Here is a 91,731-nt window from a genome sequence, read left to right on the forward strand (position 1 = left end):
TTTTTTAAACCCCACCCACACCCCCCCGGGCTTGGGGGGGGGGGGGGTGTGGGGGTTCCCCCCCCCCCCCCCCCCCCGACCCCGAGCGATACGTTTCCGCAGGTCCAGGGGGCCAGCCCCGCCCGGGATCCGACTGCCCTCCCAGTTCCGTGGCCCCGAACGGCTCAACGATCCGGATCTCCGGGACCGGGCCGGCCCCGGCTTGCCGCCCCGGCCGGTCTGCTGGTGGTCGACGAGGCGCACTCCGTCTCCGAGCGGGCTCCTCGCGGTCGACGAGGCGGCGCCGCGTCCCCGGCCGGGCTCCTCATGGCCGACGAAGCGCACCGCATGTCCGACCGGGGCCATGACTTCCACTCCGACCAACGGCGCCTGCGGACCCTGCCGGCCGATCCGCCCGCCGGCGTATCCGTGCCGACGACCGCCGCCGCCGTGAACGCACCGGTGATCGCGGATACGGCGGCGCAGCCGGGCGCCGGCGCGGGTACCGGTGCGCTCGTCCCGCGTGGCCCGCCGGACCGGGAGAGCCTCGGCCCCGACGTCCTTCAACTGCCCGATGCCGCAACCCGGCTGGACACCGGCCGTGGCGGTGCGGCTGCTGTGCCGAAAGGGGTTCAGGGGGTGTTTTCGCTGGTCCTCGCCGTTCAGGCGTGGCAGGAGGCGTCGGCCGGGCTCGGCGTGGGCAGGGATAGCAGAGTCATTCCAGCTGATTCCTGTCGGCTGCGCCGACTGCTCGTTGCCGCCTGCGGATACGCCAGGAAGAATTGGACTCGCTCCCGCACGGTCCTTTCGCGGCCCGGAAGGGCTGTGCCGCGGTGCGCCCTCACTCGACCCTGCCCGCATCGTGGGCGCGTATGCGAAGGGAGGACCGTGACCTCCGGATTCGCCCCGTCCGCAGCCACTTCGATGTCGACGTCTTCGGCATCCGCCGACTCCACCAACCGCCTTGCCAGGATGCTCGAACCGGCCGAGTGGGCAGAAGCGGGCATACCGTTGCTGCGCAACCCGCGCGAGGTTGTCGGCGGCCTGCACGCCCGGCACCGGCCGGCACCGGCAACCGCTGTCGTCGCCGTACTCGACCATGAGGAACGCCTCGCGGCCAGCGCTTCGTTCGCCCGTCGCCCCACGGCCGCGGACGGCTGGGAATTCCGCAACGCGCTGCTGGCGCATCTGCGCCGGGTCATTCCGCACGACCTCCGCCGCCGCACGCCTGTCCGTACCGCGGTACTGCTCTACTGCCGTGAGGGCGACGAGCGTTGGACGGAGGAGGACGGGGCGTGGATGTGGGGTCTGCGGGACGCGTGCACATTGCACGGCCTGCGGTGCGGTGCGTACATCACGCTGACCCGCGGCGGCTGGCAGGTGCTGGGTGAGGGCCGGGGCGGACGTCGGCCCCATTCCGCATCGCAGCCGTCCGCTCTCGCCGAAGCGTCGCTGGAGCCCGATCCGGTCCCCTTGCGTACCGGCGTCGGTGCGGCTCGTGCGCTGCGGCGCACCGCGGCGCGCTGACCCGTGGTCGCGGACCCGGCCGCCCCGTGGGGCAGCCGGGTCACCACGATCCTGTACGGCCTGCGGATCAGACGCCGGCGCCGAGCACTGCGTTGATCCGCTGCGGGTCCCCGCACACGATCAGCAGGGCACCGGCTCGGTCACGCGCACCGGACAGCGCGTCGGCAATGGCGTCACCGCCGTCGCCGTTGACCGCGACGATCACCACGGGACGGGGCTTGAGCCGGTCCATGGCACCGGCACCGGCGAAGAAGACGTCGTCGCCCGCTTCGTACTGCGCCCAGTAGGCGGCCTCGCCGAAGGTGAGTTCGTGCGTGGCCCACGGGTGCTGTTCACCGGTGGTGAGCACCAGGATGTCGCCCGGTGCGCGTCCGGAGTCGAGCAGCAGATCCACTGCTTCGTCGGCGGCCTCGAGTGCGCCGGCGGCCGAGGCGGGGATCAGCTGGATCTGCGGTGCGGAACGATTCTCCGGCCGGGCCGCCTGCGGCTGGCCGGAGGTGGTGTGCGGGCGCTGCGCCGGGGGCGCGGGCCTCGCGGGGCCGGGTCCCGGGCGACCCGGGCGCGGCGTGGCCGCTGAACGCGGACCGGGTACGGGACGGGGGGTCGACGCGGCGCGGCCTGTGGCCGGAGTGGCGCGGGGACCCTGGGCGCTCTCGTGAATCTGAGGCTCCTCGGGGATCAGAGGCATGAGTGGTTGTCTATCAAACGCCGATGCGCAGGGCATCAGCGGGTGGGTACATGTGCGCGATCAGAAGTCGAAGCCGAGTTGGCCCCCGCTTTCCAGTGCAGCCGCCTCGGCGGAGATGCGGATCTTCTTGAGGTGCTGCCACCTGGGCAACGCGTCGAGGTAGGACCAGGAGAGGCGGTGATGGGGCGTGGGCCCCCACTCCTCCAGCGCGGCCCTGTGTACGGGCGACGGGTAGCCGGCGTTGGCGTCGAAGGCGAAGGCGGCGTACTCACCGGTGTCCGCGCCCAGTTCGGCCATCATCGTGTCCCGTCGGACCTTCGCGATCACCGAGGCGGCCGCGACCGCGATACAGGACTGGTCGCCCTTGATCACAGTGCGGACCTGCCAGGGCTCTCCCAGGTAGTCGTGTTTGCCGTCGAGTATCACCGCGTCGGGTCGCACCGGCAGGGCTTCGAGGGCGCGCACGGCGGCAAGGCGCAGTGCGGCCGTCATGCCCAGGTCGTCGATCTCCTGCGCGGAAGCATCTCCGAGACCGAACGCGGTGACCCAGTGCTCCAGCAACGGAGCCAGCTCCGCGCGGCGCTTGGGGCTGATCAGCTTGGAGTCGGTGAGTCCGGCGGGAGGTCTGCGAAGGCCGGTGACGGCCGCGCACACGGTGACCGGTCCCGCCCACGCTCCGCGTCCGACTTCGTCGACACCGGCGACGGTCTTGGCACCAGTGGTCGCGCGCAGTGAGCGCTCGACGGTGTGCGTGGGTGGTTCGTACGGCATGGCGCCTGCCAGCCTACGCCGATGGGTACGCCGACAACACCTCGGGGCGCCCGACGGCCGGCCCGGCCGCACGCCGCACCGCAGAACGGATTGCGGCACGGCCGTGGCTCGCGCCGCTCAGTTTGCTGCGGTACACGCGCACGGCGGGCCGTATGCACGAAGGCGGTGTTCACGAACGGACGCGCCGACGCCGGGAATCCACCACCGAGGATCAGCGGCAGGAGGCGCTCAGCAATGCCGACATCGCATTCGTGAAGCACGCAGCACGGTGCGGAACAGCGGCGATGAGGTCCGTGCCTCGGGTGGGTCCGGCCGGGATCAGTACGGGTCGTAGGGGTCGTACTGCTCGCCTCGGTCACCGTCGCGGTCGCCGCCTCCGCCGCTCGTACGCGCGGCGTCGCAGCTCTGTGCCGGGTCGTTCGCGCTCCGCCTGCTCAGGATGTCCCGGGCCCGCGCCTGGCCCCAGCTGGTGGCGTACCAGGGGGCGTCCGAGGTACGCAGCGACCGTTCGATGTCCTTGAGGGCGCAGGAGCGCAGCGGCTCGGGCAGCGTGTCCAGGGCCGGCACGGCGTCGGCCGAGAGGCCCCGGAGGTAGCCGATGTCGATCGAGCGGTCGGCGCGGTACCGCTGAACGTTCTGCTCCGCGATCAGCCCGTCGGGCGAGATCAGTCCGAACGCGAGCACGGCGACGGCCGCGCTCGCGGCGACGGCGCGTGGCAGCAGGCGGGCGCCGAACGCCCCGGCCGCCGTGATCAGGACGAGCACCACGCCGAGCCAGAGTTCCACCGCGGCCACGGATATGCGCAGTCGTGTCAGACCGTACGCGTCGACGTACAGGTCCATGCGCCTCAGCGCGGACGCCACGACTATGAGGGTGAGCAGGCACAGTGTGCCGAGCACAGCCCGCACGAGAGTGCGGTCGCGCGGACCTCCGCGAGGAGCCCGGCGCAGGGCGATCGCGATCACCAGCAGCGTGAGGAGCGTGGCCCAGAGAAGCTGCCAGAAGCCCTGCCGGGCGTACTGGGCGTAGCTGAGATCGGTCTCGGCCATCACCTTGTCGTATCCGCCGAGCAGCACCGTGAGCTGGACGGCGATGAAGACGGCGAACAGCAGGTTCAGCATGATGAGCGGGAGGGCCCATTCCAGCCGTCCTCGCGCCTTTCCCGGACGGACGGTGATGCCGTCCCACCGCACCGGTGCGGCCGCGCTGTACGCGGCGGCGAGCGCACCGACCAGGCCGATCACGAAGAGGAGCAGGCGCCAGGGGCTGTCGCCCACGGACACGTCGGGGGTCAGGGCGCAGAGCACATCGGCGAAGGCGGCGTCGGCGCTTGCGAACAGTGCGCCGAACACGATGAGCAGGACGACCGCCACCGCGGTGGTACGGAACACGACGCCCAACCGGTCCCGAGAACCTTCCATCCGTTCGCGCACGCCTCGCCCGCCCCACGCCAGACCGTCGGCGACGGAACTGAAGAGGCCCCATGAGCCGAGGAACACTCCGAGCCAGCTGCGACTGCCGTGCAGGGCGAGTGAGCCCAGTGCGACAGCCGACACGACGGCCAGGAAGGTGGGCCATCCGGCGTCCCGAAGCGCGGGAACGGCGAGGAGCGCCAGGCCGCCGACCGCCCAGACGGCTGTCCACGGACGGAGGCGGCGGCCGGCCGCCTGTGCGGCGAAGTGGGCCCCGAGGGCTGCGGGAACCGCGACGATCAGCAGGTTCAGGCCGAGGCCGTCGCCCAGCAGCAGGGAGCTCAGTATCGCGGTGGCCAGGACGGAACAGAGCGTCGCGCTCCGGATGGCGGCGGGCTTGGCAGGGCGCAGTCGCGAGACCGCCGACGCCCGGGGGCCGGCTTGCTGCCAGGGGTTGGGCGGACGGGGTGGTCCGCCCTGTCGCGCGGAGGCCGGGACCTTCGGCGGCCCGGCGGTTGCGCCGGTCTCCGGCGCCTTCGACAACACCGCCTGCCCGGATGTCCCGGCCCGTCCCGACGGCTCGGCCTCCTCGGATCCTTCGGCCCGCTCGGGGACATCCTCCGGCCGAGGTGCTGCTGACGTGTGATCGGACATGGGACCCCTCCCCCACCGGGGTCCTCATGCACCGCCGCCAGCAGCACGGGGGCACCCCGGCGTCTCAATTCGGTGCGCGCCCGTCAGGATGATCACCGAGGGCGGCGTGGCCGAAAGAGTAGCTCCCCCTTGCGCCGGCCCGCCGCGCGAGGAAGGGCTGTGGCAGTACCGTGACAGTCGCGCGGTCCGAGCGACGCGTCGCATTGTCGGCGGCCGTCGTCGCCCTCGCCCTACCGCGGGAGCCAGTCCGGCAGTTCTTCCGTCTGCGCCGACCAGTCCGCGGGCGGTGCGCCCGACCTGTCCCCCGCTACGATCCCGCCGACGATCGCACAGGTCGTGTCGACATCGCCGCCTGCTTGGGCCGTGGTCCAGAAGGCCTGCTCGAAATCGCCGAGGCTTCGCGCCGCCGACCAGAGGGCGAACGGAACGGTGTCATGTGCGCTGGTGCGCCGGCCGTTGCCGAGGACCGCGGCAACCGTCCCGGCATCGCCGTAGTCGAGCATGTCGCGAGCCCGTCGCAGCCCGGCGCCGACCGCGCTGCGCGGTACGAGCGCGATCACACCGTCGAGAAGCTCTGCCGGGGTGGGTGGCCCCGCGGGCGACGCCGCCAGTGAGGCGGCGGCCGCGACCGCCATCGCGCCCACGACCGCCTCGCGATGCTGATGCGTGGGATACGAGGAGATCTCGGCCTGGTGCGTGGCCTGCTCCGGGTCGTCCGCGTACCAGGCGCCGAGCGGCGCGATACGCATCGCCGAGCCGTTGCCCCAGGAGCCCTGCCCGTTGAACAGCGCGGACGCCAGCTCCCGCCAGTCGCCGCCTTCCCGCACGAGTCTGAGCAGCCGGTTCACGGCAGGGCCGTATCCGCGGTCGAAGTCATGGTGGTCGGCGAAGGAACGAGCGAGCGCGTCCTGGTCGATTCGCTCGTGTCGTGCCAGCACGGCCAGCACCGACGAGGCCATCTCGGTGTCGTCCGTCCACTGCCAGGGGCCGGACGGAAGTCCGCGGCGCTTCAGCAACGGATAGTTGGCAGGCACAAAGAACTGGGAGCCCAGTGCGTCCCCCACAGCCAGTCCGCGGAGGCTGGCCAGGGCACGTGCGAAACGTTGGTCGGAAGCAGAGTCAGCGGTTGTCATCGCCCTTCCACTCTATCCGGTGATGCCGTACGGCTCGGGGGTGCGCCAGCGCTCGAAGGGCCGGTCCAGGGTGTAGCGCCCGTCCTCTCCGAGTATCAGCGTCCGGGTCTCCCCGTTGCCCGGATTGGACAGCGATTCGAACTCGGCCACCGACCAGTGAAACCAGCGCATGCAGAACAAACGCATGGTCAGTCCGTGCGTGACCAGCAGAACATTCGGTGGATGGTCGGGGGCTTCGAAGCTCCGGTACAGACTCTCCAGGAAGGCTCCGACCCTGTCGTACACATCGGCCCCGGACTCTCCCTGTGCGAAGCGGTAGAAGAAGTGTCCGTAGGCGTCCCGGTACGCCTTCTGCAGCCTCACGTCGTCCCGGTCCTGCCAGTTCCCCCAGTCCTGCTCCCGCAGCCGCGGCTCCTCCCTCACCCGCACGCACTCAAGGTCCAGCCCGAAGGAGCGGAACGTCTCGTGCGTGCGGCGGTAGGGCGAGACGTAGACGCTGACCCGCTCGCCGTCGAACAGCTCGCGCAGCCGCACACCCGCCTCCCTGGCCTGCCGCAGCCCTGTCGCGGTGAGTCTCAGTGCGTGGTCGGGCTCACGCTCGTACACCGTGTCATCGGTGTTGCCCTCGGACTCCCCGTGCCGGACGAGGACGATGCGTTGCGGTCGTGCCATGTACCGACCCTAAGGGCTGTCCCGTGGACGGGCTGCGGCTCATTCGAGCAGTCGCCCGGACTCCATCCGACGGATGTCGCCCGTGAAGCGGCGGCGCAGCGACCGGTCGTGGGAGACCACGACCAGCGCGCCCTGCCACTGGATCAGCGCTTCTTCCAGCTCCTGCACGAGTCCGAGGGCCAGGTGGTTCGCGGGTTCGTCGAGCAGCAGCAGATCCGCGGGCCTGGCCAGCAGACGGGCGAGGGCGAGCCGTCTGCGCTGCCCCGCGGACAGGGATCCGACCGGAACCTGGAGGTCCCGGGACCGGAACAGTCCGTACGAGAGCAGCAGTTCCGCCTGCTCGTCGTCGGTGAGCGGCAGCCCTCGGCCGAATGTCGCGAGCACACGCTCCGCGGGTCGGTGCGTCGGTATCTCCTGGGCGAGGTAGCCGATTCCGCCCCGCCGGACCACCCGGCCGGCGTCCGGTTCGACCACCCCCGCCATGACACGGAGCAGAGTGGACTTCCCCGCTCCGTTGCCGCCGTGGATCAGCAGTCTGTCGCCCGCCGCCACGGAGAGCCGGTCGACCGCGAGCCGATCACCGACCCGTAGGCCCGTCAGGGACACCAGCTCTCCTCCGGCCGCACCGGCAGTGGGCCGAGCGGTGAAGCGCAGCGGGTCCGGAGGCCTGGGGACGGGCTCCTGCCTCAGCCGCTCCAGGCGCTTGCGGGCCATGCGGATCCGTCCGGAGACCGAGGCCTGGACCCGGCCCGCGGCCCGGTCGTACGCCATCTTGTTGTTGTCCTTGATGGCGCGGCCGGCCGCGACGCCGTGAGCGGTGGTCGCTGCGTACTCCTCCAGTTCCGCCGTCTCCGCGCACCATTGCGCATAGGACTGCTCCCAGCGTTGCCGTGCGGCGGTCTGCTCGGTCCGGAATCCCTCGTACCCACCGCCGTAGCGCACGACCGTCCGGCGGTCCGAGTCGACCTCCAGCACCGCTGTGGTCACGCGCTCCAGGAAGATCCGGTCGTGAGAGACGGCGATCACCGTGCCCGGATGGGACAGCAGGGTGCCCTCAAGCCAGTCGAGGGCGGCTCCGTCCAGGTGATTGGTGGGCTCGTCGAGCAGCATCACCTCGGGGGACGCCGCGATCAGACAGGCGATGCCGAGCCGCGCCTGCTCGCCGCCGGAGAGGCTGCCGAGCTGCCTGGCCGGTCCGATGCGCGCCAGGCCGAGGCCGTGCATCGCCTTGTCGACGCGCGCGTCCGCCTCGTACCCCCCGCGCAGTTCGAACGCCGTGAGCAGGTCTCCGTAGGCGGCGAGCGACGCGGCGTCGGCCGTGCCGAGCTCCGCTTCGGCCGCACGCAATCTCCGCTCCATGGTGCGCAGTTCCGCGAGGGCGTCGTCGATGGCGTCCCGGACCGTGCTGTCCGGCGGCAGTCCGGGGGTCTGGGCCAGCAGCCCCGTGCCGCCGTCGGCCGCCGTGAACGTCTCACCGGAATCCGGTTGTTCGAGGCCGGCGAGCAGGCGGAGCAGAGTCGTCTTCCCCGCACCGTTCTCCCCCACGATGCCGATCCGCTCACCTGGGCGCACGGTCAGTGAGACGTCGTCGAGCAGCAGCCTTTCGCCGCGGGTCACGGTCACGTCGTGCAGTGCGATCTGCGTGGGCACGGGCACCTCCGGACTCGGTCGGCGAACAGGCGGCGGAAACAACAGCGACCGCCGGGAAACCCCGGGGCGAGACAGTCTCGATCCGCCCGGCGGCCACATAAACGCAATCGATGTCGCATTAAGGCGAGTGTGGCACACTGGAACCCACTAACGCAACAGGAGTAGCAATTGACCGGACGAAAAGCCGCCCCGGAGACCACCGTCCCGGCAGCTCCGCTCCCCCCTGGTACCCGCCGCCCCGGAGGCCGTACCGCCCGTACCCGCGCGGCGGTCCGGGATGCCGTCCTCACCGGCCTCGTCGAGCACGGCTACCCGGGCCTCTCCGTCGAATATGTCGCGGAACACTCCGGCATCCACAAAACGACGCTCTACCGCCGCTGGGGAAACCTCGAAGGGCTGGTCGTCGACGCCCTGGACCTGGCCGGCGAGGACAGCTGGACACCGCCCGACACCGGAACCCTGGCAGGAGATCTGCGCGCCCTGGCGCACACGACGGCCGACGCCTTCACCGACCCCGCCACGGCGGCCGCGCCGACCGCGTTCATCGCCGCGGCCTTCCAGGCCCCGCGCGCCGCCGAGGCGCTGAGCGCCTTCTACACGGAGCGGTTCGCCCGTTGCGAGGCGATCGTCGCGCGCGCCGTCGCGCGCGACGAGATCGACCGGCACACGGACGCGGGGGCACTGGTCAGGGCAGTGACCTCACCCTTGTTCTTCAGGCTGTTCATCACCCGCGAGCCCATCGACGGCACGGTGGCCGACCAGGCCGCGGACGCGGCGCTGGCAGCGGCCCGAGCGGGCGTCTTCCACACCCCGCCCACCCCGGCCGGACCCGCCTGATCAGCGACTCGGCCGAACCGCCCCACCCGCCCCGGAGGCCACCCGGCCACCCGACCGGTCACACGGTCCACGACGGCTCGAGCTGCACGACGTCTCCCGTCACCGCCGCCACATCGTCCTCCGTCTGCGCCCGTTGCGTCAGCCGTTCGATGCTGCCCGCCCGGTACTTGCCGCGTTCGGCGCTCGACTGCCACATGGACAGCACGAGGAACTCGTGCCCCGGCGCTTCCCCGAACACCCCCCGCAGCATGCCCGGCGATCCGGCCATCGCCGGGTTCCACACCCTCTCCTGCATCAACGCGAAATGCTCGACCCGGTCCTCGTGCACCTTGCTGTGCGCCACCCTGACGACATCCGCGTCGGTGAAACGCGGCTCGAAGCCGGTCTTCACATCGAACCGGTACTCGAACAGCTTGACCTGCATATTGCTGTACGTACCGGACTGCGCCGTGGCCAGCCGCTCGTGGGCACGCGCCATGAACGAGTCGTAGAAGACGCGGTTCTCCCAGAAGGCGAAGACATGCGCCACTTCCGGACGCCCTCGGCTCCACCCGCCGCCCTGTCCCCTGAACCCCGGCTCACCCAGCAGCCCCGCCCACTCTCGCTGTCCCCGCTCAAAACCTCGACGGTCCACTACGGTGCAACGAATCCACTTGACCAGCACCGCGCCATCGTACGGTGCCGAACGTGGCACGGGTCACCCTCTGATGGAGTACACCCGGTCCGATGGTGGTGAACCGCAGAATGACCACCATGCCCTCGCTGCACACCAACCCTCTGTTCTCCCGGCTCGAATCCGCGGAACGCGTCCTCATCGCCGGAGCCGGCGGCGGCTTCGACATCTATGCGGGACTCCCCATCGCGCTCTCCCTGCTCCACCGGGGCAAGCACGTCCAACTCGCCAATCTGTCGTTCAGCGCCCTCGAAGGCCTGCCCCTCGACGCCTGGCTCGCGCCGGACGTCGCCGCCATCACCCCCGAAACGGCTCTCCACCACGCCTACTTCCCGGAACGCACCCTCGCCCAGTGGCTCGCCCTGCACGGATACCCGAGCACCGTGCACGCCTTCTCCCGCGTGGGCGTGCAACCGCTGCGGGCCGCCTACCGGGCGTTGATCGAGACGTACGACATCGACACGGTCGTCCTGGTCGACGGCGGTACGGACATCCTGATGCGTGGCGACGAGTCCGGGCTCGGCACACCGGAGGAGGACCTGACCAGCGTCGCGGCGCTCGCCGCCATCGACGTACCGGAACGCCTGGTCGTGTCCATCGGCTTCGGCATCGACGCGTATCACGGGGTGAGTCACGGCCTCGTGCTGGAGAACATCGCCGCTCTCGAACGAGACGGTTCCTGCCTCGGCGCGTTCTCCGTGTCCCGTACGACACGCGAAGGCGCCCTCTTCGTCGACGCGGTGGCACACGCGCAGCACCACACCCCCGACCGTCCCAGCATCGTCAACGGGTCGATTGCCGCAGCCGTTCAAGGAGCCTTCGGGGACGTGCAGTTCACCTCGCGCACCCGTGGCGGCGAACTGTTCATCAATCCTCTGATGACGCTCTGTTTCGCCTTCGAACTGGACGGAGTGGCCCGCAACTGCCTCTATCTCGACCGCATCGAACACACCCACCTCATGCGTCAGGTCAGCAGCGCCATCGAGGCATTCCGGGAAGAGGTCCGACAGCGACCGCCACGCCGCATTCCGCACTGAACCGGCAGACCGGCAGTGGCCCGATTCCGTCGCCGACGGCCGAGCCGGTTGGATCCGCGGCCGGTTGCAGACATGATCGGGTGGTATGAACGGCCGACGGTCAGCGGCGAACCAAGGAGGGAAGTCCGATGAGCACGCCCAACAAGGACATCGAGAAGGTCGAAGTCAGGCTCAAATGGGACCCCAGTCCTGCCGGCGCCCCGGCCCACGACCTCGACATCATCGCGGGGACCTACTTCGCGGACGCGCCGTACGGCAGTCCTGCGTATCTCGTGCACTTCGACAGCCGCTCCCCGGACGGCACCATCACGCTCAACCGCGACAGCAGGACCGGCCAGGGCTTCGGGTTCGACGAAGTGATGACACTGGAACTGGACCGGTTGTCGACCACGTACACCCGGGTCGTCGTCGGCGTCGCCATTCAGCAGCGCGACGGCCGCAAGACGTTCGCCGACGTACCGAACACCGGCGTACAGGTCCGGGAGGGCTACACGAATCTGGCGGAGGACGACTTCTCCTCGGTCGGCGCCGCCACCGCCGCGACCGTCGGCGAGTTCGTCCGCGGTGCCTCCGGTGTCTGGGAGTTCCACGGTGCGGTCCGGGGCTTCGACGGCGACCCCGATTCGTTCGCCGGAATGATGGGAAGCCGCCCGCCGGGAGCGTGACGCGCCTCGGGACACGCTCCGCACGGCGGTCGGCCGAGCGCTCCCGGCAGCCGCGCCCGCGGCTCGCACGAAGGGGACCGACCCTCGGCCGGTCCCCTTCGTGCGATCAGCTGATCAACGGGCTACGTCGGCACGCGCGCCGCGTCGGACGGTGTGTCCCCCGCGACGGCGCGCGGTGGCGGTACTGGTGGAGATCGCTTGTTCCTGGCGTGGCGTATTCCTCGCCTCGACCGCGCTTCATGCGCGCCGTCGGGGGCCTGGCCAGGGATAGCCGAGCTGATCAGCAAACTACTTCGAGCCGCCGCAATTCTCGGCGACCTCGCGGGGGTCTTCGGCCGCGAGACGCGCCTCAAGGCGCTCTGCTTGCTCACCCGGGTCGTCTCCGGAGATCGGAAGGGTCATTCTGAACTGAAGCCAGGGACGGTTTTCCCTGATCGCGGAACGGTCGGGATGGAACAGGAAGACGTTGATCCGGTCAGGTTCCCAGTGCCAAGCGGAGACGGCTCCCAGTTCGCATTCCCAGGTCGCCAGCGAGTCGGCACGCTCCCGGAGCCTTTCCTCCAGAAGCCTGGCGACTGTTCGGGCCGGCCACTCCCAGCTGTAGTCCGTCGAGGCCCGGTGGACCTCCACGTCGTACTGATCGAGGTCGAATCGAAACTCTGGGAGATCGACGTCGTCCTTGTCCGGGTTGCGCCAGCCGCTCCAGATCACGTGTTGCCCCTCGCGCCTGATGGTCACGTAGACAGCGCCGCAGCATCCTTCCGTGCACTCGGCCGTGGCAAGCCGAACCTCGCGGGGGGTATCTGTCGCGTGAAGCGGCGCATCCGGCCCCAGGAGATACCGAGGGTCATCCGCCGGGCCCTCATCGAACACTTCGGCCAGGACGTCTCGTCCGTTGATGACCGGTCGGCATTCCACGGAGCCGTGTCGGCCTCCCAGCGGTGGCACGACGATGCGGAGGGACAGCAGATGCGGTTCTGTGGTCATTGGCTGATGGTCTCGAAATCAGTGGCGGTTGTCCCGCGTGTTTCTGCTTGGAAGGAGACGGGCGCCTCCGTCCTGGGGTTCCTTGCCCGAATGCCTCCGCATCCCGTGGGCTCGGGCGGCGAGGAAGTCGGCCCAGGAGGTCTCGGCCAACCCTGACCAGAGGACGGCGGTGTTGGGGTGGAGGCCGAGGATGCCGGCAAGGAACGGTGCGGGCAGGTTACCGGCGAGCCCGACCAGGGTCGCGTTCCGGGCAGGCCGGGTGTCGATGCCGTGGAGCAGGAGTTTCGAGCTGAGGCCGGTCTGAGAGGTGCAGACCGGGCCGATCGGCCGGCGGGTGTGGACGCGGCGGTTCCGTCCGCAGCGGCAGCACTCCCGGGTCAGCCCTGGGCGGCAGGTCCGGCAGGTCATCGCGCCGTCCGCCCCGCGGTGGCAGGGCCAGACTTTTCCGCAGGTGGAGCAGGTTTAGGTGGGCCCGTCGGAGCAGTTACGCCACCCAGGTCACAGGCACGACGAAGGGGACCGGCCTCCCGCCGGTCCCCTTCGTGAGCTGCTGGTCAGCCACCTGCGTGAACCGCGTCGGATGTTGCATCCGACGCGGTTCCGCCCGGTATCAGCTGCAACCGCTGGTCGAGCCGCAGCCCTCGCAGATGTAGCAGGACCCGGCGCGCTGCATCTTCGTCCCGCAGGAGAAGCAGAGCGGCGCGTCCGCGCTGATGCCCAGCTGCATCTCGACGAGCTCCGCCGAGGTGTGCGCCGTCCTCGGCTCCGGCTTCTCGGCCTCCCGCACCGGGGCCACCGCCTTCAGCGGCTCCGTCCGCACCGGGGCGGACTGGGCCAGACCCTCGACGTCCAGCTCGTCGTCCTCCAGGGAGGGCTCGTACGAACCGGTGTCGAGGTGACGCTGACGCTCCTCGGCCGAGTGGATGCCGAGTGCCGAGCGGGTCTCGAAGGGCAGGAAGTCCAGCGCGAGGCGGCGGAAGATGTAGTCGACGATCGACTGCGCCATCCGCACGTCCGGGTCGTCCGTCATGCCGGCCGGCTCGAAGCGCATGTTGGTGAACTTCGAGACGTACGTCTCCAGTGGGACTCCGTACTGCAGACCGACCGAGACGGCGATGGAGAAGGCGTCCATCATGCCCGCGAGGGTGGAGCCCTGCTTGGACATCTTCAGGAAGACCTCGCCGAGACCGTCGTCCGGGTAGGAATTGGCGGTCATGTAGCCCTCGGCACCGCCCACCGTGAACGAGGTGGTGATGCCGGGACGGCCCTTGGGGAGGCGCTTGCGCACCGGACGGTACTCGACGACCTTCTCGACCGCGGTACGGATGGTCTCCTCGGCCTTGGCGGTGACCACCGCCTTCTCCTTCTCCTTGGTCTTCGCGGAGAGGGGCTGGCCGACCTTGCAGTTGTCGCGGTAGATCGCGAGCGCCTTGACGCCCATCTTCCACGCCTCGAAGTAGACCTCTTCGACGTCCTCGACGGTGGCCGTCTCCGGCAGGTTCACCGTCTTGGAGAGCGCGCCGGAGATCCACGGCTGGATGGCGGCCATCATGCGCACATGGCCCATCGCGGAGATGGAGCGCTCTCCCATCGCGCAGTCGAAGACCTCGTAGTGCTCGGTCTTCAGACCGGGGGCGTCGATCACATTGCCGTGCTCGGCGATGTGGGCGACGATCGCCTCGATCTGCTCCTCCTGGTAGCCCAGGCGGCGCAGGGCCTGCGGGACGGTGCCGTTGACGATCTGCATCGAGCCGCCGCCGACCAGCTTCTTGAACTTGACCAGGGCGAGGTCGGGCTCAAGGCCGGTGGTGTCGCAGGACATCGCGAGACCGATGGTGCCGGTGGGCGCGATGACCGAGGCCTGCGCGTTGCGGAAACCGTTCTTCGCGCCGAGGCGGAGCACGTCCTGCCAGGCCTCCGTCGCGGCGGCCCAGATCGGGTTGTCCAGGTCGTCCATGTGGACAGCGGCGGCGTTGGCGTCGGCGTGCTGCTTCATGACGCGCTGGTGCGGCTCGGCGTTGCGGGCGTAGCCGTCGTACGGGCCGACGACCGCGGCGAGCTCGGCGGAGCGCCGGTACGAGGTACCGGTCATCAGCGAGGTGATGGCACCGGCGAGGGCGCGGCCGCCGTCGCTGTCGTACGCGTGGCCGGTCGCCATCAGCAGGGCGCCGAGGTTGGCGTAACCGATGCCCAGCTGGCGGAAGGCGCGGGTGTTCTCGCCGATCTTCTGGGTCGGGAAGTCGGCGAAGCAGATGGAGATGTCCATCGCGGTGATGACCAGCTCGACGACCTTGGCGAAGCGCTCGGACGCGAAGGACTGGTTGCCCTTGCCGTCGTCCTTGAGGAACTTCATCAGGTTCAGCGAGGCCAGGTTGCACGACGTGTTGTCCAGGTGCATGTACTCGCTGCAGGGGTTCGAGCCGTTGATCCGGCCGGACTCCGGGCAGGTGTGCCACTGGTTGATCGTGTCGTCGTACTGGATGCCCGGATCGGCGCAGGCCCAGGCCGCCTCGGCCATCTTGCGGAAGAGGGACTTCGCCTCGACCTCTTCGATGACGTCACCGGTCATGCGGGCCCGCAGCCCGAACTTGCCGCCGGACTCGACGGCCTTCATGAACTCGTCGTTCACGCGGACCGAGTTGTTGGCGTTCTGGTACTGGACGGACGTGATGTCGTCGCCGCCCAGGTCCATGTCGAAGCCCGCGTCGCGCAGGGCGCGGATCTTCTCCTCCTCCTTCACCTTGGTCTCGATGAAGTTCTCGATGTCGGGGTGGTCGACGTCGAGGATGACCATCTTGGCCGCACGCCGGGTGGCGCCACCGGACTTGATGGTGCCGGCGGAGGCGTCGGCGCCACGCATGAAGGAGACCGGTCCGGAGGCGTTGCCACCGGAGGACAGCAGCTCCTTGGAGGAGCGGATGCGGGAGAGGTTCAGGCCGGCGCCGGAGCCGCCCTTGAAGATCATGCCCTCTTCCTTGTACCAGTCGAGGATCGACTCCATGGAGTCGTCGACGGCCAGGATGAAGCAGGCGGAGACCTGCTGCGGCTGAGGCGTGCCGACGTTGAACCAGACCGGCGAGTTGAAGCTGAAGATCTGGTGCAGGAGGGCATACGCCAGCTCGTGCTCGAAGATCTCGGCGTCCGCGGGAGAGGCGAAGTAGCCGTTGTCCTCGCCGGCCTTGCGGTACGTCTTCACGATCCGGTCGATGAGCTGTCGCAGACCGGTCTCGCGCTGCGGGGTGCCGACGGCCCCGCGGAAGTACTTGCTGGTGACGATGTTGACCGCGTTCACCGACCAGAACTCGGGGAACTCGACGCCACGCTGTTCGAAGTTGATCGAACCGTCGCGCCAGTTGGTCATGACGACGTCACGGCGCTCCCACGTCACCTCGTCGTACGGATGCACGCCAGGGGTGGTGTGGATGCGCTCGATACGCAGACCCTTGCTCGACTTCGGTCCCTTGGCTCGGGAACCTCGTGCCGGGCCGCTCGCCGTCTCTGTCATGCCGCCTCCCATATGTGGGCAAAAACGCCCTGAAGTGCCCAGAACTTCCCGGGGCACAGTCTGTCTCTGATACTTCGGATGCCGCGCACAGCACCCGGAGCAGGTCTATACAGCCGCCAGCCGCCGATCCACGGACCTGTACCGATCGGCCGGTGTCGCTCAGTCGGCGGCGACGGCGGGAACGGGGACCTCAAGGGTCTCGCCGGTCCCGCGCTCCTCCACGGGAGGCCGCTTCTCACGGAGCTCCGCGATGGCGGCCTCGAAGTCCTCAAGTGTGTCGAACGCCCGGTACACGGACGCGAATCGCAGGTACGCGACGAGGTCGAGTTCCTGCAGGGGGCCGAGGATGGCCAGGCCCACGTCATGGGTGGTCAGCTCGGCGCTGCCGGTGGCACGCACCGCCTCCTCGACCCGCTGGCCGAGTTTGGCGAGGGCGTCCTCGGTGACCGGTCGCCCCTGGCATGCCTTGCGCACGCCGGAGATGACCTTGGTACGGCTGAAGGGTTCGGTCACACCGCTGCGCTTGACCACCATCAGCGAGCAGGTCTCCACCGTCGTGAAACGGCGGGAGCAGTCGGGGCACTGGCGGCGACGGCGGATCGACGTGCCGTCATCGGTGGTGCGACTGTCGACGACCCGGCTGTCGGGGTGCCTGCAGAAGGGGCAGTGCATGGCTCCCAACCCTCCTTCACAGCACGACTGAATAGCCTCTCCAGGGCCCGGCAGGGCCCCTCGAAGCAGTCTCAAGCATAGGCGATGGCCGCACCCCCGACGGACCAGGGACCACAACTTCTGGGCGGCTGGAGCAATCCAACCACTAGATCTTGGGTTTGGTCGCGCATTCGGCCCTAGCGCGTGTCGCGCGCCGAGGGCGGCCTGCGGGCGGCGTGCGGCCGAGCACGAGGTTACGGGAACCGCACCGCTGCCGGGACTGCGGGGCCCGCCTGCCGGACCCCGACAACCCCGCCCCCGGGTTCCGGGCGCGGGCCGCGAAGCGACCCCACCTGGCGGCGCCGCGCCCGCGGACGCTAGCGTAATGAACCGAATTGCCGGTGGGCCCGGCCTGCCGCCTCTGAGCGGAACCCGGCCGTCTCGGCGTCGCGCATACACCCAGCAGTGAACACACGACAGACTTTTATTTGTTTTTCACTCGAACGTGTGTTTGGCGCAACCTTTCGAAAGCTACTACCGTTGTCCAGCTAGGGAGACCATTCGAGAGGGGCCGACGTGACCACCACCGCAGACAGTGCCACCATCACTGCCCAGGACCGCTCCCAGAGCCGACTCGAGCCGGTGCATGCCATGAATGACTCAGTCACGAACACGGAGGGACCCGAGCCCATGCGCCCAGCGCGCTCGCTGCCCGGCCGACCTCCAGGAATCCGGGCGGACAGCTCGGGGCTCACCGACCGGCAGCGGCGAGTGATCGAGGTGATCCGGGATTCCGTGCAACGGCGCGGCTACCCGCCCTCGATGCGGGAGATCGGTCAGGCGGTGGGTCTGTCCAGCACGTCCTCCGTCGCCCACCAGCTGATGGCCCTGGAACGCAAGGGCTTCCTCCGCCGCGACCCCCACCGCCCACGGGCGTACGAGGTCCGTGGCTCGGACCAGCCCAGCTCGCAGCCCACGGACACGACCGGGAAGCCCGCGGCGTCGTATGTGCCGCTCGTCGGCCGGATCGCAGCCGGCGGGCCGATCCTCGCCGAGGAATCGGTCGAGGACGTCTTCCCGCTCCCCCGCCAGTTGGTCGGTGACGGAGAGCTGTTCGTCCTCAAGGTCGTCGGTGATTCGATGATCGAGGCGGCGATCTGCGACGGCGACTGGGTCACCGTACGCCGCCAGCCCGTCGCGGAGAACGGCGACATCGTGGCAGCCATGCTGGACGGCGAGGCCACGGTCAAGCGCTTCAAGCGGGAGGACGGTCATGTGTGGCTGCTTCCCCACAATTCCGCGTACCAGCCGATCCCGGGCGACGAGGCAACGATTCTCGGCAAGGTGGTGGCGGTATTGCGGCGGGTCTGAAGACTCGCCGGCTTCAACCGGACCCCGGGATCCACTGCGCCGATCCCGGGGTCCTTCCGTGTCACGTCCGCCGCAGGCCCCCACAGACAGCGTGCCCGGTCGGACGGGCTACTGGCCGTTGGCCTTGGCCGCCGCATCGATGGCCGCGAGCGAGCGGCGCGCCTGGTTGCGATCGGTCGTGTACCAGAAATCTGGCAGCGAGGCGCGCAGATAGCTGCCGTACCGTGCGTTGGCCAGCCGCGGGTCGAGCACCGCGACGACGCCCTTGTCGCCGGTGGCCCGTACCAGTCGGCCGGCGCCCTGAGCCATCAGCAGCGCGGCATGCGTCGCCGCAACGGCCATGAACCCGTTGCCGCCGGCCTCCTCGACCGCCTTCTGGCGTGCACTCATCAGCGGGTCGTCGGGACGCGGGAACGGGATCCGGTCCATGACCACCAGCTGACAGCTGGCCCCGGGCACATCGACGCCCTGCCAGAGCGACAGAGTGCCGAAGAGACAGGTCTCGGGATCGGCCGCGAAGTTCTTGATCAGCTCTCCGAGCGTCTCCTCGCCCTGCAACAGGATCGGCTTGTCGAGCCGGCCGCGCAGTTCCTCGGCGGCGGCCTGGGCCGCCCGCATGGACGAGAAAAGCCCGAGGGTGCGCCCGCCCGCCGCTTCCACCAGTTCGGCGAGCTCATCCAGCATGTCGGTGCGGGAACCCTCGCGACCGGGCGTGGCCAGATGCCTGGCGACGTACAGGATGCCCTGCTTCGGGTAGTCGAACGGCGACCCTACGTCGAGCCCCTTCCACTGCGGGATGTCGTCGCCCACCGTGCCTTCGGGAGCGAGTCCGAGCGACGCCCCCACCCCGTTGAAGTCCCCGCCGAGCTTGAGCGTGGCCGAGGTGAGGACGACGGACCTTTCGGCGAAGAGCTTCTCGCGCAGCAGCCCGGAGACGGAGAGCGGCGCGACCCGCACGGAGGCGCCGAACCGGTCGTGCCGCTCGTACCAGACGACGTCGTACTCGGAACCCTGGGTGATGCGCTCGGCCACGCCGTGAATCGTCTCCACCGATGCCAGGGCCTGCTTGCGGACGGCGTCCTCGTCCTGGACGGACTTGTCGCGGGTGGCGCCCAGGGCCGAGATCACCGTACGCGCGGCGTCCCGGAGTGCCAGCAGCGCGTAGCCGAGGTCCTCGGGGACTTCCTCCAGGCGTCCGGGCAGCGCCAGCTCCATCACCCGCTCGAAGCCCTCCGACGCGGTCATCAGGGCGTCGGCGGCCTTCTCGTTGACCAGCTTGGCCGCTCGCCGCACCGCACGGTTGACCTGGCCTGGGGTCAGCTCGCCGGTCGCCACCCCGGTGACCCGGGAGACCAGCTCATGCGCCTCGTCGACGATCAGAACCTCATGCTGCGGGAGCACCGGAGCGCCCTCGATGGCGTCGATGGCAAGGAGGGCGTGATTGGTGACGACGACATCGGCGAGCTTGGCACGCTCTCGGGCCAGCTCCGCGAAGCACTCCGCCCCGTACGCGCACTTGCTGGCACCCAGGCATTCGCGGGAGGAGACCGAGATCTGCGCCCAGGCACGGTCGGAGACGCCCGGGGTCAGGTCGTCGCGATCGCCGCTCTCGGTCTCGTCCGACCAGTCCCGCAGCCGGATCAGATCCTGCCCGAGCTTGCTCGACGGGGCCGCGGCCTCGAACTGGTCGAAGAGCCCCTCCTCCTCGTCCTGCGGCACTCCTTCGTGGAGCCGGTGCAGGCAGAGGTAGTTCGAACGGCCCTTGAGCATGGCGAACTGGGGGCGCCTGCGGAGCAGCGGATGCAGGGCGTCGACCGTACGCGGGAGGTCGCGCTCCACGAGCTGGCGCTGCAGCGCCAGGGTCGCCGTGGCCACCACGACACGCTCCCCGTGCGCCAGCGCGGGCACCAGGTAGCCGAGGGACTTGCCGGTGCCGGTGCCGGCCTGGGCGAGCAGATGGGAGTTGTCGTCGACAGCCTCGGCAACGGCCGCGGCCATGGCAGCCTGGCCGGGCCGTTCCGTACCGCCGACGGCGGTCACGGCGGCGTGCAGGAGCTCGGGGAGGGATGGCTTCGTCATAGCCCGACCACCCTACGGGGCACCACTGACAACGGCGATCACTCCCGGACTCAGGCGGAGGGGTGGAGCGGGTTCGGAACGGTCCCGTGGATGGCTGCGTGCGGGCGCCGGGGACGGTCCCGGTATCCGTCCACGTGCAGACGGTTGCGGTTCAGACAGAGGCGCTCGATGCGGGGCGTCAGCATGTCGAACGTCTCGAACCTCTCCTTGAGCTCGGGAAAGCGGGCGTGATGCCGCTGGATCTCGGCCCGCACGAGTGACCAGAAATCGGCCTCCGGCACTCCCAGCTGTTCCTCGCAGAGCGGGGAGAGGAATCGGAAGACGCCGATGAACAGTCCGGCGTGAATGAACTGGGTGAGAAAGGAGGGCTCCTCGGCCAGCAGGATGCGTCGTACGTCCTGTGGCATCGACGCGTGCTCCGGCAGCGGCAGGGCACTGATGTTCACGTCGTCCACGAAGTCCTTGATCGCCAGGCGCACCGGGACGTCCTGTTCGTCGAAGACGACGATGGCGTTCTCGCCGTGCGGGGAGAACACGGTGCCGTAGCGGTAGAGGAAGTGGAGCAGTGGCGGAAGCAGCGCGGAGAAGAGCCGGGTCAGCCAGGCGGTGGGGGGCAGCCCCGAGCGGGCGACGAGCTCGGCCGTGAAGGCGCGGCCCCGCGGGTCGGTGTGGAGCAGCGAGGCGAGGGTCCGGGCCCGTTCGCCCGGCGCGAGCCGGGGCTGGAGGGGTTCCCGCCAGATCGCGCCGAGGATCTCCTTGAACTGGTACGGCGCCTCCGGGAGGTGGTCGTAGAGCGGATGCTCGACGGTCACGGAGGCGACCTCGCCGAGCAGGATGACCCCGCAGGTGTCGCGCAGAAAGGCGTCCCGGTCGCACAGGCCCTGGACCCAGGTGGTGACCGCGGGAGCCGCGAGGGTGCGTTCGGTCGGCAGTCCTCGCCAGACCAGCGTGTTGAGGATCGACAGGGGCAGTTTGACCGTGTGCCGGTCGGGGCGGGTCACATTGCTGAAAGTGCGGATGGACTGCTGCGACAGCCGGAGGTCCGCGTCGGTGTGGAGCGGAACGATGTCGCCTGCGGCGATGGCCGGGGCGAAGACCGGAACGATCCATTCGTCCCACTGCCAGGGGTGCACGGGAAGACAGAGGTAGTCGTCGGGGTCGAGACCGCGGGCGCGGAGCACGGCGGCGAAGGACTCGCGGACCGACGGGTCGAGTTCCTGCGCGTACAACTGGTCGGGGGCGGCCAGACCGGGCACCCCGCGGTAGGCGGCGATCCGGGTGGAGACGGCGATCCACGGCAGTCCGAGCGGCCTGCGGGCTTCTGGGGTGTAACGGGAGGCGTCGGCGGCGGAGAAGCCGAGGCGCCCTTTGTTGGCGACGAGCCAGGGGTGGCCCGTCTGGTGCCCTTCCAGCTCGGCGTAGTCGAGGTCGGCCAGCCGGGCGGCGGGGAGCGCGGTGTGGTCGAGCCGGGCGTCGGCGGCGAGGGTGGTGGTGATCTCGCGGATGAGGTGGCCGAGTGTGGCGCCGTCGATCCCGAGGAGGCGGCGGGCGCGGGTCAGGAACTGCAGCGGGTCGCGGAAGGGGACGGTGCCGGTGCCGCGGTCCTGGAGCGGGTCGGCGAGCACGCCTCGATCGCTGTCACGCGCGGCTGCCGCGGGCGCGTCCCCGTCGCCGTGGGGCACCGGTTCCGTGCACGCGATCCCGTCGCTCCCGGCTGTCGCTCCGGCCGGTGCTTCCCGGGTGGCTGCGGACGTCTCCAGGATCGAATCGGGGGTGATGTGCCACCCTCCGTACACGCCCCGCCGGGCGCTGAAGCTCAGCATTCCGCCGTCGTCGAGCGCGAGGCTGTACGTAGCGACCCCGTCGGGCTGTCCGACCGGCTCGGCGCCTTCCCGGTCGACGGCTTTTCGCCCGATGCCTTCCGGCTCGACGGCTTCCGGCTCGATGACTTCCTCGTAGGCGAATTGACCGAGCATCTTCGCGAGCAGTCGGGCGGCGGCTCCGTCCCAGGCCGTCCGGTTCAGTTCTGGCGTGCTGAGCAGCGCGGCAGACGGCACTGAATCATGGCTCGCAGGATATTTCGGCACGGGGACTCCTCGGGGTGGAACCGATCGGGTTCGAGCGGTTTACGCAGTGCTGCGGTTCGTTCAGTTCGTTCTGTTCATTCAGTTCGTTCACAGCTGGGCACGGTGGCTTCGGTCGCGGACCATCAGGGCAGCTCGTTTGTCCGGGAGTTCGACTTCGGCGGAAAAGCGGAAGCCGGCGCTCAGGAAGGCGGAGACGGAGGGGGTGTTACGCAGGTCGGGCTCTGCGACAACCCGCGCGCACAGGGGGCGGTTGTCGAGTACGAGGTCGGAGACGGCTCTGAGCAGCGTCGTACCGACGCCGCGTCCACGGTCGCCCACCCCGCCGATGAGAAGGTGGATTCCGGTGTCGTGCGGGCGCGCGGGGTAGTGGCGCGCCAGCGGATCGAGATCCGCACGGTAGATCTCCCAGTAGCTCATGGGGATGCCGGCCAGCACGCCCAGGCACGGGACGCTGCGTCCGTCACCGTCGAGTTGAGGACTCAGGTGGGCGGCCGTGGCCGCTTCCGGTCCGGCGAGTTCCCAGAACGCCGCGACGGCCGGGTCGTTCATCCAGCGGCTGATCACGGGGAGGTCGCGTTCCAGCCGGACGGGGACGAGTTGGAACACTCCGGCCGGGGTGGCCACCGGTCCCCAGTCGGCCGGGTGGTCGAGCAGATCGGAGGAGGCCGCCCTGCTCGCGGTCGCCCGCGTGCGCCCTGCCGGGCCCACGCCATCCGGTGTGGATGACGCGGGCCGGTCGAGCGGTAGTGGCCGTGCCCAGGCGGCCGGTGTGTCCTCCTCGAACACGGCGAGAAGTTCTTCTGAGAGCGGCAGGTCCAGGGTGTCCTCGGCGCCCGTGTCGGTCTGTGGGGAAGGTCCGGGACTGGCGTCGGTGTGGGCATCGGCGGGAGCCACGGTGTCGCTCTCCTCTCGGCGGTTCAGGCGGTGGTCATGTTCCTTCAGGCGTACAGCGGGTTGGCGATGGTGACGTAGACGGACTGGGTGTCGACGGGGCCGACGAGTTCGTCGAGGCCGTGCAACCGGGTCAGCAGGTTGGCCTTGCACCGCAGGTGGGGGTTGTCCAGCAGATGCGCGGGCAGCGGGGAGCCCAGTGCGGCGGCCGAGCCGAGGAACCGGCGGAACGCGGCGATGAGCACGTGTTCGTCGGCAAGATTCTGGGCACCGAGGGCTCCGATCAGGCCGAACACGTTGTTGATGCCGAGGTAGTAGGCAAAGCGTTCGTCGGTGACCGTGTCCGAGACGAAGGTGTCGCTGGCCGATCCGATGCCGGTGAGCCGCTGTTCCAGTGCGGCGCGGTGGGACTCCCGGAAGTAGTAGCCCTGGTTGTCGCGGTATCGGCCGCCGACGGGCCAGCCGTGGAGGTCGAGGAGCACCAGGGTGTTCTGCTGGTGGGCTTCGAGGGCGACGCCGGCATGGCCGTCGAGCCACAGCACGGGGCGTACGACGCGGTCGAGGTAGCGCAGGAACCACTCGGTGGCCACGGCTCCCACGGTTCTTCCGGTGGCGGTGGCCAGGGAGAGGACGATCTCGGCGATGCGTGAGCGCATGACGGTGCGGCCGGACCGGGGGCGCGGGGCGGTGAGTGCGGCGATGCAGACGGCATCGTCGCACGGACCGAACGGGTTGTGGCGCAGCATCACGTCGAGGCCCGCGACGGGCTCTCCGTCCAGGCCGTCGACGGCAAGCCAGGCGGGGTCGCGGACGATGTCGAAGCCCGGGTGGACGGCGTGCCACTGCGCGGCGAGTCCGCTGCGAAGGAGCCGGTGGACCTCGACTCCGCGGTGGAGTTCCTTGCGGAGGTTCTCACGCCGGGAGTTGGTGATGCGCACGCCGAGGGAGAGCTTGAGCATGACCTCGGCACCGGGCCGGTGCACCGTACGGACGGAGGAGGTGGGGTACCAGTGCTTCCCGTGCGGTCCCAGGTCGTGAAGGAGTCCGGCGTCGAGCAGGGCGATCACCTCGGGCCGGTGGCCGAGTTCGCGGGCCTGCCAGGGGTGCAGCGGAATCGGTGCGGTGTTGCCGGGGAGCCGCAGCCCTTCGGCGTGGGAGGTGACCAGTTCCGTGGCCGGCACCGGACGGCCTCCGTCGGTCCAGGCGGAGTCGGCTGCCAGTACGGACCGGTCGACAGCCATCCAGTGCAGGAGGAAGGAGCCGTGCACCTCGGGTGAGTAGCGGCGGGATTCGGAGTCGGAGAGGCCCTCGCGGCTCTTGGGGGTGGGGTGGAGCGGATGGCCGAGGAGGAGTGACTGCTCGGCGGTGAGGAAGAGGTCCGCTTCGACCGGGGCGTCGGGGGTGCGGCGCCGCTCGGCGATGAAGCCGGCCGTCCGCCGTACCGAGTCGGCGACCCGGGCCACCATGTCGGCGCTTGCGTGGTGGTCGGCCTCGCGGCCCAGGAGGGCGGCGACTGTGACGGCGTCGGCGGCCGGTGCTCCTTCGGGCGCCGCCTCCAGGGCAGGCGCGCCGAAGCGGTGCCAGCCCGTGGCGGACCAGTAGACGACGGGGACGAGCAGAGCGGTTCCGCTTGCGGGGAGGGGGATCCGGAGCGTGTCCCCGACCGGCCGGGAGAGGCCGCTCTCCCGGACCCAGCAGCGGAGCAGATTCTCGACACCCGCGGTGTCGGCGGCCCGGAGCGGGTCCGGATGGTCGAGGAGATCGGCGGGGCTCGCACCGGTCTCCGGGCACTTCGGGGTGTACTGCTCGTCGTGCGGTGCCGCTTTCTGGCGCGGCACGGTGGTCTGTTCGACGACGAGACCGCCGGTGTGCCCGGCCTGTCCTCGCTGCTCGGTGGGGGGAGGGCCGTCGGCCTGGGGCGCGGGGGTGGGGTTCACGGCGGTCTTCCTTGTGAGGGTGTCCGGGGTCAGCGGATCGACCCGGTCGTGGTCCTGCGGTGCGGCAGACGCTCGGCGGCTGCCAGGGCGTCGGCGAGGCGGTCCACGACCGCTGTCGCCTGTTCGTCGGTGAGGGTGAGGGGCGGGAGGAGGCGTACGACGGTGGAGTGGCGTCCGCCGAGTTCGACGATGAGCCCGCGGCGCAGGCACTCCTGCTGGACGGCGGCGGCGAGGGCCGGGGCGGGCGGTGGCTCCGGGTTGGCGCCTTCCGGAGCGGCCTCGGGATCGATGAGCTCCACACCGATCATCAGGCCCCGTCCGCGGACGTCTCCGATGGACGGGTGGTCGGTGGCCAGCGCCTGGAGGCGCGCGAGCATCCGGGCGCCGAGCGTCGCGGCGCGCTCGGCGAGGTGGTTCTCCCGCACGAAGGAGAGGGTGGCCGTGCCGGCCGCCATCGCGAGTTGGTTGCCCCGGAAGGTGCCCGCGTGAGCGCCCGGCTGCCAGGTGTCGAGCTCGGAGCGGTAGACGATCACCGCGAGCGGGAGAGAACCGCCGATGGCCTTGGAGAGCACCATCACATCGGGCACGATCCCGCTGTGCTCGACCGCCCAGAAGGCGCCGGTGCGGCCCACGCCCGTCTGGACCTCGTCGGCGATCAGGGGGACGGACCGGCTCTCGGTGATCTCACGCATCCGACGCATCCACTCGTCGGGGGCGGGGTTCACGCCGCCCTCTCCCTGCACCGGTTCGAGGATCATGGCGGCCGGCGCGGGTGTGCCGCCCTTGGGGTCGTCCAGGAGGTTCTCGGTCCACCGGGCGGCGATCTCCGCGCCGCGGGCGCCGCCGATGCCGAAGGGGCAGCGGTAGTTCTGCGGGAAGGGGAGCCGCGTCACCCGGACGTCCTCGGCACCGCCCGAGGCGGCCAGGGCTCCCGCCGTCATCCCGTGGTAGGCGCCGGTGAAGGCGAGGAGTCCGCTGCGGCCGGTCGCGGCCCGGACCAGCTTGAACGCCGCCTCCACGGCGTCCGTGCCGGCCGGTCCGCAGAACTGGATCCGGGCGTTGTCGGCGAACCGCCGCGGCAGGGTGGCGAACAGCTCCGTGGTGAAGGCGTCCTTGACCGGGGTCGCGAGGTCCAGCACGTGCAGCGGTGCGCCCGAGTCGATCACTTTCCTGATCGCCTCCAGGACCACCGGGTGGTTGTGCCCGAGGGCCAGGGTCCCGGCCCCGGAGAGGCAGTCGAGGTACCGCCGTCCGTCCGCGCCCTCGATGGTCATCCCACGGGCCCGTACCGGCACGATCGGCAGTGAGCGCGCGTAGGTACGGGCGGCGGACTCACGCAGCGACTGGCGGCGCAGGATCCCCTCGTGCACCGCCGGTGCTGCCACCGGAGCTGATTCGGTCACGGCCACGGCTGTTGGTCCTCCCGCTGTAACGGTTGCGTTGTACGTCGGTACGTCGGTACATGGACGGACTGCGGGGATGAACGCTTCCTTCGAGTCCCTCGCACGTACCAACGACGCCGGGCGCGGCGGATCACGGGTAAATCCGAAGATCCTTGCGGGGGCGGAACCGTGCCCCTGCCGCACACCGTCCCCATCGGCACCGGCATAGTGGGGGCCGCACGGAGAGCTCGGGCATTCTTTCGACTGCCCGTCGGACATTCGGCGCGGCCGGTCCGGAGCGGCACCCGAAGTGCAGTACAGAAGCGTTGAGTTACGAAGTCCCAGGGGGATCACCACATGCGACTCATTCGACCAGTTCCCGCCACCCGTCGGGGGAACTCACGCCGCGCGCGTTCCTCGACGCTCACCGTGGCCGCGGTCGCCGCCGTCCTCGCGCTCACCGCCACCGCCTGCGGGCCGGAGGAGGACAACGCGAGCGACAAGCCGAGCAGCCCGGCCGGCCAGTCCTCGGACGGCAAGATCACCATTCCGGACGATCTGAAGGACCGGCTCAAGGCGCACGGGATCGACCTCGACCAGTGGAAGAACGGCGAGTGGAAGAACTGGGACAGGGACAAGTGGCTGCGCGAGGCCAAGGATTTCGTCAACCCGATCATCGAGGGCCTCTGGGACCCGGACCGGATGCGGGATGCCGACAAGGCGCCGGAGAAGCCGGTCGACAATGACATCTCGGGCGACGTGGGCGTGACGGACCCGACGCCCGCGCCGGTCCAGGCCGCCGGTGTCCGGACGCCGTACCACGCCAACGCCTCGGAGTCCGGGAAGCTGCTCTTCGACAGTCCCGAGGGCTCCATGGTCTGCTCCGCGACCGTGGTCAAGGATCCGGCGCACCCCGGGAAGTCCAACCTGGTGTGGACCGCCGGACACTGCGTGCACGCCGGCAAGAAGGGCGGCTGGTACCGCAACATCGCCTTCGTTCCGTCGTACAACAACGGCGGCCTGTCGACGGCCGAGCTGGAGAAGGCGACCAAGCAGGAGATCGCGCCCTACGGCGTGTGGTGGGGTCAGTGGGCGCAGACGTCCGACCAGTGGATCTCGCAGGGCTCCTCGGTCGGCGGGCAGGGTGCTCCGTACGACTTCGCGGTGCTGCATGTCACGCCGGAGAAGGGCTCGGCGGGCAAGTCCCTGGAGGAGACGGTCGGCTCCGCGCTGCCCGTGGACTTCAACGCCCCGGCCGTGCCGGAGATCGCCGGCATGACGGCCACCGGCTTCCCGGCCGCGCCGCCGTACGACGGCCAGAAGGCGTTCCAGTGCGCGGACAAGCCCGGCCGGATCTCGCTGACCGCACAGGACCCCACGATGTACCGCATCGGCTGCACCATGACCGGCGGCTCGTCCGGCGGCGGATGGGTCGCGGCGGGCCAGGACGGCAAGCCCGCGCTGGTCTCGAACACCTCCATCGGCCCGGTGACGGCCGGCTGGCTGGCCGGGCCGCGGTTCGGCAAGGAGGCCAAGGCGGTGTACGAGTCGGTCAGCAAGAAGTACGCGGGACAGTGACGACGGACCGTCACCCGGCGCGGTCCGGGTGACGGTGACGGTCCATCGGGGCCCCTGCGCGGCAGTTGCCCGCCGGGGCCCTTCCGGCGCTCCGGGTGGGCGGTGTCCGCGTGGCACGGAGCACGGTCCACACCGTAGGTCCGCCAAGGATCCGGCGGAGACCGTGGCGGCCGGTGACCTCTCCGGCGACCAGGGCGTCACCGTCCCGGAGCCCGCCCCGGTCAGGGCCGAGCGCGAGAAGACTCCGTATCACGGCTACGCCGCCCCGGTCGGCAAGGTGTACTTCGACTCCCCCGAGGGGTCCATGGTCTGCTCGGGCACAGTCGTCAATGACCCGGAGAACCCGGGCAGCGGTGCATGGGCCGGCTCGCCGGACCTCGCCTGGGCAAGGGCGCGCAGGGCGTCTCCACCACGATGAGCGAGAGGTACGGCAGCCTTTTCCGGACTAAGAAAATGATCTTGCCCCCATGCCGCATCGACAGCTGCTGTGGCCACAGCATGGGCGGAAGTATTCGTTTGTCTGGATGCTTACGAATCGCGACGATCGTGGGATGAGTGATCAAGAACTGTCCGACGGCACCATCGCCCTGCCCTCTCAGCTTGAGCAGACCATCGAGCTGGTCCGGGACATCGTGGGACCGGAACTCGTGGGGACGTACCTTCATGGCTCCTCGGTGCTCGGTGGCCTACGCCCGGCCAGTGACCTGGACGTCCTCGCCGTGACACAGACGAGTCTGGAGGATCGGCAGCGGCGCGCTCTGGTCGAGGGGCTGCTGGACATCTCCGGTCTAACCCCCGAAGTCCGGCCAGTGGAACTCACTGTCGTTGTCCAGTCGGAGGTCCGCCCGTGGCGGTTCCCTCCAATTGGGGACTTCCTCTGGGGCGAGTGGCTGCGCGAAGCCTCCCTGGCTGGCGGCACTCCGCAGCCGGCACCAATACCTGACCTGGCCCTTGTACTCACAGTGCTTCTGGCCGGTGATCGTCCCTTGACAGGGCCGCGCCCTGCGGAGGTTCTCTCCCCCGTGCCGGACGCCGACCTCGTGCGGGCGAGCGTGGAGGGTGTCCCCGAGCTCCTGGCCGAGCTGGACGAGGACACCCGAAACGTCCTGCTGACGCTTGCCCGCATCTGGTCCACGCTCGTCACGGGAGAGATCCGGGCGAAGGACGCGGCAGCCGACTGGGTCCTCGACCGGCTGCCCTTGGAGCACCGCCCCGTGCTGGAGCATGCGCGGGACCTATACCGCACCTGCCACTACCAGGACGAGGCCTGGAGCGATGAGCTGAGGTCCCAGATCCGCCCACACGTCGACGCCGTACTCACCCAGATCAACCCTCTGGTGAAGAAGCGCTCGCTCGGTGAAGAGGGGCATACCGAGGTCGACCAGTTCCGGTCGGCCATCGGTGGGGGTGCGCTTGAGGCTGTTGAGCTTGGCGGTGGCGGCGTCGAGGCTGACCTGAAGTCCTTCGACTTCACCGAGCCAGCCGTTGCCGCGGGCTTCGCGGATGCGTTCGCGGATGATCTCGATGAGGCGTAGTCGCTGGCGGGGATCGATCTGGAGGACCGGGCAGCGGATGCAGGCGTGCTCGTGCTTGCAGGGGGTTCCGTAGGGGCGGCCACAGGTGCCGAGGGAGACCTTGCGTAGTTCGAAGTGCTGCTGGAAGTCGTGCCGCTCCTGCTCGGTGGGCTCGCGGTATTCGTCCTGCGGCCGGTCAGCGCGGCGTCGGTCAAGGAAGCCGCGGTAGGTGCGGATCAGGTCGTCCTGGAAGACCGCGAGGTATGCCTGGGTGGTGGTCAGGGTTTTGTGTCCGAACAGCACGTCAAGGTCGCTGGCCTTGTAGCCGCCCGCCACCGCTGGCGGCGGGATCTTCGCCCGGTCTTTCACCTCGGCCAAGTGCTCCTGGACACGGCGGATGACCTGGGCTTCTTCCTCCACCAGGTAGATGTCCGCCGTGGTGGACAGGTGGGCGTGACCGAGGATGGTCTGCACGTCCCGCAGCGACAGGCTCTCGTCCCGGGCCATGCGCAGGGCTGCCGTGTGCCGCAGGTCGTGCATCGACCAGTTTGTGCCCAGCAGCGCGTTGACCCGGCGGAAAACCGCCCGAAGCGCCTCGTAGTTCATGACCTGGTAGGCCAGTCCTTCGCCGTGGTCACGGCGGCGCAGGGTCCACCACAGCGGGGCCTGCGGGTCCTGCGGCGGGCCTTCGGCCAGGTAGAGGCGAATCCAGATGAACGCCTCCGGGCTGGCTGGCAGCCATTGCTCGGCGAGTGTGCCCTTGCGCACGACGCGCACGAGCTGGTCACCCCAGTCGAGATCGACCCCGCGCACGCCCAGCAGTTCTGCGGCGCGGGCACCGTTGCTGACCGCCAGGGCCAAGATCGCTCGGTCCCGGTTGGAGCGCAGGGCCGTGAACAGCTCGTTCCACCGTTCGTCGGGCATCTGCCGTGGGCGCCGCTTGGGGACCTTCGGGTTGTAGCGCAGCCGTCCCTCGCCCCGGAACGGCTCCAGCGGATTGTGGTGGGCGTGCGGCCGGCGCCGGTTGGACCGTGCCGGCGGCACCGGGTTGACAAGCGGGCCGCTGCCGGTCTCGATCCAGAAGTCGTAGAAGCTGCGCAGCACTGCGTTGCTGTGGCGGCTGGTCCGCGGCTTGTAGTGGCCGTCCAGGTAGGTCTTCTTCGTGATCGGATTCGTGGTGCCCGCGGTAGACGCGGAATGTGTACGTGCCGACCTGCGGGGCTTCGTCGCGGCCCGGAGCCACAGGACGAAGTCCCGCACCTCCGCCGAGGTGGCACGGTTCCACTCGACATCGACCACCCGAAGCCACCGCCACCAGCGCAGCAGATCGTAGGCGTAACTGCGTACGCTGCCGGCCCGGTTGTCCCGGGCGATGAAGTCGATCAGGAACCTGCGGACCGGCTGCAGGATTTTCCCCTCCTCATCGAAGACCAACCAGGGCACGACACCTGGGTCTGTAGCCACCCGTCCCCACTGCGGGAGTTGGATGGTGCGGACGTCACGGGATTGCTCGTTCAACTCCGTTGCGCTCCTTCGTTCTCGGATGGCGCAACGTCTACCGACTAGACCAGGCGGGGGATGCGCTCCTGCTCGGCGTGTCCTGCGGTAGTCCGGTCAACGACTCGGTGGCGGCCACCGGCACACCCGGCGCCCGAACGCCCGATGGCCCGCTCCCGACGAGGGGAGCGGGCCATCGGTCCGTACGCGGCCGTACCGGCTGTTGCGGTCAGTGCGCCACGGGGACGAACGAGGAGAGGTCGGCCGCCAGTTCCTCATGGACCCGCGCCTTGAGCAGGGTGCCCTCCGACGTGTGCTCCTCGGAGATCACCTCACCCTCGGCGTGCACCCGGGAGACGAGCCCGCCCCGGGTGTACGGCACGAGTGCCTCGATCTCGACCGACGGCCGGGGCAGTTCGGTGTCGATGAGTGCGAGCAGCTCCTCGATACCGACACCGCTGCGCGCCGATACGGCGATCGCGTGCTTCTCGATGCGCAGCAGCCGCTGCAGCACCAGCGGATCGGCCGCGTCCGCCTTGTTGATCACCACGATCTCGGGCACGTCCACCGCGCCCACCTCGCGGATCACCTCGCGCACCGCGGCGAGCTGCTCCTCCGGCACCGGGTGCGAGCCGTCCACCACGTGCAGGATCAGGTCGGATTCACCGACCTCCTCCATGGTGGAGCGGAACGCCTCGACGAGGTGGTGCGGCAGATGCCGTACGAACCCGACCGTGTCGGCCAGGGTGTAGATCCGGCCGGTCGGCGTCTCGGCCCGTCGCACGGTCGGATCCAGGGTGGCGAACAGCGCGTTCTCCACGAGGACGCCCGCACCGGTCAGCCGGTTGAGCAGCGAGGACTTGCCCGCGTTGGTGTAGCCGGCGATGGCGACCGACGGCACCCTGTTGCGCTTGCGCTCCTGGCGCTTGATCTCGCGGCCGGTCTTCATCTCCGCGATCTCCCGGCGCATCTTCGCCATCTTCTCGCGGATCCGACGCCGGTCCGTCTCGATCTTGGTCTCACCGGGGCCGCGGGTGGCCATGCCGCCACCACCGCTGGAACCGCCGCCGCCCATCTGGCGGGAGAGCGACTGACCCCAGCCGCGCAGCCGCGGCAGCATGTACTGCATCTGCGCCAGCGAGACCTGCGCCTTGCCCTCCCGGGACTTGGCGTGCTGGGCGAAGATGTCGAGAATCAGAGCGGTCCGGTCGACCACCTTGACCTTGACGATGTCTTCCAGATGGATCAGCTGGCCGGGGCTGAGCTCACCGTCGCAGACGACGGTGTCGGCCCCTGATTCGAGGACGATGTCGCGCAGTTCCAGCGCCTTGCCCGAGCCGATGTAGGTGGCGGGGTCGGGCTTGTCGCGGCGCTGGAAGACGGCGTCGAGCACCAGAGCACCCGCCGTCTCCGCGAGTGCGGCCAGCTCCGCGAGGGAATTCTCCGCGTCCTGCACGGTCCCCGAGGTCCAGACGCCGACCAGCACCACGCGCTCCAGGCGCAGCTGCCGGTACTCGACCTCGGTGACGTCCTCGAGCTCGGTGGAGAGTCCCGCCACACGCCGCAGGGCGGCGCGCTCGGAGCGGTCGAGCTGTGCGCCGTCCCGCTCTCCGTCGATCTCGTGGCTCCAGGCGACGTCCTCTTCCATCAGGGCGTCGGCCCGAAGGCTCTCGGTGAGGCTCTCGGTGGCATTCTCCGTGGCGCTCTGCGCTTTCTGCGCGTCCTGGGGAAGGGAAGAAGAGGAGGTCATTGGATCCTTACGTCGATTGAAATCCGTTACATCAGTCACAACGCGTGACCTCTCCCGATGATTCCCACCAGTCGGGAATCCGCGGTCGGGCCGCCGCGGCGACCCGTCGATAGTGGCATGGTCCGCCGAGCTCGTCACTCGGGTTTATCGCTGTCCGGCGGGCTTGGCGCTGTGCCAGTCCGGGTGCCCCGGCATCGGCGGGGTCTTCGCGCCGTACAGCCAGCCGTCGAAGAACGAGGTCAGGTCGTGGCCCGCGGTCTGCGACGCCAGCCGCACGAAGTCGGTGGTGGCGGCGTTGGCGTCGCGGTGCTTCTTCACCCAGCGCCGCTCCAGCCGGTCGAACGCGTTCTCGCCGATCTCCTGGCGCAGCGCGTAGAGGATCAGTGCGCTGCCGTCGTACACCACCGGCCGGAACAGGCTGAGCTTCTGTCCGGGCGCCGGGGTGTCGGGGCGGGCCGGGGGGCCACCGGCCGCGCGCCAGCCGTCGGACTTGACGTACGCCTCACGCATGCGGCGTTCCAGCGGCTTGCCTGCGTGCTCCTCCCCGTAGCGTGCCTCGTACCAGGTGGCGTGTCCCTCGTTGAGCCACAGATCGGACCAGGCGTGCGGGGAGACGCTGTCGCCGAACCATTGGTGGGCGAGCTCGTGCACCATGATCGAGTCGACGTACCACTCGGGAGAGGCGGTCCGGGTGAACAGGGACCGTTCGAAGAGCGAGAGCGTCTGGGTCTCCAGCTCGAAGCCGGTCTCGGTGGCGGCGACCAGCAGCCCGTACGTCTCGAAGGGGTAGCGGCCGACCTGCTGTTCCATCCACTCCAGCTGGGCGGGTGTCTTGGCGAGCCAGGGTTCCAGCCGCTTGCGGTCGGCACTCGGCACCACGTCGCGTACCGGCAGTCCGTGCGGCCCGGTGCGTCGCAGGACGGTGGAACGGCCGATGGTGACCTGGGCCAGTTCGGTGGCCATGGGGTGATCGGTCCGGTAGGTCCAGGTGGTGTCGGCACCGTGCCGGGTCCTGCCGGCGGGCAGACCGTTGGCGACCACCGTCAGGTCCTTGGGGGCGGTGATCCGAAAGGTGAAGTACGCCTTGTCGGCCGGGTGGTCGTTGCTCGGGAAGACCCGGTGTGCGGCGTCGGCCTGATTGGCCATGGCCAGTCCGTCGGCGGTGCGCAGCCAGCCGCCGCTTTCCCGGTCGCCGCGCGGGTCGCTGGTGTGCCGGACGGTGATGCGCAGCGGCACTCCCGCCGGGAGCCGGCCGGGCGGCTGGATGACCAGGTCCTCGTCCGCCACGGCGAAGTCGGCGCGCAGACCGTTGATTTCGACCGTTCGGACCGTGCCCCGGGTGAAGTCGAGGTTGATCCGGTCCAGCGGCTCGGTCGTCCGCGCGTCGATCGTGGTCACGGCCTCCAGCGGCTCGCTGTTGCTGCCCCGGTAGGTCAGTCCGATGTCGTACGACAGGACGTCGTATCCGGGATTGCCGAGGTGCGGGAAGAGGGGGTCGCCGATGCCGAGCGGCACGGGGGCGGGGAGAGTGGCGGCGATGAGGGCGGCCGATGCGGTGGCCAGCAGGGCGGCCCGCAGACGGCGGGAGATGAACGGCATGAACTACCGCTACCAGCGACTCCCGCCGGGACAGGTGTGGCGCGCGCCGCGCCACTCGAACGAGATCGCCGAGGCAGATGGCGCTGTGCGGCGGAATCGGACGGGGAACCGGGCGCGGGAGTCGGCGGAAGTCAGACGGTGGCTGCCGGATGCCGGGCGCGGCTCACGTCGTACACCCCGGGGACGTCACGCATCGCACGCATCAGCGCCGGGAGCCCGGCTGCGTCGGGGAGCTGCAAGGTGTAGGTGTGGCGGACGCGTTGTTCGCTGGGCGGTTCGACGGTGGCGGAGATGATCGCCGCGTCCGCCGTGGCGATCGCCTCGGTCAGATCGGCGAGCAGCCGGGGGCGTCCGAAGGACTCGGCGATCAGGGTGACCCGGCACCCGGCCGCATCGCCCCAGGTCACCGGGACCGGCACCCGGCCGACGGACTGCATCCGCGACACCGCGGGACACTTCAGCCGGTGCACGGTGACGGCGCCGCCGCGCACGACGAACCCGGTGACGGCGTCGGGGGGTGCGGGGGTGCAGCAGCCCGCGAGACGTACGGTCGCGTCCGGCCGGTCCACCACGGCGTCCGCGGTGCCGTCCCCGGCCCAGTCGGTGCCGGGCACCTGGGGCTGCGGTTCGGACGGCCTGGGCTCCGTGGGCCTGCTGCTGTGCGGATTCCGGGCGTCCGCGGGATGGGTGTCGAGCCAGCCCGTGATGGCGATGCGGGCGGCGGGGGTGCGGGCGTGGTCGAGCCAGTCGGGCGACGGGCCGGATCCGGCGTCCTCGGAAAGCAGCAGCTGCACGGTGTCGCCGTCGCTCAGTACGGTGCCGAGGGTGGCCAGCCGGCCGTTGACCCGGGCGCCGATGCAGCGGTGCGCCTCGTCCCCGTACTGCGCGTAGGCGGCGTCGACGCAGCTGGCTCCGGCAGGGAGCCCGAGCGTGCCGCCGCCGGTGTGGAAGACCGTGATCTCCCGGTCCTGGGCGAGGTCGGCGCGGAGCGTGGTCCAGAAGGTGTCGGAGTCCGGGGCGGACTGCTGCCACGCGAGGAGCCTGGAGAGCCAGCCGGGCCGGGTCGGGTCGGCGCGCTCCCCGTCCGAGGGTTCGGCGGTCTGGGGCCCGGAGCCGTTGTCCGCGGCGTACGGATTGCCGAGGGCGATGACGCCTGCCTCGGCGACCTTGTGCATCCGGTGCGTACGGATGAGGACTTCGGCGACCGCCCCGTCGGGGCCCACGACCGCGGTGTGCAGTGACTGGTACAGGTTGAACTTGGGGGCGGCGATGAAGTCCTTGAACTCGGAGATCACCGGCGTGAAGCAGGTGTGCAGTTCACCGAGCACGGCGTAGCAGTCGGCGTCTTCCCCGACGAGGACCAGCAGGCGGCCGAAGTCGGTGCCGCGCAGTTCGCCGCGTTTGACCCTGACCCGGTGCACGGAGACGTAGTGGCGCGGCCTGATGAGGACTTCCGCCGGGATGCCGGCCTCCCGCAGTACCGCCCCGGCGTTCTCGGCGATGGCCGCGAGCGGGTCCCTGGCTGCGGCGCCGGGGGCGTCCGGCCGGGCGGACGCGGCGGCGATCAGTGCGCGGGTGTGCGCGTACTCCTCGGGGTGGAGGATCGCGAAGACGAGGTCCTCCAGTTCGGTCTTGAGTGCCTGGACTCCGAGCCGTTCGGCCAGCGGGATCAGCACGTCCCGGGTGACCTTGGCGATCCTGGCCTGCTTCTCGGGGCGCATCACGCCGAGGGTGCGCATGTTGTGCAGCCGGTCGGCGAGCTTGATCGACATCACCCGGACGTCGTCCCCGGTGGCGACCAGCATCTTGCGGAAGGTCTCGGGCTCGGCCGCTGCCCCGTAGTCGACCTTTTCGAGTTTGGTGACGCCGTCGACGAGGTAGCAGACCTCTTTGCCGAACTGGTCCCGTACCTGATCGAGAGTCACCTCGGTGTCCTCGACGGTGTCGTGGAGCAGCGAGGCGGTGAGCGTCGTGGTCTCGGCGCCGAGCTCGGCGAGGATCAGTGTGACGGCGAGCGGGTGCGTGATGTACGGCTCGCCGCTCTTGCGCATCTGCCCGCGGTGCGAGGACTCCGCGAGTACGTACGCCCGGTGCAGGACGGAGAGGTCGGCATCCGGGTGGTGGGCCCGATGGGCCTCGGCGACATGACCGATCGCGTCGGGCAGCCGGCCCCGGGAGACAGGACCGAGCAGCGCGACGCGGCCGAGCCTGCGGAGATCGATCCGGGGCCGGCCCCGTCTGCGGATGGGAGCACCTGGGTTGGCGGCCTCTGCACTCATGGGGCACCTCCGGCGACGTCGACCGGCGGTGGGAGGGCGCGGTCGCGCCTCCGGGCCGGTGCTTGATGCTACCGAGCCCACCACGTGGCCGAGTCCGGCTCTCGCCCAGCGTGAAACGGATCACCCATTCGAGCGAAGCTCTAGCCGATCACCGTTTCGAGCCAGGCCGGGTCGATCGTGCCTTCGGCGACGATCACGGCGGCTCCGGTCATCTCGATCGCGCCGTCGGGCCGCTCGGTGATCAGGAGGGTGCCGCCGGGCAGATCGACCGTGTATGTGACCGGGTTTCCGGTCTCCGCGGGATCGACGCCGTCCCTGCGGGCCGCGGCGACGGCCACGGCGCAGGCACCCGTGCCGCAGGAGCGGGTCTCGCCCGAACCGCGCTCGTGGACCCGCATGGCGACGTGGCGCGGCCCGCGGTCCACGACGAACTCGATGTTGACGCCGTCGGGGTAGACGGCGGCAGGGCTGTACGGCGGGACGGAGAGCAGATCGCCGGCGTGCGCCAGGTCGTCGACGAAGGCGACCGCGTGGGGATTGCCCATGTTCACGTTGCGGGCGGCCCAGCTGCGGCCGTCCACGCTGACCGTGACGCCGTCCTCGGGGAGCAGCGCGCGCCCCATGGAGACCGTGATGTCGCCGCTCTTGGCGATGTGCACCTTCTTCACGCCGCCCCGGGTCGCGACGGCGAGGTCGCCCTCCTCGACATGCCCGGCACGCCGCAGATAGTGGGCGAAGACCCGTACGCCGTTGCCGCACATCTCGGCGATCGAGCCGTCGGCGTTGCGGTAGTCCATGAACCACTCGGCCCCGTCTGCCATGGCCCGCGCCTCCGGGTGCGCGGCGGACCGTACGACATGCAGCAGCCCGTCGCCACCGATGCCGGCCTGGCGGTCGCACAGCCGGGCGACGGCGGACGCGGGCAGGTCGAAGGCGTTGTCCGGGTCGGGAACGATCACGAAGTCGTTCTCGGTGCCGTGGCCCTTGAGGAAGGTGATCTGCGAGGTGCTCACGGAGCAACTGTACGAGGCGGCACCGGCAGACGACGAGATCGGGCCGCGCGACGGCGCGCGGAAGAGGACAGGGATCCGGGCGCCGGACCGGCGGCGCGCCGACGGAGCCGCCGAGGCCGTCAGCGGAGCCGGGCCACGCGCCAGACGGACAGGGCGACCAGCGCTGCGCACACGGCGACGTACAGGGCGATCACGCGCCAGTCGGCCCTCTCGCCCGAGCCCCGCTGCGGGAGTCCGGGCCAGGTGTATCCCACGCGGCGGGCGGCCATCATGCCCCAGCCCGCGGCGCAGCAGCTGATCAGCAGACCCAGCATGGCGACGACCGCGCCGCCGTCGCCGAATTCGAACGCCAGCGGGAACGCGAACATCAGCGATCCCACGGTGGCGAGCATGACGATCGGCGCGAGCTGCCAGATGCGCAGACGCCGCGCGGGCCGCAGCTCGACCTCGACCTCGGGGGTCACGTCGAGCTCATCGGGCCCGTCCGGGCTCAAGCTTCCTGCGTCGTGCAGCGCGTCCGGTGCGTCGTGTCCTGTGTCGCGAGGGCCGGCCTCCATCGCCACGCGCCCTCCCAACTCGGACTCCACTGGTCGATCGATGCTCGATGATGGCACGCTCCCGGTCACCGAAATGACGGGCAGGGCTTCCCGATGCCATCACGTGATCAGGCTGTAACCGCTCGTTCGACCAACGCCAGCGCCTGGTGCGGGAGTTCCCCGCGATGCTCCGCGGCGCCATTGAGCCAGTGGACCCGTGGGTCGCGGCGGAACCACGAGTCCTGGCGGCGCGCGAATCGCTTGGTGGCGCGAACGGTCTCGGCGCGCGCCTCGTCCTCGGTGCACTCCTGGGCCAGCGCGGCCAGCACCTGCTGGTAGCCGAGCGCCCTGGACGCGGTCCGTCCGTCGCGCAGGCCGTGCGCCTCCAGGTCCCGCACCTCGTCCACGAGTCCGGCCGCCCACATCCGGTCGACCCTCAGGGCGATGCGTTCGTCGAGTTCGGGGCGGGCCACGTCGACGCCGATCTGGACGGTGTCGTACACCGCATCGTTACCCGGGAGGTTGGCGGTGAAGGGCTTGCCGGTGATCTCGATGACTTCGAGGGCCCTGACGATCCGGCGGCCGTTGCTCGGCAGGATGGCCCGGCCCGCTTCGGGGTCGGCGGCGGCGAGCCGGGCGTGCAGCGCCCCGGAACCGCGCTCGGCCAGTTCCTCCTCCAGCCTGGCCCGGACGTCGGGCTCGGTGCCGGGGAACTCCAGGGCGTCGATGGTGCCCTTCACGTAGAGCCCGGAGCCGCCGACCAGGACGGGGGTACGGCCCGCGGCGAGCAGCCGGTCGATCTGCCCCCGGGCCAGCCGCTGGTACTCGGCGACGCTGGCGGTCTCGGTGACGTCCCAGATGTCCAGCAGATGATGCGGAACGCTTCCGCGTTCGGACAGCGTCAGCTTCGCGGTGCCGATGTCCATCCCCCGGTAGAGCTGCATGGAGTCGGCGTTGACCACTTCGCCGTCGAGCTGCTGAGCAAGGAATACCCCCAGATCGGACTTTCCGGCCGCAGTGGGACCGACGACGGTGATGACCCGCGGTGCGGGAGCTGAGCTTCTCACCGCCCCAGTCTCGCAAACCTCCGACCCTCTTCCCGAACGAGCGAGGCGGCTGACCTCCGCTTCCGCTCCGAACGGCGCGGATCTTCGGCCGTACCAGTAGAATTCCTAAGTGAATACGGGCGTTTTTTCATGGTTTGCCGTTCGCCCTCCGGGGCAGCTCGGCAGCGAGGCCGGAGAACACGCCCGACCGAAGTCCCCCAGCAGGGAAGGTGCCCGATGGGCTTCCTGGACAGTTTGAAGGCGAAGCTGAGCCCCGCCAAGGAAAAGGTCGGCGATCTCGCGCATCAGCACGGGGACAAGATCGACCAGGGTCTCGACAAGGCCGCGCGGACGGTCGACCAAAAGACCAAGGGCAAGTACAGCGACAAGATCGAGTCCGGCACGAGGAAGGCCAAGGAAGCAGTCGAGCGCCTGTCCCACAGGCACGACGAGGCCGGCACCGAGCACAAGGAGGCCGGCACCGAGCAGGACGAGAGCGGTACGCCGCCGGGCACGCCGCCCGCTTCCTGAATTCCGGCCAACCGATCGAACTGGACGGACGGCCGTGGGGCGACGACGCCGCACGGCCGTCCGTGCCCGCGCGGCCACGGACGCGCTCAGGACCAGGCGGCGACCAGGTAGCCCACGCCGTACGGAGCGTCCTCGTACAGCAGCTGCCCGCCCAGGCCCGCGCCTTCGGCGGCGCCCGCGAGCACCTGCCAGGGGGCCCGGCCCGCCGCCTTGAGCGCGTACGCCAGCGACGCGTCCAGCGCGATCAGCGCCCCGGGGTCGGCGCTGCCCAGCGCCGAGGCGGCCGCCGCGTCGAACGCCTCGGCGCGCTCGTCCAGATAGCCGGGGGCCTTGAGCGAGCGGCGGGCACTGCCGTCGCCCATGACCAGCAGCGCCACCCGTTCCGCCCTGGCGGCCAGGTCCCGTCCGGTGCTCGCACAGCGAGTCGTTTCGAGCGGCTCGCCGACGCCGAGCCCTTCCACCGGCGCCGCGGCCCACTGCGCACGGGCGAGCAGCCAGGCGCCGACGGTCAGGGACGGCGGAAGGGGGCGGTCGGTCACGGCCCCGTGGACGCGTCCGAGCCGGACGTCCAGATCGATGCCGAAGCCCTTGAAAGTGCCGGTGGCTCCCTCGGGGTGGGGTCCGCGGCCCGCGTGGTCCGCGGGCCCCGTCACGATCAGCAGATCGGGCCGGGCCGCGGCCAGCACACCGAGGGCGTCGGAGCAGGCGTCCCGCAGGGCGTCGAGCTCGGGCGCGGCACCGGCGGCGACCTCGGGTACCAGCAGGGGCGGGCAGGGGCAGACAGCGGCGGCGACAAGCATGGTGGGCAGCGTACTGGTTGGGCGCGGCGAGCCCGCCGGCCGCCGCCGTCCGTCTCCCGCCAGTGTCAGTCGCAGCCGCAGCCGGGGGCGGCCGCGGCCGGCAGCGGCGCCGGGACGCCGATACCGGGCAGCCCCAGCATCACCCCGGCAGGCTTGGCGGCCTCGGTGGCGGTGCGCTTCTCCCAGGCGTCCCCGGCCCGGGTCCGCCGTACGCCCACCGGAGCGCCCTCGGCGAGCAGGTGGTGCGGGGCGGCGTAGGTGATCTCGACGGTCACCACGTCGCCGGGACGCACGTCCTCGGCCGGCTTGGTGAAGTGGACCAGGCGGTTGTCGGGGGCGCGGCCCGAGAGGCGGTGGGTGGCGCCGTCCTTGCGGCCCTCGCCCTCCGCGACCATGATCTCCAGCGTCCGGCCGACCTGCTTCTTGTTCTCCTCCCAGGAGATCTCCTCCTGGAGGGCGGACAGGCGCATGTACCGCTCCTGGACGACCTCCTTGGGGATCTGCCCCGCCATCTCGGCGGCCGGGGTTCCGGGGCGCTTGGAGTACTGGAAGGTGAAGGCGTTGGCAAAGCGCGCCTCGCGGACCGCGTGCATGGTCTGCTCGAAGTCCTCCTCGGTCTCGCCGGGGAAGCCCACGATGATGTCGGTGGAGATGGCGGCGTCCGGCATCGCGGCGCGCACCTTCTCGATGATGCCCAGGAAGCGCTCCTGCCGGTAGGAGCGCCGCATCGCCTTGAGGACGGTGTCCGAGCCCGACTGCATCGGCATGTGCAGCTGCGGCATCACATTGGGCGTCTCGGCCATGGCCGCGATCACGTCGTCCGTGAAGTCGCGGGGGTGCGGCGAGGTGAAGCGGACCCGCTCCAGGCCCTCGATCCTCCCGCAGGCGCGCAGCAGCTTGGAGAACGCCTCGCGGTCGCCGATGTCGGAGCCGTACGCGTTCACGTTCTGGCCGAGCAGGGTGATCTCCGAGACGCCCTCGGCGACCAGTGCCTCGATCTCGGCGAGGATGTCGCCGGTGCGGCGGTCCTTCTCCTTGCCGCGGAGCGCCGGGACGATGCAGAAGGTGCAGGTGTTGTTGCAGCCGACGGAGATGGAGACCCACGCCGCGTAGGCGGACTCGCGGCGGGTGGGGAGCGTGGACGGGAAGGCCTCCAGGGATTCGGCGATCTCGATCTGCGCCTCTTCCTGGATGCGGGCGCGTTCCAGCAGCACCGGCAGCTTGCCGATGTTGTGCGTGCCGAAGACGACGTCCACCCAGGGGGCCCGCCGGACGATGGTGTCGCGGTCCTTCTGCGCCAGGCAGCCGCCGACGGCGATCTGCATGCCGGGCCGCCTGGTCTTCATCGGGGCGAGCCGGCCGAGGTTGCCGTAGAGCTTGTTGTCGGCGTTCTCCCGGACCGCGCACGTGTTGAAGACGACGACGTCGGCGTCGCCGTCGGAGCCGTCCTCGGCACGTACGTAACCCGCGTCCTCCAGCAGCCCCGACAGCCGCTCGGAGTCGTGGACGTTCATCTGGCACCCGTAGGTGCGCACCTCGTACGTTTTCAAACCGTCCACTACTCCACCAGCCACGTCGTTGCCGCTCACCCGTCCAGGGTAAGGGCTCCGGCCGGGCCCCACCGATGCATACCCCCGCCGCCCGGGATCACGGCCCCTCGGCCGGGTACGGGGCCGAGGTCCCGGGGCCGCGGCGGTCCGGCCCTGGTCATCGCCGGGACGGGCTGGCAGGATCGCCGCCATGTTCCAGGCACTGTCCCGTATCGGCCGGCTGCGCAGGCTTCAGGCGTGCGCCGCTCTCGTCGTCGTGCTCGGGCTGGTGCTGTGGTGGCTGCTCCCGCTCGGAAAGCCGGCTCCGAGCGGCACGCTGACCTTCAGCACCGGCGTGCGCAGCGGGGTCTACCAGCGCTACGGCGAGCGGCTCAAGGGGGACCTGGCCAAGGATCTGCCCCAGGTGTCGATACGGCTGCGCACCAGCGAGGGCTCGCAGCAGAACATCGCGCGGGTGGCGACCGGGAAGGCCGACTTCACCATCGCCACCACCGATGCCCTGGCCACCTATCTGAGCAGCGGCGGGCCCGGCGCGGCCCGGCTGCGGGGCTGTGTGCGGCTCTACGACGACTACATCCAGCTGGTCGTGCCCCGGGACTCCGGGGTGCGGAAGGTCTCCGACCTGATCGGCAAGCGCGTCGGGGTGGGGCAGCCGGGATCGGGCGTACGGCTGGTCGCCGACCGGTTGATGACGGCCGCCGGTCTCGATCCGGCGAACGACGTGACGCCCGTGCCCAACGGCATCGACACCATGCCGGAGCAATTGGAGCACGGCCTGCTCGACGCCTTCTTCTGGTCCGGCGGACTGCCCACCTCCGCCGTGCAGGAGCTCTCGGACCGGTTCGCGATCCGGCTGGTGCCGCTGGAGGCGCCGCTGATCAAGGAGCTTCAGGCCGCGGGCGGTTCGGCCCGCTACTACCGGTCGGCCGTGATGCCCGCCGACGCCTACCACAGCGTGCAGCAGGGGCAGGCGGTGCCGACGGTGGCGGTCGCCAATGTGCTGGTGACCACGGACCGTACGGATCCGGCGCTGACCGAGGCGTTCACCCGGACCGTGATCGACAGCCGGGACCGGATCGGGCGCGAGGTGCACGCGGCCCAGCTGGTGGACCTGCGTACGGCGATCTACACCGATCCCCTGCCACTGCACGAGGGGGCCAGGCGGTACTACCGCTCGGTCAAGCCCTGATCCCGGCGGCCGCTTCCCCGCTCCCGCTCAGCCCTGTGGGCCCTGGCGCGGCACGGACACCGTCACCCGCAGTCCGTGCGGCTCGTGGGCGGCGTAGCCGATGGAGCCGCCGCCCGCGGCCAGGAGGGCCTGGGAGATGGAGAGTCCGAGGCCGGAGCCCCGCACGTTCTGATGCCGGGCGCTGCGCCAGAAGCGGTCGCCGACGCGCTCCATCTCCTGTGCGGTGAGGCCCGGTCCGCGGTCGGCGACGACGACCGTGACGTCGTCACGACCGGCGGCGACCGTGACGAGGACCTCTTCGCCGGCAGGGGTGAATTTCAGGGCGTTGTCGATGACGGCGTCGAGGGCGCTCGACAGGGCGACGGGGTCCGCCCAGGCCGCTACGGCGGACGAGCCGTCCGCCCTGAGCCGTACGCCCTTCTCCTCGGCGACCGGCCGCCAGGACGCGACGCGTTCCGCGGTGAGCGCGCCCATGTCCGTGAGCCGCAGATCCGCCGCGGCGTGTTCGGCCAGCGCCAGGTCGAGCAGGTCGTCCAGGACCTGCCCGAGGCGCTTGCCCTCCGTGCGTACGGAGGCGATCTCCTCGTTGCCCTCGGGGAGTTCGAGCGCGAGGAGCTCGATCCGCAGCAGCAGCGCGGCAAGGGGGTTGCGCAGCTGGTGCGAGGCGTCGGCGACGAAGGCACGCTGCTGCTCCAGCACGTCCTCGACGTTGTCGGCCATCTCGTTGAACGAACGGGCCAGGCGCCTGAGTTCCGGCGGCCCTCCGGAGGCCGCGACCCGGGATCTCATCCGGCCGCTGGCGATGTCATGGGTGGCCGCGTCCAGGGTCCGTACGGGCAGCAGCACCCAGCCGGTGAGCCGGATCGCGGCGCCCACCGCCACCAGCATCGCGACCGCTTCGCCGGCCGCGATGAGCAACCAGCCGCGCAGCGTGCGTGCGCGCATGTCGGCGGTGGGCGAGTCGATGACCACGACGGCGACGACGTCCCCGTCCCGTACGACGGGTGAGGCGACGACGACCCTGCCCCTCTGCCAGGGCCAGACCTGCGGCGGATCGTGGCTGCGACGCCCCAGGAGCGCCTCCTTGAACGCCTCTCTCCCCTCCCCCTCGATCGGCAGCTGCCAGGTGACCGGCGCCTTCGCCATGGCGCTGTCGTCGCGGTAGAAGACACCGGCGCGGATGCCGTACACCGACGCGTACGTGTCGAGTTCGCTCCGCAGGATGCGGCGCCGCTCCTCGTAACCGGGGGTCCGTTCGGCGACGAACTGGGCGAGTGCGGCGAACCGGGCCGTGTCGTCGATGCGGTCGATGACGACGCGCTGCTGCTGGGCCGCGGCGACGCTGACGGCCAGCGGGAAGCCGAGGGCGAGCAGCACGCTCGCCATGAGAATGATGAGCAGGGGAAGCAGCCGGGTGCGCACCTGAGACGTACGCCTCTACGCGGACGGCGCGACGAGGCGGTAGCCGACCCCGCGCACCGTCTCGATCAGTGCGGGCAGCCGCAGTTTGGAACGCAGGGACGCGACGTGCACTTCGAGCGTGCGCCCCGTTCCCTCCCAGCTCGTGCGCCACACCTCGCTGATGATCTGCTCCCGGCGGAAGACCACTCCGGGGCGCTGGGCGAGCAGCGCGAGGAGGTCGAACTCCTTGCGGGTGAGCTGGACTTCCGAACCGTCGACACTGACCCGGCGGGTGGGCAGCTCGATCTGGACGTGCCCGAGGCGCAGAGCGGCGACGGGTGTGGAAACGGTGTCCTCACCGGCCGGTTTGCGGCGGCTGACGGCGTGGATACGGGCGAGGAGCTCGCCGGTGTCGTACGGCTTGACCACGTAGTCGTCGGCCCCGAGGTTGAGACCGTGGATCCGCGACCGGACATCGGCGCGCGCGGTCACCATGATCACCGGGGTGGAGGTGCGCTTGCGGATCTTCCCGCACACCTCGTAGCCGTCCTGGTCGGGCAGCCCGAGGTCGAGGAGCACGACGCCGAAGGGCTCCGCGCCGGTCGGCAGCAGTGCCCGCAGGGCTTCCTCGCCGCTGCGCGCGTGCACCACCCGGAAGCCGTGCCGGGCGAGGATCGCGGAGAGGGCGGCCGCGACGTGGTTGTCGTCCTCGACGAGCAGCAGTCTCATGGCCCCCCTTCCGAAGGTGCGGTGTCGGTTCCCGTGGGCGCGGCGTTCGGTCCCCACGGGTGCGGTGTCGGTGCGATTTCTCGTACGCCTCTCGTCACTTCCCCGTATCGAGGTGTTTCACGTCATGGCGTACCAGGGCATCCACTCCGATGACGGGTACGTCAGTCAAGGGCCCGCCCATTGCATCGAGCCATCTGTTATCCACCCGGTACGCCCCGGGCACCTCGCCGGCCGTCCCCTTCACACGGAGTGTCCGGTTGCCGCCGGATCGTTATCCTCAATTTCCGCTCAGATGTAATGACGCTCGTTGCACTGCGTCACTAGGGTCCTTCCCAACCGAGGAGGACGGAGCAAGAAGCCGATGAGCGGAGTTTCAGTGACCAAGGGCGCCGAGGACGCCGCACCTGCGGCGAACGACCTTGTCGTACTGAGCAACGTCAACAAGCACTTCGGCGCGCTGCATGTGCTCCAGGACATCGACCTGACCATCGCCCGTGGCGAGGTCGTGGTCGTCATCGGGCCCTCCGGGTCCGGGAAGTCCACGCTGTGCCGCACGATCAACCGCTTGGAGACGATCGACTCGGGCGCCATATCGGTCGACGGCAAGCCGCTGCCCGAGGAGGGCAGGGAGCTGGCCAGGCTGCGTGCCGATGTCGGCATGGTCTTCCAGTCGTTCAATCTCTTCGCGCACAAGACTGTGCTCGAGAACGTGATGCTGGGCCAGGTCAAGGTCCGCAGGACGGACAAGAAGGCCGCCGAGGACAAGGCCCGTTCACTGCTCGACCGGGTGGGCGTGGCGACGCAGGCCGACAAGTACCCGGCCCAGCTCTCCGGCGGCCAGCAGCAACGCGTGGCGATCGCGCGGGCGTTGGCGATGGACCCCAAGGTGATCCTCTTCGACGAGCCGACCTCCGCGCTCGACCCCGAGATGATCAACGAGGTGCTGGAAGTCATGCAGCAGCTCGCCCGGGACGGCATGACGATGGTCGTCGTCACCCATGAGATGGGCTTCGCGCGCTCAGCGGCGAACCGCGTCGTCTTCATGGCGGACGGAAAGATCGTCGAAGAGGCCACGCCCGACCAGTTCTTCAGCAACCCGCGCAGTGACCGGGCCAAGGACTTCCTGTCGAAGATCCTTCACCACTGATCGATCCTGCACCGCCGGGCCCCGGACCGGTCGATCACTCACATCGCGTCAACTCTAGGGAAAACCACCATGCAGCTTCGTAAGGTCACCGCCGCCTCGGCCGCTGTGCTCGCCCTCGCCCTGACCGCCACCGCCTGTGGTTCCGACAAGGAGGACGGCGGCTCGGGCGGCGGCAAGAAGATCACGGTCGGAATCAAGATCGACCAGCCGGGCATCGGCCTGAAGACCCCCGACGGCAAGTACACCGGCTTCGACGTCGACGTCGCCACGTACGTCGCCAAGGAACTCGGCTACGACGCCAAGGACATCGTCTTCAAGGAGACCAAGAGCGCCGACCGCGAGACGGCGATCGAGCGCGGTGACGTGAAGTTCATCGCCGCCTCCTACTCGATCAACGACGAGCGCCTGCAGAAGGTCGACTTCGCCGGTCCGTACCTGCTGGCCCACCAGGACATCCTGGTCCGCGCCGACGACGACTCGATCAAGTCCCCGGCCGACCTGAACAACAAGAAGCTGTGCTCGGTCGCCGGCTCGACCTCGGCGAAGAACGTCAAGGACAAGCTGGCGCCGAAGGCGCAGCTCCAGACGTACGGCGGCTACTCCGAGTGCCTGACCGGCCTGGAGAACAAGGTCATCGACGCGCTGACCACCGACGACAGCATCCTTGCGGGCTACGCCTCGCAGCAGAACTTCCAGGGCAAGTTCAAGCTGGCCGGCTTCAAGATGACCAACGAGAACTACGGCATCGGCCTGAAGAAGGGCGACGCCGACCTCAAGAAGAAGATCGACGCCGCCCTCACCAAGATGGTCTCGGACGGTTCCTGGGACAAGGCCGTGAAGGACAACTTCGGCCCGGCGAACTACAAGAACGAGCCCGCCCCGAAGATCGGCAACATCGTCAAGTGAAGCAGGGCTGACCGGGCGCGCCGTTCGTGAACGGCGGCGCGCCGTGCCCTCCTACACGCGGAAGCGCGGGAGATCGTGTTCGACTTTCTTGAAGGTTACGACCTGCTGGGGGCCTTCTGGGTGACGGTGCAGCTCACCGTCTACTCCGCCCTCGGCTCCCTCATATGGGGAACGCTGCTGGCCGGCATGAAGGTCAGCCCGGTCCCCCTGATGCGCGGCTTCGCCACCGCGTACGTGAATGTGGTCCGGAACATTCCGCTGACCGTGATCATCGTGTTCTCGTCGCTGGGTCTGTACCAGACGCTGGGCGTCATGCTCGGTGCCGACGTCGTCGACGACATCAACTTCCGGCTGGCCGTACTCGCCCTGGTCGCCTACACGGCCGCCTTCGTCTGCGAGGCGCTGCGCTCCGGCATCAACACGGTGCCGGTCGGCCAGGCCGAGGCGGCGCGCGCACTCGGGCTGAGCTTCACGCAGGTGCTGAGGCTGATCATCCTTCCTCAGGCGTTCCGTGCGGTGGTCAACCCGTTGTCCAACGTGCTGATCGCGCTGACGAAGAACACCACGGTCGCCTCCGCGATCGGCGTCGTCGAAGCCTCCTACCTGATGAAGGACATGATCGAGGCCGAGGCCCAGCTGATCCTGATCTCGCTGGTCTTCGCGTTCGGCTTCGTCGTCCTGACCCTCCCGACCGGCCTGATCCTCGGCTGGGTGAGCAAGAAGGTGGCGGTGAAGCGATGACTTCCGTCCTCTACGACGCCCAGGGGCCCCGCGCCAAGCAGCGCAACATCCTCTACACGGTGCTGTTCGTCCTGTGCGCCGCGGCCGTGGTGTGGTGGGTCTACGACGGCCTGGCCGAGAAGCACCAGCTCGACTGGATCAAGTGGAAGCCCTTCTTCACCAGCTCCCAGCCGTGGGAGACGTACATCTGGCCGGGCCTCCAGAACACGCTCAAGGCGGCGTTCTTCGCCCTGCTCATCGCGCTGCCGCTGGGCGCCCTGTTCGGTATCGGCAGGCTCTCGGACCACCGCTGGGTGCGGATGCCGGCCGGCTTCGTCGTGGAGCTCTTCCGCGCCGTCCCGGTGCTGATCCTGATGATCACCGCGAACGCGGTGTACGCGGAGTACACCACCATCGACACCGATGTGCGGCCGCTGTACGCCGTGGTGACCGGACTGGTGCTGTACAACTTCTCGGTCCTCGCCGAGATCGTGCGGGCCGGGATCGAGACCCTGCCGAAGGGCCAGGCGGAGGCTGCCAAGGCGCTCGGCATGCGCAAGAGCCAGATCATGCTGTCGGTGCTGCTGCCGCAGGCGGTGACGGCCATGCTGCCCGCGATCGTCAGCCAGCTCGTCGTCATCGTGAAGGACACCGCGCTCGGCGGCGCCATGATGACCTTCCCCGAGCTGCTGGCGTCGGTCCGCCCGATGAGCGCGAACTACGGTGCCAACACCATCGCGTGCTTCACGATCATTGCCGTGATCTTCGTCGCGCTGAACTTCGCGCTCACCACGTTCGCGAGCCGGCTGGAGCGCTGGCTCCGGCGCAACAAGAAGGGGAAGGGCGCCGCGTCCGGGGGCGCACCCGAGACCATCGGTACGCCGTCGCTCGTCGTCGATGACGGACGCGCCTGACGGTTCGTCGTATTGCGTTCCTGAGGGGCGGTGGCAGATGAGCCACCGCCCCTCGCCGCCGTCCGGTGTCGCTTGACGCAAGCACCGGCAGTAGGTTGCATACGTTCTGTGATCGCGCACCGAGCCCCCGCCGCCACACTGCCTCCGTCCCCTACGCCTCACTGGCACCATTCGCTCCTTTCGCCCGCGTCGTCCGCTTCCTCAGCGTCGCCTGAGTCGTCCGCTTCTTCTGCGTCGCCTGCGTCTTCTGTGTCGTCCGCACGAACTCAAGGAGTCTCGTCGTGGACCCGGTGATCGTCGTCGGCGCCGGGCCCGTCGGCCTGGTTCTGTCGCTCGCCCTGGCGGCCCAGGGCGTCCCCACCGTCCTGCTCGACGAGGATCCGGCCAAGGACGAGACGCGCCCGGCCCGTACGGTGGTGCTGCGCGAGGACACCGCCGCCCTGGTGGAACGGCTCGGCTGCAAAGCGCTCCGGCACGAGGGCATCCGGTGGTCCGGCTGGCGATCGATGCGGCGCAGGCAGCTCGTGCGTGAGCTGCGGCTCGACGGGGACTCCCCCGACGGCGATCCGTTGCCCGCCCCGCTCCATCTGCCGCAGCACGTCCTGACGCGCGGGCTGCGGGACGCGGTGGCCGCGCAGGAGCTGGTGCAGGTCGCCCCGTACGGCCGGATCGACACCCTGGAGCAGGATCCGTCCGGGGTCACGGTGCACACCCGGGAGCCGAATTCGACCTGGTGGCGCGGGAGTTACCTGGTGGGCTGCGACGGCGCCAGGTCCACTGTGCGCAAGCTCCTCGACATCCGCTTCCCCGGGCGTACGGCGGTGGAGCGGCACGCCGTCGCGGCGCTGCGCACCGAGCTTCCCTGGCCCGGGCAGGCCGTGCTGCACCGGCTGCCGCCGTGGCGCACCGGCGGCGCCGAGGTGACGGCACGTCCGCTGCCGGACGGCGTCTGGCGGCTGGACTGGCTGCTGCCGCCACGCGGCGAGCTCGTCACTCCGGACGCCCTGATCACCCGCATCCGGGACAGCCTGGAGGGCTGGTGCGGCGAGACACCGCCGTACGAACTGCTGGACACGGGCGTGTACACGCTGCACCATCGGCTCGCCCTGCGCTGGCGGGTCGACCGGGCCTTCCTGGCCGGGGACGCCGCCCACCTGCTGGGCGCGCTGGGCACCCAGGGGCTCGACGAGGGGTTGCGGGACGCCGAGAACCTGGCCTGGAAACTTGCCCAGGCCTGGCACCACGGCGCCTCCGACGTACTGCTCGACAGCTACCAGGCCGAGCGACGGGCCGCTGTCGCCGCACGACTGCGCGCCGCGGACCAGTCGTTGCCGATACTGCGCGGCGGCGGAGGTCTGCGGACCCTGGTACCGGGGAGCGCACGGGGGCACGACTCGCTGCTCACCGACGGACATCTGGGCTGTGGCCCCCTCGGTGCGCCCCCTTCTTACTCGCACTCGCCCCTTGCGCCCTCACGCGCCGAGGCGCACACATCCGTGGGTACGCCCCCGGGTGCGCCGGTCACCGATGTGCGGGTCACGGCACCCGACGGCACGACCGTGCGGCTGCGCGAGCGGCTGGGGCAGGGGCATCTCCTGGTGGTCCTGGTGGCGCCCGGCACAGGGGTGTGGGACCGGCGTCACTGGATGACCGCCGGCGTCATGCCGCGGCTGGTCGCGGCCGTCGACGCGCTGCCGGTGAAGGGTGAGCTGCTGGTGACCGAGAGCTATCCGGGAGCGGCGGCCCACACCGTGCTGCTGATCAGGCCGGACGGTCATCTCGTGGCGTCCTTCGGCGGGGTACGGCCTCAGGAACTCTTCGCCGCGGCGGACGCGGTGCGGGGCGGGGCCGCGCGCGCCTCCGCACGCTCCGACCAGACTGCGGGCATCAATTGACCGCTGCGGACGGGCATGGTCTACTCCGGAACGTGACCGACACCGATGTGCGCCTGTGGCGGAGGGTCCATATGGACCTCGTCCGCTATGCGGGATGCATGTGTCGCCCGTCCTGCTGAATCGCCTCTTCCCCCACGGCGTGCGCTCCGGCGTACGGCCGTGCCTCCGCGCGAACTCTCAGGACGGTCTCCGTGTCTGCCCCGTTGTCACCCCCTGTACACCCTTCCGCGCCCGCGTCCGGCAGTGGTTCCGGTCCGACCGCTGCGGAACTGCTCGATTTCGTCCGCCGCGTCGCCGCCGATGCCAGGGCCGTCGCCTCACTGCCCCTCGATTCCGAGGGCCGCACCTGGATCCAGCTCGAAGGTCCCGGCGGCAGTGAGGCGTGGCTGATCGGCTGGCCGCCGGGTACCGGCACCGGCTGGCACGACCACGCCGACTCGATCGGCGCCTTCACCACCGCGGCCGGCACCCTCAAGGAACTGTCACTCGCCGCCCGGCTGCCCACCGACGGCTGGAAGACCCTCGAACTCACCGGGGGCATCGACCGTTCCCGGCAGCTGGCCACCGGCCAGGGCAGGGCGTTCGGCCGCCACCACGTCCACGAGGTGCTGAACGAGTCCGCCACGGAACACGCCGTCTCCGTCCATGCGTACTACCCGCCGCTGCCGCGGATCCGGCGCTACAGCCGCTCCGGCGCGGTACTCCGTCTCGAACAGGTCGAGCGGCCGGAGGACTGGCGGTGAGCGGCAGCCCCCGGGGCGACGCGGCACCGGTCGGGATCGACGAACTGCTGGAACGGGTCCGGGCCGGCTTCGTCCGGATCGGCCCGCGGGAAGCACGTGCCGCTGCCGCGGCCGGGGCGCTTCTCGTGGACATCCGCTACGCGGAGCTGCGGGAGCGGGACGGACTGATTCCGGGTGCGCTGGTGGTCGAGCGCAACGAGTTGGAGTGGCGGCTCGACCCGCTGGGAAGCCATCGGGCCCCGGAAGCGGTGAGCCACGACCTCCAGGTCGTGGTGGTCTGCAACGAGGGCTACGCGTCGAGCCTCGCCGTCGCGTCCCTGCGGCTGCTGGGGCTGCACCGGGCGACCGATCTGATCGGCGGATTCCAGGCGTGGCGCGCGGCGGGGCTGCCGGTCGAGATGTGACGCACGGGGCCGGTGGCGGGACTGCCGGTCGAGATGTGGCGTGGGGGCTGTCGGCTGAGGTCGGCCTGCTCCGGACCCGGGCGTGCGCGGGTGAGGGTTCCTCTTGCAGTGGCATGACTTGCTCTCGCTTCTCCGGACCCGGGCGTGCACGGGTGAGGCCCACGTCCCGGCGTGGGCGTCCGCTCGGTATTCAGGCACGCGTGGTCGCACGGGGGTTGTCCGCTCAGGTTGCGGGCGGGCATCCGTCGCGGAGCGGGCCCGGCGCCCCATGAACGCGGTACCACCGGCCTCCGGGGTGCGGGGACCGGCCCCGTGCTCCGCTCGCCGGTTCCCCGAATCCGCCCCGACACACCCGAACGCCACGCTCCGGTGGAGCAATCTCCGTACCCGACGGACATTCGGCTCAACGCCAAGGACCGACGTGACGGAGACTTCGCACCCATGCCGACGCCCACCTTGACCCCTGATCAGCTCGATACCCAGGCCGCTCGCCTCCACGACACCGAGGTCTGGCAGCGGATCGTCACCGGCTGGGAGCTCACCGCCGCCGAACCCGCGCCCCCCGCCTCCCTCTGCGCCACCCACCGGCCGACGGACCGTCAGCGGGCCGACTGGCGCGACCTGCTGTCCGTACCCGTCGATCAGCTCATCGCCGAGTCCGTGCGCGCCCTGCCCGCCACCGCACCGCGCGAGCGGCCCCTCCCCGGGCGGCTCGGCGCGATCCTCCCCGACCGGCTCCACTCCTGGCGGCGCATCGGGCAGCCCGAGGTGCGGCCTTCCACCCATCTCTCCTACGCACGGCAGATCCTGACCGAGTGGGGCTGGCAGAACACCCCGTACCGGCTCCGCAACGCGCGCGGCGCCCGGTGTGTCTGCGGTGCCCTGGTCACCGCCCACCGCCTGGGCTACGGCTCCCTCGACACCGTGGACCGGGCAGGCGCCTGGCTCGTCGCCGAGCTCCGTTCCCGAGGCTGGACCGGTCTGATCGGACCGTGGAACCGCTGCCCCGGCCGAACCGCCGAGGACGCACTCGCCCTGATCGACGCCACCATCGCCCGCGCCGCCCGCGCCGGGCAGTGACCCGCGCCGGCACGGACACTCCGGGCACGGCCTTCGCCGAGGGCGCGCGGCTCCGCGTCCCGGCCCATGAACGGGAAGGGGAGCCGCGCCTCAGCGACGGGTGAGCAGCGCGTCGACCAGTTCGCGCAGCGGCCCCGCGAGGTCCTGCGCGGTGGCCGAGGCGAGCGGCTCCAGACCGGGAGAGGCCCGCAGCACCGTGATGCCGAAGGCCACGGACAGAACGAGTTGGGCACGCAGGAGGAGCCCGTCGCCATCGGGGTCTCCGGGCCGCCATCCGGCCACCGAGGCGAGCCGCTCGCTGAACGTGCGCAGCAGGCCGGTGCGCATCTCCTCGGTGCGCTCGTCGCCGGAGGAGCGCAGCAGCAGGAGAAGGGCGTCCCTGGGGCCGTCCGTGGCGACCACGCCCGCGGTGTGGCCGGCGATGATCCCCGGAATCTGCTCCAGGTCGGCCACCGTGCCCGCCGCGTGGACGAGTTCGTCGATGACCGCCTTCAGACAGGCTTCGAAGAGACCTTCCTTGGACCGGAAGTAACGGTTGATGAGCGCGACATTGACGCCGGCGTCGTCGGCGATGTCGCGCACGGTCGTGGCCGCGTATCCGTCGTACGCGAACCGTCGGCGGGCCGAGTCGAGCAGGAGCCCACGGGTCCTGGCACCGGCACCGCGCCGGGATGGCGGCGGGCTGTCGTCCGCAGGCGCCAGGGGCGCGGGACCTGCCGGGGAACTGCTGGCTTTCATGGCTGTCCTCTCTCTGCTCGAACGGTACCGCCCGCGCCGTTATGTAAACAGATGTTGACCTCACTCCCGCACCTGCCCTAGCGTCCATGTAAGCAGATGTTTACTTTTGGCTCCGGGCGAGCGAATGATGCCCGGCGGCCCCCTCACCTCCTGGAGTCCCGAATGGACGCCCCCCAGCCCACGGCCCGCACCGGCGGTGTGGTCGCCACGCTGGCCCTCGCCGGCATCACTGCCGCGATCATGCAGACACTGGTCACTCCGCTCATCGCGGAGCTGCCCCAGATCCTGCACACCTCGCCGTCGAACGCGGCATGGGTGATCACCGTCACCCTGCTGGCGGGGGCGATCTGCGTGCCGATCTCCGGACGCCTCGGCGATCTGATCGGCAAGCGCCGCATGCTCCTCGCGTGCTCCGTGCCGCTCGTGGCCGGCTCCGTGGTCTGCGCCCTCGCCTCCTCCGTCGTCCCCATGATCATCGGGCGTGGGCTGCAAGGCATGGGCATGGGCATGGTGCCTCTGGGCATCGCCCTGCTGCGCGACGTGGTCGCGCCGGAGAAGCTCAGCTCCTCCATCGCGCTGGTGAGTGCCTCCATGGGCATCGGGGGCGGGCTCGGCCTGCCGATCGCCGCGGCGGTCGCCCAGTACGCCGACTGGCGCGTGCTGTTCTGGGGCTCCGCCGCCCTGGCCACGCTGATCGCCGTCGCGATCTGGTTCCTCATCCCCGACATCCCGGCCGGCGCCAAGGGCCAGCGCTTCGACGCCCCCGGCGCGGCCGGGCTCGGCGCCGGACTGATCTGCCTGCTGCTCGCCGTGTCGAAGGGCGCCAACTGGGGCTGGGCCTCGGCGACCACCCTCGGGCTGTTCGCCGCCGCCGTCGTGATCCTGCTGGCCTGGGGCGCCTGGGAACTGCGCACGCGGGAGCCGCTGATCGACCTGCGCACGACGGCCCGCCCCCGGGTACTGCTCACCAACATCGCCTCGATCTTCGTCGGCTTCGGCATGTACGCGAGCATGCTGGTCGTGCCGCAGCTGCTCCAGTTCCCGGAGGCCACCGGCTACGGCCTGGGCCAGTCGATGCTGGCCGCCGGCCTGTGGATGGCGCCCGGCGGCATCATGATGATGATCGTCTCGCCGTTCGGCGGAAAGCTCACCGACGCCCGCGGCCCGAAGTTCACCCTGATCTGCGGCGTCCTGGTACTGGCCGCCGGGTACGGCCTGTCGCTCGTGCTCATGGGCTCCGCGTGGGGCCTCATGCTGGCCCTCATGGTCATCAACAGCGGCGTGGGCCTCGCCTACGGATCGATGCCCGCACTGATCATGAGTTCGGTGCCGCTCTCCGAGACCGCCGCCGCCAACGGGTTCAACACCCTCATGCGTTCACTGGGCACCTCGGTCGGTGCCGCCGTGATGGGCGTGGTCCTCTCCCAGATGACGGTCACCATGGGCGGACACAGCTTCACCTCCGAGAACGGCTTCCGCACGGGCCTGATGATCGGCTGCGGCATCGCGCTGGTCGCCGCCGCCATCGCGAGCGTCATCCCGGCCGTCCGCGCCGCTTCGGGCGTCGACGGAAAGAGCAGGGCCGCCGCGCCCGAGCAGGCTGCGGCCGAAGTCTGATCCTGCTTCCGCCCCGTTCACCAGCCGACGCCGCCCCCGCGGGCCGATGCCTGCCGGGGCGGCGCAGGGCTTCTTCGGAGGTCTGCTGATGCCCAACGCGCTGGGCCTGCTGCGCGCGGTGTTCCCGCCGCGGAGGTTCGGCATGGCCGTGGGCATTTGGGCCATGGTCTCGGCGGTCTCGACAGCGCTCGGGCCGATCGTCGGCGGCCTGCTGATCGAGCACGTCGGCTGGGAGTCCGTCTTCTCCATCAATGTCCCCATCGGCGTGATCGCGCTGCTGGTCAGCGCCGCTGTGCTGCCGCAGAGCAAGAACTCGACGGGCCGTCACCGCTTCGACGTCGCCGGGGTCGTCCTGCCGGCACTGGGGCTGCTGTGCGTGGTCTTCGGCGTCGTCAGGGGTGAGACCTGGGGCTGGTCCTCGCTCGGCACCCTGGGGTCGGTCGTGGCGGGCGTGCTGACCCTGGCCGCCTTCGGCTGGTTCGTGACCCGCGTCGCGCACCCGCTGCTGCCGATGCGGCTGTTTCGCAGCCGTGCACTGACCACCGGTACGGTCATCACCGCGCTGAACTTCTTGGTGCTGCTCGGCCTGATCTTCTTCGTGATGCTCTACCTGCAGAACGTGCGGGGCTTCACGTCCGTCGAGGCCGGTGTGCGCACGCTGCCGCTCAGCCTCGCCTCCCTGGTGGCCTCCCCCCTCGGGGCAGCGCTGACCGCCCGTTTCGGGCCCCGGCTCTCCATGCCGCTGGGCATGCTGCTCCAGGCCGCCGCCGCCTTCGGCATGCCGACCTGGGACACCGGCTCCTCCTACGCCACGATGTGGCCGCCGTTCGTCGCGCTCGGCCTCGGCGTCGGCACGGTGCTCTCCGCCTCCTCCGACGCCATCGTCGGCCAGGCCCCCCGTCAAGGACGGCGGCGTGGCAGGCGGCATCCAGGCCACCGCCCTGCAGATCGGCGGCGCACTGGGAACGCCCGTACTCGTCTCGCTGATCAGCAGCCGGGTCGGCTCGACGCCGACCGGGGAATTGACCGGGGTGGGCGTCCCGGCGCGGGCGGCTGCCGACGCGGCTCCGGCGCCCTTGCTGCCCCACCCGCCTACGTAGGTCCGTCCCGCCCCGGCGGCCCGCCCCCCTGGCTCCTGCGTTCCCCATGAGGCCGCCGTCCCACGCGAACGTCCCTCGAACCGCCGGTCAGAAAGGCTCGTCCAGGCCTTCCGTGTCTTCGCCCTCCTCTTCCAGCGCCTGCCGCACCACGCGCAGGGCCATCCCTTCTCCGTACCCCTTGCGGGCGAGCATGCCCGCAAGGCGGCGCAGCCGCTTGTCGCGGTCCAGGCCACGCGTGGAGCGCAGCTTGCGCGCGACCAGCTCACGGGCGGTCGCCTCCTCCTGATCGGAGTCGAGCTGCCCGACAGCCTCGTCGATCACTGCGGAGTCCACCCCCTTGGTGCGCAGCTCGCGGACGAGAGCGCGGCGGGCGAGCCCTCGGCCGTGATGCCGGGACTCCACCCAGGCGTCCGCGAACGCGGCGTCGTCGATCAGCCCGACGTCCTCGAAGCGCGACAGCACTTCTTCGGCCGCCTCATCAGGGATCTCCCGCTTACGCAGGGCGTCCGCGAGCTGCTTCCGGGTGCGCGGTGTCCCGGTGAGCAGCCGCAGGCAGATGTTGCGCGCCTGTTCGACCGGGTCTCGCGGCTCCCCCTTCTCGGCCCTCGACGAGGAAGGGGAGCCGCTGCTTCTGGAGCGGGAGCGAGCACGATGCCCCTCCCCCTCGCCGAATCCGGTGCGCGAGCCGCTGCCGTGACCGGCCTCCGGCTCGTACGCGCCCTCGGACCCGGCCGTGTATCCGGCGGCGAATTCGGGACCGGGACCGGCGCCATGGTCGCTGGCGCTGACCGGCCATTCCGTACGACGCGTCACGGTCTAGCTCTTGGCCGCCGCAGCCTTGGCCGGCTTGCTCTTGCCGACCGGAGCGGGCACCGACTTCGCGCTGTCGGCCGGAGCCGCTGCGCTGCCTGCCGCATCCGCGCCGGGTTCGGCGGCATCGGCATCCGGCCTGACTCCGACGCCCAGCTTCTCAAGGATCTTCTTCTCGATCTCATTGGCGAGATCAGGGTTGTCCTTGAGGAAGTTGCGGGCGTTCTCCTTGCCCTGGCCGAGCTGGTCGCCCTCGTACGTGTACCAGGCGCCCGCCTTGCGGACGAAGCCGTGCTCCACGCCCATGTCGATCAGACCGCCCTCGCGGCTGATGCCCTGGCCGTAGAGGATGTCGAACTCGGCCTGCTTGAAGGGCGGCGCGACCTTGTTCTTCACGACCTTGACGCGGGTGCGGTTTCCGACGGCGTCGGTACCGTCCTTCAGCGTCTCGATCCGGCGGATGTCGAGGCGCACCGAGGCGTAGAACTTGAGCGCCCGGCCACCGGTCGTGGTCTCCGGGGAGCCGAACATCACTCCGATCTTCTCGCGGAGCTGGTTGATGAAGATCGCGGTGGTCTTGGACTGGTTGAGCGCGCTGGTGATCTTGCGGAGCGCCTGGCTCATCAGGCGGGCTTGCAGACCCACGTGCGAGTCGCCCATCTCGCCCTCGATCTCCGCACGCGGCACGAGCGCCGCGACGGAGTCGATGACGATCAGATCGAGGGCGCCGGAGCGGACCAGCATGTCCACGATTTCGAGAGCCTGCTCGCCGTTGTCCGGCTGGGACAGGATGAGGCTGTCGATGTCGACGCCGAGCTTCTTCGCGTACTCGGGGTCGAGAGCGTGCTCCGCGTCGATGAAAGCCACCGAGCCGCCGAGCTTCTGCGCGTTCGCCACGGCGTGCAGCGTCAGCGTCGTCTTGCCGGAGGACTCCGGTCCGTAGACCTCCACCACGCGGCCGCGCGGCAGGCCGCCGACGCCGAGGGCCACGTCGAGGGCAGTCGACCCGGTGGGGATCACCTCAATGGGCTCGTTCGGCCGCTCACCGAGGCGCATCACCGCGCCCTTGCCGAATTGCCGTTCAATCTGTGCGAGTGCGGCGTCCAACGCCTTCTCGCGGTCGGTTCCTGCCATGGGTTCCACCCGATTTGCTTGAGTCGATCGCTTCACGTCAAAGACGCTAACCCCTGCCACTGACAATGGGCGTCGACGTCCTCCCGGCCTGTGGACAACTCCACGGTCGGGCCCGGGAAAACCCGGCCGGAATCCCATGAGAATGGATGTTCGATTTTAGTGTCAAGCGCACCGCGCCGAGCCGGTCGGCGATGTGACCGAGCACGCTGGTCGGCCCCTGAACGCCGTAGCCGGCCGCCTCGGCGCCCAGGGAGCGAAGAGCATCCCGTTCAGTCGATGATCGCGGTGGCTTCGACCTCGACCAGGTGATCGGGTACGTCCAGCGTCGCCACGCCGATCAGCGTGGCCGGCGCCTTCGGGGTGGTGCCCAGCTTCGCGGAGGCTCGGGCGATTCCCTCCAGGAGCAGGGGCATCTTGTCGGGGGTCCAGTCGACGACGTAGACGGTCAGCTTCGCCACGTCGTCGAAGGAAGCGCCGGCCTCGGCCAGTGCGGTGCCGACGTTGAGGTAGCTCTGCTCGACCTGAGCGGCGAGGTCGCCCTCGCCGACCGTGATCCCCTCGGCATCCCACGCGACCTGCCCGGCGATGAAGACCAGCCTCGTCCCACTGGCGATCGACACCTGCCGGTACACCGGGATCTCCGGCAATCCGCCGGGGTTTACCAGGGTGATGGCCATGCTGTCTGCCTCCTTGTCGTGAGCGCGCGTGGGCTCGCGTACCGAGTCGTGAGCGCACGTGGGCTCGCGTACCGACCGAGACACTCCCGGTCTCTTGTGGTTACTCGGGAACTGTAGGAGAGTGGCCGCTGACCTGGAAGAACGCACTTTTCAGTGACTGGGGAACCTTATGGTGACCAAGCAGTTCAGGGGCTCGCCCGAGGAGGCGGACCTGAGGCGCGCGGACTCGTTGGCGCGGGAGATCTTCTCCGATGTCGCCAATAAGTGGGCGCTTCTGATCATCGAGGCTCTCGGTGAGGGCACCCTGCGCTTCAGCGAGCTGCGGAACGAGATCGAGGGCATCAGCCACAAGATGCTCACCCAGAACCTGCGCATGCTGGAGCGCAACGGTCTGGTCGAGCGCACCGTGCACCCCATCGTTCCGCCGCGGGTCGAATACACCCTCACCGAGTCGGGCCACGGCCTCCGGGCGACGGTCGACGGCATGTGCGGCTGGACCCACCAGTACCTCAGCCACATCGAGGCCGCCCGCCGCCGCTTCGACGCCTGAGGCCGGAACACCTGCCGGGCGATACACACGGTCGAGCGGCGCGCGGCGCTGAATCTATGCCCCGCTCTGCTCGGGCACCAGCTCCGCCATCACGGCCACTGGCAGCGACGGGTTGGCGGCAGCCGCTTCGACCACTCGCCAGTCGTCGTCGGCGAGCAGTTCGACGACGGCCTGCGGCGGCAGGGCCGGATGCCCGGCGGCTATCGGCCGTGCTCGCCTGTCCGCCAGACAGGCAAGCAGCGCCGGGCCCGTCGCATCGTGGTGTCGGGCGACCTCGCGCAGTGCACGAGCACTTCACCTCGTCCGACGTCCGCGACTGCGCTGCGACTGGGGCTGCGACTGGAAGACCTGCCGCCGCCTTCACACGGACACCGACGAGGTGAGCTTCGGCTCCACCGACGACGACACCGGCGGCGGTGAGGCGGTCAGGCGCGTTCCGGACTCTCCGGCTCCGGGATCCTGTCCTGTCCGTTGCGGGCGTCATCGCTCTCGGCGGTCCGCCAGGACCGGCGCAGCCGGGTGAGCGCCGGCTCACCACGCTGCTGGTGGCGGCCGTGCATCCGCGGGTCGTCCGTCACGTCGTACCGCTTCACATAGGCGCCGAGGAACGCCTGGAGCGTGGCGACGGCCGGGATCGCGATCAGCGCACCCACGGCACCCATGAACGCCGTGCCCGCGATGACCGATCCGAAGGCGACAGCCGGATGGATGTCGACGGTCTTGGAGGTGAGCTTGGGCTGCAGCCCGTAGTTCTCGAACTGCTGGTAGACCACGACGAAGCCGAGCACCCACAGTGCGTACCAGGGGTCGATGGTGAACGCAATCAGCATCGGCAGGGCGCCCGCCAGGTACGTACCGATCGTGGGGATGAACTGAGAAACCAGGCCGACCCAGATCGCGAGCGCGGGCGCGTACGGCACACCGAGGATCACCAGCAGGATGTAGTGCGCGATCCCGGAGATGAGCGCCATCAGGCTGCGCGAGTAGAGGTAACCGCCGGTCTTGTCGACCGCGATCTCCCAGGCCCGCAGCACCTCTGCCTGCCTGGCGGGCGGCAGTACGGAGCACAGGGCGCGCCGCAGCCGGGGGCCGTCGGCGGCGAAGTAGAACGAGAACAGGAAGATCGTCAGAAGACGGAACAGCCCGCCGATCACGGTGGTGGAGATGTCGAGCACTCCGGTCGCACTGTTCTGGACGTACTTCTGCAGCCAGTCGGAGTGCAGCACACTGTCCTGGACCTCGACCCGGGAGAGCTCGGTGTGGAAGTTCTGGTTGACCCAGTTGATCACCGAGTCCAGATACTTCGGGAACCCTTCGACCATGTCGACGATCTGGCCCGCGAGCATCGAGCCGAGCAGCACGACGAAACCGGCCGTGGCTATCAGCACCATGAGAAAGACCAGAAAGGTGGCGAGGCCGCGGCGCATGCCACGCGCCGACATCCGGCCTACCGCGGGCTCGATGGCGAGCGCCAGGAAGAACGCGATCAGCACATTGATCAGCAGCCCGATGAGCTGGTCGAAGGCCCAGCTGCCGAGCCGGAAACAGGCGTAGAGCGCCAGGGCGAGCACCATGGCACGCGGCAGCCACGCCGGCATGCGGGCCGGCCCACTGCCGGACGGCGCGGCCGTCGGGGCGGGAGGGGTGGGCGGGGAGAACGGTGTCTGGGTCTGGGCTGTCTCGTCTGTCGGTGGCACGGATCCAGTCTCGCCTACAGCTGTGACAAACAGCCGCCCGCCCCGGACAACATCACAGGTCCGGCCGCTGACGAGCCGCGGATCAGCGCTTGTCGGCGGGGATGTCGACCGCCGTGCAGACGCCTCGCCAGACGTCCTTGGCGTCCCAGCCGGCGGCCAGTGCCTGGTGCACGGTCCGCCCGCCGAGCTCGGCCATCACATGATCGCGCGCAAAGGAATCGGCGTACCCCGCGCCGAAGTGGTCCGCCATCCGTTCCCAGAAAATCGTCAACCGCATGACCTCAGTATCCCGCTCCTGAGGGTGCAGCCGGGCCGCTACGCCCTGCCGAGAGCGCTTACCGCCCTACGGTCGGTCCATGGCTGGAACCGGAACAAGTCCCCTCGACCGTGCTGAGCAGTTCATTTGGCTCACGGCCCGTGTACTAGAACAGCGGCGGTTCGCCCATCACTTCCTGAAAGGAAGTGCGGACGCCGTGGAGACCGCGCTCGCCGCCTATCTGAACGAGGACGGCGGATACGGCCACGCGCTCGAACCCGATCTGCGCGGCCCCGTCAGTCAGCCGCTGCACACCGCCCATGCGCTCAATGTCCTCGATTCCATCGGCCGCTGCGACGGGCCGCGGGTGGAAAGGATCTGCCGCTTCCTGACGGAGGTGTCCACCAAGGAGGGGGCGCTGCCCGCTCTCCTGCCGTCGCAGCGCGGCTATCCGGCCGCGCCGTTCATCCCGATCGTCGACGACCCGCCCGCGGAACTGTTGGCCACCGGACCGGTCGTCGGGCTCCTGCACCGTAATGCGGTGTGGCACGCCTGGCTGTTCCGGGCGACCGACTTCTGCTGGGCGGCGGTCGAGGCCCTGGACCGGTCGCATCCGTACGAGATCGAGGCGGCGCTCGCCTTTCTGGACGGCGCCCCCGACCGGGCCCGTGCGGAGGCGGCGGCCGACCGGCTCGGGCGCCTGGTGCGGGAACAGCGGCTCGCCGTGCTGGATCCGGAGCGGCGCGCGGACTACCCGGTGGCAGCCGGATACGCACCGGGCGAGCAGCATTTCCCGTACGACTACGCCCGTACCCCCGAGTCGCTCGCCCGCGGTTGGTTCACCGACGAGGAGCTGGCCCGTTCGCTCGACCACCTCGCGGCGGAGCAGCAGGCGGACGGTGGCTGGCCGGTGAACTGGCGGCAGTGGGCGCCGGGGACGGCTCTGGAAGGGCGGCCCCTCGTGACGCTCAAGGCGCTCCTGACGCTCCGGGCCCACGGACGCAGCCTCGACTGAGACCGTACGGGCGGGCCCGCGGTCGTCGTGTCCGGGATCCGGGCCCGCGCATCGGGTATCGGGCGCCCCGTCCGGGTCCGGGCACCGTGGCCTGTTTCCCGGGCGCTTTGAGCCGTACGACCTGCGAAGTTGCCCCGCGAACCCCAAACCCCAAACCCCAAGCCGCGAACCGCCAACCGCGAACCGCACGCCGTATGCCGTATGCCGTATGCCCGTATCGTGGCGCCACGCGTTTGCCTTCCGCGTCGGCATCGACTCCTACCGCCTCGCCACCACCCGAGCACGAGCCGGAGAGCAAGCGGGGCCGGCTGACGTCCGACGCCCCTGTCTCAACGTTCGCCGCCCTCGCGTGGGCGGCGAGCCGTCACGCTGATGCATCCGCCGACGTCCCCGGTGACTGTCTGCTGTCGGAGGAAAGGCGGAAAAGTACGGCGCCAAGTACCTGTAGCTGTCAACAATGTTCGTATGACCATCACTTCGCAAGCCCGCTCGTTCGACACGGCTGCCGCCAGCTACGCCGCGAGCCGTCCTTCCTACCCGTCCGAATTGCTCGACGCGGTCGAGGAACTCACCGGTTTCCCCTTGAAGGGCGCCCGCGTCGCCGACGTCGGGGCAGGCACCGGACTGGCGACGATGCTTCTCCGGGCCCGCGGTGCGAACGTCATCGCGGTCGAGCCCGGCCCCGGGATGGCCTCTCAATTCCGTCTCAGCCTGCCCGAGGTCCCCCTTGTGATCGGCGACGGCAACAACCTGCCGCTGGCCTCCGCCTCCATCGACGTCCTCACCTATGCCCAAGCCTGGCACTGGACCGACCAGCGCAAATCCGTCCCGGAAGCTCTCCGGGTCCTGCGCACCGGTGGTGCACTCGCCCTCTGGTGGAACGACTCGGACAGCACCGTTCCGTGGATTGCCGACCAGGATGCTCGCCTGCGCAGGCTGTTCGGCGCCGACGACAGCCCTCACGACCCCATGGCCCGGTTCCGCGGACTGCCGCCCGAGCTCGGCTTCGTCCACCGGCACGTGTCGTGGACCCGGAGCGTTCCTCTCGACACGCATCTCGCCAACCTCGCCAGCTACTCCGACTTCCTCGTCCTCGGCAAGGAGGCGACGAACACCTTTGTCGCCAAGGAGCGCGCCCTCCTGGCCGAGGTCTTCCCGAACCGGGTGGTCGAGGAGCACTACGTGGTCAGCTTGGCTGTCGCCATCCGTTGACCCAGCCACTGCCACACGTTGGTGACCGCCGGCGGGCAGAGGCGCCGTCAATTCGCCGCTCGTCACAGGCTGGACGGTCGATGCGGCGGCCTCCGTTCCCACGGGCTCCCACTCGGCGTATCTCCTGATGGCGGGGCCGGTGGCGCCGGCCGGTGGGCTCGCCTGCTGTTTCCTCCGGCCGGAGAAGGACGCGGCACGGCTGGACATGGCGGAGACCGCGCCGATGGGCCTCGCAGCCCATTGAACGGGCCGACGAGTACATGTGTAAGGGGCTCGGTCCCAGGAACCGAGCCCCTTACACATGTGACTCGCCCAGGTGTCTCGTCAAGGCGCCCAACCGAGGGCGCGTACCCCCGCGGTGACGACCACGGCGGCTCCTACGACCACGAGGAAGGGCGCGCGCAGAACCAGTGCCAGGGCCGCTGCGGCAAGCCCCGCACCCCTGGCGTCCAGCGTCAGGTGCTGCCCGTCGCCGAATGTCTGCTGTGCGGTGAGCGCGGCCAGGAGCGCCACGGGCAGGAGCGCGGCGAGTCGCTGCGCAAGCGGACGTTCCAGCACACCGGCGGGCACGAGCAGGCCGAGCAGTTTGGCGAGGTAGCAGCCGACGGCGGTCAGCGCGATGGCGATCCAGACGTTCACCGGCCCTCCTCCGTCGTGATCTCGTCCGTCATGGACTCGTCCAACGTGAACTCTTTCGTCGTGGACTCGTCCGTCGTGGACTCGTCCGTCGTGATCTCTTCCGCCGTGGACTCGCCCCGGCCGGATGCCGTCCCCGCCTCGCCCCGGCCCGTTCCCTTCCGGCGTCCGCTCAGGAACAGAACAGCGGGTGCGGCGAGCGCGGACAGCAGGACAGGGACACCTGCGGGCAGTACGGGCAGCAGTCCGAGCGCGAGCAGAACCGCGATTGCGGCGGTGACGCGCTCCGTGGCGCTCTTCAGCATCGGCGCGAGCAGGGCGAGGAAGACCGCGGGCGACGCCGCGTCCAGCCCCCAGGCGTCGGTGTCACCGAGCGCCTCGGCGCCGAGCGCCCCCAGCAGCGTGGTCAGGTTCCACAGCACGTAGAGGGTGAGCCCGGTGACGGCGAAACCGATCCGCGCGGCCCGCCGGGTGGGCTGTGGCAGTGTCACGGCGGTCGTCTCGTCGATGACCCACTGGGCGGCGAAGGGACGGATCGCGCGCGGAAGTACGAGGAGCTGCGAGAGCCGCAGGCCGTAGAACGAGTTGCGTACCCCGAGGAAGAAGGCCCCGGCAGCGGCGGTGTACGGATTGCCGCCCGCCGCGAGCGCGCCCACAAGGGCGAACTGCGAGGCACCGGTGAAGACGGCGAGGCTGAGCACGCAGGTCTGCAACAGGCTCAGTCCCGAGCCGGCCGAGGTCACGCCGAAGGCGAAGCCGGAGAGCCCGACGGCTATACCGACGCCGAGGGCATCGCGTACGACGGCCCCGTCCGGCTTCGCCTCTGCCGCCTCCGGTGTCGGCGCGGCCGCGTCCGATGCCGCCCCGGCGACCTCCGGCTTCGCCTCTGCCGCCTCAGGCCGCGCCCCGTGGGCGGCCGCGCGGCCGTGGGGCGCGCCGGGCGCTTTGCCGGCGCCCTCTGGGAGTGCTTTCTGTTCTGCCACGACCGGAACGCTACGTGGGCAGATCCCGACCGGTCTTGTACGTTCTTGCACGTTCGCGCTGGTACGCGCCGGGGGGCACGCCCACGATCCGGGTGAAGTGACGGTTGAGATGCGGCTGATCGGTGAAGCCGACCTCGGCGGCCGCCGCCGCGGGCGCCGTCCCCGCGTCGAGCATCCGGCGCGCGGCCCGCACGCGGGCATCGGTGAGCCAGGTGTGCGGCGGCATCCCGTACTGCTTCTTGAAGGCCCTCAGCAGCGCGAACGGGCTGGTTCCGAGCTCGGCGGCCAGCGCGTCCAGAGTGGGCGGCCGCGCCATGCGGCCCTCCAGCACCGCACGGGCCCGCGCCGCGTCCCGCGCCCCCGCCGAGCGGGGCTCGCGGAAGGGCAGCACGCTGCCGTGCCTGCTGAGCAGCCGCGCGACCATGACCCGCAGCACGGTGTCGGCGGCGAGTGCGTTGCCCTCCTCCGCGGCCCGGTGGACCTCGCCGATCAGCTGGGCCGCGTACGGGTCCACGACGCTGGCCTCGGTGAAGCCGACCGTGCCACGCAGCCTCGTCGTCTCCGCCGCGATGTCGTTCACCACCTGCGCGGACGGGTACAGCGTCGCGTACACCCAGCCCTCAGGAACCCCTGCGCGGGCGGTGTGCGGCACCTCCGGATTGATCATGACGACATCACCGGGTCCCGCGTGGACGGTGCCGCCCGGCAGCCCGACGTCCTCGACCCCGCGGGTGATGGTGCCGAAGACATACCCCTCGTGGCTGTGGCGCGGGAAGGTGTGACGCACGTACCGGGCACGCAGCAGATCGAGGTCGGGCAGCTCCGCGTACTGCCAGTGCCTCGCCCACTCCCCCGATCCCGCCTTCGGTACGGCCACCATGGGCGAATTCTCGCAGCTCCCGGACGCGGTCGCCGATGGACGTCACGGCTGTTGTCAGTGGCCGGGTGCACGATGGGGGACATGGCCGGATCTGCGCTCGACTCGTTCTCCCCCGCGACCCGCAGCTGGTTCGCGGGGGCCTTCAGCACGCCCACCGCCGCGCAGGAGGGCGCCTGGCGCGCGATCGGCGAGGGCTCGGACGTGCTGGTCGTCGCGCCGACCGGCTCCGGCAAGACCCTGGCCGCTTTCCTCGCCGCGCTGGACGGACTGGCGTCCGTCCCGCCGCCCGCCGAGGCGAAGAAGCGCTGCCGCGTGCTCTACGTCTCGCCCCTCAAGGCCCTCGCGGTCGATGTCGAGCGCAACCTCCGCTCACCACTGACCGGCATCCGCCAGGAGTCGGTGCGTCTGGGGCTGCCCGAGCCCGAGGTCCGGGTGGGTATCCGCTCCGGGGACACCCCGCCCGCCGAGCGCCGCTCGATGGCGACCCGGCCGCCGGACATTCTGATCACCACACCCGAATCGCTGTTCCTGATGCTGACCTCGTCGGCCCGGGAGGCGCTGTCCGGCATCGAGACGGTGATTCTCGACGAAGTGCACGCCGTGGCGGGCACGAAGAGGGGCGCCCACCTCGCCGTATCGCTGGAGCGTCTCGACGAGCTGCTGCCCCGGCCCGCACGACGGATCGGCCTGTCGGCGACGGTCCGGCCGGTCGACGAGGTGGCACGCTTCCTCTCGCCGCGGCGGAAGGTGGAGATCGTCCAGCCGCCGTCCACCAAGCAGTTCGACCTGTCGGTGGTCGTGCCGGTCGAGGATCTGGGTGAGCTGGGCGGCTCCCCCGCCACCGACCCCGACCAGGCGGGCCAGGCGGACAAGCCGTCGATCTGGCCCCATGTCGAGGAACGCATCGTCGACCTCATCCAGGAGCATCGCTCCACGATCGTCTTCGCCAACTCCCGCCGCCTCGCGGAGCGGTTGTGCAACCGCCTCAACGAGATCGCGTACGAGCGGGCCACCGGCACCGTGTTCGATGAGCACGCCCCCGCCCCGACGCTGCCGGAGGCGCACTCCCCGGCCGAGATCATGGCCCAGTCGGGCGCGGCGAAGGGCGCCCCCGCGCTGCTCGCCCGCGCCCACCACGGCTCGGTCTCCAAGGAGCAGCGCGCCCAGGTCGAGGAGGACCTCAAGGCGGGGCGGCTGCCGGCCGTGGTCGCCACCTCCAGTCTGGAGCTGGGCATCGACATGGGCGCGGTCGACCTGGTGGTCCAGGTGGAGTCGCCGCCGTCGGTCGCTTCCGGGCTGCAACGGGTCGGCCGCGCCGGACACCAGGTCGGCGCGGTCTCCACCGGCGTGGTCTTCCCGAAGTACCGGGGCGATCTGGTGCAGGCGGCCGTGGTCACCGAGCGCATGCGCGAGGGCTCCATCGAGGCGCTCCGGATCCCGTCCAACCCCCTGGACGTGCTGGCCCAGCAGCTGGTCGCCATGGTCGCTCTGGACAGCTGGCAGGTGGATGATCTGCTGGCCGTGACGCGCCGTGCCGCGCCCTTCGCCTCCCTGCCCGAATCGGCGTTCACCGCCGTGCTGGACATGCTCGCCGGCCGCTATCCGTCCGACGCCTTCGCCGAGCTGCGCCCGCGTGTGGTCTGGGACCGCGTGGCCGGTACGGTCACGGGCCGCCCCGGTGCCCAGCGGCTCGCCGTCACCTCCGGGGGGACCATCCCCGACCGCGGACTCTTCGGGGTCTTCCTCGCCGGCGCCGACCCCAAGAAGGGCGGCGGCCGGGTCGGTGAGCTGGACGAGGAAATGGTGTACGAGTCCCGGGTCGGCGACGTCTTCACGCTGGGCACCACGTCCTGGCGGATCGAGGACATCACCCGCGACCGGGTCCTGGTGTCGCCCGCCCCCGGGGTTCCGGGCCGGCTGCCGTTCTGGAAGGGCGACCAGCTGGGCCGCCCACTGGAACTGGGACGTGCGCTGGGTGCGTTCGTCCGCGAGATCGGCGGGCTGCCGCCGGAGGACGCCCGGGAGCGTCTGCTCGCCGCCGGTCTCGACACCTGGGCCGCCGACAACACCCTGTCGTACATCGACGAACAGCGCCGCGCCTGCGGTCATGTGCCGGACGACCGGACCGTCCTCGTCGAGCGTTTCCGCGACGAACTGGGTGACTGGCGCGTCGTCGTCCACTCACCGTTCGGCGCGCAGGTGCATGCCCCGTGGGCGCTGGCGCTGAACGCCCGCCTCGCCGAGCGGTACGGCATGGACGCCCAGGTGATGCATGCCGACGACGGCATTGTGCTGCGGCTGCCCGATGCCGACCTGATGGGGCTGGACCTCCTGGACTTCGATCCGGGGCAGGACCCCGCCCAGGATCCGGCCTCGCTGCCGGTCCCCCTGCACGACAGCGATCAACCACCCGTCGGCGCCGCGGATGTGACGTTCGACCAGGGCGAGATCAGTCGGATCGTCACCGACCAGGTAGGCGGTTCGGCCCTGTTCGCCTCCCGGTTCCGCGAGTGCGCGGCACGCGCCCTGCTGCTGCCGCGACGCAGCCCCGGCAAGCGCACCCCGCTCTGGCAGCAGCGCCAGCGCGCCGCACAACTGCTCCAGGTCGCCTCCGAGTTCGGCTCCTTCCCGATCGTCCTGGAAGCGGTCCGCGAATGCCTCCAGGACGTCTTCGACGTCCCCGGGCTCACCGAACTCATGGGCGACCTCGAAGCACGCCGCGTCCGGCTGGTCGAGGTGACCACCCCGGAGCCCTCTCCCTTCGCCCGCTCCCTCCTGTTCGGCTATGTCGCTCAGTTCCTCTACGAGGGCGACTCACCCCTCGCCGAGCGGCGGGCCGCCGCCCTCTCCCTCGACTCCCACCTGCTGGCCGAGCTCCTCGGCCAGGCAGAACTGCGCGAGCTGCTCGACGCCGACGTCCTGACCGAGCTGGAGCAGGAGCTCCAGTGGCTGACCGAGGACCGTCGGATCAAGGACATCGAGGGGGTCGCCGATCTCCTTCGGGTCCTCGGACCGCTCACCGACCGGGAGTTGGCCGCGCGCGGCGCCCAGCCGCCCTGGGCCCCGGAGCTGTCCGCCGCCCGCCGTGCCATCCGGGTGCGGATCGGCGGAGCGGACCACTGGGCCGCGATCGAGGACGCGGGACGGCTGCGCGACGCCCTGGGCACCGCCCTTCCGGTCGGCGTCCCCGAGGCGTTCACCGAACCGGTGAAGGACCCCCTCGGCGACCTCCTCGCCCGATACGCCCGTACGCACGGTCCGTTCACCTCCACCGAGGCCGCCGGCCGTTTCGGCCTGGGCACCGCCGTCACGGACGGCGCACTGCAACGGCTCGCCGCCGCCGGCCGACTCGTCCAGGGCGAGTTCCACCCCGCCGGCATCGGCCAGGAGTGGTGCGACGCCACCGTGCTGCGCCGGCTGCGCCGCCGCTCCCTCGCCGCGCTCCGCCAGGAACTGGAACCGGTGCCGCCCGCCGCCCTCGCCGGTTTCCTTCCCCAGTGGCAGCACATGGGGCGCAACAGCCTGCGCGGAATCGACGGACTGGCCCGCGCCGTCGAGCAGTTGCAGGGTGCGCCCGTCCCGGCGTCGGCTTTGGAGAAGCTGATCCTGCCGGGCCGGGTCACGGACTACACCTCCGCGCTGCTGGACGAGCTGACGACCACCGGCGAGGTCGTCTGGGCCGGTGCCGGCGCCCTGCCCGGCAAGGACGGCTGGCTGTCCCTCTACCTCGCCGACAGCGCACCCCTGCTCCTCCCGCCCCCGCACCCGCTCGAACTCAGCGCGTTGCACGAATCCGTCCTGACGACCCTGAGCGGCGGATACGGACTGTTCTTCCGGCAGATCGCCGACCAGGTCCGCGCCACCACCCACCCGGACTGCACCGATCCGCAACTGGCCGACGCCGTCTGGGACCTGGCCTGGTCGGGCCGGCTCACCAACGACACACTCGCCCCGCTGCGTTCACTCCTCGGCTCCGGGCGCACAGCAGGGTCGACCGCCCACCGCGCCAAGCGGAGCATCCCGCGCGGTCGCTACGGCTCGCTCACCGCCGCCGCCCGACCCGCTTCCCGCACCGGCCCGCCCACCGTCTCGGGCCGCTGGTCCCTGCTCCCCACCGCCGAACCCGAACCCACGCACCGCGCACACGCCCTGGCACGCACCCTCCTCGACCGCCACGGCGTGGTGACCCGCGGTGCGGTCCAGGCGGAGGGCGTCGAGGGCGGCTTCTCGGCCGCGTACCGCGTCCTCTCCGCCTTCGAGGACAACGGACAGGCGCGGCGCGGCTATGTCGTCGAGGGCCTGGGAGCGGCGCAGTTCGCGATGGACGGCGCCGTCGACCGGCTGCGCGCCACGGCCACCGCCCGTGACCGTACGGATCCGGGCGCCGCGCCCCATGCCCTGGTCCTCGCCGCAGCGGACCCGGCCAACGCCTACGGCGCGGCACTGCCCTGGCCCGAGCCGCCGGACGGCGCCGGTCACAAGCCGGGCCGCAAGGCGGGCGCCCTGGTGGTGCTGGTCGACGGCGAGCTGGCGATGTACATGGAGCGCGGTGGCAAGACGCTGCTGGCCTGGCCCACCGACCCGGAGGACCCCGCGCTCCTCGCGGCGGCCGGGGCTCTGGCGGCAGCCGCCCGCGCGGGAGCACTGGGCACGGTCACGGTGGAGCGCACCAACGGCGCCTCGTCCCTGACCTCCCCACTCGGCCGCACGCTGGAAGCGGCCGGATTCCTGGCCACCCCACGGGGACTCCGCCTACGCGCCTGAACCACCGGCCCGTCCTGCCCGTCGCCCACCGCAGAGCTCGCGCCCGGCATCCCGTCCCGCTCACACCGCCTCGTACCAGCCACAACGCCTGCACACACAACGCACCACACCCACCGCACACCGCACACACCGCCTCGTACCAGCCACAACGCCTGCACACACAACGCACCACACCCACCGCACACCGCACACACCCAGCGCGTCGCCCTCACTCGCCACTCGACGCCGCATCATGGAGGCATGCCCGAAGGAGACACCGTCCTGCAGACTGCCGGACGCCTGCACAACGCACTCGCCGGCCGGGTCCTCACCCGCTCCGACCTGCGTGTCCCCCGGTTCGCCACCGCCGACCTCACCGGCCGGGCGGTCCTGGACGTCGTTTCGCGCGGCAAGCACCTCCTCACCCGTATCGAGGGGGACCTGACGCTGCACAGCCATCTGCGGATGGACGGCGCCTGGCGCGTCTACGCCCCGGGTGAGCGCTGGCGCGGTGGCCCCGCCCACCAGATTCGCGCGGTCCTCGCCAACCCGGAGCACACGGCCGTCGGCTACCGGCTCCCCGTCCTCGAACTCCTTCGCACCCGGGACGAGGAGCAGGTGGTCGGCCACCTCGGCCCCGATCTGCTGGGCCCCGACTGGAACCCCGACACCGCTCTGCGCAATCTGCTCAGCGACCCCGCCCGCCCCCTCGGCGAAGCCCTCCTGGACCAGCGCAACCTGGCCGGAATCGGCAACGTCTACAAGGCCGAGCTCTGCTTCCTCGCCCGTGCCACCCCCTGGCTGCCCGTCGGCGACCTGGCACCTGCCACCGCAGCGCGCCTCGTCACCACGGCCAAGCAGCTCCTCGAAGCCAACCGCGACCGTCGGATGCGCACGACCACCGGCACCGCGACCCGCGGATTCGGCACGCACGAACGCCTCTGGGTCTACGGCAGGACGGACCGCCCCTGCCTGCGCTGCGGCACGCCCATCCGCACAGCGGACCAGGACACCCGCCCCGCCTACTGGTGTCCGCGCTGCCAATCGGGCCCCCACCCCGGTTGACGATCCGTCAGTTCCGGTCGTACGGTCCCGTCATGCCCCTCACCGTGTACGACCTCACGGGCCGCTCCGCGTTCGTCACCGGCGCGGCGGGCGGCATCGGCCGCGCAAGCGCCGTCCTTCTCGCGGCGGCGGGCGCCACCGTGCACTGCGCGGACCTCGACGAGAAGGGGTTGCTGGAGACCCGGGACCTGATCGCCGGAGCGGGCGGTACCTCCCATGTCCACCTCTTGGATGTCACCGACCGCGGTCGGATCAGGGCCGCGGTGGCTGCCGCGGGCGACCTCGACATCCTGGCCGCCGTCGCCGGAATCATGCATACGAGCAGCGTCCTGGAGACCACGGACGACGATCTCGACCGCGTCCTCTCCGTCAATTTCAAGGGCGTGCTGTACGCCTGTCAGGAAGTGGCCCGCGGCATGATCGCGCGCGGCGCGCCCGGCTCGCTGATCACCATGGCCTCCGGGGCGGTCGACGCCGCGAACCCGGGGCTGCTCTGCTACAGCGCGGCCAAGGCGGCGGTCGTCCAGCTGACGAAAACCCTCGCGGCAGAATTGGGGCCTCATTCCATTCGCGTCAACGCCGTCGCCCCGGGCTGGATCCGTACGCCCATGACCGCCCGCCACGACGCCGAACGGCAACACCGGGCGGAGGCCACGATGGCACGGATGTCCCCGCTCGGCCGGGTCGGCGAACCCGAGGACGTCGCCCACACCGTGCTTCATCTCGCATCCGACGCCTCGGCCTTCATGACCGGCCAGATCCTCCGCCCGAACGGCGGCGTAGCCATGCCGTGGTAGTTCGCCGGACCCGGCGGACCCACGGCAGCCCCACATCCGACCACCACTGCCCCAGATACCGCTTCGCACCGTCCGACCGCTGCCTCAGGTACCGCATCGCACCGTCCGACCATCGGCCCGCGCATCGCAGCCCCGCATCCGCCCACCGGCCCGCGAGCCGCGCCCCGACACCGGATTCCCATCCCCAGGGTCCGCCCCCGCCCCCGTCGGCCCCCGCCTGCGCGTCGGCATCCGTGCCGCTCGCCCGCGTCGACCCAGCCCTCGCGGCCGCATGCACGGGCAGGAGGCTCAGCCCCCATCCGCCCGCCGCCACCGCACCCTCGACAAGCCCCGCATGGGCCGGTTCCAACACGAGCCGCAGCACGGCCCACCACCACACCCCGCCGAGAACGAGCGCCGGCACCCATCGCCGTACCATGGCTGCCTCCTCCGGCCGAACCTAGTCCGGCGCGCTCACCCGGCGGGAGGGCGCACCGGTGCACCACCAGCGCGCAGTGCGCAGCCGCAGACCGTTGTGCGCTCTCCGCCCGGGAGATCCGGGCTTGCTCCGGATCACGGCTCCGCCTGAGTCGGAGGCGCTCCGGTACAGGCCGGTGCGGCCCGCATCGGGCCGCACCGAGACACTTCAGGCTGTTGCCGGTCCACGTCGGACCGTGTCGGTCCGTGCGTGTTCCTCCTGATCGATGCCTCTTACTCGCAGTCTCGCCCAGACACTCCCGGGCCGCATCCAGAACGGACCGCGCCCCTCCGGAGCAGCGCTCCAGGGCATGCGAAAGCCCCGGCAACCCACTGAGGGGCCGACCGGGGCTCCGCTTCGCACCGGGACCGCGCGGGTCAGGCGGCGACCACATCCACCGCTTCCGCGGGCGCCTTGATGGTCACCCGTCCCGTCGGCACACCTGCCACCGACGTCACGGAGACGGAATTGAGCATGGGGCGTACCGGCACTGGCACCGGATCGCTGGCTGCTGCCGACTCGGCCAGTTCGGCCAACGACAGCTCATCGCTCACTTCACGCATGAGCTCGGACATCCGTACGTCAAGCGCGTCGCAAATGGCGGAGAGCAGTTCGGAGGATGCCTCCTTCTGCCCCCGCTCCACCTCGGAGAGATAGCCGAGCGAGACTCGGGCGGACGAGGAGACTTCGCGCAGAGTACGGCCTTGGCGCTGGCGCTGCCGACGCAGCACGTCACCAAGCAGGCGACGGAGCAGAATCATCGGTGGCTCCCTCCTCGGACCGCGTAGCCGCATCCTTCACGCCCCACCGTACCGCCTTGCGCCGCGGCCGTGCGGGGAGCGATGTCGTGTTCACTCAGGGCTGCAAACATCAATTCCCCCCGTTCTGTTCCGTATCCTGTGCCCTTGCATTCTTGCCGAGTTCGGCGGAGAGCAATGCGAGCACGCTCCGTACGCTCTCTCTACGGATGTCCGTACGCCCGCCGTTCAATCGCAACGCGGTCACATTCTCCGCGTCGTCCGGCCCTGCCACCGCTACATAGACCGTGCCCACGGGCTTGCCGTCCTGGGGGTCGGGGCCGGCGACTCCCGTGGTGGCCACTCCCCAGTCTGCCCCGAGAACGCGACGCGCACCTGTCGCCATCTGCCGCGCCACCTCCGGGTCCACCGCGCCTCGGGCCGCGAGCAGGGCCTCGTCCACACCCAGCAGTTCCCGCTTCAAGGACGTCGCGTACGCCGTCACGGACCCGCGGAAGGAGCGCGAGGCACCCGGTACGGACGTCAGCTCCGCCGCGACCAGACCGCCGGTCAGCGACTCGGCGACGGCAAGAGTCTCACCACGCTCCGCGAGCAGCTCCAGCACCCGGGCCGCGGCGGTCACCGCTCGGCCTCCGTCGAGCCATGGGCGGTCGAGTCCCCGGAGACCGGCCCCGCGCCCCCGGCGGCCCCGCGCCCCTCGGCCATCCCGGACGCCCCCGCCGCGGTGGCCCTCTCCGCCGCCAGCCCCTTGCGGCGGAGCACGACGGCCTGGCGCACGTAGTCGAGCCCGGTGACGACCGTCAGCACGACGGCCACCGCCATCACCCAGAAGCGCAGGGTGGCGAGTGGACCGGTCAGCGCCAGGACGTACATCCCGACGGCCGTTCCCTGCGCCAGGGTCTTCATCTTCCCGCCGCGACTGGCCGGAATCACCGCATGCCGTATCACCCAGAACCGCATCAGCGTGATGCCGATCTCGCGGAAGAGGATCACGCCCGTGACCCACCAGGGCAGATCGCCGAGATAGGACAGGCAGATCAGCGCCGCGCCCATGATCGCCTTGTCCGCGATCGGGTCGGCGATCTTCCCGAAGTCGGTGACCAGGTCGTACGTGCGCGCGAGGTGGCCGTCGAACAGGTCGGTGATCATGGCGATGGCGAACGCTGCCCAGGCGAACGACCGCCAGGCCGGGTCGTAACCGCCGTTGTGCAGCAGCAACAGCACGAAGCCGGGCACCAGCACCAGTCGCAGCATGGTGAGCAGATTGGCGATGTTCCACAGACTGGCCTGATTGACGGCCGCGGTGCCCAGCTTGCCGCCGCGGACCGGCTTCGCGCCGGAGCCGCCTGCCGCGGATGCCGGGACTCCCGTCATCTGGCCGCCTCCACGAGTTCGGAACACTCGGCCACCAGGTCCACTCCCTCGGTGCCCACCACCTTCGCCTCGACCATACGGCCGGGCGCGAGGCCCTCGCGTGCGGTGAAGAGCACCTGGCCGTCCGTCTCGGGTGCCTGGTGCGCGGCGCGCCCCACCGCCCGCGGCTCGTCCTCGGTGGAGTCGACGGACTCGACCAGTACCTGAAGGGTCTCCCCGAGCCGCTCCTCCGCGCGCTGCGAGGTCAGTTCCTCGGCCAGCTGGGAGATGTGCGCGAGCCGCTCGGCGATGACGTCGGCGTCCAGCTTGTTCTCGTAGCCGACCGCCTCGGTGCCTTCCTCGTCGGAGTAGCCGAAGACGCCGATGGCGTCGAGCCGGGCACCGGTGAGGAAGCGTTCCAGCTCCGCCAGATCCGCCTCGGTCTCACCGGGGAAGCCCACGATGAAGTTGGAGCGGGCACCGGCCTGCGGAGCCTTGCCGCGGATGGTGTCCAGGAGCTCCAGGAAGCGGTCGGTGTCGCCGAAGCGACGCATGGCCCGCAGCACGCCGGGGGCCGAGTGCTGGAAGGACAGGTCGAAGTACGGGGCGACCTTCGGGGTCGAGGTCAGTACGTCGATGAGGCCCGGCCGCATCTCCGCGGGCTGCAGATAGCTGACCCGGATCCGCTCGATCCCCTCGACGTCGGCGAGCTCCGGCAGCAGCGTCTCCAGCAGCCTGATGTCGCCGAGGTCCTTGCCGTACGAGGTGTTGTTCTCGGAGACCAGCATGACCTCCTTCACGCCCTGCTCCGCCAGCCAGCGGGTCTCTCCCAGCACGTCCGAGGGGCGCCGCGAGATGAAGGAGCCGCGGAAGGACGGGATGGCGCAGAAGGAGCAGCGGCGGTCGCAGCCGGAGGCGAGCTTCACCGAGGCGACGGGGCTGGTGCCCAGCCGCCGGCGCAGGGGCGCACGCGGCCCGGAGACCGGAGCGACTCCTTCGGGGAGGTCCTCGGGGGCCGGGACCGCTGCGGCCTCCTGCGCGTGCCCCGGCAGGGCCACGGCGGCGTCCTGCCGCTCAGCCGGGCTGATCGGCAGGAGCTTTCGGCGGTCACGCGGGGTGTGCGAGGCGTGGATGCCGCCGTTGAGAATGGTCTGGAGGCGGTCGGAGATGTCGGCGTAGTCGTCGAATCCAAGGACGCCGTCCGCCTCGGGCAGCGCCTCGGCGAGGTCCTTGCCGTAGCGCTCGGCCATGCAGCCGACGGCGACCACGGCCTGCGTTCTGCCGTGGTCCTTCAGATCATTGGCTTCGAGCAGGGCGTCGACGGAGTCCTTCTTGGCGGCCTCGACGAATCCACAGGTGTTGACGACGGCGACATCCGCGTCGGTGGCATCCTCGACGAGCTCCCAGCCGTCCGCTGCCAAGCGGCCTGCGAGCTCCTCCGAGTCCACCTCGTTACGGGCGCAGCCAAGAGTGACAAGGGCGACGGTACGGCGTTCGGGCATGGGCTCAAGACTACTTTGTCCCGGCACCCGCCCTGCCGTGCAGGGTTCCACCGTTACACCGAGTAACAAAGCGGCGAGCGCCCGGCAGGATTGCCGGACGCCCGCCGCGTCGCGTGGGCGACTTCGGAGGCGGTGCGTGTGCGGGTCAGCCGACCGACGGGTCGCCCTTCGTGTACGAGAGCCGCTCGACCTGACCCGGCTGGAACTTGTCCTCGACCTTCTTGCCGTTCACGAAGAGCTCGATGGATCCGGCGTCACCGAGGACGAGGTCGACCCGCTCCTGGTCCTGGAACGTCTTGGACTGGCCCTGGAGCAGCAGGCCGTCGAAGAGCAGCCGCCCGTTGTGATCCTTGGCGGAGATCCAGCTCTTGCCCTGACTGGCGCTGAGCTTCACCGTCACCTTGTCCCTGGGTGCCGCGGCGATGGCACTGTCGGAAGGCGCCGGCTTGGGGTCGACGGGCTTGCTGGCCGTCGGCTTGGGGGTCTTGGTGTTGGGCGTCGAGCCCTCCGCGACCCGTGTGGTCGAGGAGTTGTCGTCGTCGCCGCCCTTGAGGAAGGTGAAACCGACGAAACCGACGACGGCGACGATCGCCGCGACCATGGCCGCCGTCCAGTTGGGCCGTCGGGGTTCGGAACGGATTCTCTCGGCCTCGAACAGCGGAGCCGCGGGCGTGGGCGCGGGACGGCCGCCGTGCTCGGCGTCGTACTGCGAAACCAGCGGTTCCGGGTCGATCCCGACGGCCCGCGCCAAGGTACGGATATGGCCGCGCGCGTACACGTCGCCGCCGCAGCGGGAGAAATCGTCCTCTTCGATCGCGCGCACGATGGGGATGCGCACCCGGGTGGACGAACTGATCTCTTCGACCGTGAGACCTGCGGCGATGCGAGCCTGCTGGAGCACTCGACCGATCGAAGGCCGGTCGTCTTCGGGGGAGTTGCCGATGGACACGGGGGCGCCTTTCGAGCGTGAGCCACCTGCTGGGTGTTCAGTCTAGGGGGGGTACGAAAGGGTGGGGCAACCGGGAGGAACGACTTTGTACGCCATCGGACTCGCGTCGTCGGACTCGAACGCATGGGACTCGCGTCAGAGGCTCGAACGCCGTCATATCCGCCGGGCCACCCCGAGAAGGACCATCCTGCCGCTCCTCCCTTCAACTTGACGTACGACCCGGCGAAAGGGTTGCCCGGACTTCACCTCGAACCCGGCTTCTCCAGGGATCCGGCGTCTCCTCGGAGCCGCTACGAAGCGGTTTCGCCGCGGATCAGTGCCAGCACCCCGTCCAGCTCGTCCGGTTTCACCATGACGTCACGCGCCTTGGATCCCTCGCTCGGCCCGACGATGTTCCGCGACTCCATGAGGTCCATCAGCCGGCCGGCCTTGGCGAAGCCGACCCGCAGCTTGCGCTGGAGCATCGAGGTCGATCCGAACTGGGTGGAGACGACCAGTTCGGCGGCCTGGCAGAGCAGATCCAGGTCGTCGCCGATGTCCTCGTCGATCTCCTTCTTCTTGGCGGTGCCGACCACCACGTCCTCGCGGAAGACCGGCGCCATCTGATCCTTGCAGTGCTGGACGATGGCCGCGACCTCGTCCTCGGTGACGAAGGCGCCCTGCATACGGGTGGGCTTGTTGGCGCCCATCGGCAGGAACAGACCGTCACCCTTTCCGATGAGCTTCTCGGCGCCGGGCTGATCGAGGATGACCCGGCTGTCGGCCAGCGAGGACGTGGCGAAGGCGAGCCGGGAGGGCACGTTCGCCTTGATCAGGCCGGTGACGACGTCGACCGAGGGCCGCTGGGTCGCGAGCACGAGGTGGATACCGGCTGCGCGGGCCAACTGGGTGATGCGGACGATGGCGTCCTCCACATCGCGCGGAGCGACCATCATCAGGTCGGCGAGCTCGTCGACGATCACCAGCAGATACGGGTACGGCGAGAGCTCGCGCTCACTGCCCTCCGGCGGTTTGACCTTGCCGTTGCGGACGGCCTGGTTGAAGTCGTCGATGTGCCGGTACCCGAACGCGGCGAGGTCGTCGTACCGGAGGTCCATCTCCCGTACGACCCACTGGAGGGCCTCGGCGGCGCGCTTGGGGTTGGTGATGATCGGCGTGATCAGGTGCGGGATGCCCTCGTACGCGGTCAGCTCGACCCGCTTGGGGTCGACCAGCACCATCCGGACGTCGTCCGGCGTCGCCCGCACCATGACCGAGGTGATCAGGCAGTTGATGCACGACGACTTGCCGGAACCGGTCGCGCCGGCCACCAGCACGTGCGGCATCTTCGCCAGGTTGGCCATCACATAGCCGCCCTCGACGTCCTTGCCGAGCGCGACCAGCATCGGATGGTCGTCCTCGGCTGCGTCCGCGAGGCGCAGTACGTCACCGAGGTTGACCATCTCCCGGTCGGTGTTGGGGATCTCGATGCCGACCGCCGACTTGCCCGGGATCGGGGAGATGATCCGGACGTCGGGGCTGGCGACGGCGTACGCGATGTTCTTGGCGAGGGCGGTGATCCGCTCGACCTTCACCGCGGGGCCGAGCTCCACCTCGTACCGGGTGACCGTCGGTCCGCGGGTGAAGCCGGTGACGGCGGCGTCGACCTTGAACTCGGTGAAGACGTTCGTCAGGGCCGCGACGATCGCGTCGTTGGCGGCGCTGCGGGTCTTGCCCGGTCCGCCGCGTTCCAACAGGTCGAGCGAGGGCAGCGAGTAGGTGATGTCGCCGGAGAGCTGCAACTGCTCGGCTCGGGCCGGCAACGGCTGGGACTGCGAGTCGGGCACGGGCTTCGTCAGATCGGGTACGCCGCCCGAGGGCGCCGCCCGCTCCGGCTTCCCTCCCCCGAGGGCGGGCTCGCCCTCCCTGGCCCCCGGTACCGGCGAGCCCGTGCGTTCGCGCTCCACGGAGACGCCCTGGGTGAGGTCGGCGACGATCGGCGAGGGCGGCATTCCGTTGAGCACGGCCCCGTCGAGCGCGGCCGCGGCGGCCGCGGCGACGTCCACCGCGTCCATGGTTCGGTTCATCGCGGGCTGCGCGGCGGGCCTGCGCGGCCTGCGGCGATTGGAGAGCGCGTCGGCCTCCGCCCGGTCGGGGTCGTACTCCTCGGGCGCCCCGGAGCGGCGGGCGGAGGAGCGGCGGCCGGGCAGCGCTTCGCGCCACTGCTCGTCGTAGCGTTCGTCGTCGCTCTCCTCGTCGGCCTCGGGGTCGTACACCGGGTCGAGGATGCCCAGCTTGGTGCCGAGCAGCCGGAGCCGTTGCGGAATGGCGTTCACCGGTGTGGCGGTGACGACGAGCAGCCCGAAGACCGTGAGCAGCAGCAGCAGCGGTACGGCGAGGACCTCGCCCATCGTGTAGATCAGCGGTTTGGAGGCCGCCCAGCCGATCAGCCCGCCCGCGTCCTGCATCGCCGTGGTGCCGTCGCCCCGGCCGGGCGATCCGCACGCGATGTGGACCTGTCCGAGCACCCCGACGACCAGGGCGGAGAGTCCGATGACGATGCGTCCGTTGGCCTCGGGCTTCTCCGGGTAGCGGATCAGCCGGACGGCGATGGCACCGAGCAGTATCGGCACGAGCAGATCGAGCCGGCCGAAGGCTCCGGTGACGAGCATCTCGACGAGGTCCCCGACGGGCCCGCGCAGATTCGACCAGGTGCCCGCGGCGACGACCAGCGCGAGACCGAGCAGCAGCAGCGCGACTCCGTCCTTGCGGTGTGCGGGGTCGAGCCCCTTGGCTCCCCGCCCTACGCCGCGGAACACCGCGCCGACTGCGTGGGCCGCACCGAGCCAGACGGCGCGTGCCAGGCGGTACACGCCACCGGTGGGCGACGGCGCCGGTTTGGGCGCGGCCGCCTTCTTGGCGGGGGCCCTCTTCGCGGGCGCGGTCTTCTTCGCGGCGGTCTTCTTGGCGGGCGCGGTCCTTTTGGCGGGCGCGGCTTTCTTGGCCGGCCCCGCGGTACGGCCGACGCGCTTCGCGGTGCCCGCCGTGCCCTGGGAACCCTTGCCGGACGTACGTGAGGCCATGGTGCCGAGGTTACCGGTGCCGACGGCCGTGAACACGTGCCCCTGCCGCTTCACCCGACCGTGTCGCTGGACAGAGGCCGGAAACTGACGCGCTCTCACGCACCCGGGCCGCCGGACGCCCTGACCCTGGATCGGCGAACCGGCGAACCAGCGATCCGTCACACCGGCGACCCGTCACACCGGCGAACGACCGAGCCGGCGCAGCAGTTGGGCCGGGTCCCCGGGCAACCGCCCGCCCCCGGCCGGAGGTCGCACCGCCGGACCGCTCCCCGTCGTGGAGTCGCGCGGCGGTACGACGTCACGCGGGGAGCACGGGCGCGCCGCTTCCGGTGCCGGGTTCCAGTGCATCGAGTGCCCGGCGCAGGCCGGTCAGTTTGCGTTCCAGGTGGGCGGCGGTGGCCACGGCCGCCGCGTCCGCCGACTCGTCGTCGAGCTGCTTGGAGAGCGCTTCGGCCTGCTCCTCGACGGCCGCGAGCCGCGCCGAGAGCTCGGCCAGCAGCCCTGCGGGCTCCCGCTCGTGGCCCGCGCCGCCGTTGGTGTCGCTCTCCAGCTGGAGGCGCAGCAGCGCCGCCTGCTCGCGCAGCTTGCAGTTCTTCATGTACAGCTCGACGAAGACCGAGACCTTGGCCCGCAGCACCCACGGGTCGAACGGCTTCGAGATGTAGTCCACCGCGCCCGCCGCGTAACCCCTGAAGGTGTGATGCGGACCATGATTGATCGCGGTGAGAAAGATGATCGGGATGTCGCGGGTCCGTTCCCGCCGCTTGATGTGCGCCGCAGTTTCGAAACCGTCCATGCCCGGCATCTGGACGTCCAGCAGAATGACCGCAAAGTCGTCCGTGAGCAGCGCTTTGAGCGCTTCCTCCCCTGACGATGCCCGTACCAGTGTCTGATCGAGCGCAGAGAGGATGGCCTCCAGCGCCAGCAGATTCTCCGGCCGGTCATCGACCAGGAGGATCTTGGCCTTCTGCACCATGGCCCGTCCTCCTCGCCCCGGAATTGCACCGGGCGCCGCCCCAGGGGACGACTCCCTTACGCCGTCCGTCCTTGTGCCGGTCATGGTAGCCGCACCCCGCCCGTCACCACACCCTGTCACCGCGATGTCACTGTGCACACAGCAGAAACGCGGTGGGGGACGAGAAGGTTCCCCGTACAGCGCCTTCTCACACTCCCGCGAGCACAGTCGATCACCAACTCATCGCGATTCCCTCAGCCAATGATCACTCTCCGCGCATCCACTGCTCCATTACGGAAAGGAGATGATCAGGATCGACAGGCTTGGTCACATAATCGGAAGCGCCGGATTCGATCGCCTTCTCCCGGTCCCCCTTCATGGCCTTCGCGGTCAGCGCGACGATCGGCAGGCCGGCGAACTGGGGCATCCGACGGATCGCCGTCGTCGTGGCATAGCCGTCCATCTCCGGCATCATGATGTCCATCAGTACGACCGTCACATCGTCGTGCTGTTCCAGGACTTCGATCCCCACGCGTCCGTTCTCCGCGTACAGCACCGAGAGACCGTGCTGCTCCAGCACGCTGGTGAGCGCGAAGACATTGCGGATGTCGTCGTCGACGATCAGCACCTTCTCGCCGTGGAACCGGAACGTCCTGCGGACCTCCGGTTCCTCCTGCCCGCCCAGCGCCCACGACTCCTGCGGAGCGGCCGGAACGGCAGCACGGGGCGGCAGCACGGGCCGCCGCTCCACACTCCCCGGGATCGTGCGTCGCCGCATCGGCCCGGCGGCTCCAGCGATGTCGAAGACACCGGAGACACCGGCCGGATCCTGCGCGGTGGCAGTCGGGCCGGCGCTCGGACCAGCCTCCGGAAGCAGACCTTCGTCGGCCGCGGCGCCGTGCGCCTCGCCCGGCCCCGGGCCGATCTGCGGATACCCCTGCGGCGGCAACTCGCTCGGGTGCAGCGGCAGATACAGCGTGAAGGTCGAGCCGCGGCCCGGCTCGCTCGCCGCGTGGATCTCGCCGCCCAGCAGCCGGGCGATCTCCCGGCTGATGGACAGGCCGAGCCCCGTACCGCCGTACTTGCGACTGGTCGTACCGTCCGCCTGCTTGAACGCCTCGAAGATCACCAGCATCTTGCTGGAGGCGATCCCGATCCCCGTGTCGGTGACCGAGAAGGCGATCAGATCGGCATCGGCGTCACGCAGCGAGCCGGCCTCCAGGAGCTGCTCGCGGATGGCGTTCGGCACGTCCTCGTCGGCGTGCCTGATCACCAGCTCGACCGCCCCGCTGTCGGTGAACTTCACCGCGTTGGAAAGGAGATTGCGCAGCACCTGGAGCAGCCGCTGCTCGTCCGTGTGCAGGGTAGCGGGCAGCTCCGGCGAGACCCGAACGGAGAAATCGAGGCCCTTCTCCGCGGTGAGCGGCCGGAATGTCGCCTCCACGTAGTCGACGAGCTGGACCAGCGCGATCCGGGTCGGGCTGACATCCATCTTGCCCGCCTCGACCTTCGTCAGATCGAGGATGTCGTTGATCAGCTGGAGGAGATCGGACCCGGCCCCGTGGATCGTCTCGGCGAACTCCACCTGCTTCGGCGAGAGATTCCCCTCGGCATTGTCCGCGAGCAACTTGGCGAGAATGAGCAGCGAATTGAGCGGTGTGCGCAACTCGTGCGACATGTTCGCCAGGAACTCCGACTTGTAGCGCATCGAGACCGCGAGCTGCTCGGCACGCTCCTCCAGCACCTGCCGGGCATCCTCGATCTCGGTGTTCTTGACCTCGATGTCGCGGTTCTGCTGGGCCAGCAGCTCGGCCTTCTCCTCCAGTTCGGCGTTGGATGCCTGAAGCGCCTTCTGCCGGTTCTCCAACTCCTGCGAACGATCCCGCAATTGCTCGGCCAGCTCCTGCGACTGCTCAAGGAGCTTCTCGGTCTTCGTATTGACGCTGATGGTGTTGACGCTCGTTGCGATCATCTCGGCGAGCTGGTTGAGGAAGTCCCGCTGGATATGCGTGAACGGCTGGAACGAGGCCAGCTCGATCACACCGAGAACCTTCCCCTCGAAGAGCACCGGCAGCACGATCACATGCGCGGGCGGCGCCTCGCCGAGCCCGGAGGAGATCTTCAGATACCCCGGTGGAACGTTGTCCACCTGAATGGTCCGCTTCTCCTCCGCGGCCGTGCCGATGAGCGTCTCACCGGGCCGGAACGATGTCGGCATCGACCCCGCCGAATATCCGTAACTGCCCCTCATGCGGAGTTCGTACGAGCTGTCCTTCTCACTCTCCGACCCCACCGCGCCGGTGTCCCCGGTCGGCATGGCCAGGAAGAACGCACCGTGCTGCGCGGAGACGACCGGGGTCAGCTCGCTCATGATCAGCGAGGCCACGTCGTCGAGATCGCGCCGCCCCTGCATCAGACCGGAGATCCGGGCGAGATTGCCCTTCAGCCAGTCCTGCTCCTTGTTGGTCGCCGTGGTGTCGCGCAGGTTGGCGATCATCGTATTGATGTTGTCCTGCAGGGCCTGGATCTCGCCCGCCGCGTCCACGTCGATCTTGAGGTTGAGATCACCGCGGGTCACCGCGGTGGCGACGGCCGCGATGGCCCGCACCTGACGGGTCAGGTTCCCGGCCATCTCGTTCACGGACTCGGTGAGGTCGCGCCAGGTGCCGTCGACGTCCCGGACCCGGGCCTGGCCGCCCAGCTGCCCCTCCGTACCCACCTCACGAGCCACCCGGGTCACCTGCTCGGCGAACGAAGAGAGCTGGTCGACCATCGTGTTGATGGTGTTCTTCAACTCCTGGATCTCACCGCGCGCGTCGATGTCGATCTTCTTCGTGAGGTCGCCCTTCGCGATGGCCGTGGTGACCGTGGCGATCTGCCGCACCTGACCGGTCAGATTGGACGCCATCGAGTTCACGGACTCGGTGAGGTCCTTCCACGTACCGGAGACCCCGGGGACGCGCGCCTGGCCGCCCAGTTCGCCTTCCGTACCCACCTCACGGGCGACTCGCGTCACCTCGTCGGCGAACGAGGACAGCGTCGTCACCATCGTGTTGACGGTGTCGGCGAGCTCGGCGACCTCGCCCCGCGCCTCGACGGTGACCTTCTTCGTCAGATCGCCGTTGGCGACCGCGGACGAGACCCGGGAGATGTTCCGCACCTGACTGGTCAGGTTGTTGGCCATCAGGTTGACGTTGTCGCTGAGGTCCTTCCAGATGCCGGTCGCCCCGCGCACCCGGGCCTGGCCGCCGAGGATGCCCTCGGTACCCACCTCACGGGCGACCCGCGTCACCTCGTCGGCGAAGTTGAGCAGCTGGTCGACCATGGTGTTGACGGTCGTGACCAGTTCGAGGATCTCGCCCTTGGCGTCCACCGTGATCTTCTTCGACAGATCGCCATTGGCGACCGCGGTGGTGACCTCGGCGATGTTGCGCACCTGAAGGGTCAGGTTGTTCGCCATGCCGTTGACGGACTGGGTGAGGTCCTTCCACGTACCGGACACCCCCTGCACCTCGGCCTGGCCGCCCAGCATGCCTTCCGTGCCCACCTCGCGGGCCACCCGCGTCACCTGCTCCGCGAAGTTCGAGAGCTGGTCCACCATCGTGTTGAGGGTGTTCTTCAGCTCCAGGATCTCGCCGCGCGCATCCACATCGATCTTCTGCGACAGGTCACCGCGCGCCACCGCCGTGGCGACCTGCGCGATGTTGCGGACCTGAGCGGTGAGGTTCCCCGCCATGCCGTTGACCGAATCGGTCAGATCACGCCACACACCGGCCACGCCGGGGACCTGCGCCTGGCCGCCGAGCCGCCCGTCGGTGCCCACCTCGCGGGCCACCCGGGTCACCTGGTCGGCAAAGGCGGAGAGCTGGTCCACCATCGTGTTGATGGTGTTCTTCAGCTCCAGGATCTCGCCGCGCGCATCCACATCGATCTTCTGCGACAGGTCACCGCGCGCCACCGCCGTGGTCACCTGCGCGATCTGGCGCACCTGGGAGGTCAGGTTCCCCGCCATGAAGTTGACGGAGTCGGTGAGCTCCTTCCACGTACCGGAAACGCCGTCGACCCGGGCCTGGCCGCCGAGGCGGCCCTCCGTGCCCACGTCACGCGCCATCCGCGTCACCTGGTCGGCGAACGACGAGAGCTGCGCCACCATCGTGTTGACGGTGTTCTTCAGCTCCAGCATCTCGCCCGCGACATCGACGGTGACCTTCTGCGAGAGATCGCCGTTGGCGACCGCGGTCGTCACCTGCGCGATGTCCCGCACCTGCCCCGTCAGGTTCCGGAACGCCGTGTTCACCGAGTCGGTGAGGTCCTTCCAGGTCCCCGCCGCCCCCGGCACCTCGGCCTGACCGCCCAGCCGGCCCTCGACGCCGACCTCCCGGGCCACCCGGGTCACTTCCGAACCGAAGGACTGGAGCTGGTCCACCATCGTGTTGACGGTGTTCTTCAGCTCCAGCATCTCGCCGGCCACATCGACGGTGACCTTCTGCGTCATGTCACCGCTGGCCACCGCCGTGGTCACCTGCGCGATGTCGCGCACCTGGGTCGTCAGGTTCCGGAAGACCGTGTTCACCGAGTCGGTGAGGTCCTTCCAGGTCCCCGCCGCCCCCGGCACCTGGGCCTGGCCGCCGAGCAGACCCTCGCCACCGACCTCGCTGGCCACCCGGGTCACTTCGTCCGCGAAGGTCCGCAGCGTCTCCGTCATCTGGTTGATGGTCTCGGCCAGCTGCGCCACCTCGCCCCGGGCGCTCACCCTGACCTTCTGGGACAGGTCGCCGTTGGCCACGGCCGTCGTCACCTCGGCGATCCCCCGCACCTGGGAGGTCAGGTTTCCGGCCATCGTGTTGACGGAGTCGGTGAGGTCCTTCCACACCCCGGCCACGCCCGGCACGGTCGCCTGCCCGCCCAGCTCGCCCTCCGTGCCCACCTCGCGGGCGACCCGGGTCACCTCGGAGGAGAACGACGACAGCTGGTCGACCATGGTGTTGACGGTGTTCTTCAGCTGGAGCATCTCGCCGGCCACATGGACGGTGACCTTCCGCGACAGGTCGCCCTTGGCGACCGCCGTCGTCACCAGGGCGATGTCCCGCACCTGCGCCGTGAGCCGGTACGCCATGGTGTTCACGGAGTCCGTGAGGTCCTTCCACGACCCGGACATCCCGCGCACCTGGGCCTGCCCGCCCAGCTTGCCCTCGGTACCCACCTCGACCGCGACCCGCGTCACCTGCTCGGTGAACGCCGACAACTGGTCGACCAGGTTGTTGACCGTACGGGCGACCTTCAGGAACTCGCCGCGCAGCGGCCGTACCGTTTCGTCGGCCGTGTGCGACCGCAGTTCCATCCGCTGTTCGAGATCACCGTCGGCCACCGCCGACAGCACCCGCCCGACCTCCGAGACCGGCCGGGCCAGATCGTCCACCAGCTCGTTGGAGGCGTCGATGGCGGCGGCCCAGGAGCCCTCACAGGCGCCGGTCTCCAGCCGCTCGGTGAGTTTCCCCTCACGTCCGACCACCCGCCGCACCCGGGCCAGCTCGCCGGTGAGGTGAAGATTGCGGTCGGCGACCTCGTTGAAGACTGCCGCGATCTCCGCCATCACGCCGTCGCCCGAGACGGTCAGGCGCCTGCGGAAGTTCCCGTCGCGCATCGCGACCAGGCCCGCCAGTAGTCTGTTGAGCGCCGCCGCATCGACATCGACGGTTCCATTGCGCTGCTTCTTCACGGGCTGTCCGCCTTTTGTGCGCGTGCCTGTTCCCCGCGCCGCCACGCCAGACTCCACCGTGATCCCTCCCGCAGGGGTTGACCGTATCGCTCGGGCCTTATCTGGGAGCTTGCCCAGTTCCTCATTGGCTACCGCCACTGCCCACCGTCGACGGGTGACCATGCGGACGTCAAATCGTTGAAACGTACCAGGTCCGACCTGATCGGGGTGCAGCCTCCAACGGTTGCCGCACATACCCCTGTTGGGAAGACCACACTTGTTCGGTCACGTGTCTGTTACTGGTCGTTGCTACCCGAAGTCGGCCCTCGTGTACCCGGTACCGAGACCGAGCGTCTAGCCTGGCTAGGCGAATCGAAGCGGCGAGAAACGGGCACAGGACTCGGGGAAGCGACGAGACACCATATGGGGAGTGCTGTGATCACCGCGCGCGCGGCTGCCACCTTCGACCCGGTCGGGCGCTCCGTCGCGACCGCCCGCGCCTTCGTCCGTGACACGCTCCAGGGATGGGGATACACGGATGTCGTCGACGACGCCGTCGTTCTCACCAGCGAGCTCGTGACCAACGCCGTGGTGCACGCGGGCACGGCCGCGGACGTGCTGTGCCTGCGTACGGAGGACGGCGTACGGGTCGAGGTCTCGGACCACTATCCGGAACGCGAGATCCCGCTCCAGACCACGGCCCTGGACTTCGGCAGCCCGGACCGCGAGAACGGCCGCGGACTGCTGCTCTGCGCGGCGCTCGCCTCCCGGTGGGGCGTCGAGTATTCACCCACCCGCAAACATGTCTGGTTCCAGCTCGATCTTCCGGAGCGCCCGGTGGGCATCCGCTCCGCCGGCCCGCTGCTCCCGGTCGGGCTGCTCCCGGTCGCCGACGAGCGCGTCCGGGTCGCCGTCGTCCAGATCGACGGCACCGGTTCCATCGCTGCCTGGAACGAGGACGCGGCGTTCCTCTTCGGATACACCGCCGACCAGGTCACCGGGAAACAGCTCACCGACCTCACCGCCTGGCCGCAGACGCCCGGCACCAACACCGGCATCGTCGAGGCACTGCGGCTCTCGCGCTGGGAGGGCAGCTACGGGATCCGGGGCGCCGACGGCCGCACCATCCCCGTCTACGCCTCACACCTCCGCGTCCGCGACACCCACGGCGAACCGTCCACGGTCTGCCTGCTCGTCCGCGACTACGAACGCGCCGTACTCCAGTCCCCGGTCCGCACACCGGTCTCCGACGCGAACGCCGACGGCCACAAGACGGATCCGTTCGAGATCTTCATCGGCTCCCCGGCCCCCGACGACCTCGATGGCCTGCTCCAGCGCACGGTCGAGCGGGCCCGCGACATGCTCGACGCCGATGCGGCCTTCCTGCTGCTGGCGACGGACGACGAAACGGAACTCGAGGTACGGGCCACGACCGGCCTGCCCTCCGCCCGCCAGCGATTCGCCAGGGTTCCGGTCGAGGCAGGCACCGGACGGTACGGCTCCGCCCGGATGCCCGCCGTCCACGAGGACCTCGACAACGTCCCCGGCGCCGTCCCCCTGCTCGGCGGCACCGGGATGCGCTCCGTCGTCACCGTCCCGCTGAAGGTCGAAGGACGCCTCACCGGCTCTCTCGGAGTCGCCGCGGAAGCGGCCGGCCGCTACTCCAACGAGGAGGCCCTGCGCCTCCAGTTCGCCGCGGACCGCATCGCGCTGGCCGTGGAATCGGCCCGCCTGGGCGAGCTGGAGCGCCTGCGCCGCGGTTCCCTCTCCTTCCTCGTCGAGGCCTCCGACCTGCTCGCGGGCACGCTCGACCGGGACCAGACCCTGGCCCTGATGGCCCAGATGACGGTCCCCACCCTGGCCACCTGGTGCGCCGTCTACACGATCGCCGACCAGTCCTCGGAGCCGTACCTCTCCTACGTCCTGCACGAGGACGAGGAGCGCATCGACGGCCTCAAGGCCCTACTGTCCAAGATCGCTCCCCCGGACCCCGTGCCGACCCCCGGCGCCCGCGTCTGGGCGGCCCCGTCCGAGGCCGCCCACCAGGCGGCCCTGCGCATCTCGATGCGTACGCTCGGCCTCGGCGAACCCGGCGGGCTCGGCTCCGGTGTCCATACGACGCTCGCCACCGCCGCCGCAGTGGGCGGAGAGACCGTGGTCCTGCCACTCGTCGCCCGAAACCGCGTCATCGGCATGCTCACGCTCGGAAAGCCCTCCGACGACCACTTCCGCCAGGAGATCCTGGAACTGGCCGAGGATCTTTCACGACGCGCGGCCCTCGCACTCGACAACGCCCGCCTCTACTCGGAGCGCATGGCGATCAGTCAGTCCCTCCAGCGCAGCCTGCTGCCGCCGGGGCTGCCCGAGGTCCCCAACGTCGAGATCGAGGTCATCTACCGCGCTGCGGGCGAAGGCAATGAGGTCGGTGGCGACTTCTACGACGTCTTCCCGATCCGTGACGGAGCCTACGGCTTCGCCATCGGTGACGTCTGCGGTACGGGTCCTGAAGCGGCGGCCGTCACCGGTCTCGCCCGCCACGCCCTGCGTCTCCTCGCCCGAGAGGGCTTCGGCGGCCCGGCAGTCCTGGAGCGCCTCAACGCCGCCATCCTGGACGAGGGCGCCCGCAGCCGCTTCCTGACCCTCCTGTACGGGGAGCTGTGGCCCCAGGAGGACGGCAGTGCTCTCCTGAAGGTCGTCTGCGCGGGCCACCCCCTGCCGCTGCGCCTGCACCAGGACGGCTCGGTCGAAGCGGCGGCCGAACCCCAGCCGCTGCTGGGCGTCATCGAGGACCTCGAACTGTACGAGCAGACGGTCACTCTCGCCCCGGGCGATGTCCTGCTGTGCGTGACCGACGGTGTCACGGAACGCCGCGAGGGCACCCGCATGCTCGGCGACGACGGCCTGGCGGACGTCCTGGCCACCTGTACGGGCCTCACGGCCGGCGCGGTGGCGGCGCGCATCCTGCGGGCGGTCGAACGCTTCGCCGCCGAGCCGGCCTCCGACGACATGGCCATCCTCGCCATGCGCGTCCCCGAGCACCCCACCACCTGACCGCATTTCACCGGGACCGGATCCGCTGCGGCATTCCAACACCGCAGCGGGCACGGGTGCGTGAGAGTACGGCAACCCTGACGGCCATTCACCCCGTATTCCGGGGGCATGGCGACCCACGGAGATGGCGGACCACCCCGAGACCGGTCTCCACGCGCCCGGTACGGCCCCCAGGGCCGCTTCTGGGAGCACCGGACCGACCACGGCGTCCAAGCCCGGTTGGAACCTGCGCCAGTGGGGCCAGGACGTGTCCACGCAGGGCATGCAAAAAGGCCCCCGCCATTTGGCGGGGGCCTTTTTCTTACCTGAGCCCCAATGCGGAATCGAACCGCAGACCTTCTCCTTACCATGGAGACGCTCTACCGACTGAGCTATTGGGGCCTTGCTGCGCTGTGGCAACGAGGTAAAGCATACCGTGAACTCAGGGATGCTCAAAACCAGTGCCTGCAGAAGGTTCTGACGAGCCCTCACCAGGAACCCGCCACCCCTCTCACCACGACGCTCGTAGAGCGCCCCGTAGCTGATGGGTTTTGAACGCAGAAAAGCCCCGTGCCACAAGGGCACGGGGCTTCTCACAAAAGGAGTTCGGCGGCGTCCTACTCTCCCACAGGGTCCCCCCTGCAGTA

The 91,731-nt window shown here is 70.1% G+C and carries 68 protein-coding genes, 1 tRNA gene and 4 pseudogenes; 28 read left to right on the top strand and 45 right to left on the bottom strand.

What is annotated here, in order from left to right; translation table 11 throughout:
- Positions 1 to 867 precede the first annotated feature (867 nt).
- Positions 868 to 1,506 (top strand): hypothetical protein, encoded by a 639-nt coding sequence (locus ACFVT1_RS33000; RefSeq protein WP_389802189.1) that lies wholly within the window; start codon positions 868 to 870, stop codon positions 1,504 to 1,506.
- A gap of 67 nt (positions 1,507 to 1,573) precedes the next feature.
- Here the strand turns inward: ACFVT1_RS33000 and ACFVT1_RS33005 are convergent, their stop codons facing one another.
- From ACFVT1_RS33005 to ACFVT1_RS33030, 6 genes are all read right to left on the bottom strand, one after another.
- Entirely contained in the window at positions 1,574 to 2,194 is a 621-nt protein-coding gene (locus tag ACFVT1_RS33005) for a hypothetical protein (RefSeq protein ID WP_389802192.1), read from the bottom strand.
- A 60-nt stretch (positions 2,195 to 2,254) separates the two neighbouring features.
- The gene (locus tag ACFVT1_RS33010; protein WP_389802195.1) at positions 2,255 to 2,965 is read right to left on the bottom strand and encodes a ribonuclease HII; all 711 of its coding nucleotides are present in this window, start codon (positions 2,963 to 2,965) and stop codon (positions 2,255 to 2,257) included.
- 318 nt (positions 2,966 to 3,283) lie between these two features.
- Positions 3,284 to 5,032, bottom strand: coding sequence for a DUF4153 domain-containing protein (locus ACFVT1_RS33015; RefSeq protein WP_389802198.1), 1,749 nt, complete (start codon positions 5,030 to 5,032; stop codon positions 3,284 to 3,286).
- Positions 5,033 to 5,262: 230 nt separating this feature from the next.
- Positions 5,263 to 6,165, bottom strand: coding sequence for an ADP-ribosylglycohydrolase family protein (locus tag ACFVT1_RS33020; protein WP_389802200.1), 903 nt, complete (start codon positions 6,163 to 6,165; stop codon positions 5,263 to 5,265).
- 12 nt (positions 6,166 to 6,177) lie between these two features.
- The gene (locus ACFVT1_RS33025; protein WP_389802203.1) at positions 6,178 to 6,837 is read right to left on the bottom strand and encodes a histidine phosphatase family protein; all 660 of its coding nucleotides are present in this window, start codon (positions 6,835 to 6,837) and stop codon (positions 6,178 to 6,180) included.
- A 39-nt stretch (positions 6,838 to 6,876) separates the two neighbouring features.
- Positions 6,877 to 8,487, bottom strand: coding sequence for an ABC-F family ATP-binding cassette domain-containing protein (locus ACFVT1_RS33030; protein WP_389802206.1), 1,611 nt, complete (start codon positions 8,485 to 8,487; stop codon positions 6,877 to 6,879).
- Between the two features lie 168 nt (positions 8,488 to 8,655).
- Between ACFVT1_RS33030 and ACFVT1_RS33035 the strand changes: the two genes are divergently transcribed.
- Positions 8,656 to 9,324 carry a TetR/AcrR family transcriptional regulator C-terminal ligand-binding domain-containing protein gene (locus ACFVT1_RS33035; RefSeq protein WP_389802209.1) on the top strand — a complete coding sequence of 223 codons (669 nt, stop codon included), beginning with the start codon at positions 8,656 to 8,658 and terminating at the stop codon, positions 9,322 to 9,324.
- A 58-nt stretch (positions 9,325 to 9,382) separates the two neighbouring features.
- Here ACFVT1_RS33035 and ACFVT1_RS33040 read toward each other — a convergent pair whose 3' ends face one another.
- Positions 9,383 to 9,988 carry a YdbC family protein gene (locus ACFVT1_RS33040; protein ID WP_389802212.1) on the bottom strand — a complete coding sequence of 202 codons (606 nt, stop codon included), beginning with the start codon at positions 9,986 to 9,988 and terminating at the stop codon, positions 9,383 to 9,385.
- 89 nt (positions 9,989 to 10,077) lie between these two features.
- Between ACFVT1_RS33040 and ACFVT1_RS33045 the strand changes: the two genes are divergently transcribed.
- A complete protein-coding gene (locus tag ACFVT1_RS33045) occupies positions 10,078 to 11,034 on the top strand; it encodes a DUF1152 domain-containing protein (protein ID WP_389802345.1) in 957 nt (318 codons plus the stop codon).
- Positions 11,035 to 11,162: 128 nt separating this feature from the next.
- Positions 11,163 to 11,699 carry a TerD family protein gene (locus tag ACFVT1_RS33050; protein ID WP_389802215.1) on the top strand — a complete coding sequence of 179 codons (537 nt, stop codon included), beginning with the start codon at positions 11,163 to 11,165 and terminating at the stop codon, positions 11,697 to 11,699.
- A gap of 288 nt (positions 11,700 to 11,987) precedes the next feature.
- On the opposite strand, the gene ACFVT1_RS33055 is transcribed toward ACFVT1_RS33050, so the two are convergent.
- The 3 genes from ACFVT1_RS33055 to nrdR all read right to left on the bottom strand — a co-directional run bounded on the left by ACFVT1_RS33055 (position 11,988) and on the right by nrdR (position 16,863).
- Positions 11,988 to 12,686 (bottom strand): hypothetical protein, encoded by a 699-nt coding sequence (locus tag ACFVT1_RS33055; RefSeq protein ID WP_389802218.1) that lies wholly within the window; start codon positions 12,684 to 12,686, stop codon positions 11,988 to 11,990.
- A 610-nt stretch (positions 12,687 to 13,296) separates the two neighbouring features.
- Positions 13,297 to 16,191: a vitamin B12-dependent ribonucleotide reductase gene (locus tag ACFVT1_RS33060; protein ID WP_389802221.1), complete on the bottom strand. Its 2,895-nt coding sequence runs from the start codon at positions 16,189 to 16,191 to the stop codon at positions 13,297 to 13,299.
- A gap of 159 nt (positions 16,192 to 16,350) precedes the next feature.
- The gene (gene nrdR, locus ACFVT1_RS33065) at positions 16,351 to 16,863 is read right to left on the bottom strand and encodes a transcriptional regulator NrdR (protein ID WP_362203434.1); all 513 of its coding nucleotides are present in this window, start codon (positions 16,861 to 16,863) and stop codon (positions 16,351 to 16,353) included.
- 555 nt (positions 16,864 to 17,418) lie between these two features.
- On the opposite strand from nrdR, the gene lexA reads away from it, so the two are divergent.
- Positions 17,419 to 18,213, top strand: a complete 795-nt coding sequence (lexA, locus tag ACFVT1_RS33070; protein ID WP_362203431.1) for a transcriptional repressor LexA — start codon at positions 17,419 to 17,421, stop codon at positions 18,211 to 18,213.
- Positions 18,214 to 18,321: 108 nt separating this feature from the next.
- Here the strand turns inward: lexA and ACFVT1_RS33075 are convergent, their stop codons facing one another.
- The 5 genes from ACFVT1_RS33075 to ACFVT1_RS33095 form a co-directional block, all read right to left on the bottom strand.
- Positions 18,322 to 20,292 carry an ATP-dependent DNA helicase gene (locus tag ACFVT1_RS33075; RefSeq protein WP_389802224.1) on the bottom strand — a complete coding sequence of 657 codons (1,971 nt, stop codon included), beginning with the start codon at positions 20,290 to 20,292 and terminating at the stop codon, positions 18,322 to 18,324.
- Between the two features lie 50 nt (positions 20,293 to 20,342).
- A complete protein-coding gene (locus ACFVT1_RS33080) occupies positions 20,343 to 22,379 on the bottom strand; it encodes an IucA/IucC family protein (RefSeq protein ID WP_389802226.1) in 2,037 nt (678 codons plus the stop codon).
- A gap of 87 nt (positions 22,380 to 22,466) precedes the next feature.
- Entirely contained in the window at positions 22,467 to 23,273 is an 807-nt protein-coding gene (locus ACFVT1_RS33085; RefSeq protein WP_389802229.1) for a GNAT family N-acetyltransferase, read from the bottom strand.
- A 44-nt stretch (positions 23,274 to 23,317) separates the two neighbouring features.
- Positions 23,318 to 25,207, bottom strand: coding sequence for an IucA/IucC family protein (locus ACFVT1_RS33090; RefSeq protein WP_389802232.1), 1,890 nt, complete (start codon positions 25,205 to 25,207; stop codon positions 23,318 to 23,320).
- A 29-nt stretch (positions 25,208 to 25,236) separates the two neighbouring features.
- A complete protein-coding gene (locus ACFVT1_RS33095) occupies positions 25,237 to 26,616 on the bottom strand; it encodes a diaminobutyrate--2-oxoglutarate transaminase family protein (protein WP_389802235.1) in 1,380 nt (459 codons plus the stop codon).
- Positions 26,617 to 26,946: 330 nt separating this feature from the next.
- Here ACFVT1_RS33095 and ACFVT1_RS33100 point away from each other — a divergent pair, with 330 nt between their 5' ends.
- The 3 genes and pseudogenes from ACFVT1_RS33100 to ACFVT1_RS33110 all read left to right on the top strand — a co-directional run.
- Entirely contained in the window at positions 26,947 to 28,167 is a 1,221-nt protein-coding gene (locus ACFVT1_RS33100; protein WP_389802237.1) for a trypsin-like serine peptidase, read from the top strand.
- A gap of 136 nt (positions 28,168 to 28,303) precedes the next feature.
- A pseudogene (locus tag ACFVT1_RS33105) lies at positions 28,304 to 28,516 on the top strand (hypothetical protein); the annotation flags it as partial.
- Positions 28,517 to 28,718: 202 nt separating this feature from the next.
- Positions 28,719 to 29,504, top strand: a pseudogene (locus ACFVT1_RS33110) (aminoglycoside adenylyltransferase family protein); the annotation flags it as partial.
- On the opposite strand, the gene ACFVT1_RS33115 reads toward ACFVT1_RS33110, so the two are convergent.
- From ACFVT1_RS33115 to miaA, 7 genes are all read right to left on the bottom strand, one after another.
- Positions 29,403 to 31,145, bottom strand: a complete 1,743-nt coding sequence (locus tag ACFVT1_RS33115) for a tyrosine-type recombinase/integrase (RefSeq protein ID WP_389802348.1) — start codon at positions 31,143 to 31,145, stop codon at positions 29,403 to 29,405. The pseudogene ACFVT1_RS33110 and the gene ACFVT1_RS33115 overlap by 102 nt on opposite strands.
- Positions 31,146 to 31,407: 262 nt before the next feature.
- A complete protein-coding gene (gene hflX, locus ACFVT1_RS33120) occupies positions 31,408 to 32,928 on the bottom strand; it encodes a GTPase HflX (RefSeq protein ID WP_389802240.1) in 1,521 nt (506 codons plus the stop codon).
- Between the two features lie 144 nt (positions 32,929 to 33,072).
- Positions 33,073 to 34,527: a M1 family metallopeptidase gene (locus ACFVT1_RS33125; protein WP_389802243.1), complete on the bottom strand. Its 1,455-nt coding sequence runs from the start codon at positions 34,525 to 34,527 to the stop codon at positions 33,073 to 33,075.
- 131 nt (positions 34,528 to 34,658) lie between these two features.
- Positions 34,659 to 36,806, bottom strand: coding sequence for a RelA/SpoT family protein (locus ACFVT1_RS33130; protein ID WP_389802246.1), 2,148 nt, complete (start codon positions 36,804 to 36,806; stop codon positions 34,659 to 34,661).
- A 140-nt stretch (positions 36,807 to 36,946) separates the two neighbouring features.
- The gene (gene dapF / locus ACFVT1_RS33135) at positions 36,947 to 37,819 is read right to left on the bottom strand and encodes a diaminopimelate epimerase (RefSeq protein ID WP_389802248.1); all 873 of its coding nucleotides are present in this window, start codon (positions 37,817 to 37,819) and stop codon (positions 36,947 to 36,949) included.
- A 119-nt stretch (positions 37,820 to 37,938) separates the two neighbouring features.
- The gene (locus tag ACFVT1_RS33140; RefSeq protein ID WP_389802350.1) at positions 37,939 to 38,376 is read right to left on the bottom strand and encodes a hypothetical protein; all 438 of its coding nucleotides are present in this window, start codon (positions 38,374 to 38,376) and stop codon (positions 37,939 to 37,941) included.
- Between the two features lie 107 nt (positions 38,377 to 38,483).
- A complete protein-coding gene (gene miaA / locus ACFVT1_RS33145; protein WP_389802251.1) occupies positions 38,484 to 39,422 on the bottom strand; it encodes a tRNA (adenosine(37)-N6)-dimethylallyltransferase MiaA in 939 nt (312 codons plus the stop codon).
- A 216-nt stretch (positions 39,423 to 39,638) separates the two neighbouring features.
- Between miaA and ACFVT1_RS33150 the strand changes: the two genes are divergently transcribed.
- Positions 39,639 to 39,932 carry an antitoxin gene (locus ACFVT1_RS33150; protein ID WP_389802253.1) on the top strand — a complete coding sequence of 98 codons (294 nt, stop codon included), beginning with the start codon at positions 39,639 to 39,641 and terminating at the stop codon, positions 39,930 to 39,932.
- An 86-nt stretch (positions 39,933 to 40,018) separates the two neighbouring features.
- On the opposite strand, the gene ACFVT1_RS33155 is transcribed toward ACFVT1_RS33150, so the two are convergent.
- Positions 40,019 to 40,732 carry a class III extradiol dioxygenase subunit B-like domain-containing protein gene (locus tag ACFVT1_RS33155; RefSeq protein ID WP_389802256.1) on the bottom strand — a complete coding sequence of 238 codons (714 nt, stop codon included), beginning with the start codon at positions 40,730 to 40,732 and terminating at the stop codon, positions 40,019 to 40,021.
- A gap of 65 nt (positions 40,733 to 40,797) precedes the next feature.
- Positions 40,798 to 42,291 carry a tRNA (N6-isopentenyl adenosine(37)-C2)-methylthiotransferase MiaB gene (miaB, locus tag ACFVT1_RS33160; protein WP_389802353.1) on the bottom strand — a complete coding sequence of 498 codons (1,494 nt, stop codon included), beginning with the start codon at positions 42,289 to 42,291 and terminating at the stop codon, positions 40,798 to 40,800.
- Positions 42,292 to 42,472: 181 nt separating this feature from the next.
- Here miaB and ACFVT1_RS33165 point away from each other — a divergent pair, with 181 nt between their 5' ends.
- Complete coding sequence (locus ACFVT1_RS33165) at positions 42,473 to 43,471, top strand: TAXI family TRAP transporter solute-binding subunit (RefSeq protein WP_389802259.1); 999 nt, start codon at positions 42,473 to 42,475, stop codon at positions 43,469 to 43,471.
- Positions 43,472 to 43,498: 27 nt separating this feature from the next.
- Here the strand turns inward: ACFVT1_RS33165 and ACFVT1_RS33170 are convergent, their stop codons facing one another.
- Both ACFVT1_RS33170 and ACFVT1_RS33175 read right to left on the bottom strand, forming a co-directional pair.
- On the bottom strand, positions 43,499 to 44,893 hold the full coding sequence (locus ACFVT1_RS33170) for an ATP-binding protein (RefSeq protein ID WP_389802261.1): 1,395 nt from the start codon (positions 44,891 to 44,893) through the stop codon (positions 43,499 to 43,501).
- 15 nt (positions 44,894 to 44,908) lie between these two features.
- Entirely contained in the window at positions 44,909 to 45,601 is a 693-nt protein-coding gene (locus tag ACFVT1_RS33175) for a response regulator transcription factor (protein WP_389802264.1), read from the bottom strand.
- A 361-nt stretch (positions 45,602 to 45,962) separates the two neighbouring features.
- On the opposite strand from ACFVT1_RS33175, the gene ACFVT1_RS33180 reads away from it, so the two are divergent.
- From ACFVT1_RS33180 to ACFVT1_RS33220, 9 genes are all read left to right on the top strand, one after another.
- The gene (locus tag ACFVT1_RS33180) at positions 45,963 to 46,748 is read left to right on the top strand and encodes an amino acid ABC transporter ATP-binding protein (RefSeq protein WP_389802267.1); all 786 of its coding nucleotides are present in this window, start codon (positions 45,963 to 45,965) and stop codon (positions 46,746 to 46,748) included.
- A 69-nt stretch (positions 46,749 to 46,817) separates the two neighbouring features.
- Entirely contained in the window at positions 46,818 to 47,654 is an 837-nt protein-coding gene (locus tag ACFVT1_RS33185; RefSeq protein WP_389802270.1) for a glutamate ABC transporter substrate-binding protein, read from the top strand.
- Between the two features lie 75 nt (positions 47,655 to 47,729).
- Positions 47,730 to 48,395, top strand: a complete 666-nt coding sequence (locus ACFVT1_RS33190; RefSeq protein WP_389802273.1) for an amino acid ABC transporter permease — start codon at positions 47,730 to 47,732, stop codon at positions 48,393 to 48,395.
- Complete coding sequence (locus ACFVT1_RS33195; protein ID WP_389802276.1) at positions 48,392 to 49,288, top strand: amino acid ABC transporter permease; 897 nt, start codon at positions 48,392 to 48,394, stop codon at positions 49,286 to 49,288. Before ACFVT1_RS33190 ends, ACFVT1_RS33195 begins: the two co-directional genes overlap by 4 nt.
- Before the next feature lie 281 nt (positions 49,289 to 49,569).
- Positions 49,570 to 51,183: an FAD-dependent monooxygenase gene (locus ACFVT1_RS33200; RefSeq protein WP_389802277.1), complete on the top strand. Its 1,614-nt coding sequence runs from the start codon at positions 49,570 to 49,572 to the stop codon at positions 51,181 to 51,183.
- Between the two features lie 47 nt (positions 51,184 to 51,230).
- Entirely contained in the window at positions 51,231 to 51,302 is a 72-nt protein-coding gene (locus tag ACFVT1_RS33205; protein ID WP_317852217.1) for a putative leader peptide, read from the top strand.
- Positions 51,303 to 51,374: 72 nt separating this feature from the next.
- Complete coding sequence (locus ACFVT1_RS33210) at positions 51,375 to 51,926, top strand: cysteine dioxygenase (protein WP_389802280.1); 552 nt, start codon at positions 51,375 to 51,377, stop codon at positions 51,924 to 51,926.
- Positions 51,923 to 52,330, top strand: a complete 408-nt coding sequence (locus tag ACFVT1_RS33215) for a rhodanese-like domain-containing protein (protein WP_389802281.1) — start codon at positions 51,923 to 51,925, stop codon at positions 52,328 to 52,330. The genes ACFVT1_RS33210 and ACFVT1_RS33215 overlap by 4 nt, the downstream gene beginning before the upstream one ends.
- Positions 52,331 to 52,771: 441 nt before the next feature.
- Positions 52,772 to 53,410, top strand: coding sequence for a hypothetical protein (locus tag ACFVT1_RS33220; RefSeq protein ID WP_389802284.1), 639 nt, complete (start codon positions 52,772 to 52,774; stop codon positions 53,408 to 53,410).
- 90 nt (positions 53,411 to 53,500) lie between these two features.
- Here ACFVT1_RS33220 and ACFVT1_RS33225 read toward each other — a convergent pair whose 3' ends face one another.
- Positions 53,501 to 54,148 carry a TetR family transcriptional regulator gene (locus ACFVT1_RS33225; protein WP_389802287.1) on the bottom strand — a complete coding sequence of 216 codons (648 nt, stop codon included), beginning with the start codon at positions 54,146 to 54,148 and terminating at the stop codon, positions 53,501 to 53,503.
- 162 nt (positions 54,149 to 54,310) lie between these two features.
- On the opposite strand from ACFVT1_RS33225, the gene ACFVT1_RS33230 reads away from it, so the two are divergent.
- Both ACFVT1_RS33230 and ACFVT1_RS33235 read left to right on the top strand, forming a co-directional pair.
- Positions 54,311 to 55,765, top strand: a complete 1,455-nt coding sequence (locus tag ACFVT1_RS33230) for an MFS transporter (RefSeq protein ID WP_389802289.1) — start codon at positions 54,311 to 54,313, stop codon at positions 55,763 to 55,765.
- A 58-nt stretch (positions 55,766 to 55,823) separates the two neighbouring features.
- Positions 55,824 to 56,823 (top strand): annotated as a pseudogene (locus tag ACFVT1_RS33235) (MFS transporter); the annotation flags it as partial.
- A gap of 129 nt (positions 56,824 to 56,952) precedes the next feature.
- On the opposite strand, the gene recX reads toward ACFVT1_RS33235, so the two are convergent.
- The 3 genes from recX to ACFVT1_RS33250 form a co-directional block, all read right to left on the bottom strand.
- Positions 56,953 to 57,678 carry a recombination regulator RecX gene (recX, locus tag ACFVT1_RS33240; protein ID WP_389802291.1) on the bottom strand — a complete coding sequence of 242 codons (726 nt, stop codon included), beginning with the start codon at positions 57,676 to 57,678 and terminating at the stop codon, positions 56,953 to 56,955.
- Positions 57,679 to 57,681: 3 nt separating this feature from the next.
- On the bottom strand, positions 57,682 to 58,809 hold the full coding sequence (gene recA, locus ACFVT1_RS33245; protein ID WP_389802294.1) for a recombinase RecA: 1,128 nt from the start codon (positions 58,807 to 58,809) through the stop codon (positions 57,682 to 57,684).
- A gap of 269 nt (positions 58,810 to 59,078) precedes the next feature.
- Positions 59,079 to 59,486: a RidA family protein gene (locus tag ACFVT1_RS33250; RefSeq protein ID WP_389802297.1), complete on the bottom strand. Its 408-nt coding sequence runs from the start codon at positions 59,484 to 59,486 to the stop codon at positions 59,079 to 59,081.
- A 169-nt stretch (positions 59,487 to 59,655) separates the two neighbouring features.
- On the opposite strand from ACFVT1_RS33250, the gene ACFVT1_RS33255 reads away from it, so the two are divergent.
- Positions 59,656 to 60,036, top strand: coding sequence for a winged helix-turn-helix transcriptional regulator (locus ACFVT1_RS33255; RefSeq protein WP_389802300.1), 381 nt, complete (start codon positions 59,656 to 59,658; stop codon positions 60,034 to 60,036).
- Positions 60,037 to 60,090: 54 nt separating this feature from the next.
- Here ACFVT1_RS33255 and ACFVT1_RS33260 read toward each other — a convergent pair.
- The 3 genes and pseudogenes from ACFVT1_RS33260 to ACFVT1_RS33270 form a co-directional block, all read right to left on the bottom strand.
- Positions 60,091 to 60,324: pseudogene (locus tag ACFVT1_RS33260) on the bottom strand (hypothetical protein); the annotation flags it as partial.
- A 137-nt stretch (positions 60,325 to 60,461) separates the two neighbouring features.
- Entirely contained in the window at positions 60,462 to 61,634 is a 1,173-nt protein-coding gene (locus ACFVT1_RS33265; RefSeq protein ID WP_389802356.1) for an AI-2E family transporter, read from the bottom strand.
- A 181-nt stretch (positions 61,635 to 61,815) separates the two neighbouring features.
- A complete protein-coding gene (locus ACFVT1_RS33270) occupies positions 61,816 to 62,010 on the bottom strand; it encodes a DUF3046 domain-containing protein (protein WP_362203334.1) in 195 nt (64 codons plus the stop codon).
- A 79-nt stretch (positions 62,011 to 62,089) separates the two neighbouring features.
- Between ACFVT1_RS33270 and ACFVT1_RS33275 the strand changes: the two genes are divergently transcribed.
- Together ACFVT1_RS33275 and ACFVT1_RS33280 are read left to right on the top strand one after the other, a co-directional pair.
- Positions 62,090 to 63,004 (top strand): hypothetical protein, encoded by a 915-nt coding sequence (locus tag ACFVT1_RS33275; RefSeq protein WP_389802304.1) that lies wholly within the window; start codon positions 62,090 to 62,092, stop codon positions 63,002 to 63,004.
- 465 nt (positions 63,005 to 63,469) lie between these two features.
- A complete protein-coding gene (locus ACFVT1_RS33280; protein WP_389802307.1) occupies positions 63,470 to 64,216 on the top strand; it encodes a class I SAM-dependent methyltransferase in 747 nt (248 codons plus the stop codon).
- 324 nt (positions 64,217 to 64,540) lie between these two features.
- On the opposite strand, the gene ACFVT1_RS33285 is transcribed toward ACFVT1_RS33280, so the two are convergent.
- Genes ACFVT1_RS33285 through ACFVT1_RS33295 form a run of 3 tightly spaced genes read right to left on the bottom strand, consistent with a single transcriptional unit; the run spans position 64,541 to position 66,715 of the window.
- The gene (locus ACFVT1_RS33285; RefSeq protein ID WP_362203326.1) at positions 64,541 to 64,855 is read right to left on the bottom strand and encodes an AzlD domain-containing protein; all 315 of its coding nucleotides are present in this window, start codon (positions 64,853 to 64,855) and stop codon (positions 64,541 to 64,543) included.
- Positions 64,852 to 65,835, bottom strand: coding sequence for an AzlC family ABC transporter permease (locus tag ACFVT1_RS33290; RefSeq protein WP_389802310.1), 984 nt, complete (start codon positions 65,833 to 65,835; stop codon positions 64,852 to 64,854). Before ACFVT1_RS33290 ends, ACFVT1_RS33285 begins: the two co-directional genes overlap by 4 nt.
- Before the next feature lie 10 nt (positions 65,836 to 65,845).
- Complete coding sequence (locus ACFVT1_RS33295; protein ID WP_389802313.1) at positions 65,846 to 66,715, bottom strand: AraC family transcriptional regulator; 870 nt, start codon at positions 66,713 to 66,715, stop codon at positions 65,846 to 65,848.
- An 81-nt stretch (positions 66,716 to 66,796) separates the two neighbouring features.
- On the opposite strand from ACFVT1_RS33295, the gene ACFVT1_RS33300 reads away from it, so the two are divergent.
- From ACFVT1_RS33300 to ACFVT1_RS33310, 3 genes are all read left to right on the top strand, one after another.
- Positions 66,797 to 71,479 (top strand): DEAD/DEAH box helicase, encoded by a 4,683-nt coding sequence (locus tag ACFVT1_RS33300; RefSeq protein WP_389802315.1) that lies wholly within the window; start codon positions 66,797 to 66,799, stop codon positions 71,477 to 71,479.
- Positions 71,480 to 71,719: 240 nt separating this feature from the next.
- The gene (locus ACFVT1_RS33305) at positions 71,720 to 72,523 is read left to right on the top strand and encodes a DNA-formamidopyrimidine glycosylase family protein (RefSeq protein ID WP_389802319.1); all 804 of its coding nucleotides are present in this window, start codon (positions 71,720 to 71,722) and stop codon (positions 72,521 to 72,523) included.
- Between the two features lie 32 nt (positions 72,524 to 72,555).
- On the top strand, positions 72,556 to 73,320 hold the full coding sequence (locus ACFVT1_RS33310) for an SDR family NAD(P)-dependent oxidoreductase (RefSeq protein WP_389802321.1): 765 nt from the start codon (positions 72,556 to 72,558) through the stop codon (positions 73,318 to 73,320).
- A gap of 834 nt (positions 73,321 to 74,154) precedes the next feature.
- Here ACFVT1_RS33310 and ACFVT1_RS33315 read toward each other — a convergent pair.
- The 8 genes from ACFVT1_RS33315 to ACFVT1_RS33350 form a co-directional block, all read right to left on the bottom strand.
- Positions 74,155 to 74,538, bottom strand: coding sequence for a helix-turn-helix domain-containing protein (locus ACFVT1_RS33315; protein WP_018105285.1), 384 nt, complete (start codon positions 74,536 to 74,538; stop codon positions 74,155 to 74,157).
- Positions 74,539 to 74,647: 109 nt separating this feature from the next.
- Positions 74,648 to 75,157 (bottom strand): CinA family protein, encoded by a 510-nt coding sequence (locus ACFVT1_RS33320; protein ID WP_389802324.1) that lies wholly within the window; start codon positions 75,155 to 75,157, stop codon positions 74,648 to 74,650.
- On the bottom strand, positions 75,154 to 75,909 hold the full coding sequence (gene pgsA, locus ACFVT1_RS33325; protein WP_389802327.1) for a CDP-diacylglycerol--glycerol-3-phosphate 3-phosphatidyltransferase: 756 nt from the start codon (positions 75,907 to 75,909) through the stop codon (positions 75,154 to 75,156). Before pgsA ends, ACFVT1_RS33320 begins: the two co-directional genes overlap by 4 nt.
- Positions 75,906 to 77,390 carry a 30S ribosomal protein S12 methylthiotransferase RimO gene (gene rimO, locus ACFVT1_RS33330; RefSeq protein WP_389802330.1) on the bottom strand — a complete coding sequence of 495 codons (1,485 nt, stop codon included), beginning with the start codon at positions 77,388 to 77,390 and terminating at the stop codon, positions 75,906 to 75,908. Before rimO ends, pgsA begins: the two co-directional genes overlap by 4 nt.
- Positions 77,391 to 77,535: 145 nt before the next feature.
- Positions 77,536 to 78,339, bottom strand: coding sequence for a helix-turn-helix domain-containing protein (locus tag ACFVT1_RS33335; protein ID WP_389802332.1), 804 nt, complete (start codon positions 78,337 to 78,339; stop codon positions 77,536 to 77,538).
- 290 nt (positions 78,340 to 78,629) lie between these two features.
- Positions 78,630 to 81,401, bottom strand: coding sequence for a DNA translocase FtsK (locus tag ACFVT1_RS33340; RefSeq protein WP_389802335.1), 2,772 nt, complete (start codon positions 81,399 to 81,401; stop codon positions 78,630 to 78,632).
- Positions 81,402 to 81,699: 298 nt separating this feature from the next.
- Positions 81,700 to 82,377, bottom strand: coding sequence for a two-component system response regulator (locus ACFVT1_RS33345; protein WP_389802337.1), 678 nt, complete (start codon positions 82,375 to 82,377; stop codon positions 81,700 to 81,702).
- 244 nt (positions 82,378 to 82,621) lie between these two features.
- Positions 82,622 to 88,075 carry a HAMP domain-containing protein gene (locus ACFVT1_RS33350; RefSeq protein ID WP_389802340.1) on the bottom strand — a complete coding sequence of 1,818 codons (5,454 nt, stop codon included), beginning with the start codon at positions 88,073 to 88,075 and terminating at the stop codon, positions 82,622 to 82,624.
- Between the two features lie 414 nt (positions 88,076 to 88,489).
- Between ACFVT1_RS33350 and ACFVT1_RS33355 the strand changes: the two genes are divergently transcribed.
- Entirely contained in the window at positions 88,490 to 91,105 is a 2,616-nt protein-coding gene (locus tag ACFVT1_RS33355) for a SpoIIE family protein phosphatase (protein WP_389802342.1), read from the top strand.
- 308 nt (positions 91,106 to 91,413) lie between these two features.
- Here the strand turns inward: ACFVT1_RS33355 and ACFVT1_RS33360 are convergent.
- Positions 91,414 to 91,486: transfer RNA gene (locus ACFVT1_RS33360), tRNA-Thr, on the bottom strand.
- Positions 91,487 to 91,731 lie beyond the last annotated feature (245 nt).

It is taken from the genome of Streptomyces sp. NPDC057963 (assembly GCF_042887155.1).
Lineage (GTDB): Bacteria > Actinomycetota > Actinomycetes > Streptomycetales > Streptomycetaceae > Streptomyces.

Bases quoted from the DNA above. Each gene is read 5' to 3' on its own strand.
- ACFVT1_RS33005 (WP_389802192.1), bottom strand. From the start codon at position 2,194: ATGCCTCTGATCCCCGAGGAGCCTCAGATTCACGAGAGCGCCCAGGGT.
- ACFVT1_RS33010 (WP_389802195.1), bottom strand. From the start codon at position 2,965: ATGCCGTACGAACCACCCACGCACACCGTCGAGCGCTCACTGCGCGCG.
- ACFVT1_RS33015 (WP_389802198.1), bottom strand. From the start codon at position 5,032: ATGTCCGATCACACGTCAGCAGCACCTCGGCCGGAGGATGTCCCCGAG.
- ACFVT1_RS33020 (WP_389802200.1), bottom strand. From the start codon at position 6,165: ATGACAACCGCTGACTCTGCTTCCGACCAACGTTTCGCACGTGCCCTG.
- ACFVT1_RS33025 (WP_389802203.1), bottom strand. From the start codon at position 6,837: ATGGCACGACCGCAACGCATCGTCCTCGTCCGGCACGGGGAGTCCGAG.
- ACFVT1_RS33045 (WP_389802345.1), top strand. From the start codon at position 10,078: ATGCCCTCGCTGCACACCAACCCTCTGTTCTCCCGGCTCGAATCCGCG.
- ACFVT1_RS33050 (WP_389802215.1), top strand. From the start codon at position 11,163: ATGAGCACGCCCAACAAGGACATCGAGAAGGTCGAAGTCAGGCTCAAA.
- ACFVT1_RS33055 (WP_389802218.1), bottom strand. From the start codon at position 12,686: ATGACCACAGAACCGCATCTGCTGTCCCTCCGCATCGTCGTGCCACCG.
- ACFVT1_RS33060 (WP_389802221.1), bottom strand. From the start codon at position 16,191: ATGACAGAGACGGCGAGCGGCCCGGCACGAGGTTCCCGAGCCAAGGGA.
- nrdR (WP_362203434.1), bottom strand. From the start codon at position 16,863: ATGCACTGCCCCTTCTGCAGGCACCCCGACAGCCGGGTCGTCGACAGT.
- ACFVT1_RS33075 (WP_389802224.1), bottom strand. From the start codon at position 20,292: ATGACGAAGCCATCCCTCCCCGAGCTCCTGCACGCCGCCGTGACCGCC.
- ACFVT1_RS33100 (WP_389802237.1), top strand. From the start codon at position 26,947: ATGCGACTCATTCGACCAGTTCCCGCCACCCGTCGGGGGAACTCACGC.
- hflX (WP_389802240.1), bottom strand. From the start codon at position 32,928: ATGACCTCCTCTTCTTCCCTTCCCCAGGACGCGCAGAAAGCGCAGAGC.
- ACFVT1_RS33125 (WP_389802243.1), bottom strand. From the start codon at position 34,527: ATGCCGTTCATCTCCCGCCGTCTGCGGGCCGCCCTGCTGGCCACCGCA.
- ACFVT1_RS33130 (WP_389802246.1), bottom strand. From the start codon at position 36,806: ATGAGTGCAGAGGCCGCCAACCCAGGTGCTCCCATCCGCAGACGGGGC.
- ACFVT1_RS33140 (WP_389802350.1), bottom strand. From the start codon at position 38,376: ATGGAGGCCGGCCCTCGCGACACAGGACACGACGCACCGGACGCGCTG.
- ACFVT1_RS33150 (WP_389802253.1), top strand. From the start codon at position 39,639: ATGGGCTTCCTGGACAGTTTGAAGGCGAAGCTGAGCCCCGCCAAGGAA.
- ACFVT1_RS33155 (WP_389802256.1), bottom strand. From the start codon at position 40,732: ATGCTTGTCGCCGCCGCTGTCTGCCCCTGCCCGCCCCTGCTGGTACCC.
- ACFVT1_RS33165 (WP_389802259.1), top strand. From the start codon at position 42,473: ATGTTCCAGGCACTGTCCCGTATCGGCCGGCTGCGCAGGCTTCAGGCG.
- ACFVT1_RS33175 (WP_389802264.1), bottom strand. From the start codon at position 45,601: ATGAGACTGCTGCTCGTCGAGGACGACAACCACGTCGCGGCCGCCCTC.
- ACFVT1_RS33180 (WP_389802267.1), top strand. From the start codon at position 45,963: ATGAGCGGAGTTTCAGTGACCAAGGGCGCCGAGGACGCCGCACCTGCG.
- ACFVT1_RS33185 (WP_389802270.1), top strand. From the start codon at position 46,818: ATGCAGCTTCGTAAGGTCACCGCCGCCTCGGCCGCTGTGCTCGCCCTC.
- ACFVT1_RS33195 (WP_389802276.1), top strand. From the start codon at position 48,392: ATGACTTCCGTCCTCTACGACGCCCAGGGGCCCCGCGCCAAGCAGCGC.
- ACFVT1_RS33220 (WP_389802284.1), top strand. From the start codon at position 52,772: ATGCCGACGCCCACCTTGACCCCTGATCAGCTCGATACCCAGGCCGCT.
- ACFVT1_RS33225 (WP_389802287.1), bottom strand. From the start codon at position 54,148: ATGAAAGCCAGCAGTTCCCCGGCAGGTCCCGCGCCCCTGGCGCCTGCG.
- ACFVT1_RS33230 (WP_389802289.1), top strand. From the start codon at position 54,311: ATGGACGCCCCCCAGCCCACGGCCCGCACCGGCGGTGTGGTCGCCACG.
- recA (WP_389802294.1), bottom strand. From the start codon at position 58,809: ATGGCAGGAACCGACCGCGAGAAGGCGTTGGACGCCGCACTCGCACAG.
- ACFVT1_RS33250 (WP_389802297.1), bottom strand. From the start codon at position 59,486: ATGGCCATCACCCTGGTAAACCCCGGCGGATTGCCGGAGATCCCGGTG.
- ACFVT1_RS33255 (WP_389802300.1), top strand. From the start codon at position 59,656: ATGGTGACCAAGCAGTTCAGGGGCTCGCCCGAGGAGGCGGACCTGAGG.
- ACFVT1_RS33265 (WP_389802356.1), bottom strand. From the start codon at position 61,634: ATGCCGGCGTGGCTGCCGCGTGCCATGGTGCTCGCCCTGGCGCTCTAC.
- ACFVT1_RS33270 (WP_362203334.1), bottom strand. From the start codon at position 62,010: ATGCGGTTGACGATTTTCTGGGAACGGATGGCGGACCACTTCGGCGCG.
- ACFVT1_RS33275 (WP_389802304.1), top strand. From the start codon at position 62,090: ATGGCTGGAACCGGAACAAGTCCCCTCGACCGTGCTGAGCAGTTCATT.
- ACFVT1_RS33280 (WP_389802307.1), top strand. From the start codon at position 63,470: ATGACCATCACTTCGCAAGCCCGCTCGTTCGACACGGCTGCCGCCAGC.
- ACFVT1_RS33295 (WP_389802313.1), bottom strand. From the start codon at position 66,715: ATGGTGGCCGTACCGAAGGCGGGATCGGGGGAGTGGGCGAGGCACTGG.
- ACFVT1_RS33300 (WP_389802315.1), top strand. From the start codon at position 66,797: ATGGCCGGATCTGCGCTCGACTCGTTCTCCCCCGCGACCCGCAGCTGG.
- ACFVT1_RS33305 (WP_389802319.1), top strand. From the start codon at position 71,720: ATGCCCGAAGGAGACACCGTCCTGCAGACTGCCGGACGCCTGCACAAC.
- ACFVT1_RS33310 (WP_389802321.1), top strand. From the start codon at position 72,556: ATGCCCCTCACCGTGTACGACCTCACGGGCCGCTCCGCGTTCGTCACC.
- ACFVT1_RS33315 (WP_018105285.1), bottom strand. From the start codon at position 74,538: ATGATTCTGCTCCGTCGCCTGCTTGGTGACGTGCTGCGTCGGCAGCGC.
- pgsA (WP_389802327.1), bottom strand. From the start codon at position 75,909: ATGACGGGAGTCCCGGCATCCGCGGCAGGCGGCTCCGGCGCGAAGCCG.
- rimO (WP_389802330.1), bottom strand. From the start codon at position 77,390: ATGCCCGAACGCCGTACCGTCGCCCTTGTCACTCTTGGCTGCGCCCGT.
- ACFVT1_RS33340 (WP_389802335.1), bottom strand. From the start codon at position 81,401: ATGGCCTCACGTACGTCCGGCAAGGGTTCCCAGGGCACGGCGGGCACC.
- ACFVT1_RS33345 (WP_389802337.1), bottom strand. From the start codon at position 82,377: ATGGTGCAGAAGGCCAAGATCCTCCTGGTCGATGACCGGCCGGAGAAT.